Raw genomic sequence first — 115,343 nt, 5'->3', positions numbered from 1 at the left:
ACTTAGCTTAAGAAATAATTTAAAGACTCCATTGAATTATAAAGCAGATATAAAATATTATTTTAAGGATGAATTTGAGAACACTTCAATATCTGGAGCATTTCCAAAAACCTCTACGAATGAAATTTGGCAACATAAGATCGACTTTATTACATTATACAATTTTGAACAACTAAAGAATTAGACAAAACTATTGTATAAAAATCATTATTAAACCTTACTATTTATCTGTTCTTCTTTTTTTTTGAATTATAATGATTGATCAAAATTCTAATCTTATCAAATATGAAATTTTAGAGATCACTTTAAATTCTATTTGTAAACTTGGATACCGGGTCAATCAGGATCTTCTGAACAAATAAAAGACCGTCTCACTTTTGGGACAGTCTTTCTTGTTACATCGAATCATTCTTCTCTTTCTTAAAATTATAATGATTAATCAAAATCCTGATCTCATTAAATTCAAAATCACTAGGCAAAGCATTCTTCCATTCCGTAAGGGTTTCATGAGGATTTTCGTAGAATTCTTTTTCAAAAGCTTTGATCTTATCGGAAGTGATCACTCTTGAAATATCCAGTAAGCCCTGCTCTGCAAATTTTGCTAAATGACCGATCACGGTTTCTTTTACCAGGCCTCTTTCCATAGCAATTTCACCGATGGTTTTTCCCTGCTCAAATAATTGGAAGGTCAGAACCTGGGAAGGAACTTTTGCGATTTTTAAATTGATTTCCTTATCATTTTTTTCATCTAAAAGCTTCGTTTCCAGCAAATGGATCTCTTTCAGACTGTTCAGGTATTCTTCCGTGTCTTCCAGCCAGTTTCTGAACTCTTCATTATACTGTTTCAAGCCTTTTGTGCCTTTAATTTCAGCATAGAATTCTTTCAGAGGATTGAAGACTTTATCCCTGATTTCCGTGAAGAAAAAATTAACAGCGCCTTTCGTTTTACTTTCAATATCGGACCATTCTTCTTTGTTTTCAATAAAATTATTAACCTTCTGGGAAATAACCCTTTCCAGTTTTTCGAAGATCTTTCCGAGGTTGACAATTTCGTGTTTCAGCTGAACATACAGCTGGTTTGTCTTTACATGATCAATACTTCTCGTGGTAATGGAAAGCTTATTCCATTCCTCCACTTCCTGAAGAAACCACAGACAGTTCACAGTACGGAGTACTTTTTTGATGCTGTAATCATATTTCTCACGGTTCAGGATAGCTTCAACACTATCATTGGCAAAAGTATCACCCTGGAACTGCAGAATTCTGTTGTCCTTGAAGATCACTTCAGGAGTAATTTTAGATTTTAAAACAATTCCTTCCAGCGTACGGCATCTCGACAGGGCTACATACACCTGCCCTGCTGTAAAGCTTTTCCCTGCATCAATGATCACATTATCAAACGTTAATCCCTGGCTTTTATGGATGGTAACCGCCCACGCCAGCTTTATCGGAAACTGTTCAAAGCTTCCCAAAACTTCTTCTTTGATATTTTTTTCGGTATCGAGGAAATATTTTTTCTGTTCCCAGACTTCTCTTTTAACCGTAATTTCCCTTTCGCTTCCATCAAGAACAACCTTGATCTCATTATCGTCTAACGCAGAAATTTCACCCAGCTTTCCGTTGAAATATTTTTTCTCACCGGTAATATCATTCCTGATAAACATGACCTGTGCCCCGACTTTTAATTCTAAAAACTGCTCGTTCGGGTACTGGTTTTCCTTAAAATCCCCAAAGAGCTTGGCTTCATAGGTTTTAACGGTCAGATCAATTTCTTCCAGTTTTTCCTGGTTAATCTCATCCGCCATCCTGTTGTGCGAACACAGATAAACGTAAGATTCAGTTCCTGCTTTAAAATCCGGATCATATCTTTCATTAAGAACATCAAAATTGATATTGGCTACATCGCCGTTACGGATCGCATTCAGAATGTCCAGGAATTTTTCATCCGATTGCCTGTAAACCTTGGTTAATTCAATGGTCAGAAGCGGAATATCTTTTACAGCATGACTGTCGAAAAAGAAAGGCGACTGATAACAGATTTTCAAAATATGCTCATCCCTTACCACCGGTGGAAGCTGATAAAGATCCCCAATGAACAGCATCTGAACGCCACCGAACCGCTGGTTATTTCTTCTGATAAATCTCAGCGAAAAATCCATCATATCGAGAACATCGGCTCTCAGCATGGAAACCTCATCAATGATAAGAACCTCCACTTCTCTTAAAAGTTTAAGCTTATCTTTTCTGTATTTGAAATGCGGCATCAGGTCGGCAATATTATTTGCCAGGCTCCCGTCGATACGGTCCGTGGTCGGTAAAAAGGTCCTCAAAGGCAATCCAAACATGGAATGAATGGTAACTCCTCCTGCATTAATCGCGGCAATTCCGGTAGGAGCCACTACGATATATTTTTTCCTCGTTTTCTTTACAAAATCGTTGAGGAAGGTCGTTTTCCCGGTTCCTGCTTTTCCCGTAAGAAAAACACTTCTGTTCGTATGCTCTATTAAGTCAAAAAAATGATTGTTCATTGCGCTTCAAAATTACGGAAATGAATTTGATTTTTTTACCTTGGCACAACTTTTGAAAATTCTTTAACAGAAAAGAAATTTATAATGAAAAAAAAATTCATATATACTCCACTCATAGTATTATGCACTACATTTGCTCTGGTTTCATGCAATACATCCAAAAATACCACTGCCAATCTGCCTAAAGATATTTCGGAAAGACCTGCGGATGAAGACAGCCAAAAATATGAACAGGCCCAGATGGATAAATTAAAAGCATCCATTGAATCTGAATTGTCCAAAGAAAAATGCGCCGATGCTTCGGAATGGACATTTGCCCCTATGGGAGCAAAACCCTGTGGCGGACCTGAGCAATATATCGCTTATCCTAAAAAAATAGAGAGTACCCTTCTGCCAAGAATTGAAGAGTATACACAGAAGGTAAAAGCCTTCAATGAAAAATACAATATGACATCTGACTGTATGATGGTGATGCCGCCAACTTCTGTCAAGTGTATCAATGGAAAAGCCCAGCTCATAACAGCAGAGCAATAAGAAACAAACCAACATCAAAGGTTATATATACGTTGAAAATCAACAAAAACTCATTCAGGAATTTATACTGGGATGGTAAAAAAGCTCTATCGGTAGGATGGAGCTTTTATCGTATTTTAAAATCAATGGTGAATTTTGCTTCGCAAGTGAATGGTGAACGGGTAAATAATAGATTCAAGAAACAAGAGCCAGGAAACAAACACTTTAGACTTCCTCTAACACTCTCAAACCCTAAAACACTCATACCCTAAAACTCGAAACTAGCTTCCCACCTCCAGGTTTTCCTTATACCACGAAGAGTATTTTACATAATTATCAGCAATTCTATTCACTTCTCCCTCAAGTAATTGGGCAGAAATATCTTTAATTTTTCTTGCCGGAACTCCACCCCACACTTCTCCTGTTTTAATATGGGTACCCTGCGTCACTACGGAACCTGCTCCTACAATAGAATTTTCTTCTACCAGACAGTCATCCATAACGATAGCTCCCATACCGATGAGTACATTATCTTTGATCGTACAGCCGTGAACGATCGCATTATGACCGATGGAAACATTATTTCCAATATTTAAAGGGTGCTTCTGATATGTGCAGTGCAGCATAGCATTGTCCTGAACATTTACTTTATCACCCATCCTGATGTAATGCACATCTCCCCTGATCACTGCATTATACCAGATACTGCAGTCCTTTCCCATAGTAACGTCACCGATAATGGTTGCCGTTTCTGCCAAAAATGTACCCTCTCCTATCTGAGGTGTTTTCCCTAAAAGTTCTTTTACAATTGCCATAGCTTTAATTTGATAATTTGAAAATGAGTCAATTTGAAAAATAATAATTTCTGAAACGGCCATTTCTATTCTCTAATTTTTAATTTCAAATAACCGTGATAGCGAAAATCTAATTTCTAATCTCTGACTTCTAATTTCTAATTGCGTATTTTTGTATCTCAAATTTAACGAAAAAATGCATACGATACTTATAGAACCAACTGAAAACCCGAAAGTGATGAAATTTGTTGCGGATTATAACCTGATCCCGGGCTCTTTAGAGTTGGACAGAAGTTCAGATATTTCAGAAATCCCTCTGGCTCAGGAACTTTTCAATTATCCTTTTGTGGAAAGAATTTTCATTACAGCTAATTTTGTAGCCGTAGCGAAGCAGGACACCATAGAATGGGAACATGTAGCCGACAGCCTGAAAAATGTCATTGAGGATGAATTACTGGCTAATCCAAGAGTTTACCTTCAGAAAAGAAAGGAAATGTATCAGATCTATGCAGAAATGACACCTAATCCCAATGCCATGAAGTTTGTTTCCAGTAAACTGCTTATGGAAGGTTTTGTGGAAGTAAAATCGAGAGAGAAATCAGAGGGAGTTCCTTTGGCACAGGCTATCTTTAATGAATTTGATTTTGCAAAGGAAATTTTTATTTCTGACAATTTTGTGGCCGTAACAAGAGATGACTCTGTGGAATGGCATCAGGTGATGATGGCTGTACGCGGTTTTATTGCTGAATATCTTCAGAGTGGAGGGGAAATTTCAAATCTTGAACCTCAGAAACATGAAAACCCTGTTGAAAAGATCATCAACAGAGATTATACAGACGACGAGCAGAAAATTTCAGATATTTTAAATGAATATGTTGCTCCTGCAGTGGAAAATGACGGCGGAAAAATTTCCCTGATGGAATATGACCAGGAAAGCAAAACAGCCAAAATGTTATTACAGGGAGCCTGTTCAGGATGCCCGAGCTCTACCGCGACTTTAAAAAACGGAATTGAGAGTATTCTGAAACAGTTCGTTCCGGACTTAGTGGAAAGAGTGGAAGCTGTAAACGGATAACCGAACATAAAATGGTACCCACAAAAAAGATCTTGGTCATTATTGGAAGTGCCACAAAAAATTCCGGTAACCGGAAATTAATAGAACAGGTTCTGGAAAAGCATCCGGGGATGGAGTTTCGTATATATGATGATCTTTCTGTCCTTCCGCATTTCGATACTTCACGAACTGACAGGGATACACCAGACGAAGTATTGAAAATCAGGGAAGAGATTGAAAATTCGGCAGGTGTCTTATTTTCTACTCCGGAATATATTTTCAGTATCCCAAGCAGGCTGAAAAACTTGTTGGAGTGGTGTGTTTCTACCACTGTTTTTTCTGAAAAGCCGGCTGCTGTAATTAACGGCATCTGCCAGTGGAGAGAAAGGTCATGAAGAATTAATCATGATTCTGAAAACACTCGGAGCCCGGACAGAAGACCGGCATCAGCTTTTAATAAAGGGGATAAAGGGAAAATTTAACAGTGACGGCCGGGCTGAAAATAATACCTTTGCAGAAGTATCAACATTGATAACAGATTTCGAAAACACTGTTTCATAATTAAAATTAAAAATATTGGATAAAAAAGGAATTTTACTGGTAAATCTTGGTTCCCCAAGATCTACGGCCGTAAATGATGTAAAGGAATATCTTGACGAGTTTTTAATGGATGAAAAGGTCATCGACTACCGCTGGATCTTCCGTGCACTGCTGGTTCAGGGAATTATTCTGAAAACAAGACCCGCAAAATCTGCAGAAGCCTACAAAACAGTATGGACGGATGAAGGTTCTCCTTTAATTGTCATTACTGAAAAGATCAAAAAGAAACTACAGAAAGTAGTTGACGTTCCGGTGGAAATCGGGATGAGATATGCTCAACCGAGCATTGAAACAGGCATTCAAAAATTAGTTGACCAGGGAGTTTCCGAGATCGTGCTGTTCCCATTGTACCCGCAATATGCGATGAGTACTACGGAAACGGTGATTGAAAAAGCGGAAGAAGTACGTAAAAAGAAATTCCCGAAAGTAAAGATCAATTATATACAACCCTTCTACAACAGGGAAATCTACATCAACTGCCTTGCAGAAAGTATTAAGGAAAAGCTTCCTGAAAATTTCGATGTCCTGCAGTTCTCTTATCACGGGGTACCGGAAAGGCATATTTACAAAACAGATCCTACAAAGACCTGTAATCTTAACGACTGCTGTTCAAGGGAGACGAATCCAAGCCACCAGTTCTGCTACCGCCATCAGTGCTATAAAACGACAGAGGCTGTGATCGCCAGGATAGGACTTCCCAAAGAAAAAACAATTGTTTCTTTCCAGTCGAGATTAGGAAAAGACAAATGGATAGAGCCTTACACCGATGAAACTTTAGAAACGATCCCTAAAAAAGGAGTAAAAAACCTGGCCATTGTCTGCCCGGCTTTCGTTTCCGACTGCCTGGAAACTCTGGAGGAAATCTCTGTGGAAGGTAAGGAACAGTTTCAGCATGCAGGTGGAGAAAACTTCCATTATATTCCGTGCCTGAACGACGAAGACCGCTGGATAGATGTAGTAAAGATCCTCTGCGAAGAAAAACTGAACGATTTTTATCTGGTTTAAAATATAAGGAGCTGTTTTACAGTTCCTTTTTTTATTGATTTCGATTTTAAACACAAATGATACAAATAATCTACACAAATAGCCACAAACATCTGTGGATGAAAAAAATATTTATTAACCACAAAATTTTTAAACCCTAAAGTTTATTAAATTGAATACTTCATGGAGTATACCAGAGTGAAAATATAATGAATATTGAAATGACGGGCACATTCCCCTCCCGCGGAGGGGTGGCGAAAATTCAAAGAATTTTTGACGGGGTGGTTAATTATAAAACACAAATCCACCACCATCCACACAATAAAAAAGAGGCATCCACGAATGCCTCCTGATATCTAAAATTCAATGTAAAAACTATTTACCAATAGGTGTTCTGAATTCCCCATACCCCATCAGTCCGTCATAATTACGCCCGAAAGGCGCATAATATAAAAATGCCTGGTACAGGTTTTCAGTCTGCCAGAAATTACCGTTTATCTCTCCAAAATTCAGAGATCCGTTGCTTTCTTTTGTGGCGAGAATGTAGTTATAGAAACCCTGTTTCAGAAATATTTTAGCTACATATTTTTTATTGGCTGCATCGTACTGCATCTGATTTTCTTTGCCCGGCTTAAAATTATTAAAACCTCCCAATACGTAAATTTCTTTATCTACAGGCTCAGAATCCAGAGAGAAATACACCCATGAATAGTCAGCTTCCCTTTCTGCATTCCTTTCCAGTCCCAGATCATTTCTTCTGTAGAACCATGCTCCGTTTACATCAGGCTGGTATTGATAATTCAAAGGAAAAGCCCATACCGGATGCAGATAGGTGTTGTTTACACCATCCTTCAATTCTGTAGCCTGTACCATATCTGCGGCCATATTCATATTCTTGTTATCAAAATAATAGAATTCGTTATTGCCCGGAAATGTTAAGTTCATCTGTTGAAAAAGCAGCTGATTTCCTAGTGTTGCACTTGGTTTTAAATTATTAACCGCCAAATCAGGGTTGTTGTTCTGCATGACATTTAAAGTCATTGAATTGACATTGGAAGAAAGATCTCCTGCTTTTGAAGTTGCCTTTACTTCTACCCTTTGATTGACAACGGGATTTTTGGCATCTGCAATTCTCGAGATATTCAAAGCAACCGTTGCGGCATCTTCCACCAGATAAAACCGTCTTTTGAAAAGCGGCCTGTCCGCCGAATCTTTATAAACAATCAGTTCAAAATTTCCTGAAATCTTCGGCTGTATTTTATCATTCGGGAACGTAAGCTTGTAATGGGTATAAGCCTGGATAGTATTAAAAGAATATTGGAACTGATCTAAAAGCCCGTTTAAACTTCCGTTGGCAATCTCTGTAAAAAACAAATTGTCATCGTTCCAGTTTCTGTCGTAATGCTTGATCGTGTATCTGTAGATCTCGCTGGCATTGCTAAGGTCATCAAAGCTTAAGACCAGCTGTTGTCCGAACTTTATGACAGGCGTTTCATCGTTCGTCTGCGGGTTAAATAGCTGTATACTTTGGATGTTTTGTCCAAAAACCAGTCCTCCCAAAGAAAGTAAAAGTATGCGCAAAGTTTTCATTATGACGAAGATAACGAAAAATCGGGATTTTCTTAATAATATCGTATTTTTGAAATAAAAAAATCAGTTATGCTCCAGATCCAAAGCTTCGTATTCAATTTTGCCAGCGAAAATACCTACATCCTTTACAACGAAAATAAAAATGCCTGGCTGATCGATCCGGGAAATATGAATGAGCAGGAAACTAAAGCTATAGAAAGCTTTATTGCTGAAAACGGACTGAAGATCCGGAAAATTCTTCTTACCCATGCTCATATTGACCACGTTCTGGGTTTGCAGTGGGCTTTTGATACCTTTAAAGTTCCTGTTCATATGCATAAAGAAGACCAGGAAGTCCTGGACATGCTTCAGGCCAGCGGAATGAGATTCGGATTTTCTGTTGATCCTGTAAAAGCAGATATCATTTATATCAATGAAGGTAAAACCCTTGAACTGGACGGAGAAAAATTCAAGATTTACCACGTTCCGGGACATTCTCCGGGAAGCGTTGTTTACCATAATGAAAATCAGAAATTCATGATCTCCGGGGATGTTCTTTTTGAAGGCAGCATCGGAAGAACCGATCTTTACAAAGGAAATCATGAGTTACTGATCGAAGGAATCACCAACAAATTATTTATTCTGGATGATGAAACTCAGGTTTTTTCAGGCCATGGCAATCCTACGACGATAGGCTTTGAGAAGCAGTATAATCCGTTTTTTAAGTAGATTCGAGGTGCGGGTTTCGTGATGCGAAGTTGGAGCGTATTAGGGTTTGAGAGTTGAAGAGATTTAAATGATCTGAAATCTGTTATCTAAATCTAAAGTCTCATTCACCATTCACTTGCGAAGCAAAATTCACCATTGACCTATTCAGATCAATAAGTATAAAAAGTTTGAGAGTATAAATTCTCTTCCAAAGCAAAAACCGCCGGAAAAGATCTCTGGCGGTTTTTTATGAAGAAAATATAAGTATTAAAAATCTAATGTGATGGATGCTCTTACGGCTGCTCCCATAATCGGTCTTGCCATAATAGTTCCGTCTCCGGTTGGAGAGCCTGCTCTTGGATCCCCTTCTGTAATACCGATTGTATTAAAGATATTGGTTCCGTCAACAGCAAAACGGATTTTCCCCAACTGATAAGAAGTTCCGGCTCCAAATTCACTGAATGACGGTAAAGTCTGAACATTCATCTGGTCCTGGAAACGTTTTCCATAGTAGTTATAGCTCACATAGGTTCTCCACTGCTTTGTAATATTGACAGCCGGTGAAATATTGAAGTACACCTTCGGCATTCTTCTTACAACATTTCCTTCCAGAAGACTTCCTTCTTCCAATCCGCTGTATTTTGGATTTTGAATGGTTCCGTTGAAAGTAAGCTCCAGCATATTGTTAAACAACCTTGCGTATCCTTCCAGCTCAACTCCATAGTTTTTGGTATTGGCAAAAGTATTTTCTGAAGTTCCATTAGAAAACACATCTGTAAATGACAGGTTTTTAAGCGTTGAATAAAACGGAATTACTGCAATATCAAATGTACGTGAGTAGTACTTGTACCCCACTTCCACCTGATTGGTCAATACCGGCTTTAAAGGCTGGTCCGGATTAGGAGTTGTGAAATAATTGTAATAAGCCTCCTCATTCGGCGATCTGAATCCGTGAGAAAAACGTGCATAAACAGCATTTTCCTTATTAATCTTATAGTTGGCAGCTAAAGTATAGGAAAGCTTATCAATATCATAGCTCCAGTAGTTGTATTTGTTTCCTAAAACACTCATGTTATCATCAGCAGTGGTTGTATTGAAACTGTGTGTACCATCAGTAGTTAACCCTGAATTATTCAAGTTTGCAGTTGTTGTATTGACCGAATATCCTTTGTAGAAATCACGGCTGTAACGAAGTCCCGCATTAATACTCAAATCATCTGTAATATTGTAATCCAAATTAGCATACAGATCATTCAGGCTTCCCTGAACCTGGGAGTCTCTCAACAGGAAAGACATATCGGTAACTCCGTTATAAGTTTTAGAATAGCCTGTGGAATTTGGGCTAAGAGAAGTATCAACCAGGTTAAGAAGTTCCGGCTTATCTGATGCTGTTGCCAGAATATTGCTCCAGTTCCAGTACTGATGAGATTTCCAGTTGGATTTATAGAAACCTGCCGTTACATTTCCTTTGTCGAATTTGTAATTCAACTGTAAATCATTCACAAAATTATTCATCTGCTTATCAATAGCCCAGAAGCCTAGTTCCTGAACAAAAGCCGGGTTTACGGCAGCCCCGTTGCTTACCAGGGAATATTGATAATTGTTTCCTGTAATTCCATTATCACTGGCAAATTTACCCGCAGTGGCAGGACCTCCTGCAGGGAAGATCCCTGTATAATTCATATTGATATTGGTATACCTTGTTTTGTTTAAAACAGAGAAGTTACTTCCAAGGTCATATTTGAATTCAGCACCTAAAACATCAACTTTCGGATGAATTCCGTCTTCAAGATTTCTGCTGAAAAAACCACCGCCGGCCTGAGGAATATTCAGCTGGCTGATCGTTCTGTAACTGTAAGTCCCGTAATTGGCATCGAAACCTGCAAATTCTTTCAGATCATTCCCGTTTTGAGTTAGAGGAATCGGAAGGAAAAAAGTATTTCTGTCGTCTAATTTTTTATAGTATACCTTAGCATAGCCTTTATCAAACACATACTTAAGGTTCATTCTGATCTGTCCGCCGTTGTTGGCTCTGAAACCAGTTTTTCTGATTCCGTTATCCGTTCTGTAGAACCCTCCAACGTTGAAGAAAAGCTTATCCTGAACCAGAGCGCCTCCCACGTTAATATCTGTACGCATCAGGCCATAAGTACTGGTTTCCAGTTTAGCAGTTCCTTTAAAATCGTTACTCCCTTCCTTAGTAATAAAGTTGATAAGACCTCCGGGAGAATTGGTTGCATAGATGGATCCTGAACCTCCTCTTAATGCTTCCAGCCTGCTTACGGAATTATCTACACGGAAAAAATTATCAGCATTGGCAAACTGAAGCGCTCCGTCTTCAAAAACCGGAAGTCCGTCTTCCTGAACCTGTACGAATTCATAAGCTCCCGCAGAAGGAATACCTCTTGCAAAAAGGTTATTTCCCACTTCACCACCTGAAGTTTCCACGGCAAATCCCGGAACCCTCTGCAGTAATGCAGCAGCACTGATAGGATTCTGCTTCTGGATTTCTTTTGCTGTAAAGGTAGAAATAGCCGTACTGGATTCTATTTTCTTTTTCGGTCCGGAGTTTCCGGTAATAACGATCTGGTCTATAGAAGACGTTTTGACTGAGTCCTGAGGAGTTTCCTGGGCATACGCATTGTTAAAGTAAAGCGTAGCAGTGGCAGCCATTAAAAATATCGATCTTTTTTTCATAGCATATGATTTTTATATAGTTAGTTTTGTTTTAATTTGAGATAGACGCCGTTTGTCCATCCGAATCCGTCCTGGTTCGGATATTCTCCTCCTCCGGCAATGGTTTCAGTGTCTAGTGCGTTATATTTTTCCATTAATTTTCCGGTGTTGCTGTAGACTCTTTCCACATTCCCGCACCAGTTGTTTTTTATTTCTTCAGCCAGTTCATCAAAGCCATAATTTTTCATTGCTTTGAAACCTAACCACTGATACGGAGCCCATGCATTCGGAAGATCCCATTGCTGTCCGGTTTTTTTTGTGGTGGTCACAAGACCTCCCCGATACAGGAATTTCTCTTCTATATTTTGAGCAACAGATTCTGCCTGCGTTTGATCTGCAAGTCCTAAAAATAATGGGTAAAGAGCAGCAATATGTTCAGACGGTGTGTTTTTGTGTTTTTTTAAGTGATAATCTTTATAACATCCGGTATTTTTATCCCAAAAATAGGTGTTGATCATCTGTCTGCGTTTCGCTGCTCTTTCAGTAAAATAAATTTCTTTTTCTCCCAGGTTCAGAAGCGCTGAAGATTTCGCAAGCGTTTTTTCCAAATGCCATAAAAGGCTGTTCAGATCCACTTCCGCAATGTTCAGTGTTTCTATCGTCTGTATATGTTCTCCGTCTGCAAACCATCTGCTGGAAAAATCCCAGCCGGATTCGCAGGCACTTCTTATATTCCGGTAAAATTCTTCGCCTGCATTTTCGCTGTCTTCAATGTCAATCAGGTAACTTTCCGGGCGTGGTGTATTTTCGGTATCGTAATAACGGTTCAGAATATCTCCGTTCTTTGTTTTCGCCACTCTTTTTACAGCGGAATCATTGTCCAGCCATTCTTCCCCGCTCATCCAGAAAGCATATTCTTTCTCTAAAGTGTCGTGATATTGGGTGTAAATTTTTTCGTCATTGTTGGTTTCAAAAACAAGATCCAGCATCAGCGAAAAATAAGGAGGCTGTGAACGGCTCAGGAAATGGGTTCTGCTCGCATTGGGAACAAAACCTACATTCTGAATCAAATAAGAGCAGTTTTCCACAATGTTTTCCATCATTTCTGTTCTTCCGGAAACCTGCAGCCCAAGCATAATAAAATAGCTGTCCCAGTAGAAAAACTCATTAAAACGACCTCCCGGTACAATGTATGGTTTTGGAAGCTTCAACAGTGTTCCTTTTTCTTCGTAAGATGTACGGGTCAGTTCATCCCAAAGTTTTTCGATATGCTCCTCTATCGGCAGCTGATCCTCCCTTTGGATTGATATTTTCGCTCCAAGAAAATCAAAGTTGGCCCTTACAAAATCTTTCAGATCAAATCCTTCACTTCCTTTTTTCTTTTCATACGATGCATTGATCTCCGAAACAGGAAACATTGGAACGGCATCGGTCATCATCTTTTGGTCCTCGAAGACCTCTGCTCTCTGTACATCATCAAAAAGAACCTGGATTTCGTTTATGTATAGCTGTTTATTCATTATTATTTCTTAGGATTTATTTTTAATTTATTCATAAAAATGGCCGAAATGATCAGCAGGGAAAGCGGGATCAGCGAAAGATAAAATGCCTGCTGTCCACTGAATTCCTGGAAGACAAAACCTGTGATCATAGAGCCGATAGTACCTCCAATCGCGGAAAAAACCACAATCAGCCCGGACATAGCACTGTGCAGATATTTTGGAATGGATGCCAGGATCACAGAATTGATACTTGGATAAATCGGTGCCAGCAAACCTCCCATCAACGGAAATAAGTACACCACAAGAGGAGCATTCAACCAGCCTGTCCCTTCATCAATCTGGATATTATGAGTCAATGGCAGAACCAGAATGATACTTACCGCAAAACCGATCACACAGAAAGAAACTACATAGATCCAGCTGAATTTCTTGGAAAAAAAGCCAGATAAAAATCTTCCCAATGCAAAAGCTCCGGCTAAAACTGCTCCCGCCTGGATACTCATAGAAGTGGGAAGTTTCAGTATTTCTTTATAAAAAGTAGGGGTCCAGGTCTGGAAGCTCTGTTCTACCAGTACAAATAAGAAGGCACACAGAAGAAAAAACAATACTTTCTTATAGCTGAACAGGCTTATACTGTTTTTCAGATCTCCCAGCAAATCGGTTTTTTCACTTCCGGCTTCGCTTTCATTTAATTTTGAAAAGAATAAAAATAAAAATGACAGTGCAGAAAGCGTTCCCAATACCCAATATACGTTCAGCCATTGGGTAGATTGCGGATTATGATCATCAATGAATAAGCTGAAAAGTACATTTCCGGCCAATACCCCGATCATGAAAAAGCCTTCCAGAAAGCCCATAAAACTTGAGTGTTCTTTATCCGTATCCGTCACAAGGCCAATAGAGGTGAAAACTGATATTTTTATTAAGGCAAATGAGATTCCTACAATAGCAAAGAGAAGTTTGAAAAACCAGAAACCATTTGAAAACGGCATCACAAAACACATGCAACTCACCAGAAAAAGGGCAATAAGCATGGAATTTTTGATCCCAATTTTCGGCAGAAATGATGCCAGAATAAATGAGCATATGGCGATCGGCAAATCTTTAAAACCTTCCAGAACACTTGCAGAAGATTTTGAGATTGCGAAGTTCTGCTGCACCTGCAGAATAACAGTTCCCACGGAATTCAAAAGAATCGCGAAAACAAAATAATTCAAAAACAATACAGCTTTAATATTGAAATTTTTCATGGAGATCATTTCTTGTCGGCTAAGATAGAAGCATTTCGGTTAACATTAATTTAACACAATAAACCAATATTTGAACTATATTAATATAATTAGTATTTTTATTGAATAAATAAGATTAACTGAATGAAAGTTACTTTTGAAAGAGTTATCCCCAATGAAAAAAGCTCATTTCGGACGATCCACAACAATTCTCCCATCTCAGAATTCAAATGGGAATATCATTACCATCCCGAAATTGAGCTGGTGTGTGTGATTTCCGGTAGCGGAACCAGGCACGTTGGCTACCACAAAAGCAATTATACAAACGGTGACCTGATATTGATAGGTTCCAATATCCCCCACTCCGGTTTCGGATTGAATTCCACAGATCCTCATGAAGAAATTGTGCTTCAGTTCAGCGAGGAAATTCTTCAGTTTCCACAGCAGGAAGTGGAAGCCAGGTCGATTAAAAATCTTCTGGAACTTTCAAAATACGGAATTCATTTTCACCATAAGATTAAAAAAGTAATGCTTCCCAAACTGAAACTGATGCTGGAATCGGAGGGCTACAAAAGGTATCTGATCCTGCTCGAAATTTTATTTGAACTTTCAAAATGTAAGGATTATGATCTTTTGAACAAGGAAATTATGCCGTACACCATTATCTCAAAAAATAAAACACGGCTGGAAAATATCTTCACCTACGTAGAACACAACTATGACAAGGAAATCAACATTGAAGATGTGGCGAAACTCGCCAACCTTACGCTGCCTGCTTTCTGTAATTTTTTCAAAAAAGCCACCCAGATTACCTTTACGGAATTTGTGAACCGGTACCGCATCAACAAAGCCTGCCTGCTGATGGTTCAGGATAAAAGTATTTCGGAATGCTGCTACAGCTGCGGATTTAATAATGTGACTTATTTTAACAGGATGTTTAAAAAATATACGGAGAAAACTCCTTCTGAGTTTATTAAGAACTATTCTCATAATAAAGTGAGTGTTTAAATATAGTGGCGGTTACAATTCTATAATACTTTGCGCTTAGCAAGATTGGTCTAAAAAATCTGTGTATCTATTTAAAATGTTGTGAGTATATTATTTCCCGCAGATTGTACAGATATTTACGCATAAAAAAAGCTGCTCTTAAAAAAGAACAGCTATATATAGGTAACAGGCAAAAATTGTAAACCTTAGCCTTAAATTATTATTTCCACTTAATATTACATCCCATGCTCGGTTTCTGGATCTCTTCCTGAGCCTCGCCCAGCAAAAGGTTTTCGAAAGCAATGATCAGATCTTCTCCGGTAACATCTTTATTGTTTCCGGGTCTTGAATCATCCATCTGCCCTCTGTAGATAAGGTCCAGTTTGTCATCAAAGAAATAGAAGTCCGGTGTGCATGCAGCATCGTAAGCTTTGGCTACAGCCTGGCTTTCATCGTACAGATAAGGGAAATCAAAATTTCTTTCGATCTGGAACTCTATCATTTTTTCCGGAGCATCGGCCGGATATTTTTCTACATCATTGGCATTGATCGCAATGAATTCAATCCCTTTTTCATTATAGTCTTCATACAGCTCGTTGATCTTGTCGATCACGTGCAGAACAAACGGACAGTGGTTGCACATAAAGATCACCAGTGTTCCTTTCTCACCTTTCAGGTCGTCCAGAGATTGGATCTCGTTAGTCTTGGAAGGGTTCGGAAGCTCGAAAAACGGAGCTTTGGTTCCTAAAGCCAGCATATTGGAGGGAGTATTCATATCCTTTATTTTCTTTAATGACAAAGATAAAGTTTCTTTTAATATAAGCCAATCTGCGAATTTATAAACTTGCGTTAAATGTTAATTATCAAATATTATTTGGAAGATATGGCTAAAAGTTTGTAGTTTTGCTAACACTGTTAGTAAAATAAAAAATAATGGGCCTACATGAACGCCGTCAAAGAGAGAAAGAATCCATCCGTGCAAATATTTTGCAGGCTGCTTTCGGTTTGGCTAAAACAGAGGGCTGGGCTTCACTTTCCATGCGGAAGATTGCAGATGCCATTGAATACAGTGCTCCCGTAGTGTATGATTATTTTGAAAACAAAGAAGCGATCTTGTATGAAATTTCTATAAACGGCTTTCACTGTCTTCATATAGAATTATTAAAAGCTCAGAGCAAATTTGAAACTCCTGAAGAGCAGCTTATTGCAATAGTAGATGCTTACTGGAATTTTGCTTTTAAAAATAAAGAATACTATCAGCTGATGTTCGGTTTGGGAATGCAGTGCAGCGGTAAGGGCCAGATGAAGGAAGAATTTTCGTCATTCCAGGACCTGATCTATGAATGCACCTATAACATCATTAAGAAAAACGGATCTAATCCTGACAATGCCTGCCATATGTCGCACGCCTTATTTTCGGCGGTGCATGGACTGATCTCAATTATGATGATGCGAAATACGGATATTCCTTCTACGATGAATAAGACAACCCTGGACGAAACGGTTTCGGCTTTTGTTAAGTCTTTGTAAATTTTTTTTGAACTAAAAATTAACACCGTTAGGAAAAATAACATCAGATACAAAACCTCAGTTAAAAACTAAAAAAATAACAATGAAATCAATAATTCAAAATTCAGGAAAATTTTTACTATTTACTTAACACTGTTAGTTAAATTAACACGTGTTTAATACACCTCATTATATCCCAATCAACATTAAAAACAGACAGCAATTATGAAAATGACAATCTGACTCCATCATTAAAAATTCTGATTTTTTTTTAATCAATCATTAACACTGTTAGGAAAAATAACGGAATTTATTTAAAAGAACACTATTACTTAAATCTAACACTTCATTAAAAAAATTAAACCAACAATGAAAATACCTGGAAAAATAAGGTTTATCGTACTTATATCAAGTATTATCCTTTTGCAGAACTGTACCCAAGCAGCAGAAGGTTCCAATGCAGCGCCGCCTGCTCCGGAGCTTCCGGTTTATACCGTGATCACCTCTCCAGCTACAACATATCAGGAATTTCCTACCGCACTGGAGGGTAAAAACAACGTAGAGATCAGGTCTCAGGTAGACGGATACCTGGACAGAATCTATGTAGAGGAAGGTTCTTACGTAAGAGCCGGACAGCCTTTATTTAAAATAGATTCAAGAGCCTATGGCGAGCAAATGAATATGGCCCAGGCTAATTTACAAGTGGCCAATGCCAATATCCAAAAGGCTAAAGTGGAAGTTGACAGACTTCAGCCACTGGTAGAAGCAAAAGTTGTTTCCGATGTACAGATGAAAACGGCAAAAGCAAATTACGCCGCCGCCGTAGCCGCCGCATCACAGGCAAAAGCATCTGTAGGAGGCGCCAGAATCAATGTAGGATTTACCACCATTACAGCACCTGTAAGCGGATATATCGGAAGAATCCCTTACAAAAAAGGAAGCCTGATCTCAAGAACAGATCCTAGTCCGTTGACCCTATTATCGGACATCAGCGAAATCTACGCCTACTTCTCTTTAAGTGAGCTGGATTTCATTGCATTTCAGAATAAATACCCCGGCGCAACTTTAGATGAAAAGCTGAAGAATATGCCAATGGTAGACCTTGTGATTGCAGATAACAGTACCTATCCCGAAAAAGGAAAAATGAGTATTGTAGACGGTCAGTTTGACAAAACCACCGGAGCCATCACCGTTCGGGCAATTTTTCCCAACGAAAAAGGCTCTTTAAGAACAGGTAACACAGGAAGAGTGCGTATGCCTCAGATGCTTTCCAATGCAGTGGTTATTCCACAAGAATCTACGTTTGAAATCCAGGATAAAACCTATGTATACATTTTAGGCAAAGACAACAAAGTAACGAGCAAACCTGTTAAGATCTCAGGAAAAACAGACAGCTATTACTTTATTTCTGAAGGACTTTCTCCCGGAGAGAAAATCGTATACACAGGAATCGGAAACCTAAAGGACGGAGCTTCTATCAAGCCGAAAGTAATTTCATCCGACAGCTTATTAAGAGCCAAACCTTTATAATCCATTCCGAATACAGAAGACTTAAAAAAATAAACTTCTTATGTTAAAACAATTTATAGAAAGACCGGTACTATCAACGGTCATCTCCATCATACTGCTATTGCTGGGAGCTCTTTCGGTTTTCAACCTGCCGATCACCCTGTTTCCGGATATTGCACCTCCAAGTGTTCAGGTAACCGCATTTTATCCGGGAGCCAACGCTGAAGTTGTAGCCCGCTCCGTTGCTGTTCCTATTGAAGAAGCAGTAAATGGAGTTGAGAACATGACTTACATGACCTCCAACTCAAGTAACGACGGTACTATGACCCTGAGTGTGTTTTTCAAACAAGGCTCAGATGCAGATAATGCAGCCGTCAACGTTCAGAACCGTGTATCTAAAGCAATGAGCCAGCTTCCCCAGGAGGTAGTTCAGGCCGGAATATCTACGCAGAAAGTACAGAACAGTATGATCATGTTCATGGGATTATCCAGTGATGATCCTAAGCAATATGACGAGCTGTTTCTTCAAAACTACCTGAAGATCAATATCATTCCGCAGATACAGCGTATCCCGGGTGTTGCCCAGGCTCAGGTTTTCGGAACCAGGGATTACTCCATGAGAATCTGGTTAAAGCCAGACAGATTAGCAGCCAATAACCTTTCTCCACAGGAAGTAATGGCGGCTATCAAAGACCACAACCTTGAAGCTGCTCCAGGACGTCTCGGCCAGGGAAGCAAGGAAACCTACGAATATATTTTAAAATATAAAGGTAAATTAAACAAAAACGAAGACTACGAAAACATTGCTATTAAAGCCAATAATGACGGTTCATTTTTAAGATTAAAAGATGTGGCAAGAGTAGAATTCGGTTCCTATACGTATACAGCCACCAACAGAGTAGATGGTAAGCCTGTAGCCGGTTTCGCGATCTTACAAACAGCAGGTTCCAACGCGAATGAAATTCTTACTGAAATTGAAAAGCAGGTAGACCAGTTTTCGACTACTCTTCCAAAAGGGGTAAAGCCGATCATTATGTACAATTCCAAAGACTTCCTTGACGCCTCGATTCATCAGGTGGTTGAGACTTTGGTGATTGCATTTATCCTGGTATTTATTGTGGTGTATATTTTCCTTCAGGATTTCAGATCTACATTAATTCCTGCGATTGCGGTTCCTGTTGCGATTATCGGTACATTCTTCTTCCTGCAGTTATTTGGATTCAGTATCAACATGTTGACCTTGTTTGCATTGGTACTCGCCATCGGTATTGTGGTGGATGATGCCATTGTGGTAGTTGAAGCCGTCCATTCCAAAATGGAACAGACAGGCATGCCTGTAGAACAGGCTACTACAAATTCCATGAGTGAAATTTCCGGGGCCATTATTTCCATTACGCTGGTGATGTGTGCCGTATTTATTCCGGTTGGTTTCATGCAGGGTCCTGCGGGAGTTTTCTACAGACAGTTTGCCTTTACCCTGGTAATTGCGATCATGATTTCAGCAGTAAATGCATTAACATTGAGTCCTGCTTTATGTGCTTTATTCCTTAATGATCCTCAGGGAGAACATGGCGAACACAGCCAGAAAAAAGGTTTTGGAGCGAAATTCTTCAACGCATTCAATGTGGCCTTCAATAATATGACCAGAAAATACATTTACAGCCTGAAGTTTTTAATTAAAAACAAATGGGTGGCAGTAGGTGGACTGGCTGTTATCATTGCTGCAAGTGTTTTCTTAATCAATAAAGCGCCTACAGGATTTATCCCAACCGAAGACCAGGGATTCGTTTTGTATGCTGTGAATACACCTCCGGGAAGTTCACTGGAAAGAACCAACAGAGCGACGGAACAGATTGATAAAATTGTAAATGCTGAAAAAGCCATGAATCACCTTTGGGTAGCCGATGGAATGAACTTTATCAGTAATGCCAACGCTTCTCCTTATTCCGCAGGTTTTATTAAGCTTAAAGATTATAAGGACCGTGGCGAAATGAAAGATCCTGACCAAATTGCAGCAGCATTGACAGGAAAAGTGGCACAGGTGAAAGATGCCAACGCATTCTTCTTCAATTTCCCTACAGTACAGGGATTTGGTAACGTTTCCGGGTTTGAATTTATGCTTCAGGATAAAACGAACGGTTCTTTTGAGCAGCTGGGAACAACCACCCAGGCCTTTATCGGAGAACTGATGAAACGTCCGGAAATTGCGTTTGCCTTTACCACTTATGCCGCCGGAAACCCGCAGTACACGATTGATGTGGATTCGGATAAAGCGAATCAGCTGGGTGTTTCTATAACAGAATTGATGCAGACCATGCAGATCTATTACGGAAGTAGTTTTGTTTCGGATTTCAACAGGTTCGGGAAATACTACAGAGTAATGGCCCAGGCAGATATTCCTTACCGTACGGATGCCAATTCCCTGGAAGGAATTTATGTTAAAAACAATTTAGGTGAAATGGTTCCTGTAAAGACTCTGGTTACTTTAAAAAGAACTTTCGGACCTGAAACTGTGACAAGAAATAACCTTTTCAACGCGGTAACGATTAACGGAACTCCAAAACCAGGTTACAGTACCGGAGATGCCATTAAAGCTGTTGAAGAAGTGGCTCAGAAATCACTTCCGAGAGGTTTCGGATATGAATGGACGGGAATTACCCGTGAGGAGATCAAAACAGGTGGGCAGACCGCATTTGTATTCATGTTAAGTATACTATTTGTATATTTCCTATTGGCTGCTCAGTATGAAAGCTATATTCTTCCGTTCGCTGTTATTCTGACAGTTCCTACAGGTATTTTCGGAGTATTTGCTTTCACCGGGTTAGCGGGAATTGACAATAATATTTACGTTCAGGTAGGTTTGATCATGCTCGTCGGGCTGTTAGCGAAAAACGCGATCCTGATTGTAGAATTTGCCGTTCAGAGAAGAAAAGCAGGAAAAACACTGATTGAATCTGCGCTTCAGGCTTCAAGATTACGTTTAAGACCTATTCTGATGACCTCATTTGCCTTCATCATCGGTATGCTGCCATTGGTATGGACGCAGGGAGCCGCTGCAAAAGGTAACCATTCTATCGGTATCAGTACCGTAGGAGGAATGTTTACCGGAGTGGTATTCGGGATTTTTATCATTCCTGTAATGTATGTGATCTTCCAGTACCTGCATGAAAAAATGCCGAGCAGAAAAAAGAGAAGACTTCTGAAAAAACAGCAGGAAGAACTTCTGGTAACTGCTCACTAATATATATGATATACAAAACTTTGAGATTAATAGAGAAGCGACTATTCAAACTTATATTATAAAAAGCAAAGCAATTTCTCCTACTAAAGATCTTTTTGCATTTTAATATTTCTCAAAGTTTTGTTTTCAATTAAAAGTCTATTTAAAACTATGAAAAGAATTAAGAATTTTATTCTAACACTTATACTGGCTTTAGGCGCGGTTTCGTGTGTGTCCAAACTGGCATACACAGAACCTGACCTTCAGCTTCCGGAGAAATTCCAGTACACGGCTACTGCTGATACAGCAAGCATCGCCAACTTGGAATGGAAACAGTTTTTCAGCGATCCCATTTTACAGGAATTGATTGAAAAAGGAATAAAAAATAACTATGATCTCCAGATTGCTTTGAAGCAGGTAGCCTCTTCACAGGAAAAACTGAAACAGGCAAAATATCTTCAGTATCCTGATGTAGGTTTTGCGGTTTCGGCTCAAATTTCAAAACCTTCAGAAAACAGTATGAACGGGAAAAGCTTAAATTCATTTTTAGGCCAGAGCCATGTTGAAGATTATAATGCGGCATTCAACCTTTCATGGGAAGCTGATATCTGGGGGAAGATCAAAAACCAGCAGGAAGTTTCAAGAATGCAGTATCTTCAGACTTATGAAGCTACAAAGGCAATTCAGACACAGGTTGTGGCAGCGATTGCCCAGGGATATTATAATTTACTGATGCTTGACAAGCAATTAAATATTGCAAAATCAAATTTAGAATTAAGCAGTAATACTTTGTCAATTACTGAAAAGATGTGGCAAAGCGGTGATACAACTTCTTTGGGAGTTCAGCAGGCAACTGCTCAGAAACAGTCAACAGAGCTTCTGATCACTCAGCTGGAGCAGAATATTGCCATCCAGGAAAATGCTTTGAGCATTCTTGTAGGCGAAAATCCAACTAAAATCAGCAGAACGATTGAAATGTCGGACACTTCTCTTCCGCAGGATATTTCAGCGGGGCTTCCGGCAGCTATGGTAAGCCGCCGTCCGGATGTCCGTCAGCAGGAACTGGTTTTATTGGAATCCAATTCAATGGTGGGAATTGCTCAGGCTAATATGTATCCTGCCTTGAAAATTACGGCGAGCGGAGGTGTCAATTCATTTAAAATTGATAACTGGTTCCAGATTCCGGCATCTCTTTTTGGATCTGTATTGGGAGGAATTACCCAACCTATCTTCCAGAAAAGACAATTGAAAACGGACCTGAATGTGGCTAAAATTCAAAGAGAGAAAAACGTTTTAGCTTTCCGTCAGTCTGTTTTAAATGCGGTGGGTGAAGTTTCCGATGCTTTGGTATCTAACGAAAGTTTAAAAGTTCAGGAACAGAAAGCAACAGAACAGGTATCAACGTTGAAAAACGGAATAAAAAGTGCCGAAATGCTTTACAAAGGTGGTATGGCCAATTACTTAGAAGTAATTACAGCTCAGGGAAATTCTTTACAGGCTGAACTGAATCTTGCGTCCGTAAAAAGACAGAGACTAAGCAGTATAGTAGATTTGTACCGGGCTTTAGGAGGCGGTTGGAAGTAGTAAATTTAATTATATTGTTTTTAGTGCGGTCTCTAGGGATCGCATTTTTTTGTTTTATCTTGTTGGGAAACGCAAAGGCGCAAAGATTTATAATAGCAGACTTCTTTAAGGCGGAAGAAAATCAAAGATTTTCAGCAAAGTTTAACGCTACACAATTTTATCGAAGATAAAATACTTGCGCCTTAATTAATATTTAATTTTAAAAAATTGTGTCTTTGCGACAACCAATTATTAAATTTATTTCAAAGTCTCTTTGTTGATATACTCAATCAAACCATCAAAATCTTCCTGAGAATATCCTAGTTGTAGATAATGAATATCATCCGCTTTCCTGTACCATGTCAGTTGGCGTTTTGCATATCTCCGGCTGTTTTTCTTAATTTCAGAAACAGCAAAATCCAGGTCCCATTCTCCATCGAAATACTTGAACAGTTCGGAATATCCAACTGTATTCAGAGCCGTCAAATGTTTGAATTTTTCTAAACTTTTTGCTTCTTCCAACAGTCCCTTTTCCATCATGATATCTACCCTTCTGTTGATTCTGTCATACAGATTTTCTCTGGGCGCTTCAATTCCTATCCGGATCACATTGAAATCCCTGGAATCCTGTGAAACAGCAATCAATTCAGAATATTTTCTGTTGGTCTGCCATATCACATCAATAGCCCGTAAAAGTCTTCTGTGATTGTGAAAATCCACGACTCCAAAATACTCGGGATCAAGTTCTTTAAGGATTTGCTGAAGCTTTTCGAGTCCTTCCGTATCAAGGATTTCCTGTAATTTTTTCTGATTGTTTTCATCAGCTTCAGGCAGATCATTCAGACCTTCAATAACTGTTTTTTCATACATCATACTTCCACCCACTAAAATAACGGTGTCATGATTTTCAAAAAGTTCATTGAGTTTTTTTAAAGCATCTTCCTCATACTGTCCGATAGAATAATATTCCTGAACCGAAAGATTTCCTATAAAATGATGAGGTGCTTCCGCCAATTCTTCTTGTGAGGGCGAAGCAGTTCCGATCCTCATTTCCTTAAAAAACTGGCGCGAATCACAGGAAACAATTTCTGTACTGAAATGTTTAGCCAAATCAATGGCCAGTCTCGTTTTTCCAATTCCGGTGGGTCCTACAACAGAAATCAATTTTTTCATATGTAGTTTATCTATTTGTTTTTTTAAGGTCATATGGAATCTTAGATCTTCATCATTAATTGTGGTTTCCCAATCACTGCGATTTCACAGTGCTAATTTAAATGTTTATCTTTGTACAACAATAAAAAACTATGATTTTATCCATGACGGGATTCGGCAGAGCCGAAGGTGTTTTTGAAGGCAAAAAGATTTCGATAGATATTAAGTCACTGAACAGCAAAAGCTTTGATTTAAATATCAAAGTTCCTTTACGTTATAAAGAAAAGGAGTTCGAGATCAGAAAAATCCTTAACGACAGAATTATCCGCGGAAAGGTGGACTGCTACATCAATCTGGAAAACCTTGAAGAGTCTAATGACGTGAAAATTAACAGGAGTCTGATTGATTCTTATATGAATGAACTCCGCAATATCGCTTCTGACGGTCCTGATTTTGAATACCTGAAAATGGCGGTAAGACTTCCGGATGCTATTACGTCAAGACCTGACGAACTTACGGAGGGTGAATGGGAGGCTTTGGCAAAGATTGTTCATGCATCCGTGGACCGTTTTATGGAATTCAGAAAAACGGAAGGAGGTATTTTACATGAAGAACTGGAAAGAAATATCCAGAATATTGATAAATATCTTTCCGCAGTAATTCCTTTCGAGGAAGAAAGAATCATTGCTGTAAAAGAACGTTATCAAAAATCTCTAAAAGAATTCGAGAATGTAGACGAAACACGTTTCTACCAGGAAATGGCTTATTTTACGGAAAAACTTGATATTGCAGAAGAAAAAGTAAGACTTGCCCAGCATTTGAAATACTACAAAGAAGTAATGGATAATGAAGATTTCAACGGGAAGAAACTTGGTTTTATTTCCCAGGAGATCGGAAGAGAGATCAATACTTTAGGTTCAAAAGCCAATCATGCAGAGATCCAGAAGCTGGTAGTCATGATGAAAGATGATCTGGAAAAAATAAAAGAACAGACGTTAAACGTATTATAGACCATAGACCTATAGAAAAGAAATCAGAGAATTTAATTTCTTATCTCTAATCTAAAAATCTCTAATCTTAATGAATAAAGTTATCATATTTTCAGCACCGTCAGGGAGCGGAAAAACTACATTAGTAAAGCATTCTCTGGAAATATTTCCTGAACTGGCATTTTCTATCTCATGTACCACAAGACAGCCGAGAGGAAGTGAAACCCATGCTGTGGATTATCATTTTTTGAGTCCTGATGAATTCAGACAGAAAATAGCGGAAGACGCTTTTGTAGAATATGAAGAAGTGTATACTGACAAATATTACGGTACTTTAAAATCTGAAGTGGAAAAGATCTGGAACAACGGAAAAGTGGTGATTTTTGATGTGGATGTAAAAGGAGGAGTTTCTTTAAAAAAATATTTTGGAGAAAAAGCTTTGTCAATTTTCATCGAACCCCCTTCCATTGAAGAATTGGAACGAAGATTGATTTCAAGAAACACGGATGATGCAGAAACCATCAAAACACGCGTAGAAAAGGCAGAAGAAGAAATGTCTTACGCGAAAGAATTTGATAAAACCGTCATTAATTCCGATTTAGATACTGCAAAAGAAGAAATAGAAAGTTTAATAAAAAATTTTATAGAAAGAAACTAGATGCTAGAAATTACAAGTTAGTTGTGCTAATATACCTATTTAAGTCACACCAAAACTCTAACCTCTAATTTCTAATCTCTAACTTCTATAATCAAAAAATTGAGGTTGATATGAGTACCGAAACATTAGAAAAAGCCAAATCTGCGATTCCTGTAAGAGGATTTTTGGATATAAAAGATATAGCCATTCCTCAGGGAGAAGAACTGGTTAAAGCGATTCTTCAATTGAAAGAGGAAAAAAATGCGGTGATTTTGGCGCATTATTACCAGCCCGGAGACATTCAGGATATTGCTGATTTTCTGGGAGATTCCCTTCAGCTGGCAAGGCAGGCAAAAGATACCAATGCTGACATGATTGTATTCTGCGGAGTCCATTTCATGGCAGAAGCGGCGAAAATTCTGAACCCGACTAAAAAAGTAGTTCTTCCGGATACCATGGCAGGATGCTCTCTGGCAGACGGATGTTCAGGTGAAGGCCTGAGAAAAATGCGTGAGCAGCACCCGAATGCCCTGATCGCCACATACATTAACTGTAACGCTGAAACAAAAGCAGAAAGTGATATCATCGTAACCAGCTCAAATGCTGAAACCGTGATTGAAGCCCTGCCGAAGGACAGACCTATCATCTTTGCACCGGATAAAAATTTAGGAAGATATTTATCTAAAAAAACAGGTCGTGATATGATTCTCTGGGACGGAAGCTGTATAGTACATGAAGCGTTTTCTATGGAGAGAATTGCCCGGCAGCTTGCAGATAATCCTGATGCGAAATTAATTGCACATCCGGAAAGTGAGGAATCCGTTTTAAAACTGGCCCACTTCATCGGCTCTACTTCTGCCCTGCTGAATTTTGTGGAGAAAGATGACTGTCAGAAATTCATTATCGCCACCGAGGAAGGAATTCTTCACGAAATGAAAAAACGTGCACCACACAAACAACTGATCCCGGCTCTGGTTTTTGACGAAAGCTGTAACTGTTCAGAATGTTTCTATATGAAACGCAATACCATGGAAAAATTATACCTGTGTATGAAATATGAACTTCCGGAAATCCTTATCGACGAAGAACTTCGTTTAAGAGCTTTGAAACCGATCGAGGCAATGCTGGATCTATCGAAGTCAATCAAATAATGAAAAAAACATTTTACTATCGTTCCTATTTGCCAACAGTTTGTACTTTTCTCAGAATCATAAAGAAATATTCATCAGACATGGAAAAAAATTATAACGCATACAGTAATGTTTTGGGTGATTATTATATAATAGCCGTTTCAAATGATAATGGAAAACTTTGGAAGTTTATAGACACTTCAGGAAAAAGTATTGAATCAGTAAGAAAATACTTTCCAAACTTAAGTTCTAAACTTTATATTCCAAATAAGAAAACTACTCCAATTAATTAGTTTTTATATTTTTAAGGTTCAAACCAAAATTTTTACATATGAAAAATTTAAAAAAATTAGACAAAGAATGTCTAAAAAGTATCAATGGCGGAACATCAAGGGAATGTGACACTTATTGTAAACCCGATGAGGTATGCATTCCCGGAGTATGTGGTAGCCCTCCAAAATGTTTAGCTACTTCTTAAAAGTTGATTAATTAATCAACTTTAGTAAATTAAAAAAGCACTGTTTATAACAGTGCTTTACTTTTTAAATGGGTCCGAAGTAGAAATAATCTACTTTTTACCCTTAATTTGTAGCATTCAGGCAAAGCATTAAAATCTTCACATGATCCAGCCTCATTTATAAAAAATTACAGCATTGGTGCATAGCAGGTTCCACCAGGTTTTCTCCAGCAGCCCCAGGCACCACCGCCACGGAAACACACATAAGCAGCACCGCCGCAGGTTTCGATCTGAAAATCGGTGAATCCACCGCTGATCTTACTTTTTTCTTCTCTTGAAAGTTTTTTTAAATTTTTCATATTAATTTTATTTTGTTGAATAAATATAATACTTAAACACCACATGTGAAAAAATATCATATGTGATGTTTAAAGGTTTAATTTACCCCAGGACCTACACAGCTCACCATCACAAGATACTGGCCTTTACAGCAGTCCGACAAAGCGGCATACTGCTGACAGTTACGTGTTGCTCCGGATCCCGGAGGACCGAAAGTAGTTCCTGTAGGATAAGGACATCCGCCGGGACATGCTGCACCGTTGATGTTTTTCAGCTGTTGTTTTGATAATTTTCTCATAATACTTTGTTTATTGTTAATACCTATTGATGTAAATGTGTTTTCTTAGATTACCATCCACCGCCTTCTCCGGGAATTACAAAATCATCGCAGTTCGCGGCAGAAGAGATACATGTTTTTCCTTTTTCACACCATTTACGGTTTTTTCCGCAGTAGATATAAACAGGCCCGTCAATTCCGGCTGCTCCTTTTACATTTTTCAGTTCTTCTCTTGTAAGTTTTTTAATTTTTTTCATGATATTCTGAGTTTAAATTACAGTTTCAACTAAATTTTTCACGCCTTGTTGATATGGTAAACAAATATGAACTGTATTAATTTTAAAACAAAACCGGAACTAGCAGGTGTAGCTGATTAGTAAGCAAGTGATCTATTTTGGATGATAACCGTACGAAAAGTTATTTCAAACGAGAAAGTCATATCTCTTAATTATAAATCAAATACTAAAAGAACAGGTACACCTGTCACAGTTAAAGATCTCAAGTGAAAAAAACTTAATGAAAAGGAAAAAAAACAATAAAATAAATACAGATTTTGAAGAATTAAAACGATTTTTGCGGAATAAAAAATGAGAAGCAATGAGCAAGATCTTTCTTGAAGATGTAAAAATATATGCGTATCACGGTGTACTTCCGGAAGAAAATATCATCGGGACCTATTATATATTAAATGCAGAACTGCACACAGATCTTTGGAAAGCGGCGGAAACAGATGATCTTAATGACACCATAAGCTACGCTGACATCAACGGGATTATTCACCGGGAAATGGCCATTAAATCCAAATTACTGGAACATGTGGCAGGAAGAATGATCATGAAGATCCACGAAAGCTTCCCACAGATCTCCTACATCAAGCTAAGGATTACAAAAACTTCCCCACCGATGCAGGGCGAAATGAGAGGAGCAAGCATTGAGCTTGAAAGAAGTTTCAAACCCGGCGATTTTTAAAATTTTCTAATTACACCTAAAAAAACATACAGAATTGAAATCCATCAAATTATTCTTTTTATTAAGTTTTGCCCTGGTTTTTGGCCAGACTTCCATTGATAATCAATCCCCTGTTTACAATTTCCCAAAAATAAGGTCCAGCATTACAATGCCTGTAACAATTCCGCTTTCCGAGATCAGCAATATGATCAATGCTTCGGTAAAAGAGCTTGTATTTCAGGATGATTCTTATACGGATAACAACAATGACCAGTTCAAGGTAAAGGTATGGAAAACCCGTCCTATCCGTCTCGTAGGAGGAACAAGCCAAAATCTACTGATCGAGGTTCCTTTAAAAATATGGGCAGAGAAAGGAATTGGTACACTGGGAGTATATTCGTACCAGAACACGACTTTTGAAACGGTTATGTCTTTCAATACGACAATCAGCTTTAAGAATAACTGGACGATCTCTACCAATACTCAGCCCAACGGTTTCAGATGGGTAACGAAACCTGTTCTGGATTATGGCAAAATACAGATCCCTATCACCTCGCTCGTAGAAAAAAGCCTGAAAGAACAGCAGGGAAAATTTGCCAAAACCATTGATCAGCAGATGGCTGCCCAGCTGAACTTCCAGCAGTATGCAGTAATGGCATGGAATGTTTTCTCTCAACCGTTTAATATCTCGGAGGAATATAATACATGGCTGAAAATAAGCCCGATCGGCGTAAATATCACACCATTGAAATTCTATGGAAATGAAATCACTACGAATATCGGGATGGATATTTATTCGGAAACGTTTACAGGAAGCAGACCTGCAGCCTCGCAGACAATAAAATCCGCCGGAAATTTCAATACCGTTCCGGCTTTGGCAGATCAGTTTCTTCTGCAGACCACCGCCAATGTTCCTTTTTCCGAAGCGACCAATATTGCGAGAAATATGTTCATGAATAAAGAATACGATGTCAGAGGCTCTAAAGTAAAGATCAAAGACATCCGGGTTTACGGTGCCGAAGGAAGGGTGATCATTGAAGCTGAAACAGAAGGTTATGTGAATGGCAAAGCCCTTATTTCCGGGATTCCTGTATACGACGAAACGAAAAAGAAAATTGTCCTGTCTAATACAAAATTCAACCTGAGAACGGCCAATATTCTGCAAAAAACCGCTACCTTACTTTTTAAAGGAAAAATCGTGAAAATGATTGAAGAGGAATACGGAATTCCGACACAGGAACTGGAGCTGGCCTCAAAGAAGAGTATAGAAGAGGCTTTTAATAAGGAATATTATAAAGGTTTAAAAATGAACGGAAGGGTTTTCAATCTGAAACCGGGAAGTGTCCTTCTAAACCCATCCGGCATCACAGCCGTTATTGAAACGAAAGCTACTTTAAAACTAATGCTAAACGGAATTTAAATTAATAAAGAACTAAAATTAACCATGAGAAAATATTTACAGATCGTAGACAGACACCGGGCTTCCAAAGGAACGAGGTTTGCTAATTATTTAATTGACCTTGTTGCTTTTTATATCCTATTTTTTGTCGTTCTTATGATATTGATGGCTATCAGTCCGGCTTTTAGAGTATGGCTTGCCAATTCCAGTGATATTGCACAAAGATTGTTTGGGATTATTTCCTACATCTTATTTTCTTTCTTCATTGAAGCTGTAACCGGCGGAAGAAGCCTTGGAAAACTGATTACAGGAACCAGAGTTATCATGATTGACGGGCAAAAACCTTCTGTCGGAAATTATTTTTTAAGAAACATGATAAGAGGAATTATACTTGTTGACCAACTGTCATTTTTGGGTGAAAACGGCCTTCATGATAACTGGAGCAGCACACGCGTTGTGAACATCAAAAATTATGACGCTGAAAGACAGTTGAAAAGCGATATCAACAGCATTGGAGCGAAAGAAATGATTTAAAAATTTTTGTTCGTTAAAATTTTTTGCTATATTTGCACACCTCAAAAATGGTAAAAATGGTACTTTGGCCGAGTGGCTAGGCAGTGGTCTGCAACACCATCTACAGCGGTTCGAATCCGCTAGGTACCTCTTAAAAACCTCTAATTATCTTTAGAGGTTTTTTTATTTTTAATATTTTGTCATTACTTTTTTCAAAAAAACATCCTGCGAATAAAGATCAGGCTCAAAACTTGGGGGACTATGCAAAAAGATTAGCTAATCTGAATAGCACAAAGGCTTTATCTCTTACCCCTCTACTTTATAATCTGAAGTTTTGATTTTAGCATTGAAAGATTCAGCCGAAGCATTTGCACTTCGCGCCTTGAAATAATTCAGGATATCTCTATCAATTTCATCTACATTAGAATTCACGTTTTGGGTAAAAGATAGTAATGAAATGATTAATGATACAATGAGAAGAGAGATTTTCATGGTTTAATTTTATATATAAAACAGCTGAAAACTAAATCTATTAAATCCCCTTGCGATAATCTAAAATGATGCAAAAAAAATCCCCGAATTGCTTCGGGGATAAAAACTAATAACCATGAAAACTCAAATTAAACATGAGTTGCTTCATGTATTGAAAAATCGTGCCAAACTTTTCATCATTTAAAATACTTTTTAAATACTTTTTTAACGCATTTATCACCATATTTAGATAATTCCAATTTGAATAAATCCTCAAATTGCCTGCTGATAGGGTGTTTAAAGCATGACCGTAAAATAAGAGGATTTCATTTGATGTATTTTCAATTTATTTTTCATGACTAATATCATATTTTTCCATTTATCACCGTCTGTCGTTAAGACATATCAAGCTTATATTATAGGAATGAAGAATAGCTTATCATAAAACCTCATCAGTTTAGAAAATAAAAAAAGCCCCCATGATGGAGGCTCAAAAAACACAAATGATGAAAAAAATTTATTATAATTTTAAATAAAACTATTATTTAATTCTACATTTCAAAGATAACATGTTTAAAGTTTCCATTTTTATGAGCTCAATCATAAATTCGGTTTTAATATACTTTATTCTATTATGACCAGGAATTTCTCAAAAATGGAAGCTTTTAATCAAGTCAAAATAAAAAAATCCTCATCTGAGGATTTATAAACTGGTTATTATTTAACAATAAATTATTCTGTCCAGGTTACAGGAATATACACCGTAATATATCCGTCAGCATCTACCTGGGCATCAGATACAGTTCCTGTTACCGACCCGTAACCCGTCCAGCCTCCCTGTCCCTGCATGGCAGAGAATGTATAGGTTCCTGCCGGAATTCCTTCATAATAACCCGGAAGAGCCTGGAAGCCGCCACCGTAATAGGTGTCATAAACCTCACCGGTAACTGTATTCTCAGCCACAAAGCTTCCTACGTCATAATTTCCTGAAAGTGTTTTGGTCCCTTCCAAAGATATAAGGCCGTACCTTACCTTATAGGTTTTCGTTTTTGAAACCTCTTTAGAAGCTGTAGTAGAAGCCTGAGGCTGAACATCTGTCGTAATATCATCATTTGAAGAGCACGAAACAGCCGCAACGGATAAGGCTACAAAAGCCATCGTTTTAAAAATTGATATTTTCATATTAAATTAATTTGGTATTCCAAAAATAACCAATTCTATATGAACTGAATAAAAATTTTTATTCAATTAAAAATGACTTCCGGAACTTTTACAGGCAGAAATAGCTCACCGGTATTTCAGTTTTATTATAAAATTTATCACTTTAACACTTCTTAACTAAAATTTGGCTTCATAATTGAAAATACATAGACAGTTGCAGCCTTTTGGCTAAGACTACTATTAAAATTTGAATTATGAGAAAGATAGTACTGGCAGGTTTTTTATCAGTGTTTTTACTGACAGCCTGTAAAAAAGACGAAAGGACAGCCGAAAAATCTCTTGAAGAGCAGAAACTTGAATTTCAGGCAAGACAGCTTGATATAGAAAAGCAAAAGCTGGCCATCGAGAAAGAAAAACTAGTGTATGAAGCACAGAAAAAGGCAGACAGCATCTCTGAAAGTAAAAAATCTCAGGCAGCTGCAGCCAGTAATTCAAAGCCTCAGATCATAAGAGAAACAAGAACAGTATATAGAGACAGAGGCTCAAACTCTAACTCAGGAGGCGGAACGTATGCAAACAACAACGGAAACAGCTCTTCTCAGGGAACAACCGCTCAAAAGAAAGGATGGAGTAAAGCTGCCAAAGGAACCGCTATCGGTGCCGTAGGTGGTGCTGCATTAGGAGCCATTGTTGCTAAGAAAAACAGAGGTCTCGGAGCAGTGATCGGAGGTGTTGTAGGGGGTGCAACCGGTTATACAATCGGTAGGGCCGGGGATAGAAAAGACGGAAGAGTTCAGCCACGTAATTAATATTTTCACGATAACATTTAAAGATTGCTTATTTTTAAGCAATCTTTTTTTATGATTTTACTTTTACTTTCTTCAGTTCTTATTCTCTCAGTGCTCGCAGGCTGGGGGCAAATCATGGAAAGATTTTGCGGCTCCCTGTTTGATGGAATTTCAGGAAGTATTTTAACCGGAATATTAGGAATCAGCCTTTTATGGACTGTTCTGGCTTTTTTCATTCCTATTAATATATATGTGGAAATTCCGTTTATAATGGCCGGAGTTTTTTTCTTCTTTAAAAAGAGATCATACCGGAAAATCAACCAGTTTTCAAAGAAAGATGCGGTTTTAATTGGCAGTATCTCAATGGTTATTTTCTACGCCAGTTCCTTTCATCCCTATATACTGGATCATTTCGGATATTATGTTCCTACGATCAAATGGCTCACAGAATATGGTATGGTGAAAGGCATTGCCAATCTGGATCTTACGCTGGGGCAGATGTCCGTATGGCATATTTTCCAGGCAGGCTTTTCAGGTTTTTCTGATCCCTTCCTAAGAATTAATGCTGTCCTGCTGGTTCTATATACAGTTTATATTTTTGAAAAGAAAAGCTGGATCCAGCTATGTTTTATTCCCGTGTTGCTGCTTTTTTCCCAGTCTCCAAGTCCCGATCTTCCAGTTATCACGTTATCGCTCATTATTTTAAATGAGATCATTAAAGGAAATAAAAACATTGGCCTTCTCTTCGCTTACTCCGTTTTTGTTTTTTCCATAAAACCTACAATGATATGGCTTCCGTTACTGGTATTTCTCTGTTCCGTATTTATTTTTAAGCCCAATTATAAAAACTGGATTTTAGGAACCGGAATTCTTATTTTATTCTTTATTAAAAATATATACACCTTCGGATATCCGCTGTTCCCTGTTGCAGCAGCTGACCTGGGATTCAGCTGGAAACCCAACCCGGAAATATTGAAAATTTCGTCACAATATGCTATTCAGAAAACATATGATATGCAGTATACGCATGAGGAAATTCAGAAATTCTCCTTTTATGACAGTATCAGGAACTGGTTTATACTGGACGGAATTAAATCGAAGATCAATATTATTTTCATTATAAGCCTGGCTGTGTTCTCTGTTTTTGCTTTCATTAAAAAGAAAAAGATGATCACACTGATCTGTATCTCCATATTAATAAAAAGTATGCTGGTATTGGCTTTTTCGGCACAGTACCGCTTTTTTATTGATGTGTTTTTTGTGATATTTTTCGTCCTCTTTGCTCACTGTAATAAAAGAAACTCAATTATTTTTTTCTCCGTATCAAGCGTATTGGTAATAGGCATTTTAAGCTTTCCCAATTTCATCCGTCAGTACGTTCCGAGTTTCAGACCGGGCAATTTCATGGTGGGGTTTAAAAAAGAACAGCTATACAGGCCTTCAACCTATCATTATAAAAGATTTGAAACTTTCCGGACAGGAAACTTACAGTTCAATGTGTCTAAAAATTATCCTTTTAATTTCGACAATCCTATTCCGGCAATTTCAGCCGGCTATATTTCTGATGATGTGAAAGCAGGAATTTTCCCTCAATACACTGATGAAAAAAATATCAGAAAAGGCTTCATCTGGAAAAAACTCACACCTCAAGAAAAAAAGCAAGCACAGGACATTATCAATACCATCAAAAACACTGATCAATAGAACCAATCCAGAAACTTTATTATCTGAAGAAAAATAGGTAATTTTGTATCATGTTCAATATATTAGGTAATCTTCTTAGTCTTACAACATTTGGAGAAAGTCACGGTGTGGCTTACGGCGGAATCATCAATAATTTCCCGGCAGGTTTAACAGTAGATTTCGATAAAATTCAATATGAATTGGATCGCAGGAAACCCGGCCAGTCCGCTATTGTCACCCAGAGAAAAGAAAGTGACACGGTAAAGTTCCTTTCAGGGATTTTTGAAGGAAAAACAACAGGTACCCCGATTGGCTTTATCATAGAAAATGAAAATCAGAAGTCTAAAGACTACGACCATATTGCAGATTCGTACCGCCCGAGTCATGCAGATTTCACTTACGACCAGAAATTCGGAATAAGAGACTACCGCGGAGGCGGAAAATCTTCAGCAAGAGAAACCATTAACTGGGTTGTTGCAGGAGCATTGGCCAAACAGCTTTTATCAGGCATCGAAATTAATGCTTATGTTTCTTCCGTAGGCGATATTTTCTGTGAAAAACCATATCAGGACTTAGACTTTTCCAAGACGGAAAGCAATGATGTACGATGTCCGGATGCCGAAACTGCCGAAAAAATGATTGAAAGAATCAAAGAGATCAAAAAGGAAGGCAATACCATCGGCGGAACCGTTACCTGCGTGATCAAAAACGTTCCCGTAGGAATCGGAGAACCTGTATTTTCCAAGCTTCAGGCTGAGCTGGGTAAAGCAATGCTGAATATTAACGCCTGCAAGGGATTTGAATACGGAAGCGGTTTCTGTGGTGCCAAAATGACAGGAAAAGAGCATAATGATGCGTTCAATCCAGATTTCACTACAAAATCTAATCTTTCAGGAGGGATCCAGGGAGGAATTTCCAACGGAATGGATATTTATTTCCGTGCAGCCTTCAAGCCTGTAGCCACTATCTTGAGACCACAGGACAGTGTAGACAGATATGGAAATCCTGTTATTGTAGAAGGAAAGGGACGCCATGATCCATGTGTAGTACCCAGAGCTGTTCCTGTTGTGGAAAGCCTGGCTGCATTTGTGCTGGCTGACCTCTTTTTGATCAATAAAACAAGAAACATCAACAATTTTTAACATAAATATTTTTAGTAATGAAAAATTACTGGGATCAGGGAATTTCTTTTGAAGAATACATCCGCATCGGAAAAGAAAGATTAGAAAATCCTTCCAACCAACAGGAAACCGACTATAAACAATATTACGAACTTGGGCTTCAGAGAATGGACAGAACACTGAAAAAGTATGTTCCGGATGAAGAACAGTTAAAAGAATTAGCCGCTAAGAATTTTGACGGAAAGATACTGATCATTTCGGAAGCCTGGTGCGGCGATGCCAGTGCAACGGTTCCGGCACTTATTACCTTTTTCAAAGGCCACAACGATGTGAGGCTTTTTCTCAGGGACAGTGATAAAAGCCTGATTAACCAATACCTGACCAACGGTACGGAATCTATCCCTAAAGTAATTATTCTTGATAAGGATTTCAACGTTAAGAACTCATGGGGACCCCGCCCGAAATACGGACACGAGCTGTTAATGAAGCACAAAGCAGATCCCGAGGCCTATCCAAAAGATAATTTCTATAATGACCTTCAGCTGTATTATGCAAAAAACAGAGGCAAAGATGCAGTTCAGGAGATTCTGGAACTATTATAATCAGACATTGAATTCCATACGGCAAAAAAATAACAGTAAAATCAACGCATGAAAAAGAATATCATTTATCTCGTCCTCATCATCATTATCGGTGTTGTAGCTTTTGTTCCCGGAATAAAAGAATACCTCAGAGACCAGTTCTTCCCCATTGCTACGATTGAAAATGCCGTACATGTAAACGAAGAAGATTATGATATTGAGCTTAAAGGAATCAATGTACCAAGCACCAATCTGAAAGCTTTCAGGAACAAGCCTGTTTTTCTTAATTTCTGGGGAACATGGTGCCCGCCATGCAGAAAAGAATGGCCAACCATCCAGAAGTTATATGATTCCAGAAAAGGAAATGTAGATTTTATACTTATTGCCATGAATGATAAGGAAGATGATGTAAAAAAGTTTTTAAAGGAAAATAATTACACCGTTCCCGTATATATTGCACAAAGTCCTATTTCTGAAAAAATTCTTCCCAAAGTATTCCCTACCACTTTTCTTATTGATCAGCACGGAAGAATCATCATAAAAGAGGATGCCTATAGGGATTGGAACACAGAAACTGTACATCAGTTCATTGACAATATCATCAAGTAATTTTTTTAACTAAATTTTATAATTTATTGGTATAGAATTTGTGAAATCTATTACGTTGAAAAATTTATTAAAACTAAACACAGAATGAAATATTCAAAATTAAATCTTGCCAAAGAAGCCATCGCCCACAAAGGCTTTGTAAAAAAAATCCCCGATATCTTCAGAATGGTTAAATTATGGAGAAAAGGAGAATATCCGATAAGATCCATCGATATTATTCTTCCGCTTCTGGGAATTTTATATGTTATCTCCCCTATTGACTTACTTCCGGAATTTGCAGTGCCTGTATTGGGCGTCATGGATGACCTTGCAGTATTATCGCTAACGATTCCAAAGCTTATCAAAGAAGTGGATAAATTCTTAATGTGGGAAGCTGAACAAAGGCTGAAAGGCACTAAAGTGATCGATGCAGAAATTGTAAAATAAAATAATTACAGAAATATATTTAAGCCATCCTGAAATGTTCAGGATGGTTTTTTATTGACAATTGACTGATAAATTTTTAAGCCTTGTTTCAAATCATTAAATTTGCAGCATCTAATAAAAAAGAATGGAAAGTAAAAAAGAATTTTTCTTAGAGTGCTATAAGCTGGGCATCATCAAATTCGGAAGGTTTACCTTAAAAAGCGGTATCGAAAGTCCGTTCTATGTAGACCTGAGACCTTTGGCTTCAGACCCTAAAATCTTAAAGAATCTGGCTAATTATTTATTGGAAATGCTTCCACTGGATAATTTTGATTTAATCTGCGGAGTACCTTATGCAGCCCTTCCGATGGCCACTGCCATGTCTCTGGAAAGCTATATTCCATTAATTATTAAAAGAAAAGAGGCTAAAAACTACGGAACGAAAAAGCTGATTGAAGGAATTTACCAGAAAGGGCAGAACTGTCTTTTGGTAGAAGATGTCATCACTTCGGGAAAATCTCTTATCGAAACTATTGCCGAGGTAGAGCAGGAAGACCTTAAAGTAGCGGACATCGTTGTGGTTCTTGACAGAGAGCAGGGCGGAAAACAGCTGCTGGAAAGCAAAGGCTACAGAGTTCATACCCTTTTCAATATTTCAGAGGTTTGCACTATTCTCCAGGAAAACGGAGAACTGTCTGATGAAGAAGTAAAAAGAATCCAGGATTTCCTTCACGGAAACCATATTCAGTTTGAAGAAAAGACGAGAAGTTCTTACGAACAGAAATTAGAGCATGCACAACATTCGGTTTCCAAAAAATTACTGGAAACAGCTTTGTCGAAAAAATCAAACCTGATTGCATCTGCAGACGTTACTACGACTCAGGAACTGCTTTCCCTTGCTGAAAAAGTAGGCCCTCACATTATTGCATTAAAAACTCACATTGATATTATTTCGGATTTTGAATACGAAAAAACAATCGTCCCTTTAAAGGCTTTGGCTGAAAAACACCGGTTTTTACTAATGGAGGACCGAAAATTTGCAGATATCGGTAATACACAGGAACTGCAGTTTACCAGCGGTGTATTTAAAATTACAGACTGGGCAGATTTTGTAACGTCACAGGTAATCGGAGGTTTTGAATCTTTAGACTGCTTCAAAAATGTAGGTGTTGTCGCTATTGTAGGAATGTCCTCCAAAGGCGCTCTTACTACGGCCAGCTACCGCGAAGAGGCTCTGAAAGTAGCATTATCACATCCAAACGTGATCGGAGGGGTATCACAGAACCCGATTCCTGAAGAGCTGCTGCTTTTCACTCCGGGCGTTAATCTTGCAGATTCAGGAGACGGAAAAGGACAGCAGTACAATACACCTGAGCATGTTTTCAAAATGCTTCATTCAGATTTCATTATTGTAGGAAGGGGAATTTATAAATCCGACGACCCTGAAAAGGCTGCCGTTACTTATAAAAATGAAGGCTGGAATGCATATGTTAATTCTTTGCAAAAAAATACCACCCAGGGCTAAAACGCTGTTGAATATTTTCAAAATAAGTTTATATTTGGGCTTTATCACAGGATATTGAAAAAGATCACCACTTGCCTTGTTTTGTTTTGGGGAATTGTACAGGTTTCCGGGCAAAAAGACAGTATATATATTGAAGCAAAACTATCTGCCGACAGAAAAACGCTGGAGGTGAATCAGGAAATTGTGTATTACAATCATTCCGACAAAGACCTGCAGTCGGTAAAGCTTCTCAATTGGGTTTCCGCATATAATAAAAAGGGAACATCACTGGTCTACAGAAAACTGGAAGACAGGAACAGTGACCTGCATTTTGCGAAAACCGATCAGCTGGGCAAGCTTACGGATCTGCAAATCAAAAATTCAGCACAGCAGGCTGTTGCCGTGAATTCCACTGCAGATGAGAATCTTTTTCTTCCTTTGACAGAGGCTTTGAAACCCGGTGAAAGCATTAAATTACAGCTTCAGTACAGAATGCTGCTTCCCGACAAGAAATTTACGGGTTACGGTACGTCTGAATCTATAACTGCATTAAAATATTTCTTTATTGTTCCGGATCATTTTGATCCGGACAATATTTCAAAAAGAAACTATCACGACATCGAGGAATCGGTAAGCTTTAATACTTTCTGGACCGTTAATTTTGATCTTCCTCCGAACAGTTTTATCGAAAGTAATCTCCCGCAGGTTCAGATGAATGCCTTTAAAGGCTATCTTGATTCCGATCCTGAATTTCTGATCTCACAGAACGGTCTTCCTTCTATAAAAGTGAATGTGGACGGAACAGATACTGAAATTAAATTCGGGTATAATCTGAAACCGGAAGAAAAGCAGAATCTTGAATTTTACCTGCCTCTTCATTTGAAATTCATTAAAGAAAAAATTGGATTTCTTCCGAAAAACCTTTTTATTTCGGATAAATTCAGAGCCTCGGAGGACTTTTTCGGGAATAATGATATCACTTTCTGGAAATTTAAATTCCAGCTGTTCACCGCTTCTGAAAAAACAGATCTTGATTATTTCGGAATCATTGCAAAAAAAATACTTGAAGAAAGCATCATTGCGGATAAACAGAAAAATCACTGGTTTAAGAACGGTTTAAAATCTTATCTGGAAATCCAGTATCTTCAAAAGTTCTACAAAGACACCAAGCTATTGGGTACCCTGCCGGAAACCCGTATTTTCGGGGTAAAGCCATTAAAGCTGTTCCACGCATCCCAGGTAAAATTGATTGACCGCTACGGGCTGGCTTACCAGTACATCATGTCCCAGAACCTGGACCAGAAGATCAGCGAAAACTTCACTGTTCTGAGCAACTTTAATGACATGGCTATCAGCAGTTTTGAAACGGGAAGCCTGTTTAATTATACCGCAGAAAAAATGGGCTATGATCGTTTCAACGATACAGTGAAAGATTATATTTCCAAAAATACAGACAAGAAGATCGATCCGGAAGAATTTCTGAAAGAACTTGCAGAAAAAGACAGAACTTCAGGGTATCTGCCTGACTTTTTAAAGCAAAAAAACAGGGTTAACTTCAGACTGAAAAATATTAAGAAGCAGGATGATTCCCTGAATATCAGAATCGCCAAAAATACAGATTCTCCCATTCCCGTACGACTCGAAACACAGACAAGCGAAGGTACAGCAAAATCTTATTGGGTGGAAACAGAAGAAAACGAAAGGATAACCAATTTCGCTCTTCCCGCTTCAGAAGACATCCACAAAGTCACTCTTAACTCAGATTATATTTTCCCTGAATCTAAATACCGGGACAATTTTTTATATGCTAAAGGCCTGTTTTCGAATGCAAAAAAGATAAAATTCAAACTTCTTAAGGATATACCCAATCCTGAATACAACGAAATATACGTCAGCCCAAGGGTACGTTTTAATAATACTTATGATAAATTCCTTCTGGGAGTGAATTTAAAAAACCAGTCTTTCTTCGACCAGAAATTCCTGTACTCATTTACTCCCACCTATAGTACCGGAACCGGAAAACTGACTGGATCAGGGGCTATCTCCTACTCTTTTCTTCCCGCCGAAAGTATTTTCAGAAGCATTACTTTGGGAGTATCGGGTTCTTATTTCCATTATGATTACGGGCTGGCTTACAGAAAAGGTTCCCTATTTTCCAATTTCAATTTCAGGAAAAATCCCCGAAGTACGGTAAGCAGAAGTTTAGGATTTTCTTACAATTATCTGGAGAGAGACCTCAGCCCGCAGATGATTGCCAGTAAAGATTATGACAAGTATAATCTCTGGAGTGCAGGGTACGGATACAGCGACAGTCAGATGATCCACGAAAAAAGCCTGAGCCTAAGCACTCAGGGAATGGAAGACTTCAACAAGATAACTGCTGAAGGATTTTACAGGTGGGAATTTGCTCCGAAACAAAAGTTAAGCGTCAGGTTGTTTGCCGGTTATTTTATAAGAAATGAAACCAGGAATAATACGTTCAACTACGGAATTTCAAGAGTATCAAACTATTCTTTCTCTTATAATCTGTTGGGTGAAAGTGCCAACAGCGGCTTTTTATCGCAACAGTTTATTTTAGCTGATGGAGGTTTTAAATCTTTTATCCCGGGATCTGTTAATCAGTGGATCACTTCTTTTAATGTAGATTCAAGCGTATGGAAGATCTTTCATGTGTATGCGGATGCAGGAATTTATAAGAATAAAAACCGTCCTGCGGAATTCATCTGGGACAGCGGTATTAAAGTAAGGCTTATCCCTGATTTCCTTGAAATTTATTTCCCGATACAGTCGTCCTTAGGCTTCGAGCCTTCTTTTAAGGATTATACAAAACGTATAAGATATACTCTGGTACTCAATCTTGGGGCAGTTATCAATGCTGCCAGAAGAGGATGGTATTAAAATAAAAAGCAACTGTAAAAAACAGCTGCTTCTTTAACATGTTATATTGAAAACTAACTTTAATATCTTTTTAAAAGAATTTCATAATCCAAAGGACTAATTGATATCTTGCTATATCTGATATATCAAATACGATACCACAAAAATTAAAACATTCAAAAAAATACACCCAATTCAATGTTTTAATTAAATATTTTAAATAAAACTCTATTATTGAAAGTAATTATACAAAAAAGCTCCGGCCATTTCTGCGAAATGGCCGGAGCGTATGTTATAAAACTAAAATTAGTCTTTTAGGATCTTCTGAGATACCGGCTCATTATTTACAGTTCCGGTAACGATGTAGTTCCCTTTTGCCAGTTCAGCAACGCTTACACTACCATTTTCTTTTACAGAAGCAGACTTAACTACCTGTCCGAACATATTGTAAACTTTTACATCCTTCACATCAGCTCCGAAAGTAATTTCGTCACTTTTCACGAAAGTGTTTTTTACAAAGCTTCCTGCTTTTGCGTTTTTGATATCAGAAACTGCCAGTGACCCTGTAGTTACTTTGATATCATCAATAAAGAATCTATTATTACCAGCAGCAGCAGCTTCAAATTTAAGAACTACATTTCCTGTAGCACCTGTAATATCCACGGTGTAAGTTGAAAAAGCACCTTTTACCAAAGTTACATTAGCCTGGCTTAAAGTAGCTCCGGTAGCAGAAACATTTAAAGTTGTAGTTTCATTTGCTCCATTCCAGGCACCTGCTCTAAAAGTTAAAGTTGCATTTCCGGTTAGTGTAATAGCAGGTGTAGTGACAGATCCTTTCAATGATGAAGTTCCTACCTTTAGACATCCATCTCCTTTGTAGACTTTCAAAAGCGTCCATGCCCCACCAGTAGTATAGGAAGAAGAACCATCAGTAAAAGTTCCATTCGCAACACCTCCACTCCAGCCACCATCATTTCCTCCAGTTCCTGATACATCACTAAATGTAGCATTAAAAACTGTTTGTGCAAAAATACCTGATGCTACCATAACTGTAGCAAAAAATGAATAAAGTTTTTTCATAATTTAAAAAGTTTGATTATTATAATTTACGGTTCAAAATTAGATCATTTTTTTCATTTGGGACAATAATAGCATTAATTTTTTGTTAATAATGATTAACCTATTTCCATTAACATTTTTTAGTTATTTTTACGAACTATTTTGAAACACTTGCGGAATTTTTTTCTTCTGATCGGTTTGTTTTTCATGGGCATATTTTCGGCTCATGCACAGATATTTTCGTGGAAAAATCCCAACATTCCGGAAGACAGTATTAAAAAAGACAGTATCCTGGCTGCACGGTTTGAACAGGATATTTTTGCAAAAGACACACTGGATTTCGTAAAAACCAACAACAAAATAATTGTAGACGAAGCGGTACTGGCCAGAAATGACAAGAAAAGATTTTTAGGAGAACTGAACTCTAAAGGTTCCATCATCCGTGGAATTACTTTCGGTAACAACCAGGGACAATCTGTACAGAGTTCTATGGATCTTCAGATTTCCGGGAGACTTTCCAAGGATGTGACTATTCTGGCAAGTATTTCAGATCACAATCTTCCTATCCAGGCTGACGGTTATACGCAAACCCTGGAAGAGTTTGACAAGATCTATATGCAGCTTAATATTAAGGATAAATCAATCCTCAGAGCGGGACATCTTGATCTTGTAGAATCTAAAAATTATTTTGCAAAATTCCAGAGACGAAGCATGGGACTTGAGTTTCAGACTGAATTCGGAAAGGATAACAAGACTTTTGTAGATATTTCCATGGGTGTTGCCCGAAGTGAATTCCACAGAGTGCGTTTTCAGGGTGTGGAAGGTAACCAGGGACCTTACCGTTTAACCGGGAAGAACGGTGAACAGTTCATAACGCTTATTTCAGGCTCTGAGCAGGTATTTATTGACGGTATCCTGATGAAGCGCGGCGAAAACCAGGATTATGTTATTAATTATAATACCGGGGAGGTAACCTTTACCAGTTTCCGGCCGATTTTCCAGCAGAACTTTATCACGATTTCCTATAACTATACGAACAGGAATTATTCCCGGTATTTATTTACCGGGAAATTAGAGCATCAAAGGGAAAAGTTTAAAGCAGGGCTGAGCTGGTTCATGGAAAATGACAACAAAAATGCTCCTCTTTCTTTAAATCTCTCTAAAGAAGATGAACAGATCCTTGCCAATGCAGGGAATGATCCTAACTTAATGTATGCTCCCTCAGGTGTGGTTACTCCTTATGATGTTAATAAAATCCTTTACCGCCTGAATCCGGCCGGAAATTTCTATGAGTTTTCCACGGACCAGAATGAAAAACTTTATCAGGTTTCTTTTACTTACTTCGGCATCAATCAGGGAGATTATAAAATTACCCAGACTACCAATAACGGGCGTGTTTTTGAGTATGTCGGGAATAATATGGGAGATTATAAAGCGGTAAGAAAACTTCCTTCCCCCCAGAAATCGCAGGTTTATTCTGTAAATTCCGAATATCTTTTAAAAGAAGGGAAAGTTGGAGCCGACTTCTCACTGAGCAATTATGACCTGAATTTATTTTCATCAAAAGATGCGGCTCAGAATATAGGATATGCATGGCGTATTTTCGGAAATAAAAGTTTTACAAAAAGCAACTGGAAAGGAACGCCAAGCTTTGAATATCAATATATTGACAAACAGTTCCATATTTTAGACCGTATCAACGATGTGGAGTTCTCAAGAGACTTTAACCTGGTACAGGAATTCAGCCAGAGAACTCAGAACAGGTTTATATTCAGCTTTTTAAATAAATGGAATAATAAATCTACCCTGAATTACCGCATCAATTATCTGGATGAGCAGGACAGCTACAAAGGGATGAAAAATGATCTTGATTTCAGCTGGATCACAGGAAAGTTCTTTACAAAAGGAAACTTTTCATACCTTAATACAAATGCGACCCTCCAGGATACCAAGTTTATACGCGGTGGAGCTTCTACGGAATTTACAGGTAAAAAAGGAAGCTGGGCTCTTGGGGGAAGCATGGAACATAATGAGAAGAAGTATAATGATACCCAACTCATGGATGTCACCAGTTTCAGCTGGAAAGAGATTTTCGTTCAGAAAAAGGTAGGCGACAGTACACGTACAAAGCTTCTTGCGAAAGTGTACATGAGAGATAATGATTCTGTAAGGAACAACAGGCTGGAAAGCATGAATAATATCCTTGGAATCATGGCCGAAAGCCAGCTTATTAAAACCGAAAGAACCACTTTAAATGCTTTAGTGCATTATAGGAAATTCTTTTACCAGAATGATGAGGCGGATATGACCAGAAATAACGATTTCGTAGTCGGAAACATTCTGTATAATCAGCAGCTATTCAGAAACGGAATGCGTCTGCAGGCATTTTATGAACTCGGAAACGGGCAGGAAGCACAGAGGGAATTCCAATATCTTAAGGTGACAGACGGACAAGGGGTTTATAAATGGACGGATTATAATGGAGACGGTATCCAGCAGCTCGATGAATTCGAAATTGCAGAATATTCTGACCTGGCACAGTACATCAGGATTTACACTAATTCCGTACGGTATATTCCTTCCAATAAAAATAAAATTCAGCTGGCATTATTTGTTAATCCGTCGATTGTATTCAATTCGGAAAATGCATTTTTAAAACGATGGAATTTTAATGTTTCATTAAATTCTCAAAACTCTTTCTACAAAAAAGACAAGGTCCTGGTACTGAATCCTTTTGAAAAAAACAGCGACCAGATCTTGAAAAATCAGAATATTTTGGCTTCTGTACAGTTTAATCCGACTGAAAAATCCGGCTGGAACGGAAATTACAGGTTCATTACGAATGATAACCTCATCAATGCCAATTTCAGTAATGAGGAAAGGGAGCAGACTTCCCATTTTATCAATATCGGGTACTGGTTTAATAAGGAATTCAGGGTCGATTGGGAGAATTCAGTCCATGATCTTAGAAATTCCTCCCAGCTATTTGCCACAAGGGATTACCGTTTGAATAATATTGAAACAAAACCGAAGGCAACCTATAAATTTACGGATGCCATTCAGGCTGAACTTTCTTCTGCTTACCGCCAGAAAAAAAGAATAGATGGCGAAGAATTGCTGAAAGCTTTTGATATCACAGGGACCATTCAGTGGGAGCGCAGAAAAACTTCGATCAGAGGGAACTTCTCTTTCATTAACAACAATTTTACGGGGAACAATTTCAGCATTGTAGGAAACCAGATGCTGGACGGGCTCAAGCCAGGGAAAAACCAGGTATGGAGTGTTTTCATTCAACAGGCGATCAATTCTTTCCTCCAGCTCAACTTAAACTACGAGGGAAGAAATTCCGGAGAAAGAACCATTCATATCGGAAGTATGCAGGTAAAAGCGAGTTTTTAATTGAATGAGCGAGTTTGAGGGTATGAGAATCTGTGGGTGAGGATTAGTTACTGGTTGCAGGTTTTTGTCATCATTTATCAAATTTACCAAGTGTCTCGTCTCCTTATCTTTTGTCTGGAATTTAAACCTTACCATTCACCTCTCACTTGCGAAGCAAAATTCACAATTGACAACCTTACTGACATTTGAAAAAAAGAGCTCAATAGTCTGACGTCTGATATCTAAATCTTTTTTATTGCTTTTATTCACCATTCACTTGCGAAGCAAAATTCGTCATTCACCTCACTCCTTTTCAAATAGATATCCAGCATTTACAGTGATAGATATTATCATATTCTCAAATGTTTATAATTTCGTAAATTTGCCGCATGGTAAAAATAGGCAATATAGAACTGCCGGAATTTCCGCTTTTGCTGGCTCCGATGGAAGATGTAAGTGACCCTCCTTTCAGACGCCTGTGCAAGATGCACGGGGCAGATATGATGTATTCAGAATTCATTTCTTCTGAAGGCTTGATTCGTGATGCGATGAAGAGCCGCAAGAAGCTGGATATTTTCGATTATGAAAGACCGGTGGGTATTCAGATCTTCGGCGGAGATGAAGAGGCAATGGCGATGTCTGCAAGGATTGTAGAAACAGTAAACCCGGATCTGGTTGACATTAATTTCGGATGCCCTGTAAAAAAAGTAGTCTGCAAAGGAGCAGGAGCAGGAGTTCTTAAGGATATTGACCTTATGGTACGCCTTACCAAAGCCGTTGTAAGCTCTACTCACCTCCCGGTAACCGTAAAAACGCGTCTGGGATGGGACAGCACCAGCATCAACATAGATGAAGTGGCGGAGCGTTTGCAGGAAACCGGTATTAAAGCTTTAACGATACATGCCAGAACCCGCGCACAGATGTACAAGGGTGAAGCGGATTGGGAACATATTTCCAGAATAAAACAAAATCCTAATATTGAGATTCCTATTTTCGGAAACGGTGATATTGATTCTCCGGAAAAAGCTCTTGAATACAAGCAGAAATATGCTTGCGACGGGATCATGATCGGCCGTGCAGCCATTGGATATCCGTGGATTTTTAACGAGATTAAACATTTCTTCAAAACCGGAGAACATCTTCCTGAACCTGTTATTGCAGACCGTCTACTAGCTGTCCGCCAGCATGCGGAATGGAGTGCGGAATGGAAAGGCGAAAAACTGGGGCTTATTGAAATGAGACAGCATTACAGCAATTATTTCCGTGGTGTTCCTCATTTTAAAGAGTTCAGAAAAAAATTCCTTGAGGTCTTTACTCTGGAAGAAATGGATGTGTTGATTAAAGAGACGCAGCAGTTCTACGAAGAATATCAGGCACAGGTATAAAATTTAAAAAACCATCAGATCTGATGGTTTTTTTATGTCTTAATATCCTCCTGATGAAGGTTCATTCTTTATTAAACTTAAGGCTGAGGAAGTTCCGATTCTTTTCACTCCCATGCCGATCATTTTTTCAGCATCTTCGGGGGTTCTGACTCCTCCTGCTGCTTTTACGGGAAGTTTCCCTGCATTATCCAGCATGATTTTTATACCTTCAAATGTAGCACCATTCGGTTTACCGTCTTCTGTCTGGTAAAAACCTGTGGAAGATTTTACAAAGATGTTCGGAAGATCGCTTTCAGAGAAATTTTCTGCTGACCAGTTGGAGATATTCTTAGTAATATCCGCAATCTGTGCATCTGTAAGTGCTGCAATTTCAATGATCCATTTAGCTATCTTATGATGTTCAAGAGCAAGCTTTGTACATTTTACAAACTCCTCTTTTACCAGCTCAAGGTCTCCTTTGAGATAGGCAGTGTAATTAATCACAAAATCCAGCTCATCCGCTCCGTCTTCAATGGCTTTTGAGGCTTCGGCCAGTTTTTCGTCAATAGAATAAGTTCCTTCGTGGAAACCTATCACGGTTCCTACCGCCACATTTGAATTTCTTTCCTGAATATACTTTTTGATATCCGCTACATAATCCGGGCGGATCATTACGGCAAAAATACCATTGTCTATGGCCTCCTGCGCAAGTTTTTTATCGATCTGTAATGTTTCTTCGTCTGAAATACCGGACTGTGCGGGTGTTTTCAGATAGGTTGAATCCAAATATCGGGCAATGTTCATAATCTTTATACTTTCAGTTGTCTGTAAATACCTTGTTCCAAAGATATGAAAGTTTCTGTTCTTGTCACCCCCTTTAGCTTCTGAAGTTTGCTCAGAATCTGCATCAGATGGTCGTTGTCTTTACAGAGCACTTTTAAGAAGATGGTATAGTTTCCTGTGGTATAATGGGCTTCTACAACCTCATTCACATCCTTAAGAGATTTTACCACGTCCGGATAATGACTGGGCTGGTCCAAAAACATTCCGATATACGAAATTACTTTGTATCCTATTTTTTTAGGGTTAAGAAATGATATAGAGTTTTCGATAACTCCGGCGTGCTCGAGTTTTTTGATCCTCTGATGTACTGCTGTTGTAGAGATCCCAACATTTTTTGAAATGTGGGCAAGGGAGGTTTTAGCATTGTCCATCAGCATGTAAATGATTTCTTTGTCGATCGAGTCTAAATGATAACTTGTGTTACTTGAATTTTTCATTTTCTACTTAATTATTTATGTTTTTGTTTCATCAAATTTTACAAAAACCGGAAAGTGATCGCTATATCCACCCAGATACCGTGTACCGGCATAGGTTCGGAAGGGGCGTCCTTCAAAATTTCTTACCTGGCTGCTTATTTTTTCAGAGTTAAAAATATGAGCACTCTGAAATTTCAAAATATCGTTATCAAAAAGGGATTTCGACAGGATAATCTGATCATACAGCAGTCCGGATTTATAATGAAAAGTAGAATAATTTCTTGTATAAAACAGTTCTTGAAAAGGATTTACCAATACCTTCTCATGATTGTTGTCGTAGAGAATTTGTACTAAATTTTCATCATCAGGGTTTTCGTTAAAATCACCACACAATATTACATGTTCTTTTTCGCTACCTACAATTTTCAGGATCCGGTTGCGGACCTCATTAAGTATAAAGTCTCTTTTGGGTTTATTAATATCTTTTTCTCGCTTGGAGGGAAGGTGGGCGATAAAAACATTAATAACGGTTTCTTTATATTTAATTTTAGAAAACAGTACGTCTCTGGTTGTGTCGTAATTTTCTGTGTTTTTTCTATTTATAATTTCAAAGAAGAAAGTAATAGTTTCTGAGTCTATTATCTCTATCTTGTCTTTATGATACAGCATGGCTACATCAACCTTTCTTTCATCCATAGAATTGTAATGCACAATTCCGTATTCGGAATTAAAAGGTTCCATTTCTACCAGATCTTCCAAAACCTTCCTTCCGGAAACTTCAGAAAGTCCAATTAAAAACGGAAGGGTTCCATTTTCCTCCTTCATTAACTGAAAAACATGTGAAATTTTAAAAAGCTTATTTCTATATCTTTTTTCATCCCAATTTTTTAAGCCTGATTTTGTAGGATCCAACCTGTGAACAGGAATAGGGTCAGGCAAAAATAAATTTTCGACATTATAAAAAGAGAACATCTCCATCTGCAAAATTGCTATCTTAAAATTATCAATTTCTTTTTCGTTGTAAATTTATTATTTTTTTTCAAACTTCATTACTTTATTTATACTATTTTAATACTAATATTATGCAATGAATAGATAATATTTAATACAAAATATTAATAAAAAATACCTTTGCATATCAAATTATTAATTATTTAAAGTTATTAACAAATAAAATGAAATTAAAATAATATACTCAAACCAAATTATCAGGAATAAAATTATCATCAATATATATTATGATTAATAAATTTAACCCATCCTGATTTTATACAAATTCTTATTCTCTTTTATCTGCAGGATGTAAAAAACGTAGAAAAAAAACAGTTTTTTAACAGTTTTTAGTTATTATTTTTAAAGCAGATCAGGGCGTTTTTCCAGGGTAATCCTTACGGCTTCATCGTGGCGCCATTCCTCGATCCGGGCGAAATTTCCGCTTAACAATATCTTCGGCACCTCTAATCCTTTATAAACCTCGGGTCTTGTGTAAATAGGCGGTGAAAGGAGGTCATCCTGAAAACTGTCAGTAAGAGCACTTTGCTCATCATTCAGAACTCCGGGAATTAATCTTATAATAGAATCTGCAAGAACACATGCTGCCAGCTCTCCCCCGGTAAGCACATAATCGCCTATTGAAATTTCTTTGGTAATATGAAGGTCGCGAACTCTCTGATCAATACCTTTATAATGACCGCAAAGAAAGATGAGGTTATTTTTTATGGAAAGGGAGTTTGCTATTTTCTGGTTTAAGGTGACACCGTCGGGTGTAAGATAAATGACTTCGTCATATTCTCTCTGGGATTTAAGTTCGGAGATGCATTTATCCAGCGGCTCTATCATCATCACCATTCCTGCTCCGCCTCCATACGGCTCATCGTCGATCTGCCTGTGCTTGTTGATGGCCCAGTCTCTCAGGTGATGGAAATGAACTTCCACCAAACCTTTATCCATTGCTCTTCTTAAAATAGAAGTCTGAAACGGACTTTCCATTAATTCGGGAAGTACGCTTATTATATCAATTCTCATTGTAATGTTCCGTTTTTCTTATTAGGTGAAATAATTAATCTTAAAGAAGAATCTTTGTTGAAATAGCTCCACATCCAGTTGAAAAAGACGGCAAGCTTATTTCTTACGCTCAGGATGAGCATCAGGTGAAGGAACATCCAGAAATACCAGGCAAGGAATCCCTGGAACTTCATAAACGGAAGATCTACTACGGCCCTGTGCTTTCCGATGGTTGCTAGTGAGCCCTGGTCTTTGTATTCATACTCTACCCACTCAGCTGCGTTCTTCTTCAGAAAATTTCTACCTAAATTTTTTGCCTGATTGATGGCAACGTTGGCCACCTGCGGGTGCCCCTGCGGATACTTTGGTGTTTCCATATAGGCAATATCCCCTACTGCATAAATATTATTATATCCTTTTATTTTATTAAACCGGTCTACTATATATCTGTTTTTAATCAATTTTTCCGCTGGAAATCCGCCAACTACATTTCCGGTAACACCTGCTGCCCAGATAACGTTATTGGACGGGATATCTTTTCCGCTCTTCATGTATACTTTATTACCGTCATAGTCTGTAACGACTTCACCGCTTAGAAAGGTAACTCCAAGATCTTTAAGGTATTTTTCAGACTGTTCCTGTGCCTCGCTGCTCATTACGGCAAGCGGTTTTTCTGTAGAACTCACCAGGATGATCTTAAGCTGGTTAAAATTCATATATGGATAATCTCTTGGAAGGATTTCTTTTTTCATTTCAGCAAAAGCACCTGCCAGCTCTACTCCGGTAGGTCCGCTTCCGACAATAACGATATTCCAGTTACCGTCATCGCTTCTGCTTTTTTCAAGAATGAGCTTTTCAAAGGTCATCAGGACATGATTTCTGATGCTTATGGCCTCCTGGGTATTCTTCATCCCAAATGCCCTTGATTCCATGTCTTTGTTTCCAAAGAAATTGGTTTTGCATCCTGTAGCGATCACCAGCTTGTCGTAAGTAAACTCGGCTTCATCCGTGATCACTTTATTGTTGATAGGATCAATCTCTTTCACCTCGGTAAGACGGAACTGGGTATTTCTGGATTGTTGAAAAATCTTACGGAAAGGGAAGGAAATATTGGACGGCTCTATCCTCCCGCATGCCACCTGATAAAAGAGCGGCTGAAACATATGGTGGTTCACCCGGTCCAGAACAATTACTTTTTTGTTCCTGTTATTCAATGTTTTTGCAAGCTGCAGCCCCGCAAATCCTCCTCCTATAATGATGATCTTTTCGCGTGTTTCCATAATAGACAAATTTACTGATTTTATTTAGCATTTAGTAGTGAAATAAGTTAGTTTTGCAAAACTTTATGACACCAAAAAAGTATACCAAAAAAACGGCCAGAAAAGTACATGATACCCGTCGCAAGAATTATTTTTTCCGACGAAAAGTGATATTGGCTGTTTTAATTTTGGCTTTAATAGGAACAGGATTTTATCTGAAACAGTCCATCAGTTATTATTACGCTCTGTACTTTAACAAATTCAGTCATAAAAAACTGCACAACAGCGAGGTGGAAGCATCAAGGATCCAGAAAATACTTACGGCTAACCTGGATAAAACTTACGGTTTTGACGTTTCTCATTATCAAAATAAAGAAGACATCAAATGGGACAGCCTGAGCATTGGAAATAAAACCATTCCTCTGGAATTTGTAGTGATGCGCGCCACGATGGGAAACCGAAATGCGGACAAACATTTCGATGAATTCTGGTTAAAAGCCCAAAAGCATAATCTGATCCGGGGAGCCTATCATTTTTACAGAGCTGATGAGGATCCCGTGATCCAGGCCAATAATTTTTTAGCCAATGTAAAACTGGAAAGCGGTGACCTTCCCCCTATTTTAGATATTGAAAAAATTCCCAAAAGAAAAACGAATAAAAAGCTGGTAGAGGACCTGAAAGTATGGTGCAAGATCGTGGAGGAAACGTATGGAGAAAAACCGATCATCTATACCTATTATCATTACTATAAAGATTTCCTGAAAGGAGAGTTTGAGGATTATCCGCTCTGGCTGGCAAATTATAATGATGTGCCCTCTCCCACTCCCAATGACCATTGGGATTTCTGGCAGTTTACAGAAAATGGCATCGTTCACGGCATCAACACGAAAGTGGATCTTGACATCTACAACGGAAGCTCGTGGTCTTTGAAAAGACTGACGCTAGACTAATCGGGCAGGAAGAGGGATGATGAAAGTCCTTAAAGCCCGAAAGAAGTGTTTATTCCGGGCTTATTCAATTAAAAATCAATATGATAAGCTACTCTTATAAGACTAACAGAATCAATCTCCCATCTTTCTTCTTCCAGTCCAAAACTCCATTATTTTCCCAGAAACTTTACAATATCTTCATTCAGTTCATCTGCTTTTTCAAAAGGAATCATGTGGGTTGCATTTTTGTAGATTTTAAGCTCGGCATGAGGTATTTGTCTTGCCATCATTTCAGTATGATCCTGTTTGATCACATCTTTATCACCAGCAATCACCAGGACCGGAATTTCTATTTTTGAAAGTTCTTTTTTGCTGATATGCGGTTCTTTAAGCATGATTGTTACTAATCGGCGTTCATTGAATTTTTCGGGTTTATTTTCCGCATTCATCACCAGAAGCTGGTTTTTCATATGGGATACAAGCCTTTCATCAACACCTTCAGGAAAAGCATTTGCTCCGATGGTAATTAATTTATTAAGATTTTCCGGATATTTTAAAGCAAATTCAAGCCCTGTAATACCTCCATCGCTCCATCCTGCAATATTTATTTTTTTCAGCCCCAGATTATCTGCAAGAGCTTTTATGTCATCTGCAAATTGAGTGTAGGTAAAATCTGTCCTGGAAGTATCAGTGCTTCTACCCTGTCCCCTGGTATCTATGGCAATAACTTTGAATTTTTTCGAAAGAACCGGAACCTGCTGGTAAAAATCCTGTATGCTTCCTGAATTTCCATGAAGAAGAAAAAGAGGTTCGCCTTCTCCATACACTTCGTAGTAAAGCTTTGTATTTTTTAATTGGAGATAGCTGCCTGAAGAATCATTTTTCCCGTATACGGAGTTCCCGGCTTCTATGTTATATTGGGAAACATCGGGAATCAGTTCTTCAAGATCATCCCCGGAAGCTGCCGCTTCATCTTTGCTGTTTTTTGCACTTTTATCCACTTTTACATCAATATTAATGGCTGGGGCTGCCAGTGTCATTTTCTGCCAGTCTCCATAAAATTTTCTTATAAACCCTGTCCGGAAGAGTGCTGCACTGATGCTGATCCTTCCATCAAATTCTTTTAAAAACTGAATTCCGATAAAGAATTTCCCCTGAACCCAGATATTATGCTCATTAACGTCCAGCGTATAGGTTCCGTCTTTGATCATATCCTGTGTAAGTTCCACTGTAATATCTTCATCCAGGATATTTTTATCCGGAAAACCGTCTTTTTCAGTGTAAATACTATACCTCATCAGTACCGGCTTATCCGAAGTATAACTGGCAATATTCAGGTTGATATTTTTGATCTTGGATCTTTTGCTGGCATTAAATTCCAGTGCCGTTTCACCAAGAAAATCCTCTTTTTTAAATTTAGGATTAACGGAATACAGCACATTTTTTGTTTTGGTGTTAACGCCCCAGTTCTTATCAACCAGCTTTTTTACTTTAATGCTGACTTCCTTTATATCTTTAACTTTTTCTTTTAAAAATATCTGCTGCCGATCCTGTTTCCTGAAATTCTGTACAGTTTCCGTATACAGCTCATAGCCGGGAACCTCTATTTTGAGTTTCCGTGAAGGATCAAATGTGGAAAGATCAATAGAAAAATTCCCTTTCTCATCAGAAACGGTTCCTGCATTTTCTTTTTCTACCCCGATCTTTACGTAAGGAACCGGCTGGTTTTCATTTTTGGAAATTACGGTTCCGGAAATCACCTGTGCACTGAATGAAGAGACCGCTAAAAGAAGAAACAAAGCATTGAGCTTTTTCATAGTTTAAAGTTTGGTGCAAAATTCATTATTTCCCCCGTTGAATACTCACAAGGTCTTATTAAATTTCAAAGCCTTTTAGTTAAATTTATTAAAAAAAATCATCTGTTTGTGAGCATAATTCTAAAAAACATATAAACTTTGTTTTTTTACAGAATATCCTTCATTACTTCCCATCGTATACTCTTTTGTCATTTTTATTTTCTGCCAGCTGTTGCAGATGATTAAAATAAATTTTCTTTCTGCAAAATGATCTGATATTTTTGAATACCGGAAGAGCATTCCATAAAACTTTCTAGTTACATTTTCGTACTTTTGCGGCTCAATACAAAATCAATATCAAACCATTACATTCCAATGAATTACGTTTCTGTCGAAAATCTTACTAAATCTTATGGCATCAAAGTTTTGTTCGAAAACATCTCTTTTCATGTAAATGAAGGGGACAAAATAGCTATTGTTGCCAAAAACGGAAGCGGAAAATCTACCCTTCTCAAAATATTAATGGGGAAAGAAATTGCAGACAGCGGCACTGTGAACATTAATAAAGATATCCAGGTGGTTTTATTTGACCAGGAGATCGATTTTGATTCTGACCTGACCATTGACGAGTTTATGATGACACTTGATTCTGCACCTATCCAGGCTCTGAAAAATTATCATAAATCACTGCTTTCTACAGATTATGATTTCATTGAAAAAGCTTTGGCTGAAATGGAAATTCATAAAGCATGGGATCTGGAAAATGATATGAAACAAATCCTTTCCCAGTTGAAAATCACGGATCTGGAAGCCAAAATGGGAACTCTTTCGGGAGGACAGATCAAACGTGTTGCTCTGGCAAAATTATTAACCGAAACAAGAGCTGAACACCGCCACACGCTTCTGATCATGGATGAGCCTACCAACCACCTTGATGTGGAAATGGTAGAATGGCTTGAAAGCTACCTGAGTAAAGCAAAAATAACTTTAATCCTGGTAACTCACGACAGGTATTTCCTGGATGCGGTTTGTGGAATTATCTGGGAAATGGAGGATAAAAATATGTATTTCCACAATGGTTCTTATGCGACTTATCTTGAAAACAAAATGATTCGTGAGGATAATATGAATTCTACCATCGACAAAGCCAATAATCTTTACAGGAAAGAACTGGAGTGGATGAGAAGACAGCCCAAAGCGAGAACTACAAAATCAAAATCCAGACAAGACGACTTTTACGAAACTGAAAAAATAGCTAAAACGGATACGAGAAAAGAATCTCTGGAGCTTGATTTCGAAATGAAAAGGCTCGGAAACAAAATTCTGGAGCTCAGGGATATTTCTAAAAGCTATGGTGATAAATTATTATTGAAAGATTTCAGTTATCAGTTTCAAAGAGGTGAAAAAGTAGGAATTGTAGGGAAAAACGGAGCGGGAAAATCTACTTTGCTCAATATCATCCAGGGACTTGAACCAAAAGATTCCGGAGAAATTGAAACCGGAGAAACGATCAAATTCGGATATTTCTCACAAAAAGGGCTGAAGTATAAAGAAGATGAAAGAGTTATTGATTTTATCAAAGAAATTTCCGAGAATTTTCCTTTAGCCAACGGAAGAACCATCTCAGCATCACAATTTCTGAGATTATTCTTATTTGATGATCAGACACAATATTCACCTATTTCAAAACTTTCGGGAGGTGAAAAAAGAAGACTGCATCTGATGTATATACTGTATCAGAATCCTAACTTCCTGATATTTGATGAGCCTACCAATGATTTGGATCTTCCAACTTTAACGGTCCTGGAAAATTTTCTGCTGAACTTCCAGGGAAGCCTGATTATTGTTTCTCATGACAGGTACTTTATGGACCGAATTGTCGACCATATTCTTGCGTTTGAGGGCGACGGAAAGATCAGAGATTTCATCGGAAATTTCTCGGAATACAGAGAAGCCAAAAGCCGTGAGGATGCACAGGGAAAAAATGTGGCATCCAAACCGGAACCTGTAAAAGAAATTGTTGCAGCACCGGAGGTTCCACAACCTGCCGCTTCTCCAAAAAGAAAAATGTCCTTTAAGGAACAAAGAGAGCTGGAAACTATAGAAAAAGAAATGCCTGAGTTGGAACAAAAGCGAGCTAAGATCATGGATCAGCTTAATAACGAAACGGATTATGAGAAGGTGTCCCAACTTTCTGCCGAACTGGAAGCCGTTTCTGAGAAGCTTGAAGAGTATGAGATGAGATGGCTGGAGCTTCAGGAAATATAATGAGCGGGAGTGTTTGAATGTCGGAGCGTTTGAAGGCGGAAGTGTTATAGGGTAAAAGTATATGATACTTCCCAACACTCAAACTCTCCCACCCTCAAACTCTCCAACACTTCTACCCTATAAGTATACTACTTTCCCTTCTTTTGAACTTACCAGAGAAGCATCGATGATCTTCATATTCTGAACGACCTCTCTTCCCTGGGACGGAAGAGCATATCCGAAGACAATGTATTCATAGATCTGCTGGTAGTAATCCATATAGTTTCCGGGTTCGCTGGACGTTAAAATTCTTTCAGTTTCTGAATTGTCATTGAAGAAGTTCAGAATTCCGTCTGCTTCTTTCAGAGGTTCAGTCCATTCTTTACCATAAAGCGGTATAGCTCCGGCAACCAATTCATTTTCCTGATTATCGGTTCTTTCCTGCAGAAAGCTTCCTTTTTCTCCGTGAATGGCATATGCGTAATGGGCTTCTTTCGTAAATACGGATGATTTCAGCCTCACTCTCAGATTGTCTTTATAATATAAAAGAATTTCAAAATAATCATTGGCATATTCCTCTCCTTTCATGGAAAATACATCAGCAAAAAGCTTTTCCGGATATCCAAAATACTGTACGGCCTGATCTGCAAGATGGGCTCCAAGATCGTGAAGTGATCCTGAACCTGTCTGCTGCGGGTCTTCTTTGTGCTGTTTTCCGCTGGGTGCAGTCCGGAACCTGTCGAAACGGATTTCCGCTTCTTTAATATCTCCCAGTTTTCCTTCATTTAATATTTTATGAACCTGTAAAAAATCCCGGTCGAACCTTCTGTTTTGGTACACACTCAGAAACAATCCTTTCTGTTCTGCAAGCTCTACCAGTTCTTCTGCTTCTGAAACAGTGACAGTAAACGGTTTTTCAACGATTATGTTTTTTCCTGCTTCAAGTGCCATCTTTGCATATTCATAATGGGACTGCACGGGGGTGTTGATGATTACCAGTTCTATATCCGCATTCTGCAGCATTTCTTCAACGGAACGGTAAATTACTGCTTCGGGATATTTTTCCTTAGATTCTTCCCTGCTTCTTTCTACTATAGCAGCCAAAAAAAATCCGGGATGTTCTTTCAAAAACGGAGCATGGAATACTTTTCCGCTCATTCCAAAGGCACACAGCCCTGCTTTTATCAATTGCATATTATTATTTTCAACAAATATATTCATAAAATGCTTTATCAAGAACTCATGCTGTTTACATAGATAATTATTTATTTGTTAATTAAATGATAAATATCACCCTAATTATTTTTAATAATTCTAAATAAACTCCAACAATTACTTACTTTTGCGACTTATTTAAAACCACTCTAAATAATAAACTAAAAAATGAAAAAACAACTAGTTACATTAGGATTATTGTTCACAGCAATATCCATTACTGCACAGTTGAAGAATACTGAAGCTGATACGATCAGAATTCAGACCATTGAGGATGTGAATCTTCACAAAACAGGAAATCCAAACAAGGCAAAACCGTTATCGACAAAGTCAAATCTTTCAGTAATGGAAACGCCGCAACCTATTGCAATTGTTACTCACGAGATCATTGAGCAGCAACAGGCAAAACAATTGAGCGATGTAATTAAAAATGTAAATGGTATTTATCTTACTTCTGCAAGAGGTGGTTCACAGGATAGTTTTGGAGGGCGTGGTTTTACCTTCGGAAACGATAATATCTTTAAAAACGGTGCAAGAGTTAATAGTGGTGTTTTCCCGGAAGTCAGCGGATTGGAAAGAGTTGAAGTTTTAAAAGGATCGAATGCAATGCTTTACGGTAATGTAGGTCCTGGTGGAATTGTAAATCTTATTACAAAAAAACCGAAATTTGAATTTGGCGGTGCCGTTGGGTTTAGTGCAGGAAGCTGGAATTCATACAAACCAACAGTAGATATTTATGGTCCTTTAAGTAAAAATATTGCCTTCAGAGTAAACGGAGCGTATGAATATGCAGAAAGTTTCAGAGATGTAGTAGAATCAAAAAAGAATTATTTTAATCCTTCTTTTCTTTTCAATCTTAGTGAGAATACACAACTTATCGTAGAAGGAGATTATTTATATCACACTTTCACACCGGATTTCGGAATCGGAAGTGTTACAGATAATGCAACCGGAATTTCAAGACTTGCGACAGAAATCGGCAGAAATCAATTCTTGGGAACAAACTGGCAATATCAAACCAATCAACAAGCAACAACGGATGTTATTTTAAATCATAAAATTAATAATAACTGGTCATTAAATGCTGTGGCATCTTATCAGAGCTATACTAAAGATTATTTTTCTACAGAAAGAGTTCAGTGGGGTTACAGTTCTGCTGCGGGTGGTAATTTAAATCCTACATGGACCAGACCTGTTGGTAAAAGTTATAATGAACAGAATTACACTTCTTTACAAGTCAATTTAAATGGTGAATTTAAAACAGGTAGTTTTAATCACAAAGTTTTAATCGGTGCAGATGGAGATTATGGACAAGCAGATGCTATTTCTTATAAACCTACTCCTGCAAGCTTAGGTGTTTTACAATTAAACGATCCTTCAACATGGATAAATGATGCACAAATGCCTAATGCTGATAAAACATATAGAAGAAGAATACCTACAAGAAGATTGGGAGTGTATGTTCAGGATCTTGTCGAATTAACGAAATCAATAAAACTATTGGCAGGACTTCGTTATTCGTATTTAACAAATGGGCAGTCTTCGGATAATATATTTATGCAAGGTTTTACGCCACCCGCTGTAAGTGCAAAAACAGAAGATAACGCACTATCTCCAAAAGTTGGTTTAATCTATAATCCAAATGAAAATTTATCAGTTTTTGCAACATATACAAACTCTTTTGTACCAAATGCAGGTTTCGACTTTAGTGATCACTCCGCCCTAAAACCTTCTACTGTAGATCAATATGAAGTAGGAGTAAAAAAGAATTTATGGAATAATGCTGTTGCCGTTAATTTAACAGCTTATCAAATCAACAATAATAATACTTACACAACTCCATTAGGTACAAGTGATTCAACATTAAAAAGTTATGCGGGTGCTGTAAGAAGTCGCGGTGTGGAACTAGATATTACAGGAAATCCATTAACTAATTTATCTTTAATTGGTGGAGTTTCTTATAATAACGCTGTTTACACAAAAACTCCGGATAAAGGTTTTGTAGAAGATCAAAGATTGGTAAGAACACCAGCTGTAACAGCAAATGCATCTGCTTTCTACAGATTTACAACTTTTGCGAAAGGATTAAAAATCGGTGCAACCGCTTTCTATACAGGAGACAGAAAAGCAGGCTGGAATGATGTAAAAGGCCAAACACAATCTACAAGAATGATTGATGTTGATGGATATACAACGGTAGATTTCAGTGTCGGATACGAATGGAAAAAATTCATGATTCAGGGAAAAGTAGGAAACTTGTTTGATGTAGTCAACTACAATGTTCACGAAAATTATTCGGTAAATCCTATTACACCAAGAAACTATTATTTTACCTTAACGTACAGACTTTAGAATTAAATATGATAATAATTTCATCATTCAAAGTGGAAATTGCATTTTTGCAGTTTCCGCTTTTTAAATTATAAAAACAATACGATATGGATAAGATCAAGGACACAAGGAGTTTTATGAGAATCACACACCGTTATCTCGGGTATTTTCTGGCAGGTATAATGGCTGTGTATTCATTGAGTGGTATTTTGCTCGTTTACAGGGATACAGATTTCCTCAAAAAAGAAAAAAAATACGATAAAACGGTCGCTGTCAATCTTTCGGAAAAACAACTCGGAAAAGAACTGAAAATCAAGGGTCTTGAGGTGGAAAAAACAGAAGGTACAGTGCTCTATTTTAAGCAGGGAACTTATGATACGACTACCGGAAAGGCAAAATATTCCAAAAAAGAGCTGCCTTTTGTACTGGATAAGATGGTAAAACTTCACAAATCCCAGTCAAAAGACACCTTATCACCACTGAATGTCTTTTTTGGAGTCTCTTTATTTTTCTTTGTGATTTCAAGCTTCTGGATGTTTAACCCTAAAACGAAAGCCTTCAAGAGAGGTATTAAATTTACTATTGCAGGCCTTATCATTTCAGTAATTCTTTTGTGTATTTAAATTACAGTATCATCAAAATAAAGGTCAAATAATTCACATTTCCACTCCCCATAAATTAACATTTATTCTGAATTTTTATCTTAAATTAAGAAGTCTGGCACATTTATTGTCTTTTATTAGTTCACAAATAATAGCATTTAAATTATAAAAATAATAAATTATGAAAAAACTAATTTTTGCAGGTATATTGGCAGCAACAGGTTTAACGGCAACAGCTAATGCGCAGATTCAGGAGGGCAATTGGATGGTAGGTAGTACTTTGGCAACAAGTAATTTTGGACTGAACTCCGGAGCAGGTTATGATTTCTCAATTGAGCCAAGAGCAGCATACTTTATTAAAGATAATGTAGCCGTTGGAGGTTATGTGAAATTAGGCTTTTTAAAATCCGGAAAAGGAGAAGCTACTCAATTTAACTATGGTGTGGGAGCTTTAGGCCGTTATTTCTTATCACCAGGAGAAAAAGGAGTGGACAATTTACTTAACCACGGACGTTGGTTCTTTGAAGGAAATGTAGGTATCGGCGGAACTTCCGTAGAAAACGGAATTTCTACAACAGGTCTTGACTTTGGTGTAGGTCCCGGATATTCTTACTTCATTACACCTAACATCGGTGTTGAAGGTTTGTTAAAATATAACGGAGTAACAGGTTTTGGAAATGAAGGTTTAACTTCCAAACTTAGTTTCAACGTAGGATTCAGTATTTATTTACCAACTTCAAAAGCTAAAGAAGTAGCTAATGATATAAAGTAATCACATTTCACTTACATCATAAAATGAAATCGCCCCGGAAATATTCCGGGGCGATTTTCGTACAAATTAAAACTAAACTATAAAAAATCAAATAAAATCATGTATTGGGCTGAGGCGTATATCTCAGATACGGCTTAACTTCTGTAACTCCTTTCGGAAATATCTTCCTGGCTTCTTCTGTAGAAATGGCCGGCGGCACAATAACATCATCGCCGTTTTCCCAGTTGACAGGAGTTGCAATTTTATGTGAATCAACGAGCTGTAAAGAATCCAGCACTCTCAGGATCTCATTAAAGTTTCTTCCTGTAGAAGCGGGATAAGTGATAATCAGTCTTACTTTCTTAGCCGGATCAATGATCAGTAAAGAACGTACAGTGGCTGTAACCGAAGCATTCGGGTGGATAAAATCATACAGCTCCGAAATTTTCCGGTCTTTGTCTGCAATAATAGGAAACTGTACATCTGTATTCTGAGTTTCGTTAATATCTTTAATCCAGCTCTGATGGTCTTCTACCCCATCTACACTTAAGGCAATTACTTTAGTTCCTCTTTTATCAAATTCTGATTTCAGTTTTGATGTATATCCCAGCTCTGTAGTGCAAACCGGCGTATAATCTGCAGGATGCGAGAACAGAATTCCCCAGGAATCCCCTAAAAATTCATAAAAATTAATATCACCTAAAGACGTTTCTGCTTTAAAGTCCGGTGCCGTATCTCCTAGTTTGATTGACATAATATTTTACTTTATAGTCCACAAATTTAGTAGACTTTTTGACACTGGCAAAATTTTTGTTGAAAATTTATATCTTTAACTAAATTTTTTTTCATGCAGAACAATGGGTACAGCTACGTAGATGTTATTTACAGGGTTTTGGAAAGCTGGTATATGAGGTTTGCCGAGCTCACTCCAAAGCTGATCGTCGGAATTTTAGTATTTTCTTTTTTTCTTGTGACCAGTAAATACTTAAGTTTAGGCGCCGTAAAATTATTTCACAAATTTTTTCCGAAAAGTCAAAGAGAAAGTTCTCTGGTTACTTTAATAAGTATATTCAGGTTCCTGATCATGCTGATGGGGACTTTTATTGCCCTTGAAATTATGGGCCTCAGCGGTTTCCTGTGGAAGTTTATCGGAAGTCTTGGGGTAGCGGGGGTGATTGCCGGGGTAGCTTTGAAGGATCTGGTATCCAGTATTTTTTCGGGAATGCTGATCGGCATCGACAAAGCATTTAAAATAGGAGATTACATTACGATCGGAGCACATTCCGGTACGGTACATGAAATCGGCTTTTTGACGACTAAAATCATTACTGATGACGGAAAGAAGGCCTATATCCCCAACCAGATCATTTTCAATGCACCATTTTACAATATTACGGCTTCGCCGCAGCGCAAGATCATTTTAAATTTTGAAATTCCTGCGGATGAAGATATCACCAAAGCACAGAAAGGTATGCTGGATGTCATTAAAAGTCTTGAAGGCGTAGACAGGCTGGATACGTCAGAAGTGATCTTAACTGATCTGAAACAGGGCAATTTTAACCTTCAGGCTAAGTTCTGGATGAAAGTAGGGGCCAATATGGTTCAACTGAAAAGTGAAGCTTATCTGAAGATCAAGGAACGTCTGGATACAGACCATATTCAGCTGGTCACTCCAACAAGTATAAGTATTACGAATGGAGAACCTCTTCGTGATGAAAATCAGGATCATTAATATAAGACCGCTTTCTTAAGCGGTTTTTTTGTATCTTATTTTTTATGGTTTAATTTAGAACTGTCTTTCTTATCCACTTTTGCAACGGAATCATTTTGGATCAATGCCTCTCCCATCACATAATTATTGTTGGATTGATTGCTGTCTTCTTCAATGGTCACCAACCCAGTTGTTGCCGTACAGGTATCCTTTGGTTTAGAACATCCGGCTAAAAATAAAATCAACGAAAACACAGCCAACGTAATTTTATTATTCTGAAAATAAGAAGGAATAAATGCAAAAAATTGAGTTTTTAATCGTTCAGATTGTTCAACTCCTTTGTTTAATTGATGTTTGTAAAATCTTCCGCAGACTTCTTCATCTTTTTTTTCATCAATAATCCGCGCGATTTCCTGAGGTTGTTTTTGTGTAAAATCAATCACACATTTGTTACAGACAGAACAAAATCTCCCTTTTTCCTGAGGAGACATCGTTTCCCAGTTTTCAGAGCAAGGGTTGGGGATACACAGGTTTTTCATCAGACCATTTTAAGTTTTTGAACATGAAAAAACCGTTCCAAAAATTGAAACGGTTTTCTGTATTATTTAAAAGTTCAGGCTTATGCTAAAACTTCTTTTACTTTGTTTGCAGCTTCTTCCAAAGTAATTGCTGAATGTACAGGAAGACCTGAATCATCAATTAATTTTTTAGCTTCTACAGCATTGGTTCCCTGTAATCTTACGATCAATGGAACAGGAAGGCTTCCCATAGCTCTGTAAGCGTCTACGACACCCTGAGCAACTCTGTCACATCTTACGATACCTCCGAAGATGTTGATCAGGATAGCTTTTACGTTAGGATCTCTTAAGATAATCCCGAAAGCAGTCTGAACTCTCTGAGCATCGGCAGTACCTCCAACGTCCAAGAAGTTAGCAGGGCTACCACCGGATAATTTGATGATATCCATAGTTGCCATTGCAAGACCTGCACCGTTTACCATACAAGCAACGTTACCGTCAAGTTTTACGAAGTTAAGGCCAGCTTCACCCGCTTCAACATCCATTGGATCTTCTTCTCTTGTATCTCTTAAAGCCTCAAGATCTTTGTGACGGAATAATGCGTTACCATCTAAAGTTACTTTAGCATCAACAGCGATAATTTTGTTATCTGAAGTTTTCAGCACAGGGTTGATCTCGAAAAGAGAGGCATCAATTCCAGTGTAAGCATTGTAAAGAGAGGCAATGAATTTTGTGAATTCTTTGAAAGCATTTCCTTCAAGACCTAAGTTGAAAGCGATTTTTCTAGCCTGGAATCCCTGAAGACCTAAAGCAGGATCAATGATTTCCTTGTGGATCAAATGAGGAGTTACTTCTGCAACGTGCTCAATGTCCATACCGCCTTCAGTAGAATATACGATTGTATTTTTACCTTCAGCTCTGTCTAAAAGAATAGAAACATAAAATTCTTTAGTTTCAGATTCTCCCGGATAATAAACATCTTCTGCAACCAAAACAGAGTGTACTTTTTTACCTTCAGCAGAAGTTTGTGGAGTTACCAACTGCATTCCGATGATGTTCTGAGCGTTTTCTTTAAGCTTATCCATGTTTGGAGAGAACTTTACACCACCACCTTTACCACGTCCGCCTGCGTGGATCTGTGCTTTTACAACCCAAGCCTGAGCTCCGGTTTCAGCAGTCAGTTTTTCTGCAGCTGCTACAGCTTCATCTACATTATTTGCTACGAAACCGCGTTGGATAGCTACTCCATACTTTGATAAAATCTCTTTTGATTGATACTCGTGAAGATTCATATTATTTTTATTATTTTATTTTAAATTTTAAAGGTTGACAAATTTACTAAAAAGACATGGAAGTTCAAGTTTATTGACTTAAAAATTAAAGCGCAGGAACTTGATTTTTAACATGTGTTCCGGATTTGCCTTATTCTTCGGACAATTTTTCAGACTGCGACCCGATGAAAGGAATTTTAGGAGCCAGGAAATAACCTGTTAAGCTGGCAAAAAGTATCGGGACGAAATAAGTAAACCCGGTTAAGGTCCCCAAAATAATCGTTGTACTCATAGGTGTTCTCGTTACACAGGCATTAATCGCTGCCATACAGCTTACAATGGCCAAAGTAGTATCCACTGATGGAAACAGCTGATGGATAATCAGTCCTAAGGTGGTTCCCACAAAAAACAAAGGAATGATGAAACCGCCTCTCCATCCTGAAGTCACGGTAACAGCAATAGCTATGATTTTAAAAATAAGGATCACAATCAAAAAGTTCAGGGCAAAATTTCCGTTGATCAGCTCGTTGATCTCATGATGCCCGAAGTATCTTGTGATCGGGAAATTATAGGCAATAACCCCTAAAATAATTCCTCCGACCAATGTTTTTATATAAATCGGAAATGACCTGTATTCAAAGACTTTTTTGAAAAATTTCACAACAAAAATGAAGATCCATCCGAACATGGTAGCCACCACTCCAAATAAAAAGGCGTAGATAAAATCATATACTCCTGAATAATGGTATGCCTTCAGATTCCATGTTGCCCCTATCCCCAAGTGAATGATCAGAGCGAACATGACATAGCTGAAACAGCTCGCCACCAAAGCAGGAATAATGGCTTTATAATATTCCACCGCATGCCTGTGATGCAGAATTTCAAGGGAAAAGAGACTTCCTCCAAGCGGAGCCCCAAACAAGGCAGTAAAACCTGAAGCCATTCCTGCAATGCTCAAAGAACGGAGTTCCTCGCCTTTCAGTCTGAAAATTTTCCCCAGCCAGGTTCCTGTGGAACCGGTAACCTGAACCAGAGGTGCTTCAGGACCAAGACTTCCTCCCGACGCCACACAAAACAGGGAAGAAAGGATCATGGATGGATTATTTTTCGGATCCAGTTTTCCTTTATTAAACCTGATATTATTGACAATCAGATGAATTTCTCCCGGATCTCCGATAAAGTGGATAACAAGTCCTGCCAGCAGACCGCAGACCGCCATGGTAGGAATAACCATCCAGCCCTGAAATTCAGCTAAAAATTCCGTAAAATGTTCTAATACGATCCAGTAACCTCCCGCAATAGCTCCTCCTACAAGACCTGTAAAAGCCCACATGAAAAAAGTCCTGCTGAATACAAACGGATTGAATCTTATAGGCTGGTCCAGAAGATTGAATGTTTTTATTAACCTTCTTCTTCTATTGATTTTCATTTTAATTGATTTTAAATATGGCCATCATTGTGTATATTGAACTTTATATTAAAAAAACACGAATTTCACTAATCTTTTTCACAAATTCCACGAATGTTACCATCCTGCGAGAGTGATTTTAGTGAATCTGTTTGTGTTCAAAAAATATAAGGCTTCTGATACACCCGAAGCCTTATTATATTGTATTTTTAAATTTTATTCTTAGCAAAATAGAAAATCAGCATTCCCCAGCTCAGGATCATAAAAAGTCCTCCAAGCGGAGTAATTGGGCCTAAGAATTTCAGATTAGCCCCCAGATAATCCTGTAAACTAAGAAAATAAATACTGAAAGAGAATAAGAGGGTTCCTGCAATCATTAAAATAGAAATCCATTTCTGTGATGAGGTATCAAATTTTAGAATGTACCCTATGATCAGTAAGAAAAATGCTGCATACATCTGATATCTTACGCCTGTTTCAAAACTTTCAAGCCTTTCCACAGAGAGTATTTTTTTTAAAGCGTGCGCTCCGAAAGCTCCCAAAATCACTGACAGCATCCCGTAAGCGGCACCGAAAATTAAAGTAATTGTTTTCATATTATAATTCTTCTAATTCCAGATTTAAATATTTTTTTGTTTTGTAATCCTGCCAGGTTCCGGTGATCTTGCTGCCTTTTTTATTCGCCTCAATAAAAGCCCTCGGAATCCATTTTCCCAATTCTTCATTATAGTGATCATTCTCCGTGATGGAAATATGATCTCCGTCAATCCTCCCATCCCATTCTATCAATTTTTTATTTTTATCATACCAATACATGGCGGAAAAAGCATTTCCCTCATTATCCGTGTAAAGATGTTTGATCAGAACTGTAATAGGATATTTATCAATTTTTCCTTTCAACAGCTTATACTGGAAACTTGTTGTATCAGTTTTTTCAGAGCCGGACAGAAGATTTTTCGCGTAAGGACTCCAGTATTTTTCGAGGTCTTTGTAAGGAATTTCAATGCTGTGACTTCCCAGATCATCCAATGCTCTCATCGCATGATTGGAACATCTTCCGGCAACAAAAGTCAATTTGTCCTTTCCAAAATAGAACTCAATGTATTCCAGGGTATTTTCTAAAAAACAGCCTTCATACATTGCAATCTGCTCCTGAACTTCTTCTGTAGGATTTTTATCTGCTTTCAATTCTTTAACAAAATCATCAACTCTTTTCCTGATTTTCTGATTGATTAAGTTTTCAATCGTTTTAAAAGCATTGGGCCGAAATAAATCGGGACCATTAATAAAATTTCCTGTTCTGAGATCAAAATTAATCCATTTGGAAAAACCTTCCGGATAAGCTCCCGAAGCTTCGCCATCTATACCAATACTAAGAATATTTTTAGGGGTTTCTAATTTTTTCCAACTGTAAAAATAGAGATAATTGGTATAGGAGTTGGTCGCAGTGGCAGCCTTTTTAAAAGGATCAGGCCCTGAGTTCGGGATATATTCCAGCTCATTGACCTGCAGAAAGGTATTCATCTTATTTTCAGCCAAAGGATTTCCAGGATAGGAAACCACCGGAAAAACAGCATCTTCAGATTTCGGCTGTAGATCGCTGATCTTTACGTTTTTCTGCTGAGAAAAATATACGCCCGAAATCAACAGGAAGAATACTATTTTCTTTTTCATTATTTTGAATGAATGTAGATTAAAATGAGTTTTGCCACCAAAGTTGATATTCCCAATATAATAAAGATATTGGAAAGCTTTTTGGAATTTCTAAAGCCCGGTGACGTTGTTTTCTTTAAAAAGATCCCGAAGATGATAAATATTATCGGCAAAATAATCTGCAGCATTACTGGGCTCTTAATCTGTTAAACTCACTAATAACCTCATGATGACTTACCGTTTTATCTTTAAAATAGTTCACAAAATGCTGCTTTTCTTCTTCCGTAGCTCCCATTTGGTTCAAAATATTCAGCAGGTGCATTTTCATATGGCCTTTCTGGATACCTGTGGTCACCAGAGAACGAAGGGCTCCAAAATTCTGGGCAAGCCCGGAAACAGCCAGAATGCTCATCAGCTCCTGTGCAGATGGTTTTCCGAGCAGTGCCAGTGAGAATTTAACCAATGGGTGAAGATTGGTAAGGCCTCCTACCACTCCTACAGAAATCGGAAGATCGATCCAGAATCTGAAAAGTCCGTCGTCCGTTGTACAGTGTGTGAGTGATCTGTATTGTCCGTCTCTCGCTGCATAGGCATGAGCACAGGCTTCCGTTGCCCTGAAATCATTTCCTGTGGCGATCACTACAGCATCTACCCCATTCATTATTCCTTTGTTGTGGGTTGTAGCACGGAAAGGTTCAATTTCAGCAATGGTAACAGCCTGTTTGAATTTTCTTGCAAATTCTTCATTGGAAATTCCACTGTCATCCTTTAAATCTTCAATCTTACAGGAAACCTCAGCTCTTACGATACAGTCAGGTGTGAAATTGGAAAGAATATTCATCACGATCTGAAGCGAGTTTTTTTCCTCCTGCGTGAAATCTTCACTCGTCGCGATCTCCTGCTTCAGTGTTTTCCCGAACTGCTCAAGACATGAATTGATAAAATTCGCACCCATGGAATCTACCGTATCAAAGCTCGCTTTAAGCTGGTAATAATTGGGCATTTCTGAAGTTTTATCCACTAATTTGATATCTAGGATTCCACCCCCGCGTTTTCTCATATTGGCGGTGATATCTTCTGTAGCTTCAAACAGCTTTTTCTTTAAATTAAAATTAAAGAAATGTAAAAGCTTGTGAGACTCCGTATTGAATATAAAATGGGTATGCCCCAGTTTTTCATTGTTGATAATGGTGGTCTTAAAGCCTCCTTTATCAATCCAGAACTTGGCAGCTTTGGAAGCCGCAGCCACAACCGAGCTTTCTTCAACGGCCATGGGAAGAGCAAATAATTTTCCGTCAATCAGGAAATTCGGAGCAATTCCGTAAGGCATATAAAAATTGGAGATTGTATTTTCAGAAAACTCTTCGTGAAGTTTCTGAAGATCGGCATTTCCGTTCCAATATTGCTTTAATATATTTTGATATTCTTCGTTTCCTTCAAGATACTCGCCGACAAGCCAATCGATTTTTCCCTGCTTTGTAAGTTTAGAGAAACCTTCTACCGGTTTATGATTCATAGCATAAATTTAATATGCGTAAAGATAGTAATTTTGTAAGTCTCCGTTGTTGATAACTTCTGTTGAAAAAGATTGATATTTATCAATTTTGGAACTACTTTTGAATAATGTTTGGATACAAACTATAACATTCCCCTGAAAAATGAATTTTGAACGCCTGAAAGAAAAACTCGAAATCCTTGCCGATGCAGCGAAATATGATGTTTCCTGCTCATCCAGCGGAGGAACGAGAAAGAATAAGAAAGGGGCTTTGGGAGACAGCTCCGTAAGCGGGATCTGCCATACCTATACGGAAGACGGGCGGTGTGTGTCCCTGCTCAAAATTCTTCTGACGAATCACTGCATTTACGACTGCGCCTATTGTGTATCCAGAAGTTCCAATGATATTAAAAGAGCCGCTTTCACCGTGGAAGAGGTAACAGATCTGACCATTAATTTTTACCGCAGAAATTATATTGAAGGTCTGTTTTTAAGCTCCGGCATTTTCAAAAATGCAGATACTACGATGGAACGGCTTGTAAGGGTGGCAAAAAAATTACGTCTGGAGGAAAATTTCAACGGGTATATTCATTTGAAATCTATTCCGGGAGCAAGTGATGATCTGATGCAGGAAGCAGCTTTATATGCAGACAGACTATCCATCAACCTTGAAATTCCTACAGAAAGCGGACTGAAATTATTGGCTCCTGAAAAAAACCGTCAGGATATGCTCAATCCCATGAAATATATCCAGAACGGGATTGCGCAGTATAAAGATGAAAAGAAAATTTTCAGGAAAGTTCCGAAGTTTGCTCCTGCCGGACAATCTACACAGATGATCGTTGGCGCAACGAATGAAAGTGATTTGCAGATTATAAAAGTGGCTGACCATTTTTATAAAAATTTTAACTTGAAAAGAGTCTACTATTCGGGATATGTTCCAGTTTTGGAGGATAAAAGATTGCCTTCTCTCACAACGGAAGTTCCGATGCTCCGGGAAAACCGTTTGTATCAGTCGGATTGGCTGATGAGGTTTTATGGTTTTAAAGCTGAAGAAATTCTGGATCCTAATATGCCTTTTTTAGATCTTGAGGTTGACCCTAAGCTCAGCTGGGCTTTGAGACATCTGCATCAGTTCCCTGTCAACCTGCAGACTGCAGATTATCAGATGATATTAAGAATCCCGGGAATTGGAGTGAAAACGGCACAGAAGATCGTTCAGGCGCGCCGTTTTCAGGTTTTGAATATGGATCATTTGAAAAAATTGGGAGCCGCTGTCAACCGTGCAAAATATTTTATAGATTTTAATGCCGGAAATGCTTATCTGAGATATTTAACAGATAAAAATTTGAAAAAACTGCTGGTAGGTGGAAGTTCTTCTAAATTTCACAATCAGTTTTCACAGCAGCTGACGTTGTTTTAAATTGATTAAAAAATTTATGTATGAGACAAAAATACATTCCTTGAACATCATTCATTTTCAAATTAATCCATTTTCAAATCTTCAAATTAATATTATAGCATGACCACTCTACTTTACGACGGAAGTTTCGACGGACTTTTTACAGCGGTATTTGAAGTTTTCGAGTACCGTTATAAAGATGTTGAAATTGTGAGTAAAGAGAGGTTCCTTCAGGAAAATATATTTGCTGAAATTCATGAGGTGATCACTCAAAATGATAAAGCTGAACGGGTTTTAAACAAGTTGGAACAGAATATCGGAAAACCTGGAATTCATGAATTATTAAAAGTCTACTTATCGGAAGATCCTGAACTGGAACGCCTTATTTTATCGGCCGTGAAACAGTCCATAAAACATCCGGAAGAAAATATCCTGCAAAATTATGCGGACAGTGACATTTTAAAGATTTCAAAAATCTGCAAATCTGTAAGCCGGGAACGGCACAGGATGACCGCTTTTGTCCGGTTTGAAAAAATGCGGGACGGTGTTTTCTTTGCAAAAATAGATCCTGATTTTGATGTTCTCCCGCTGATACGGAAACATTTTAAAGACCGCTACCAGGATCAAAAGTGGATGATCTATGATCTGAGAAGGAATTACGGAATTCTATACGATTTGGAAAACTGTGATTTCTTTTATCCGGAAGAAAAACTGGATATGCATCAGTACCAGCAGAAGTTTCATGATGATGAAAATAATTACCAAACCCTTTGGCAACGGTATTTTACAAAGACAAATATTACGGAAAGGAAGAATCTAAAACTGCATGTTCAGCATGTTCCGAAGAGATACTGGAAGTACCTGACGGAAAAATGGTGATATCCTGATAATATTCCTGAGCATATTTATTTCAGGAGTATGGCAAAAATGAGAAGGTGAAAAATTATTTTATTAAGCCAACAATTCACCCGGCGCAATCTAGTTATCTGTTTTATGATCTTTTCGATAAAAATATTTCATCATTGCACAGTCCTGATGTATATTCTTCGGAAACAAAAACAGTGGAGTATTTTTTAAACCGGCAAATTTTAGATGCTTTTAATTATTTATATTCAAAACTCTTATCAACTTACTGCCATTATCTGAACTTGTTTTTGTAAATTTGTGTTCGAAATTTTTTACTTGATGAAAGAGAGTGCTGTAAAAAAAATTGCAGTTCTTACTTCTGGAGGTGACTCTCCGGGTATGAATGCGGCATTAAGAGCGGTAGTAAGAACCGCCAACTATTATAATATCGAATGCTACGGAGTGAGGGAAGGCTATAACGGTCTTATCCATGATGATTTCCTGAAAATGGGTCCCCGCTCGGTAAAAAATATAATCAACCAGGGCGGAACGATTCTGAAATCCGCCAGATCCCTGGAGTTCAAGACCAAGGAAGGCCGTCAGAAGGCCTATGACAACTGTGTGAAACACGGTGTGGATGCATTGGTGTGCATCGGAGGGGACGGAACTTTCACCGGAGCAAAGATCTTCAATGAAGAGTTTGGCATCAGAGTAATCGGTGTACCGGGAACTATTGACAATGATATTTTCGGGACGGATAACACAATAGGCTACGATACGGCTTTAAATACCGCTATGGAAGCTATTGACAAGATCCGTGATACGGCAACGTCCCACAACAGGGTTTTCTTTGTAGAGGTAATGGGGCGTGATGCAGGTTTTATAGCTTTAAACAGCGGACTGGCAACAGGTGCTCTGGATATTCTTATTCCGGAGAAAAAAGACAGCATGGAAGATCTTTTCGCCAATTTCAGAAAAGCTGAAAAGACAGGAAAAGCATCAAGCATCGTTGTGGTAGCTGAAGGTGAAAAGCTTGGAAACATTTACGAGCTTTCTAAACAGACCAAAGAAGAATTCCCCGATTATGACATCCGTGTAACGATCTTGGGACATATCCAGAGAGGAGGTTCTCCAAGCTGTGCAGACCGGGTTCTGGCAAGCAGGCTGGGATACGGTGCCGTAGTGGGATTAATGGATGGAAAAACAAATGTAATGGCCGGAATGCGTTCCAACGATATGGTGTATACGCCGATCGAAGAAGCCATTAAAAAACATAATGAAATCAATAAAGATCTTTTACTGATTTCCGAAATTTTAGCAATCTAATTATTTTTTATAATCTAAAACAAACTATTATGTCAACAATCAAAGTAGGTATCAACGGTTTTGGTAGAATTGGACGTCTTGTTTTCAGAGCAATGACTGAAAGAGATAACATTGAAGTAGTAGGAATCAATGACCTAATCAACGCAGAATACATGGCTTACATGTTAAAATATGATTCTGTACACGGTATCTTCCCGGGAGAAGTTTCTGTAGAAGGAAATGACCTTGTGGTAAACGGAAAAAGAATCAGAGTAACTGCTGAGAAAGATCCTAACAATCTAAAATGGAATGAAGTAGGTGCCGACTATATCGTAGAATCTACAGGTCTTTTCTTATCTAAAGACTCTGCTCAGGCTCACATCAATGCCGGAGCTAAAAAAGTAATCCTTTCTGCTCCATCTAAAGACGACACTCCGATGTTCGTAATGGGTGTGAACCACAAAGAACTTACTGACGATATCAAAATCTTATCCAACGCTTCTTGTACTACCAACTGTTTAGCTCCTTTGGCTAAAGTAATCCACGATAACTTCGGGATCGTTGAAGGTCTTATGACTACGGTACACGCTACAACGGCAACTCAGAAAACTGTTGACGGTCCTTCAATGAAAGACTGGAGAGGAGGAAGAGCTGCTCTAAACAACATTATCCCTTCTTCTACAGGTGCTGCTAAAGCGGTAGGAAAAGTAATCCCTTCATTAAACGGAAAACTGACAGGTATGTCTTTCAGAGTACCAACTGTTGACGTTTCTGTAGTAGATTTAACAGTGAGAATTGAAAAGGCTGCTTCTTATGAAGAAATCTGTTCAGTAATCAAAGCTGCTTCTGAAGGTGAATTGAAAGGAATTTTAGGATACACTGAAGATGCAGTGGTTTCTCAGGATTTCGTAGGAGATAAGAGAACTTCTATCTTCGACAAGGATGCCGGTATCATGCTGTCTCCAAACTTTGTAAAACTTGTTTCATGGTATGACAACGAAATGGGTTATTCTAACAAGTTGGTAGATATGCTTATCCATTCTGCTTCTTTATAATGTAATAAGCAAATAAATAATATAAAACCTTCCGATTTGGAAGGTTTTTTTTAATTTAGTCATTAAAACGATACTATGCTTAATGAACTTATTGAAAGATATTCTCAATATTCTGATACAGAATTAATGGAAGTCTATTTAAATAAAAGCGGATATACAAATGATGCTAGGAAAGCGTTGGATATTGTTATAGAAAAAAAAGGAGGGATAAAATCTTTGACAGACCGATATGATAGAATTGCAGAAAAAGAGATGGAAAAGGCAAGAATAAACAATGATGCCACCCAACTGTATCAAAAAGGAATGACAAAAAATGACATCAATCAAAGGCTGACTTCAGAAATATTATCACCAGATGAAATACAACAAATTATAGAAACCACCTCTGCTGAAATAGAAGTAATAAAAAAGGATTTAGAAATTAAACCCAGTACAATTGCTGGAAGTATCTTGGGCGGAATAATCGGTGGGACTCTTGGTGGAATATTGTGGGGATTACAAATAATATATTCTGGTCACATCTTTTATATCTTTACTATAGGTTTAGGAATAATTTCTTATGGTGTAATAAAGTTTTTTACAAAACAAAGTAAAAGCAATATAGTTGTATTTATAATTACAATATTATCTGTAATTTACGCTTTAATCTTAGGATTTTACATCTATAGATTATTTGGTTATCATGGACCTGACAAATATTCATAAGTTTTAGATATGAGTTGAAAGCCTTTCAGAAGTTTCCAGATTTACAGGCCTTATATTAATATTGAATTATTTTGCAGCAGCATCATTTTTCTTAAATTTATTAATGAACGTCGTAAGATTGGTCGCATATCCCACCATTACCTGTGGTGCAATATTTTTTGTGTAAAAATCATAATATCCACCCAATCTAAAATACAATCCTCCATTTCCATCATTAGGACTAAGTTTCGTATAAAAATTAGTTGTAAGAAAAAGAGTATTATAAAATGTTCCATTATCCTTTAGAATTTCTTTTCTAAAATTCCTGCCCTCAATAATATCTAAATCTTTATTTGCTCCACTATATTTCAAACCTAATAGTCCAAAATTTACATCTGCGCCAAAATTGATCTGCGGTCTTATTTCTATTTTTAATCTTGGACCATGTGAAATAGAATACAGTTGATAATTGGTAGTAATCGTATCTTTTATCGTCCTGAATTTAGTTCTGTACATCTGAATACCATAGTCCAAAATCCAGTTCGTAGAAGTTCCTTTCCACTCAAATGAACCAACCCCAATATTTAACCCCGCTTCTACATTATTTTTTCTTAGCAACTCAAAAGATGATATATTTTTCAAATTATCTTTTACATTAAATTCTATAAAACCACTTCCCTCTTCCTGACCATTATAAATTGATGCATTCAAATAAGCCTCCATATACTCAGGCGAATTAAATCTACCAAAATTCACATAATTTAATGGAATCCTTGCCCTCCCTTCTGCTTGTAGTATACTATTTCCTCCTTCATTATTAAATCCTAAAAAATCAGAAAAAATAATGGCTGTAAAGTAATCATACAATCCCCTTTTTTCTACTTTAAGTTCTTCATCAACTTTTATTTCGTACTCTTTATTTTTTAACGAATAACTATAATTATTTTCAAAAGGTTTATAATCTAAAAGGTCGTTGCACTCTATATAATAATAGTGATCTGTACCTCTTGTTGTATATATTTTAGCACTATAATTATTTCGGTCGACAATCGTAGACCTGAAAGGTATAGAATACTTACTATTGAATAATGTTGCTTCTTCCTTTATAATAGTTCCACTACTATCCAATATATTTCCTACAACAGAAATACTGTTTATTTTATTGTTAAAAAGTCTTACACTTGCATATTTTGGGGCAAAATATAAATATTGGACAATACTATCTTCTGACTTTAATTTAATTAATTCTTTATTCATTTTTAATCTTCCCCCATATTCAATATCCTGCAAATCATACAGTTCAGTCAAAACCTCTTTTTTATTAAAATCTTTCATCAAATTATAATAGATATTCTTCCATTGCAATTCTACCTCTGGTTTCAAAACAAATGTAGCTCCTGCCATTTTTGACTTTTTCATAGTGCTTCGCATGGCTGAGATAAAAGTTTCCTGATCAAAATTATTTACTATTTCAATGCTTTCTTCACATTCTGTACTGGTTTTACAAATCTGAATTTTAAATGATGTAATTTTTTCCTGTGTTTTTGTAGTTTTTATTTTAGCCTCATACGGAGTTGATTCGCTAATGAAGTTTCCAAATAACTCATATGAATTTTGAGAAAAAGCATATGTTCCAATCAATAGTAATATTACAGATACAATTTTTGTTTTCATGGCTATAAGTTTTCCACAAAGTTTAAAATTCCATGAATACAAGTAAATTACCCGTTCGGGTGATTTTAAAATAGTAAAAAGCGAGATGGATAAAATAATATATTGTAAAAGAAAAAGCCTCTCCAGCAACGAGAGGCTAATAGTTTATCACTTTTAAACAACTAAAAGAAAAGAGTAAACTGTTTTATAACATTCATTTATTAACTTCATTAAACCATATGTAAATAGAACCTCAATGGCATGAGGATGGATGTTTTTCTTAATTAAAAACAAATTATAGAAAAAATTAAAACATTAAACAAAACGGAACATAATAAATTAAGTTCTCATGGTTATTAGTCAGTACAAAGTTTAACATTTTATCAGAGTAAAAAAATCCCCCTTTTGTGGTATATTTTAATTATTTTAGCTAAAACTAATCTATTCATGGAGAGTTCAGAAAAAAAACATCCTCTCATTGAAGTGTGGAATACTTACCCGGCCGTCAGGAAAGACAGAAAGATCCGGGATAAACCGCCCATAGAACGTATCATTGGTGACATGTTTGCCGTAGGTGAGTTTTATTATTATGCCCTGAACCTTACCAACAGTACACTCTCTCACCATCATGAAAATATCCTCAAGCTTCATGGCCTTTCTTGCTATCCTGAAAACTTAAAAGAAGTCATCGATCTTACCCATCCTGATGATATCGAATTTGTGATGAAAGCCGAACAGATCCTTATTAACAAAATAACAGAAATAGGCCTGGAGCACCAACTTTATATTAAGGGCAGCTATTGTTTCAGAATGAAAACAGCAGACGGAAATTATGAGATGTTCCATCATCAGTCTGTTATCACTATGGAAGATGAAACCGGTGTTCCCGTGCAGGCTATAAACATCCATACCAACATTCACCATATCACGAAAGAAAATCCTTATACCGTTCTGGTTTCCGGGATAGGTCCCAGAAATGATTTTCACCAGGTGAAGCTGGACTGTTTTGCAAAACCCAGGAATTTTCCTGAACATTTAACGAAAAGAGAAATGGAAATTCTAGGCCTCATCACCAAAGGATATTCCGGACCGGAAATAGCCCAGACTTTAATCCTCTCCGAACACACAGTTCGTACCCACAGAAAAAATATTTTACGGAAAACAGATTCCAGAAACTGTAAGGAACTTGTGAAAAAAGCCTTTGAAAGAGGGCTCATCTGATCTTTTCCGCATTTCTATATAAAGACTGATAAATCTCACTAGAGAATTTCGGTGCAAAACTTGTATTTTTATACAAGATGGACAGACTGACTATAAAACCCCGCTTTAAAGATTCACCCCATTTCAAAGATTTCTGGGAAAAAGGAAACGGAAAACAGCTTATTGAATTTTCCGGAGCCGAAGTGAGCTTTAAAGATTTCGACAAGTTTTCACACTATTTTTATCATGTGGATACATTGGGTGATGAAGTTGTCCGGGATGTTTATCTCGTTAAAAAATTCCATGAAGCATCAAGAGAAATCGAAGGTTACATCCGAAACGGTATTCCTGAAGCAGAGGATGTTCCTGAAAGCGTAAAAAATCTTTTCACACAAACCCAGCAGATTCCGGAATGGCTTGATTACAGCCTGCTGAAAAGCGGTGCAGAGCTCTGCATGCGAAGCAACCTGGACTCGCTGATCTCCTTAAGGGATTACTGTCTGATGGGAGGTTATGACTATGCTTACCTCAATAAACCTCTTACCGCCACAGAAGCACTGAAAAAAGGAGCTGTAAAGCGTCTTTCAGAAACATTGGATTTTTGGGTAAATGTTACACGTTATGATGCACTGGAGCTGCATGCCAAAGGGTACGAGTTTGCTGTAAAAACCCGCCTGATCCATTCTTACGCAAGGCTTTCCATAAAGAAGCATTACAGGCAATGGGACGCTGAAAATTGGGGAGAACCGATTAATTCATGGGATATGATGGCCACTTATATTGGCTTCAGCCTTGTTTTTCTTCACAGTCTCCAAAAATTGGGCAATACTTTTTCCGTTGAAGAAGAAAAAGGTATTTTCCACCTCTGGAAATATGTGGGCTATTTACTAGGAATTCCCGAAGAGCTTCTTCCGGACAATAAAAAACAGGCGACAGAATATTTTTACCTTTGGACTTCCGTACAGCCGCCATCAGATAAAGATTCCATCCTGCTGGCCCATTCTTTACTGAATGAATCGCTGGAAAACCCTATTTTAAAATTCAGATTTCAGAGAAAAAATCTCAGATACCTTCATATCTGCTGTACATGGTTCCTGCTGGATGATGAAGTTTGTAAAAGGCTGCAAATCCCTGATGTGCCCAACCGCAAACTGTTTCCAAAAACAAAGATCCTCATCAATACAATTTATGATAAGCTGGTAAGCAGGGATGCCAGAATAAAAAAGGGAAACAAAAGCCAGATGAAAGTGCTGGAAGACTATCTTAAAATCACAAAAAACTCAAATTTCCACTAAAAAAATACAGCACGCACTTACAGTAAACTGCAAAAAATATATTTTTATGCTTTGAGTCATAAAATCCTGCATCCTGTTCGTAATGAATGATATCAGCCATAAAAATTTATCATTTTTTTAACTCTAAAACAGTTTTTCAGCACAAATAATATTAGCTTTTGATCTGAAAATTCCGTATTTTTGAGCAATTATTTTAACAACAGATGAGCAATATAGAAGATAAGAAAAAAGCACTTGCATTAGTGCTTGACAAGCTAGATAAAACATACGGAAAAGGAACTGTAATGACGTTGGGAGACAGCTCCGTAGACAATACAATAGAGGTAATTTCTTCCGGATCTTTGGGACTGGACATCGCATTAGGCGTAGGCGGTTATCCAAGAGGAAGAATTATTGAAATATACGGTCCTGAATCTTCAGGTAAAACAACTTTAACGCTTCACGCCATTGCAGAAGCTCAAAAAGCAGGCGGAATTGCAGCATTTATTGATGCAGAGCACGCTTTTGACAGAGGTTATGCAGGAAAGTTAGGTATTGATCTTGAAAACTTAATCATTTCTCAGCCGGACAACGGGGAACAAGCCCTGGAAATTGCTGATAACCTGATCCGTTCAGGGGCCATTGACATTGTTGTCATTGACTCCGTTGCGGCATTAACTCCAAAAGCGGAAATCGAAGGAGAAATGGGAGATTCCAAAATGGGTCTTCATGCAAGATTGATGTCTCAGGCTTTGAGAAAATTGACAGCTACAATTTCAAGAACAAAATGTACGGTAATTTTCATCAACCAGTTGAGAGAAAAAATCGGTGTGATGTTCGGAAACCCTGAAACCACTACAGGTGGTAACGCACTGAAGTTCTACGCTTCTGTAAGAGTGGATATCAGAAAAGCAAGCGCGCCTATTAAGAATGGAGATGAAGCCGTGGGAAGCCGTGTAAAAGTGAAAATTGTAAAAAACAAAGTAGCTCCGCCTTTCAAACAAGCTGAATTCGATATTATGTACGGTGAAGGAGTTTCCAAAACAGGAGAAATCCTTGATCAGGCCGTAGAGCAGGGAATTGTAAAGAAAAGCGGCTCATGGTTCAGCTATGAAGAAACTAAGCTGGGACAAGGTCGTGACGCTGTAAAAGATGTGTTAAAAGACAATCCTGAACTTGCTGAGGAACTAGAAAACAAGATCAAAGAAGAATTGAAAAATAAAGTGAAATAATTTTTTTTCAATATATAAATTAAGACAGCTTTTTTGCTGTCTTTTTTTATGTAATTTTAAATAAAAGCCAAATGAAGCTGAATATTCTGTTCAACCTATTATTTACTTCAGTATTTATACTATTCTCTTCCTGTAAAGAGAACAAACCGATCAATCCTGATTTTGTAATCTATTGCGTTGATGTGAAAAACGATAAGATTGAACTTTTTTGGAAAAATGATAGGAATCAACCTTTCAGAAGCATTCAGAATCTGAAAAAACACATTAATGCCAGAAACCGGGATTTAAAATTCGCGATGAATGGAGGCATGTTCATTAAAAACAATATCCCAAAAGGATTATATATAGAAAATTTTAAAACTTTAAATCCAATTGATACTTTGAATGGTGAAGGAAATTTCTATTTAAAACCAAACGGGATCTTCTACATTACAAAATCTGATGAATCGGCTGTTATATCTACTGAAAATTTTAAAGCAGGTTCAGATATAAAGTTTGCCACACAATCCGGTCCTATGCTTATTATCGACGGAAAAACAAATCCTCTTTTTCAAAAGAATTCTGTTAATTTAAATATAAGAAACGGTGTAGGAATATTGCAGAATGGCAATCCTGTTTTTGTGATGTCTAAGAAAAAAATAAACTTTTACAACTTTGCTTTATTATTTAAAAGTTTGGGGTGTAAAAATGCATTATACCTTGATGGTTTTGTCTCAAGAACCTATTTCCCGAAAGAAAACTGGATTCAGGAAGATGGAGATTTCGGAATAATAATAGGAGTTACAGCAAGAAGATAACAAATTCCATTATTTCAACAGTGTAAAAAATGACATTCTGTCACATTCTCTTTCATGGTATTTTTTTTGAGCAGAATTAAGTAATTAAAAATCTAAATATTATGACTAAAGGAAATATTAATGTATCTGTGGAAAACATTTTCCCACTTATTAAAAAGTTTCTTTACAGTGACCACGAAATATTCCTGAGAGAACTGATCTCCAATGCAACTGATGCTACTTTAAAATTAAAACACCTGACAGGTATCGGGGAAGCAAAGGTTGATTACGGAAACCCGAAGATTGAGGTAAAAGTAGATAAGGAGCAGAAAACCCTACGCATTATCGATCAGGGAATTGGGATGACAGGTGAAGAGGTTGAAAAATACATCAACCAGGTTGCTTTTTCAGGAGCCGAAGAATTCCTGGAAAAATATAAGGATTCTGCAAAAGATGCAGGAATCATCGGACATTTCGGACTCGGTTTCTATTCTGCATTTATGGTGGCAGAAAAAGTGGAAATTCTTACAAAATCTTATAAGGACGGTGCTGCAGTTCGTTGGATCTGCGACGGAAGCCCGGAATTCACACTTGAAGAAACAACTGATAAGACTGACAGAGGAACGGAAATCATTCTTCATATCGCAGAAGATTCTACGGAATTTTTAGAAGAAGCCAAGATCCGTGAATTGTTGTCAAAATATAATAAATTCATGCCTGTTCCTATTAAATTCGGGACCAGAACACATACTCTTCCCCTTCCGGAAGATGCTCCCGAAGATGCCGTTGCTGAAACTGAGGAAGTAGACAATATTATCAACAACCCGACACCCGCATGGACGATTGCACCAAGCGAACTGACGAATGAGGACTACATGAAGTTTTACCACGAACTGTATCCGATGCAGTTTGACGAACCTCTATTCAATATTCACCTGAATGTTGATTATCCTTTCAACCTTACGGGAATTTTATTTTTCCCTAAACTGAGCAACAATTTAAATATTGATAAGGATAAAATCCAGCTGTACCAGAACCAGGTATTCGTAACGGATGAAGTGAAAGGTATTGTTCCGGATTTCCTAATGCTTTTAAGAGGGGTAATTGATTCTCCGGATATACCGCTGAATGTTTCCCGTTCTTACCTTCAGGCAGACGGTGCAGTGAAGAAAATCTCTTCTTATATCACTAAAAAAGTGGCTGATAAAATGTCTTCCCTGATCAACGAAAACCGTGAGGATTATGAGAAAAAATGGAACGACATTAAGATCGTAATCGAATACGGAATTATTACAGAGGAGAAATTCGCAGAAAAGGCAGATAAATTTACATTGTACCCTACCACAGACGGAAAATATTTCTTGTGGAATGAATTAATTGAAAAAATCCAGCCTTTACACACAGATAAAGACGGAAACACGGTAATTCTGTATGCTACCAATGCAGATGAGCAGCACAGCTATATCCAGACTGCTAATGATAAGGGATATGAAGTTCTGTTATTGGATTCACCTGTAATTTCCCACGTTATTCAGAAGCTGGAAACGTCCAAAGAGAAGATCTCATTTGCAAGGGTGGACGCGGATCATATCAATAACCTGATCAAAAAAGACGAACCGGTTATTTCTAAATTAAATGATACTGAAAAAGAATCTTTAAAGAAAAACGTAGAAGAGGCTGTAAAAGACGCCAAATTCACGGTACAGCTCGAAGATCTTGACAGCAGTGACGCTCCATTTACGATTACCCAACCGGAATTCATGAGAAGAATGAAGGAAATGCAGGCAACCGGCGGAGGCGGAATGTTCGGAATGGGAGGTTTTCCGGAGATGTATAATCTGGTAGTCAATTCAAACAGTGAGTTTTCCAGCCAGATCTTAAAGACAGAAAATCCTGAAGAAAAGGAAACCCTGATCAGATACGCTTTGGATCTTGCCAAGCTTTCCCAAAACCTTCTGAAAGGAAAAGATCTTACAGATTTTATCCAGAGAAGCTATAAGCAACTGGAGAAATAATAATAATAATACGAAAAAGGGCTGTTCTCAATATGAAAACAGCCCTTTTTATGTTCTAGAAAATCAGTTATCAACTGGCCCTGGTCAAACATTTTAACTCTTGTCGGAAATCATTTTCCTAACCTTAACCTGAATTTAGGATAAGGCTTAAAAATAAGTGCAGGGATAAACAAAGAAAGATCCTGTAATACGTTCAATTGATTTTTAAGCCAGACAAAGCCGTTTCACTTTATAATGAAATACACGGGAAATATTGTGTATTCCTTTGCTGAATGAAGTTCTTATTGGCCTTATTAGATATTTTCTTTCAGGTATAAAAAAATGTTGCATGTTTTTATGTTTTTTATTGTACACATTGTCCTTTTTCTCCATTTTTGTATAAAATGCCGGATATGCAAAAAGAAAAATTACGTACCATCAGAAAACAAAAGGGTTATACGCAACAACAGATAGCTGATATTATAGCAACCGATGTGTCCAACTACAGCAGGAAAGAAAGTGGAGATGTAAGGATTGTAAAAGATGAATGGGATAAAATTGCCCGTTTTCTGAATGTTACTGTGGAAGATATTTATGAAGATGAGGAAGCGAAGGTGGTTATTAATAATGATCATCCTATATTTAATGGAAGTGCTTCAGGAGGAAATATCAATCAACAGTTTAATAACATTCCAGGAGCTATTATTGAAAACCTTCAGGGTTATATCGCCCTTTTGAAGGAAGAAAATGAAAGATTAAAAGAAGAATTAAGAACTCCGAAAGGGAGAAAATAAAGTTTACAGTTTCAGGACCAGCCTGTTATTTTCCCAGAACCTGTTTAAATTCTGAAAATAATTATTAATATTTGTCACGCAGATTAAGGAGATTTTAAAAATTTAAACAGCCTCTTATATACATTTTAAATGCCATGAATACTGATGTATAATGGTATTTTTTATTATGTAATTTGTTGAATATGTGTTTTTTTTCAGGCAAATACAGTCTGTTAATAAGAGAATACTGATCGGATTCTGATCCCCGTTTACTGGTTGAGAGATGATTTTAAGGTTCCAGCGGCTACGCCGCTGGAACCTTTTTCATTATAATCTGTTGTAAAACAGGTAATTTCTTAAGATCAAATTTCATCAAGCGGATTCCAGAACAGTTTCTTGAAATTTTTTATTCTCAGATTCTCAACGGTAATCCCTTCTGCTTCTAATCTTTTTTGAAATTCAGGAACAGACAATATTCCTGAACTGGATATGACGCGGTGCGCCGGCACATCTTCCGGGCATCCTCCCATAGCTTTTCCTACATGACGGGAATGGTTGGGGTAACCAACCGCTTTAGCTATGGCACCATAGGTAGAAACCCTTCCTTTTGGAATAAGCCTCGTCACTTCATACACCTGCTGTTTAAAAATTTCGTCCATAGAAACCTGCTATCTGTTAATAAGTATGATCTGAAAAATACGTTCTGCATCATTTTTGAATTCTTTATTTCTCAATGATGTTTCAATTAAATATAAAGGTATGAAAAAATCATTTTTCAGACTGTTGAATTCAGTTAATAAAAAAATGCTTCCAAAGCTAAGTGATAAGGATCCTAACAGCCTCACCAAAATTGAAAAGGGAATTCTGGCCTACCGCTATTTTGTGCTGGTCAATTCCCTTGACTGATGCATCTAAGTGGTCTGTATGATGACAAAGGTAGCTTTGATTTTGACACGAATGCACGAATTTTGTGATAGTGGATTCGTGAATGATTTGTTGGTAAAAATATGAGGTACGAGCGTAATCGAGCAATACAGTGTGTCTAATCAAGTGTGCCCAGGAAGCCAGATCAAGTTTAAAATGGTAGTGAGAAGCTATGCTTTGTACAAGTGTACAAAGTATTCGAACGAATAAGGGTGTGGTTTAATGACTTTATTTTTAAGGTTAATTAAGATTCAAAATATTTAGCTTTAAACTTGTTTGAAATTTAAATGACAAAGTGGAAAAACAAAAACGCTCCAAAATAAATTGAAGCGTCTGTATTTTATAATAAGTTTGTCCCTAAGAATTCTCTAAGATGTAAGAGAACATCAATGGTGCACAGATGGTAGCATCACTTTCAACGATAAATTTCGGTGTTGTGATATCCAGTTTACCCCAAGTAATTTTCTCATTTGGAACTGCTCCTGAATACGAACCGTAAGATGTTGTAGAATCCGAAATCTGGCAGAAATAAGACCAGAAAGGCACATCATGCATTTCCATATCCTGGTAAAGCATAGGCACTACACAGATAGGGAAATCTCCGGCAATACCTCCTCCGATCTGGAAGAATCCAACTCCTTTTCCAGCTGAATTTTTAGTATACCAGTCCGCAAGATACATCATATATTCAATCCCCGATTTCATAGTTGTTGCCGTAAGCTCACCTTTAATACAGTAAGAAGCGAAGATATTACCCATGGTAGAATCTTCCCATCCCGGAACCACGATCGGAAGGTTTTTCTCAGCTGCAGCGATCATCCATGAGTTTTCTCTTGGAATTTCATAGTACTGCTCAAGAACTCCTGAAAGGATCATTTTATACATGAATTCGTGCGGGAAATAACGCTCGCCTTTCGCTTCTGCATCTTTCCAGATCTCTACGATATGCTTCTGAAGTCTTCTGAAAGCCTCTTCTTCAGGAATACAGGTGTCTGTAACTCTGTTTAACCCTCTTTCCAGCAGATCCCACTCATCCTGTGCCGTCAGATCTCTGTAATGAGGAACTCTTTCGTAGTGAGAGTGTGCTACAAGATTCATCAGGTCTTCTTCAAGGTTAGCTCCTGTACAAGATATAAAATCAACTTTTCCCTGACGGATCATTTCTGCAAGGATCTTTCCCAATTCAGCAGTAGACATCGCACCTGCCAAAGTGATCATCATTTTTCCGCCATCTTTAAGATGCGCAACATACCCCTTAGATGCATCTACCAATGCAGCCGCATTGAAGTGCAGGTAATATTTCTCTATAAATTCAGAAATCGGTTTGCTCATTTTTTTTAATTTTTGCAAAGATAAAACTTAAAAACGGAATGCAACATGCGTACTTAAAGAAACTCTTGCCTGAATATCCTTTTTTAACAAATGATAAAAATAGCTCTGGCCGTAAGGTTTCTTCATGAAAAAGTACAGCCCTGAAGCTGTACTTTCATCTAACAAATATAGATACACAGGAATTACCCGTGCCAGGATTCTACTTTTAAGATTTCTATCTTTCTGTCTCCATCTTTAAAAGGCCAGTCGATGATATCTCCCACCTTATATCCAACAGTCGCCAGAGCAATATCCGACAATATGGAATGTTTGTTTTTCGCCGGTTTAGCTTTGGCAGACGCGACGAAAATATATTCGTGCTCAAAATTCCGGGTATGATCCCTGATGGTCACTTTTCTGTCAACAGTCACTACATCAGCAGGAAGCTCTCTTCTTAAAACCTGTTTGGCCTTTCTCAGTTCTCCAGCAAGCCTTTTCTCTTCCGGAATGCTTACTTTTTTCCTTCTGAGTGTATCTTTGATAGCATCATAAATTCCGGTAGTTACAATAATATGATTGGACATTTTTAATTTTTTAGATAATGGATGCAGCTATTCCCTGTGATCCAATGCAGGATTATAGACCTATTCAGTTTCATCCTGTGGAAAAACTGCAAAAATAATACGTAAAATTTATCGGAAAGCTTTCCCTGTCGTGGATCCTGACAGGGCTTAATTAATAAAGTCCTTAGAACTTTTAAGAAAAGAATCTGTATGTAAGTACAGCAACGACAGCAAAAGGCCCGAAAAATGGCAATCTGATGATAAAGAAATAATTGCTGACATACTTTAAATATTAATGATACCCCTAAGATACTCAAAAATTTTGATCTGTGAAAAGAAACAGTCCTTTTCCCTAAAGCTTAAATTTTCTGTTCTCCTTTTTTTCAGAAATTTTCTTTTTGGTATCCAGACGCTTCTGTTTCTGTCCTTTTGACGGTTTTGTCGCAACTCTTTTCTTGGGAACAATTAAAGCTTTATTAACGAGTTCAATAATTTTTTCAATCGCTTTATTCTTGTTCATCAGCTGTGTTCTGCTTTCCGACACAGTCAGAAAAAGATATCCATCTGCATTGATCCTGTTTTTCAGTTTAGTCAGGATCAGTTCCTTCTGATGCTCATTAAAAAATTCAGACCCGGCAACAAGCCATAAAACGGTAACCGAAGTTTCCACTTTATTAACGTTCTGCCCTCCTGCTCCACTGCTCCGGGAGGTTTTAAAGCTGAGTTCTTTTGAAAAGTCTTTCATAAGATAGAGACGAATAGATTAAAGAGTAAAGATAAAAAATTATAAGCCTGTAGTTATTATTTTATGCAGTTCTATCCGGTTTACTTTACCGTTAGGCGTTCTTGGAATATTTTCTATAAAAATAATTTCTTTTGGTTTGTGGAAGTTCTTTTCAAAAGGTATTTCTGAAATATTTTTAATCAAATCTTCAGATTCTGATCCTTCTATTACCAATATAAGCTTCTGTCCCAAGCTTTCATCTTTTATACCTAAAAATACAGCTTCATTGGGAATTTCTTTTTTCACTAAGGTTTCCAGTGTTTCGGGGGAAATTTTTGCTCCTCCGGAATTAATGACATTGTCTGTACGTCCCAGAAATTTAAACTGTCTTTCATTTTTAATTTCAACTAAATCATTAGTCTGCAGGACATCAGCATTAATATTGGGGGCAAAGATTTTCAGACAGCCTTTTCCGTCTACGCTGATGGAAACATTTTCAAAAGCCGTAAAATAATCTTCAGATTCCGGCATTATCTGTTTCAGGGCAATATGGGAAAGGGTTTCAGACATTCCGTAAGTTTCAAAAATACGGCTGCTTCCTGATCTGTAATTTTGGGCTATCTTTTTCTTCAATGACTCGGAAACAGCAGCTCCACCTATGATCAGATTTTTAATTAAATGCAGTTTATCCATCGAATTTTCAACCTGAAGCGGAGTCATTGCACAAAAATCTATTTCTTCCTGCAGATTTTCAAGAGGGTTTAAAGAGGGTTCAGCAACAATCAGCTTTAGCTTTCTCACAATGGAACGGACGATCATCATTTTCCCCGAAATATATTCAACCGGCAGACATAGCAATGCTTTATTTCCTTCCTGTAGTTCAAGAAAATCACAGGTCATCACAGCAGAATTGACCATTTTATTTTTTTCGATTTCAAAAATTTTGGGGATCCCTGTGGAACCTGATGTCTGTACTTTTACGGTATTGTCATCAGAAAACCATTCTTCTAAAAAAAAATTGATTTTATATTCAAAATCCGTTTGAAAGGATAAATTATTAATATTGAGATTATTGAAGTCTATCAGCATGATTGAGGTAAATAAAAAGTAGTGTAAATTTAAAAAAAACTTTAAAAAATTCTTGTATCTAAACAAAAAAGCTGTAAATTTGCCTCACTAAAATAAAACAGACCCATGGTGTAACGGTAGCACTCTGGTTTTTGGTACCATCAGTTGGGGTTCGAATCCCTGTGGGTCTACAAACCATCCTTTTTAAGGGTGGTTTTTGTTTTTATAATATCATGCCTATTCTATTTTTTAAGCTTATTGAAATTTAATTTAAAAAATACAGCAACAACTTATATTTTTTCCAAACTGTTATTTGTGTGTAAAGAAAAAAATTGTAAATTTGCACCACTAAAATAAAACAGACCCATGGTGTAACGGTAGCACTCTGGTTTTTGGTACCATCAGTTGGGGTTCGAATCCCTGTGGGTCTACAAACCATCCTTTTTTAAGGGTGGTTTTTGTTTTTAAAACATTAAGGTATAATGTGTTTTGAGAAGTTTAACTTCCTCACCTATGTAAAGTACCTTACAGCTGTAATAAGATACAAAAAAGGACAGATCAGAATCCGTCCTTGTATATTATAATTATTTGGTTTTATTTTTATACAGTTTAAACATTAGAAACAGAAAAATCAGCCATACCGGAATTAAAATCACCTGAATTTCCATCCCCGTAATACTCATCAATACCAAAATAGCCAGTAAGAAAAGGATACAGATGTAATTCGATACCGGATAGAATATGGAAGGGAATTTTGATTTAATTCCTGAACTCATGATGCTTTTCTTAAATTTCAAATGGGTATAGCATATCATCAGCCAGTTGATAATTAAAGTGGAAACCACTAAAGCCATTAAATATTCAAATGCCTTTTCTGGAACCAGTTTATTGATAATGATACAGATTCCGGCAAAACAGGAAGATATGATGATGGCGTTGGTAGGAACATGACTTTTGTTCAGCTTCGTTAAAAATTTCGGGGCATTCCCCTGCTGTGCCAATCCGAAAAGCATACGGCTGTTGCTGTAAACACTGCTGTTATAAACAGACAAAGCAGCCGTTAAGACAATCAGGTTCAAAACATTTGCGATAAGCGAATTAAACTGTATTACTTTTCCGAACAGGTTAAATTCAAATCCGTTTAAATTCTGGAAAACCATCACAAACGGGCTTGTTCCTTCTGTAATCTCTCTCCACGGACTCAACGCGAATAAAATCACTAATGCCCCCACGTAAAAGATCAGAATCCTGTAGATCACCTGGTTCGTAGCCTGTGGAATAGTTTTCTCCGGGTTCTTAGCTTCTGCAGCAGTAATTCCTATCAGCTCCAGTCCGCCAAATGAAAACATGATCATCGCCATAGCTGCAAAAAGCCCGGAATATCCTGTTTCGGTTTTATTAAATAATCCTTTTGGGAAGAATCCGCCGTCATTCCATAAATTCTGAATACTGGCTTTATCCCCTCCGGAACCGCTTACCAACAGATAAATCCCGAAAATAATCATAGCAACTATAGCCACCACTTTGATGATGGAAAACCAGAATTCAGTTTCGCCATATACCTTTACAGAAGCAAGATTTAATGCATTAATGATGATAAAAAAGAATAAACTGGACACCCAGAGCGGGATTTCGGGCCACCAGAAATGAACATAATGCCCGATAGCCGTAAGCTCAGCCATACTAACAAGGATATAGAGTATCCAGTAATTCCACCCGGAAGCAAATCCGGGAAAATTTCCCCAGTATTTATACGCAAAATGACTGAAGCTTCCAGAAACAGGTTCCTGAACAACCATTTCGCCAAGCTGGCGCATAATAAAGAATGCAATAATCCCTGCTAAAGCATATCCCAGAATAACGGACGGGCCCGCTAAAACTGCTGCCGGACCAATTCCCAGAAACAATCCTGTTCCTATAGCTCCTCCGAGGGCAATTAATTGAATATGTCTGTTGGTTAATCCTCTGACAAGAGCCCCATCACTGGACTCTGTTTTCTGTTCGCTGCTCATAAAATCAATTATGCCCTAAATATATAAAACTTTAGAGAAATTCACCTTCTGTGAAGCCTGAAGAAGATTCAATAAATTCAGTTTTTAAAGAATTAAAGAGTAAAAAATGTATTTATTATAGATATTCCTCCGGAATTGAAATATTATTCTTTTTCATATACTCTAAAAGTGACTGATATCTGTCATCGTTTCCGTCTATACTGCATTTGTGCGAGATACTGCAGATATCGGAAGGCTTAATTTCCAGAATACCGGAGATCTTCGTCAGTATTTCCAGATTGATCTTCACTTTAGAATTTTCAATGTCAGAATAGGCCTTTTGGGAAATGCCCATTTCAAAAGCCATATACTCCTGCGTAAAGTCTTTGCTTCTACGGATTTTCCTGATATTTTGACCACATACTTTCATCGTTCTTGTTTTAGTAGTTTTCGGTATAGTTTAGAAGGATACCTACTAGACTTACACAAAGTTAATAAATACCTTTGGCAAAACATTAACACGTTACATGATATTTATTTTTTCATATCAATCAGGATCAAAAAATATCTGATTTCAGACGATAAATATCACTTCGGTACAATACAATTGGAATTATGGAGACGCAAAAATTCAATTATGACAATAATATTGTCAGAGCATTCTTGTATGCTACTATCGTATTCGGGCTGGTTGGCTTTCTGCTGGGACTTACAGCCGCGCTGATGCTTTTTTACCCCGAATTACCAGAGTTTTTATTCGGGACAGATGATACCACCATCCAGAGTTTGAGAAGCGGAAATATCCAGGGGCTTATCAATACGCAGGGTGCTATGGGATTCGGAAGGATCAGAATGCTTCATACCAGTGCCGTTATTTTTGCTTTTGTGTGTAATTCCTTCTTCTGCGGTGCCTATTACAGCATGCAGAGACTTTTAAAAACAAGAATGTACAGCGATACGCTTTCATGGATCCATTTCTGGAGCTGGCAGCTGATGATCGTTGCCGTAGTGATCACGTTCTTAATGGGGATCAATACTTCCAAAGAATATGCAGAACACGAATGGCCGATCGACATTCTGATCACTTTCTCATGGGTCGTTTTTGGAATCAATATGTTCGGAACCATTGCGAAAAGAAGGGTAAGACACCTGTATGTAGCCATCTGGTTCTATATTGCAACCTGGATCGCAGTGGCAATGCTCCATATCTTTAATAATCTTGAAATTCCCCTGTCATTTACAAGCTGGAAATCCTATTCCGTATATGCCGGTGTAAAAGATGCTCTTGTACAATGGTGGTACGGTCACAATGCCGTAGCATTCGTACTGACAACTCCGGTACTGGGTCTGATGTATTATTTCATGCCGAAAGCGGCACAGCGTCCTGTATTCTCCTATAAATTATCCATTATTCACTTTTGGTCGCTGATATTCGTATACCTATGGGCCGGTCCTCACCACCTTCAGTATACGGCGCTTCCGGCATGGGCTCAGGCCGTAGGGACGGGATTCTCTATCATGCTTATTGCACCCTCATGGGGAGGAATGCTGAACGGCCTTCTTACTTTAAGAGGAGCCTGGGATAAAGTGAGAGAAAATCCTATCCTTAAATTCTTCGTCGTAGCCATTACCTGTTATGGTATGGCCACTTTTGAAGGACCTTTATTAGCTACAAAATCTTTAAATAAAATCGGGCACTACACCGACTGGGTGATTGGGCACGTACATTTGGGCGCACTTGGATGGAATGGTTTCATGGCCTTCGGAGTAGTCTATTACCTGATTCCGATCATGTGGAGAACACCGCTATGGTCTAAAAAATTAGCCAACTGGCACTTCTGGCTGGGAACATTGGGAATTATATTTTATGCTGTTCCGATGTATATTTCAGGATTCACACAGGGATTGATGTGGAAACAGTTCAACCCGGACGGCACTTTAATGTATAAAAACTGGCTGGATACGGTAACAGCGATCATTCCTTACTTTAAAATGAGATTCTTAGGAGGTGTCCTTTATCTTTCAGGAGCTATTTTAATGGTGATTAATGTGATCAAAACCGTAAGATCAGGTTCGTTCCAGAAAGATGCTCCCGCAGAAGCCCCTGCATTGGCAGACATCGGCACTGCAAGAAAAGAAGGCGAAGGCGTGCACCTTTGGCTGGAAAGAACTCCAAAGCTGCTTTCTATCCTGGCTTTTATCACTGTAGCTATCGGTGGATTAATAGAAATTGTCCCTACACTATCTCTTAAACAGAGCGTTCCGACCATTACGGCTGTAAAACCATATTCGCCGCTTGAACTGGAAGGAAGAGATCTGTATATCCGTGAAGGATGTAACTCCTGCCACTCCCAGATGATCAGACCTTTCCGTGATGAAATTGTAAGATTTGAAGGTAAAAACGGACAGTATTCAAAAGCCGGAGAATTTATCTACGACAGGCCATTTTTATGGGGATCCAAAAGAACCGGACCGGATCTTCACAGAGAAGGCGGCAGAAACCCGGATTCATGGCACTTCAAACATATGTATAACCCAAGAATTACCTCAGCAGGTTCCATCATGCCTCGTTTTCCATGGCTGATCACGAACAAGCTGGACCGCACACAGATGGTTGACAAAATGAGATTAATGAAGAATTCTTTCGATGTGCCTTATTCAAAAGCTGAAATAGATTCTGCAGGAAAATGGGCAGATACCCAATCCAAAGCTATTGTACAGAGAATTTATTCTGAAGCCACGGATTTAAAAGATCAGATGGAAAAAGAAAAAACAGCGAAAGGTGCATCTTATGTACCGCTTGAGCAGAGAGAAATCATAGCCATGATCGCTTATCTGCAAAGGTTGGGAACCGATATAAAAACGACACAGATCCAGACCGCAAGCGCTGAATAACCTTTAAAATTGAATGCAATGAAAAAGAGAACCCCGATTTCAATATATATCGCAACAACGATAGGCTTAACGATTATGGCGTTTGAAATGTTCGCCGGAGATTCAGGTTATTTTTCCTCTCCGTTTTTCTGGGCGCTGATGCTGATCGCTGTAATTCTCCTTCTGATCATGAATTCGATCGGAGACCTGGTGGAAAATGAGAACTTCAGCAGACTGTCAGACGAGGAAAAGAAAGAATATTTAGCAGAGAAAAGTATTCCCTACTATCAGAAACTTTGGAATTCGGCATTTAAAAAGCAGTCTGCTACGGAAGAAAAAGATATTCTTATCGATCACGGCTTCGATGGAATCACAGAACTCGATAATTCCCTTCCAAAATGGTGGATAGGCCTTTTCTGGTTCGGATGCATATTCTGTGTCGTGTATATGACGGCCTTTGCCTTTACAGAATACGCCCATCCTGAGGCAGAATTAAACAAAGAAACCACCACAATGCTGGCTTCCATAGTAGAATATGAAAAAACAGCACCCCAGATTGATCTGGAAACGGCAAAATACAGCGCAGACAATATCGGAGAAGGCCAGGAGCTTTTCAAAACCAACTGTGTAACCTGTCACGGTGACGGCGGAAAAGGAGGTATCGGCCCCAATCTTACGGACACGCACTGGATCAATATCAAAGAAAAAAGTCTGTTTAAAAATGTTTTCTGGATGCTCGAAAACGGCTCTCCCAACAATCCTACTATGAGACCTTTTATCAAAGAGGGAACCATTACCGGAAGAGATGCTGAAAAAATTGCAGCCTATATCTATCATATCAACCAGGAAACTTCCCCCATCACTCCGGCTCAGGGCGGTGCTGCCCCGCAGGGTGAAGAAGTGAAATGGGAAAATGCAAACAATTAACAGAAATTTATTATCTCCATATATCTTTGCCCCCTTTCAATTACTCTAACATTTGAATTTCATTTTCGCTAAACCTTTTCAACACCAAAAATGATTAAAAAGGGGGCTTTTTAAAGAAAAAATCCACACCTTGGCTGTCTTCATCAACTGATTCACTTGACAACTACTAAACTAAATTCCATAACAAGGCGGCCAAGGCAGGATTTTTGCATTTGCAATAGGATACCACAACAAAGAACTAATAAAATAGTATTCTTATCTTTGTTACAAACCTGATCGCATTTGAAACTGAAAATCAACAAAAGAAAACTCCTGAGGCGTATTGCAATAACCTTTATTTCAATATTGGTTTTCCTTACCCTGCTGATACTGAGTCTGAGGCTTCCTGCCGTTCAAAACTTCATCAAAGACAAGCTGGTTGTTTATCTTGAAAAAAAGATCAAGACCAAAGTAAGCCTGGAAAAGGTCTACATAGGTTTCCCAAACAGCCTTATCATGGAAAACCTTTACCTTAAAGGACAGGATGTAGATACGCTTTTGGCTGTGAAAAAGCTGGATGTAGGTTTAAATATGCTGAAGCTGATCAGCTCTACTGCTGACATTACTTCTGTAGATCTTGAAGGAGCCCGTGCAAATGTGGTACGGAAGCCCGACGGAACATTCAATTTTGATTATATCATCAATGCTTTTGCGACAAGTGACAAGGAGGAAAGCCCTTCCAAACCTTTCATTATTTCTCTTGATAAAATCAATTTAAAAGATATCGGGGTAACGTTCAACGATCAGCAGTCCAGGAACGATATTAAATTATATTTCAAATCATTTGATACCAGGGTTAAAACTTTTGACCTCAATAAAAATACTTATGCCGTTAATGACATCAATCTTGACGGGCTTAAATTAAAATTAAAGCAGGACCTTATCAAGGAGGTTTCTAAAAAAGTAGAGAAAAAGGTAGATTCTCTGAATGATAAAAAGCCGATGAATATTGGTCTTAGAGGCATCAAGCTCACCAATTTCGATATTGATTACGGGGATGATAATACCAAAACATTTGCTAAAGTTCTGTTCAAGGAATTGAGTACAAAGGTCAATAAGCTTGATCTGGAAAATAATGCCTACAATATTTCCAATGTTTTTCTTTCCGGGGCAGATATTAATGCCAATCTTTATCTTCCTGCACAAAATGCCAATCCGAAGGACCAAAAAGAACCTGAGGTTTCTAAAGTTTCGGACAAGGATAAAGCCATGAAACTGATTCTCGGAAAGCTTGTCCTGAATGATGTAAAAGCGGTTTACAACAACGCAGCCATTGCCCCTGCCAAACAGGGAATGGATTTCAACCACATGAATTTTTCCAAAATGAACGTAGAGCTAAGAAGCTTCAAAATGGAGAATAATACTTTTGCAGGAACAGTGAATTCCGCAGAAGTTCAGGAAGCAAGAGGTCTGAATATCCAGAAATTCAATACGGATTTTGTATATGCCGAAAAACAGGCTTATTTAAAAGATCTTTATCTGCAGACTCCGAAAACGCTGATCCGTGATGAGGTCATTTTAAATTATGATTCTTTTGATCAGTTAACTTCAAATCCCGGTACCGTAAAAATTTCTGCCAATATCAAAGATTCCAGAATAGGTTTCGCAGATATCCTGAATATTGTTCCCACTTTAAGAAATACAGCTCCGTTCAACAAATATCCAAACGCTATTCTGAATGTCAATGCCAATGTTCAGGGAATCGTTAATGATTTACTGATCAAAGATCTTAAAATTTCAGGTCTGGACCAGCTGAGAGTGGCTGCATCAGGAAGAATCAAAAATGCGATGAAACCTGCAAATCTTTATTATGACCTAAGGATCGGGGAGTTTTCTGCAGAAGCAAAAACAGTGTATAACCTGGTTCCGAAAAATACAATTCCTTCCAATATTTCCCTGCCTTCCCATTTCAGCATCAAAGGAAATGCAAAGGGAACGACCAAAGTGGTAAAAGCAGATCTGAACCTCTACTCCACCCTTGGAAATGCGGCTATTGTTGCAGATGTGGACATGAGCAGGAAAAACCGTGAGCTGTATGATGTAAAAGCCAATCTCCAGGCCATCCAGGTCGGAAAGATCATTAAAAATAAGGATATTGGCCCGATTACGGCACAGATTTCAGCAAAAGGAGAAAGTTTTGATTTCAAAAATGCCAGAGCTGACCTTAAAGGACATGTGGCATCGGCCGTCTACAAAGGATACCGATACCAGAATATGAATTTAACAGGTAAAATAAACCGTGGTATCTACAATATCGCTTTAAACTCAAAAGACCCGAATGCGAATCTTAATTTAATTGCTTCCGGGGTTTATGATGAAAAAAATCCTACGGTAAAGATCAACGGTGAAGTAATCAAGCTTGATGTGAATAAGCTTGGATTCTATGAAAAGCCGATGATCATTGCAGGAAAGATCGACGGTGATTTTTCAAGCCTCAATCCTGATGCCCTTAACGGCTACCTCAACCTGAAAGATTTTGCATTCTCAGACACGAAAGAAGTGTATCCGGTTCAGGAAGTCAATCTGAGAGCTTCTTCTACCCAGGATTCAACGCAGATCATTTTCAATTCCCAGATAGCAGATGTTTCTTTGAAAGGAAAATATAAGCTGACGCAGATCTTCGGGGCCTTAACGCAGACTATCAATCAGTATTATCAGTTCCAGAAACCGGCTAAGGGTCAGAAAATTGATCCCGGACAGTTTTTTACATTCAATGCAAAGATAAAAAATGATGATCTGATCCGGAAATTTGTTCCTGAGCTGAAAACTTTTGAAACAATCAATTTAACCGGAAATTATGATGCGGACTCTCAAAAAATTGAGATTCACGGACAGATCCCGCAGTTGTTATACGGTGAGAATTCACTGGAAAATATTGCTTTAAGGGTAACCAATGAAAATCAGGCATTACAATATAGCCTGAATGCCGGTTCTTTAAAAAGCTCCAGCTTTACCCTGAAAAAAATTGCATTAAGCGGAGATGTTGCAGATAATACCATCAATTATACTATTACCACGAAAGACGATAAAGATGCCACCCAGTTCCTGATTGCAGGAAATGCAAAGTCTTTGAATGATATCACGGAAATCTCCCTGAATCCGAACGGCTTGAAATTGAATTATGCAGACTGGAACGTGGCAGAGAACAATAAAATCCAGATCAGCAGCCAGGGAATTGTAGCCGATAATTTTATCCTGTCCAATGCGGGAAGTGAAATTTCTCTTCAGTCTGAAACAGACCGCCCAACTAGCCCTTTGAATGTTTCCCTGAAAGATTTTAAAATTGAAACGATTACTGAGCTGATCAAAAAAGATACGGTTCTGGCAAAAGGAACCATTAACGGAACAGCCCAGCTTAAGAATGTTACAAAAAACATGACCTTTACTTCTGATCTGAATATTTCCGACCTGATTGTGTATGGAAGCCCGGTTGGAAACCTGGCGGTAAAAGTGAATAATACTTCACCGAATATTTTAAATGCCGACGTTGCCCTTTCCGGTAATAATAATGATGTGAAAATTCTTGGAGATTACAATACCTCTTCCAGTACATTTGATCTGAATATGGCAATCAACAGGCTGCAGATGAAGAGTGTCCAGGGCTTTTCCATGAATGCGATAACAAATACAGAAGGCTTTCTTTCAGGAGATTTAAAGATCACCGGAAATACGGATAAACCGAATATTTTAGGTAAGGTAAAATTCAATGATGTGGGACTGGAAATTGCCAAAACAGGTAGTGATTTCAGAAAGCTAAATGATGATATTGATTTTACAAGCCGGGGAATCGAGCTTAATAAGTTTAAAATAAATGATAAGGATGGAAATTCTCTCGTGATCAACGGGCAGGTCCTTACCCAGACGTACCGGGATTTCGCATTCAATCTTGATGTCAATGCCAAAGACTTCAAAGTGGTTAACTCAGAAAAATCCAATGATGCGATGATGTACGGGATTCTTGCCATTGATGCAGGGCTTCATATCCGTGGAAACCTGGATCTTCCAAAAATTGACGGCAGACTGTCGGTTTCCGATGATACGGATTTCACTTTTGTTCTTCCGCAATCGAGCCCTTCCCTGCAGGAAAGAGACGGAATTGTAGAATTTATCGACCAGGACCAGGTAGTTTTAAATAAAACCATCAAAACGGATTCTCTGAATGCACAAAGCCGTTTCAAAGGAATGGATGTAAGTGTGAATATTGAAGTAAGCAAAGAGGCTAAACTGTCTATTGTTATTGATAAAGCGAACGGAGATTTTGTAAAACTTCAGGGTGAAGCGGAACTGACCGGGGGAATTGATCCGTCAGGAAAAACAACTCTTGTAGGAGTATATGAAGTGGAAAAAGGATCTTATGAGCTTTCTGTAAGTCTTCTGAAACGTAAATTTGACATCCAGAAAGGAAGCACGATCACATGGACCGGGGAACCTACTACAGCAACATTGGATATTACGGCTGTCTATAAAACGGAGGCTCCACCTATAGATCTCGTTGAGCAACAGGTAAGCGGTGAAGATGCGTCTGTAATGAATCAGTTTAAGCAGAGAATACCTTTCAATACTTTATTAAAGATGAAAGGAGAGCTTCTGAAACCGCAGATCACGTTTGATATTACTACGGATGAGAAAAATAATTCTGTCTCGTCGGCGGTAACGGATATGGTAGACCAAAAGCTCACCCAGCTAAGGACCCAGGAATCGGAAATGAATAAACAGGTCTTTGCACTTCTTCTCCTGAACCGTTTCATTGGAGAAAATCCTTTTGAATCCGGTGCGGGAATGTCGGCTGAAACAATGGCCAGACAGAGTGTGAGTAAAATTCTTTCCCAGCAGCTGAACAATCTGGCTTCGGGACTGATTAAAGGAGTTGATATTGATCTGGGCCTTGACTCTTCTGAAGATTATTCAAGCGGAACAAAAAATACAAGAACAGACCTGAATGTAGGATTAAGCAAAAAATTACTGAATGACCGTCTGAAAGTTTCCGTGGGAAGTAATTTTGCCCTGGAAGGGGAAGCACGCCAAAATGAAAGCACTACCAATATTGCCGGAAACGTCACCGTAGATTACAGCCTTTCAAAAGACGGGAGGTATATGCTTCGTGCCTACCGTAAGGATGAATACCAGGTAGCTCTTCAGGGACAGATCATAGAGACTGGATTAGGGTTTATCATTACCTTAGATTATGATAAATTCCGTGAAATTTTCCAGAAATCCAGGAAGGACAAACGTAAAAAAGAAAACAAAAATAACCAGGTAGTAGAATTTAAATAATGAAAATCAGATTTAGTATATATTGGAAATATGTATTCGCTTCGGGGTTTGCGGCGGCTACTCTCTCATGCAGCAATACGAAATTCCTGAAGGAAGGTCAGATGCTTTATGCAGGAGGGAAAGTGAAAATAGAGAATGATACTATTTCCAAGAAGGAGAAAAATGAGCTTCAGTCCGCACTGGAGGAAAATCTGGTTCCTAAACCTAATTCCACCATATTGGGACTGCGCCCGAGACTGTATTTTTATAATATTGCCAAAGAACCCAAAAAAGATAAGGGTTTTAATTACTGGCTAAAATATAAGGTAGGCGAAAAGCCTGTTCTGCTAGGAGATGTAGATCGTGAATTTAACAGAAAGATCATTGAAAATTATTCTGAAAACAAGGGCTATTTTAATGCAAAAGCCACTTATGACACGGTTTCCAAAAATAAAAAAGCAAAGGTAATTTATACTTTAAAGCCGGGTGCAAGATATTTTATAAGCAATGTTAAGTTTCAGCAGGATTCTTCCCTTGTCAACAGAGAAATTCAAAGTTTAACGAATAAAACTTTACTCAAATCCGGAAAGCCTTTCGATCTTGATGTGATTAAAGATGAAAGAGAGCGTATTGATACCGGTTTAAAAGAAAGAGGATTCTATTATTTCAACCCTGATAATATTATTGTTCAGGCTGACAGTACGGTAAGTAAAAATCACAAGGTTGAGCTTAATGTAAAGTTAAAAGAAAATACTCCGGATCTGGCAACGGAGCAGTTCAGCATTGACAAAGTCATTGTCTTCCCCAATTATAATATCCGGGATGTAAAAAGAGGCAAGTACAGTGTTCCGATGAATGCGGATTCTCTTTCTAAATATGCATATAATGACATTTACGTTATTGATCCTCAGCATAAATTTAAATCGAAAATTTTCGACAGAGCTCTGTATTTTAAGAAAGGAGATCTTTATAACCGTTCCAATCATAATCTTACGCTTAACCGCCTGATCAGTCTGGGAGTCTTTAAATTTGTAAAAAATGAATTCATTGTTTCGGATTCATTAAAGCATCAGTTTGATGCCTATTATTTACTGACACCGAGGCAAATTCAGTCGCTCAGGCTGGAGGCTTTGGGACGAACGAATTCCGCCAATTATGCGGGTAGTGAATTAAACTTAAACTGGACCCACAGGAATTTCTTCAGAGGAGCCGAGCAGTTTAAAGCAGCTGTTTACGGAGCCTTTGATTTCCAGATGGGAGGGCAGGAAAATGCAAAAAATCTATTCCGTGCAGGAACGAATGTACAGCTTTCAATACCAAGAATTGTTGCGCCTTTCCGTTTCAATTCTTCAAGTGCTTTTGTTCCGAGAACGAATATTACTTTAGGCTATGAATTTCAAAACCGTACCCAGCTTTACACCCTTAATAATTTTACAGCCTCATTCGGTTATGTCTGGAAAGAGAATGCCAGAAAGGAACATGATTTAAAAGTCATTGACATTACTTTGGTTTCTCCTGCCAAAGTAACCGATGAATTCCGTAAGCAAGCCACTACTCCTGCTGCACGAAGAGTGGTTGAAAAGCAGCTTATTTTCGGGCCGACTTATTCCTACACGTATACCAATACAATGCTTCCCAAAACGAATACGGTTTATTATAAGGGAACATTAGATCTTGCAGGAAATATTACCGGTTTGGTAACGGGAGCCAATGCCAAAAAAGATAAACAGAAAAACATCTTCGGAGTTCCGTTCAGCCAATATGCAAAAATGGAACATGATTTCAGGTTCTACCATAAATTTACAGAGAAGAGTTCTTTGGCTACCAGATTTATCGGAGGGATAGCCTATCCATACGGGAATTCGGAATTTATCCCTTTCTCCAAGCAGTTCTTCTCGGGAGGAAGTAACAGTATCCGTGCTTTCCGTGCAAGAACTTTAGGTCCGGGAAGTTTTGATCCCCGAACGATTGAAAAAGGCTTCCTGTTGGATCAGGCGGGAGATATCAAATTAGAATTAAATGCTGAATACCGTGCTAATATCTATAAATTCCTGAATGTTGCTGCTTTTGTTGACGCAGGAAATGTTTGGTTGATCAATGCTGATGAGTACAGACCCGGAGGCAAATTTTCAAAAGAATTTTTAAGTGAAATTGCAGTGGGAGCCGGAGTTGGCCTGAGACTTGATTTTTCTATCCTGATTTTAAGGCTTGACCTTGCGATGCCTTTGAGGGTTCCTTATTATGAAAAAGGAGACCGGTGGGCATTTGACCGGATTAATTTCGGGGATTCAAGCTGGAGAAAAGATAATTTAGTTTTAAATATAGCCATCGGATATCCTTTCTAATATGATCAATACTATCAAATTTTTCTGGGAGGTGCTTAAAGACACCTTTACTGAATGGAATGATTCTTCTGCATCAAAAGATTCGGCAAGTCTGGCCTATTATGCCATCTTTTCTATCCCCGGATTATTGATTATTATTATCTGGATTGCAGGAAATTTTTTCGGTGAGGAAGCGATCCGCGGCGAGATCAGCAACCAGATCGGCGGATTAATGGGAAAGGATGTTGCTAAAAGTATTGAAGGAATGATTGCAGGAGCTCTCATTGACAAGCAGAATATTTTCATGAAAACTGTAGGGATAGGATCTCTTATTTTTGGTTCTACCACATTGTTTTTCCAGCTTCAGCATACTTTAAATACGCTTTGGGATGTAGAAGCAGCGCCTAAAAAAGCCTTTGTGAAATTTCTTTTAGACAGAGCCAATTCATTAGGAATGATTCTTATTCTAGGTTTTTTACTGATGATCACTATGATCTTATCTTCGATGATCAGCCTGTTCAACAACTGGATCACCAGTTATTTTGGTTTTGAAACCTATATGCTCGTAGAGTTTGTGAATTTCGCGATCGGTTTTGGATTGGTGATGCTCTTATTTGCACTCATGTTTAAAGTACTTCCCGATGTGAAAATCAGCTGGAAACCTGTATGGAAAGGCGCTTTACTGACCACCATTTTATTTACGCTGGGTAAATTTTTACTGAGCCTTTATTTTGGTAATTTCAAACCGACATCTACCTTCGGAGCGGCCGGAACCGTCATTTTAATTATGATGTGGATTAATTATTCCTGTATGCTTATCTTTTTCGGAGCAAAGTTTACAAAGGTATATAATTACAAAAAAGGCTATAAGGTTGTTCTTTCCAAGCACGCAAAATGGACTGCCCTGAAGCTGTACAGAGACAGTAAAAAGGAAGATGAACTGAGAGAAAGTGGAGAGGTTCGGGATGCGTGATTCCCATTTCCATGATAAAAATTAACAGGTGTTTTATCTAATACATTTCACATAAAAAAACAGCCTCCCGAAAAAATTCCAGGAGGCTTTATTTTTACATTCTGTTTACTGTATTTATTCCCAGCAGTTCTAAAGATTTTTTAATCGTTTTAGCGGTAAGGTCTGAAAGATTTAAACGGAACTGTTTTAAATTTTCATCTTCCAGTTTCAGAATGATATTACTCTGATAGAATGAATTATAAGATTTAGCCAAATCATAAACATAATTGGCGACCAATGCAGGGCTTAATGCTTCCGCAGCTCTTTCTACGACTGTTCTGTAGTTCGCCAGCAGCATAATCAATTCTTTTTCAAACTGGTTTAAAGCAACATCTGAAATTTCTTTATACTCATAACCGGCTTTTGCCAGCAAAGACTGAGTACGGGCATAGGTATACTGAATGAATGGACCTGTATTTCCATTAAATTCAATACTTTCAGCCGGATTAAAGAGCATTTTCTTCTTAGGATCCACTTTCAGCATGAAATACTTCAAGGCTCCCATGCCAATAATTTCGTAAGATGCTTCTTTCGCTTCTTCCGAAAGGCCTTCAAGTTTTCCTTGTTCTATGGCTTTTAATTTTGCTGTTTCATGCATTTCTGCCATCAGATCATCTGCATCCACTACAGTTCCTTCACGGGATTTCATTTTCCCTTCCGGAAGCTCAACCATTCCGTAAGAAAGGTGGAACAACTGATCTGCCCAGGAATAACCAAGTTTTTTCAGAATATTAAAGAGAACCTGGAAATGATAATCCTGCTCATTTCCAACGGTATAAATCAATTTTTGAATATTGCTTCCTTTAAAACGCTCTACAGCCGTTCCCAAATCCTGAGTCATATAAACCGAAGTTCCGTCTGAACGAAGCAGAAGCTTCTGGTCCAGACCTTCATCGGTAAGGTCGCACCATACGGAGCCATCTTCTTTCTGGTAAAGAATACCTTTGTCCAGACCTTCCTGGATCAGATCTTTTCCTAAAATATAGGTATTGCTTTCATACTGAACCTGGTCAAAATCCACTCCAAGTCTCTGGTATGTCTCATTGAATCCTTTATAAACCCATGAATTCATTTCGTTCCAAAGATTTCTTACCGCTTCATCTCCTTTCTCCCAGTCCAACAGCATTTTTTGAGCTTCTTTGATCAGTGGAGCTTCTTTTTTAGCCTGCTCTTCTTCTATTTCCTGCGCTACAAGCTCTGCAATTTCTTTTTTATAGTTTTTATCGAATTCCACATAATAGTTTCCGACAAACTTATCTCCTTTTGTATTGGTTGTTTCAGGAGTTTCTCCGTGCCCGAATTTCTCCCAGGCCAGCATAGATTTGCAGATATGGATTCCTCTGTCGTTGATGATCTGTGCTTTGATCACATCATATCCTGCTTCTTTTAAGATCTGAGCCACAGAAAACCCTAATAAGTTATTTCTGACGTGTCCTAAGTGAAGCGGCTTGTTGGTATTCGGAGAAGAATATTCCACCATTACGGTAGAATTTTTCTTTTCAATAGTGTCAAAATCACGGCTTACAGTTCTGAAGTTATCCACAAACAACTGGTTCTGTACTTTAACATTCAGGAAGCCTCTTACTACATTAAAACTTTCAAACAGATCAGACTGTTCAGTCAAAGCTTCTCCCAATTCAACACCAATACTTTCCGGATTTTTCTTGAGCTGTTTCACCAATGGAAAGGTAACAATCGTAAAATCGCCTTCAAATTCCGTTTTATTCTCCTGAACTTCCAGATTGATGTCTTTTAACTGATATACATTTAAAATAACCTCTGCAAGTTTCTTTTCTATAGTATCTTTAATATTCATGTGTATATATTACTTTTTTAAGGGCATGCGAAATAGCCTTTTCTTCTCAAAATTTTAAAGTACAAATTTAGTGAAATAAAAAAGACTTCATAAATGAAGTCTTTAAAGTTATTAAGGATTAAGACAATTCTCGTCCCACCTTCTGCATTCTCTCAATACTGGATTCCAGCTTAAGCAACATAAAGGGGCTTGGCCACCTTGAATTTTTGTAAGTTCTTTTTTAGAAAGTGCTTTTAAATTTTTCATATTTTTTTGTTATTGTGTATCAAAATATAAGATAGAAATACAAACCACCCGAAGATGGTTTGTAATATGATTTACAGAGTATCCCAAAATATTTTAGACCCTTGTACATCTCCATTGACTGATCCCCATTGTTTAGTTGATGCATTTGCACGATTTGCACCATTTACACTTCCTTCGTTAATTGGATAATAAATTCTCGTAGGAACAACTCTGGATCCAGGTTTCTCAAATACTTTGAAATCTAACCTCCTTGAAAATTCCCATGCTTCAAATCCTCTATTGTAAGTGGCGATCCATGCTTCCATTCCTATTTTTTGCTTCCATGTTCCTGGTAATGTTGCAAAATTATTTGCAGCAACATAAGCATCACGATCAGCAGCTGCCACTCCCCAAAAATCCATTGAAGCTTTTATACCGTTTGAAAAGTAAACAGCTGCAGTGCCTCCAACATTAAAGTTTCTTGCAGCCGCTTCAGCCAGCATAAAATTAACTTCCGAAGCATCAAAAAGATATGCATAATTATCAGCTTTCAAAATAGAAGGATTTACATGAGAAAAGTTAGCATATACATTTTGTTTCCCATACAATCCTCCTACATATTGTCCGGAAGGAGCTGTTGTGAAATAACTTGCACGTCTAGGATCTGCAGCAGGATTCATTACATCCACTAATGTATTAGCCGGCACAAAATCAAATCTTCCACTTGATACCATCTCTATAAAAATAGGACTGGTAAACTGACCTGATGATGTAAATTTAAGTCCTAAATTTTGAGAATTGTTAAGAACAACACCACTGCTCGCTGCGCTTTCTACGGTAGTCTTTGCCAATGTATTATCTACATCAGCTAAGTTTAATCCCATTCTCAGTTTAGTACTGTTTAAAAACATTTTAACTTTATTCATATCTCCACCAAAAATAGCATCAACAGACCCAAAACCTGACGTTGTATTGCCATTTAATAGAGCAAGTGCAGCATCACTCCTTTTTATCAAATCTGCATAGATTGTTTTAGCATCATCATAAACCGGCGTTGGATATTTATCAACCTGTACGGCTTGAGAATAAGGAATATCTCCATATGTATCTACCAAAACACTGTAAATATAAATTTCCAACGCTTCAATAGTTGCTATTTTACCTGCTTTAACAGATGCATCGGTAATAGAATTGGACGCACTTCTAACCTGTTCTAGTTTTGTTAACTGAGCATATAGAATATTCCAGTTATTATCTGGAACTCTTCGTTTTGGAAGATTATAAACAGATTCGTCAGTATATTGTGTTTCAGTCCATTGTTGTGTGAAAAATCTAAAAATATTAAGATTCACACTTGGAGTTGTCATTTGTGTAACCAATCCTACTTCTGCCGAAGCAAATAAGAAATCAGGATTTACATTCTCCGGATTTTTTTCATCGCTATTGAGTGATGTAATTTCTCTTCCACATGAAGTTAAAGCCACACTGGCAATAAAAAGACTAAATATTATTTTTTTCATTTTGACTTCTTTTAAAAATTAACTGTAAAATTAGCTCCAAAAGTTCTGGTAGTAGGCATTGCCCCTATAGAATATCCTCTGGATAAGTTGGCTCCCTGTACCCCTAAGGCTGATCCTCCAGTATACCCTGCTTCAGGGTCTGCATAAGGTAAGTTTTTATGAATAATCCATAAGTTTCTACCAAATATTCCAAACTTCATCCCTGTAATAAAGGTATTGGCGTATAAACTTTTTGGAATATCAAAATATATGGCAGCTTCTCTTAATTTTATAAATGATGCATCATATACAAATTGTTTCGCAGGATAATTTCCTGAAGCCAATAGAGAACCAGTCTCTGATGGACTATTATCCGCAGACAATGGAACATTATTTTGAACATATTGTCCATTTTGCATTACCACACCCGGCAATACTACACCTGGTTCTCTGATCGCCAATGTTTCCGGATAAAGACCAGTATCTGTTCCATACAGCATATCTGCTGAAAATACACTTCCGCCCTGCTGCCCATCAATCAGGAATGTAAAGGTAAAGGCCTTGTAGGAAATACTATTTCTAACACTCCATGTATATTGAGGCATGATATTCCCAATAACATTAGTCTTAGATGCCGTCATTTCATAATTTCCAGTTTCCGGATTAATTACTTTCTGGCCATCGGGAGAATAAACAAAGTCTGTACCCCAAATCTGTCCATAAGCTTCACCAACAGGCGCATTGAATGTTACATCATTAACTCCTCTTCCTAACTGAAGATTTTTAATCCCTTCATTAAGACTTAACACCTTATTTTTATTAATCGCCCAATTCCAGTTCATATCCCATTTAAAATTTGAACTCTTAATCGGCACTAGGTTAAGTTGAACTTCTATCCCTTTGTTTTCCAGTTCTCCTGCATTATACCATTTGGATGTATAACCTGACGCTCCCGATATAGGAACCAACAATATCTGATCTTTAGAATTTGTTTTATATAAACTTACATCGAATCCTACTCTATTATTTAAAAATCGAGCCTCCATACCAACTTCTACTTCTGTTGATCTTTCCGGTTTTAAACCTGGATTATTTTTATAACTGTTAGGATCTACAATTGGAGTGTTACCATAAAGTCCTCTAATATTGTAAGTATCTATCAATCTATAGTTATCGGTAGTCTTACCAACCTGTGCCCAGTTTCCTCTTACTTTCAAGAAGGAAAGCCAATCTTGTTTAACAAGGTTGGACAATACTACAGAACCGGAAACCGATGGGTAAAAATAAACGTTATTACCACTTGGCAGGTTTGAAGATTTATCTACACTCCCTGTTGCTTCTAAGAAGTATGTATCCTGATATCCCAATGAAAACTGACCATAGGCTCTTGGTAATGTAAAGGTTGCGCTATATTCCTGCGTAGGTACGACCTGTCCTGCAGAATTTCTTATCGCATACAGCCCCGGAACAATTAAACCAGCTCCTGTTCCGTCTGGTTGGGTAGAGGCATCTGTAGTCTCTAAAGTATTTCTTCTCACTGAAGTTCCTAATACTGCTCCTATATTGATTTCATTATCAAATTTCTTATTATAATTCGCAAATAAGTCAAAGTTGATTTCATTGGAATATAAGTTGCTCAAATAATATCCTGATGATGCGTTAGGCTGTGGATTTAATGCAGTCGGGATTCCAGAAACAATACCAAACGCCTCTGCATGGCTGCCAACAGCTTTTCTAACTTCCGTTTTCTGGTTAGAGAAATCTGATGATACCCTCCCCGTTACGCTAACAGAATTTGAGAACTTATAATTCAACATTCCATATCCAAAAAAACGAGTTCTCCTATCACTTTGGTAATTTTGATACCTGTCAAAGTAAGGGTTGTTCCAAAAAGCAGGTGATAAGAAACTGGATGGTGAACTGTAACCATTAGGATTCCACGAAATATTTTGTCCTCCCGAGTTGAAGTAAGCATCTCTTAGCTGATACATATCCACATTCGTTTGCCACCATTGTCTGAAACCTCCGATAATATTATCATTATACCCAGTAGCATTTCTACCTACTGTATTCTGCATAGTTAATGAAGAATAAACCGTAGCAGTAAGCTTATCAGTCACTTTATAATCAAATTTTGCAGAAATGGTATTTTTCTTCTGATCAGAATTAGGAAGTACACCAGTAGTTAAGAAATTATTATAATTAATTAAAACACTTGAATTTTCATTTCCTTTTTCTATAGTAACAGAATTAGAAGTAGTTTGTGCGGATTGAAAAAAATCAACTGGTGTATGTTTTCCAGCTACCCAAGGAGTTGCCTGGTGATATCCAGGTAAATTGGGGTATAAAGAATACCATTGATAAACCATTAGGTTTGGATCAAAAGCAGTTCCTACCGAAGCATCATTATTGGTTCCTACTACCTGATCATCAATTCCATCTCCATTAATATCTCTATCCAGGAAACTAGATCCCCCATATCCTGCTCCATATTTGTTTTGATATTTGGCAAATGTAGATTTATCAATTTCTCCATGTTGATATTCGCTGGTAAGAGTTACCCCCCATTCATTATTTTTCTTAGATCTTCCTTTTTTTGTTGTAATAACTACAACTCCAGAAGAAGCCCTTTCTCCATATAGAGCAGAAGCTGCTGCTCCCTTCAATACGTTGATACTTTCTATATCATTTGGGTTTAAATCTGATATGGAATTTCCACCATCAAAAATTGTATAGCTTGAAGAAATAGTACTGTTATTATTACTGATTGGAACGCCATCAACAACAAAAAGTGCCTGGTTATTTCCACCTATGGACTTCATCCCCCTTATAACGACACTGGAAGCTCCCCCAAAGTTTGAACTTGTAACTACCTGAACACCTGCTGCTTTACCAGCCATCTGACTAGATAAATTTCCGGTATTTGCGCCTTCTCTAAGGACATCTCCTTTGATTTCCTGGGACGCATACCCAAGTGCTTTCTTCTCTCTTTTAATTCCGAGTGCAGTTACTACTACCCCCTCAATTTCTTTTGTTTTGATAGTATCGTTCTTCTCTTGTGCCTGAGCAACAGCTATAGAGGAACTCAATACCAAAACAAGTAGACTTGTTGTTAGTTTCTTCATATCAAATTATAATTTTTGTAACTGTACAAATTTGTAAAACTTTCTTAAAAGCACAAAACAAAATGTCAAAAAATTATCAAATATTTATTATTTTTCAATATAACAAACAAAAAAATTATTAAATTATGTTAAAAGTAAAACAATTAACAAAGACACACCATATAACCCATATTTTTTTTCCTGAAAATACAAAGACTTTTAATTGATAGTTTCTATAAAGAAAATCAACAAAATATCATAATAAGAAACTGATTATCAAACCCGTAAGTCACATTAAAATGAGTAATTTGTAATCATCTGTAAATTAATGCGATGCCATGCATAAAATATATTTCTTCTTAAATAGAGCAGCGAGTGTTAATTTGCCCTAATGACAATACTAAGAAACTCCACTCCCTAAAAGCAAAACAATAGAAATATATCTTAAGAAAAACAAACAGATGTTAGGTACAAAATCGCTGTTTTTCAAATGGAAATAATACCTTTTAATAATTATAAAACGTTTTAAAAATATAATTTTCATTAATTTTACAGTCATTTATCTTCTGATACAAATAATTACATGGATTTACTACAAAAATGGACAGATCATTACATCGAAGCCGGATGTGATGAAGTGGGAAGAGGATGCCTAAGTGGACCTGTGGTGGCAGCAGCTGTTATTCTGGATGACAGTTTTAAACAAAATCTGGTTAATGATTCCAAGAAGTTAACATTCAAAACGAGGATGGAACTGGATAGCTATATAAAAGACAATGTAAAAAATTATGCTATTGCAGAATTGCCCCCTGCATTTATTGATGAACACAATATCCTTAATGCGAGTATCCATGCTATGCATCGTGCTTTAGACCAATTAACCATCACCCCTGAATTGATTTTAGTAGACGGTAATAAATTCCATCCATATAACTATATTCCTCATCAGTGTATCATAAAAGGGGATTCAAAAGTGCTGTCTATTGCGGCAGCCTCTATTCTGGCTAAAAACTATAGGGACAGATTAATGATTGAGCTTCACGAAGAGCATCCTGAATACAAGTGGAACACCAATTTCGGCTATGCCACAAAAGCCCATCAGCAGGCTTTAATAAAATATGGACCGACAAAATATCACAGACTTTCGTTCAGGCTGAAATATGATTAATAAGAATATTTATTACATTATAATTGAATATAAATAAAAAGAGAAGCAGTAATTTGCTTCTCTTTTCTGTTGATACTTACCGCTGTGAGCTTACTCCATTATTTCTCTTAATTTTTTCAGGACTTCTTTAAGTATTTTCTCAAAATCTGATAAATTCAAATAAAAATGGTTGTAATAGATATTTTATTTATATTTGAATTACAAACATTTCACAATTCTTTTGAATTATCAAGAGATAAAAAAACAATTTTTAATATTAAAATATGAAAAACGCTACAAAAATTGCAAATGCTAAATTAATTAGCAAAAGTCAGCTAAAACAGATTATGGGTGGACAAATCTGTCCCTGTGGTACACCATGCCCACACATGAATCAACCCGTCCCAAAACCTTGTGATTAAAAATACAAAAGAGAAGCAAAATTTGCTTCTCTTTTGTTATCATAAAATGTTATCTTATTTCTTTTTTTTCTGCTGCTCTTGTATCTGCTGCTGATTTTGAGCTTTCTCCATCATCTCTCTCATTTTCTTCTGGAACTTGCCTTCTGATTTCGGTTTTTCTTTATTCGCCTGAATCTGCGCATGGATTTTCTTTTCATCCAATATCACGTATTTAATAACGAGGATAATTAAAATGTTGATCGCATTGGATACGAAATAGTACCAGGAAAGACCAGATGCTGATGTGTTAAGGAAGAATAGGAACGTAATTGGGAAGATGTACATCAACACTTTCATGTTTGGCATTCCCTCCTGCTGAGGCTGCTGCATATTTCCTGAAGTCATTACGGTATAAATCAAAATTACAATCGTACACGCTAATGCAAATACACTTAAATGATCTCCTAAGAAAGGAATTTTAAATGGTAATTTAATCAAATCGTCATAAGCCGTTAAATCTTTTGCAAACCAGAATCCCTGGCCTCTCAAATCAATATAGTTCGGGAAGAAACGGAACAAGGCATAGAAGATCGGGATCTGTACCAGCGCCGGAAGACATCCTGCCATCTGGTTCACTCCTGCCTTTCGGTAGATTTCCATCGTAGCCTGCTGCTTCTTCATTGGATCTGCATCCTTCAGCTTCGCATTTACCTCGTCAATTTCAGGACGGATCACTTTCATCATCGCGCTTAACTTATGCTGCTTATACATAATCGGCGATAAGATTAATTTTACAATGATTGTCATTAAGAAAATCACCCAGCCTGCTGATAATCCCCACCCGGCAATAACACTATACAGCCACATAAAGAAGTAACGGTTCATCCAACCGATAAAAGACCATCCTAATGGTAAAATTTCGTCAAAATTTTTGTCATATGATTTTAACAACGGTAAATCAAGTGGCATAAAATACCATGTGAAGTCCTGGTTCAATTCGCTGCCTGTCATCTGTACGAATCCCTCAAAATTAAGTTTCTTCAGATATTCGCCCTCTTCAATAGCTTCCTGATTTCCTTTACTCTGTGTGAACCCGTTTTTAGCCTCGATCACAGATGAGAAGAACTGCTGTTTTACACCAATCCAGTTAAGAGTTTCTTTTTCTTCACTCATCTCTGTTCTTCCATCATAATCATAATCCTTATAATTATTGAATGCATATGAGAATTCTGAGTGAGACTGTTCCTGTGCTCTACCCTTTTCAAGGTTTCTTACACTGTAATCCCAGATAAAATCTGCTTTATTATCAGAAGTAACAGCAGCAAGTCCTTTTGTTCTTACCTTAAAGTCTAATGTATATTTTGGAAGTAATGTATAAATGAACTGAATAACAGCATTGTTATAAGTGGCAGTCATCGTTACAGCATTCCCATTAACAGCGGGCGTAAAAACTAAGTCTTTAGTATTGATAACCTTTCCGGTTTTGTCTTTAAACTGAAAGCCGTAGTTGGAGTTCTTTTTATCGATGAGATAAAGCGGAAGATCTGCCTTATCCGTTTTATGGTCGTATGCTTTGTATTCTGAAAGCTGTACTTTAGAAACCTGCCCTCCTAAGCTTGAGAATTCTACATTCAGTTCTTTGTTGCTCAAACTGGCAGTCTGAATAGCACCAGAAGTCACATTTGGATTGATATTGCTTGCCTGAGTCTGTTTTACAGCATTTTTTACCTGCTCAGTTTTCTGTTCCTGAGCTTTTACCTGCTCTTCTTTCGACTGCTTGTTCTGGAAATAGAACATGAATCCGAAAAGAACCAAACATAAAACCGCAAAACTGATCATTTGACTTTTATCGATTCCTTTGTTTTGTTGCATTTTATTTTTATATTAAAATTTTAAATTGAGTCAAGCATCACATTGTGCTTCTTTTTGAGCTGACAAAAATACTGTTTTTTTATCAAAACTCTATGCATTACCATGTTACTATATAATAAACTCAAGCTGAGAATAATCAGCCTGAGTTTATGAGAAGACGTTTATGGTAGACAATTACCTTATTTCTTTTCGCAAGCCCTTATAAAAGCTCTGAAAAGAGGATGCGGCGTTGCTACTGTACTTTTATATTCCGGGTGGTACTGAACTCCCACATAGAATGGGTGGTCAGGAAGCTCAAGAGCCTCTACAAGACCTGTTTCAGGGTTTGTACCTGTTGCCAGGAAACCGTTCTTTTCAAATTCCTGAAGATAGTCACTGTTGAATTCATAACGGTGACGGTGTCTTTCAGAAATATTTTTAGCTCCGTAAATATCATATAGCTTAGAAGCATTCTTCAGTGAACATTTCCAGGCTCCAAGACGCATTGTACCTCCTTTATCCACGATATTTTTCTGCTCTTCCATGATAGAGATTACAGGATCCGGTGTAGAAGTATCAAATTCCATTGAGTTGGCTTTTGAATGACCAAGAACGTTTCTTGCAAATTCAATAGTCATGATCTGCATTCCTAAACAAATCCCCAGCATCGGAACTTTATTTTCTCGTGCATACTGGGCAGTAAGTACTTTTCCTTCTATTCCTCTATCGCCAAAACCCGGAGCGATAAGAATTCCGTCCACACCATTTAAAGTCTCTTTAATATTGTCAGCTGTGATATCTCCACTGTATACCCATCTTACTTTCACTTCAGTTTCAAGACTTGCCCCTGCATGTTTGAAAGCTTCAGCAATAGAAATATAAGAGTCCTGCAGAGAAATATATTTTCCTACTAAGGCAATTTCTATAGATTTCTTAGGGTTTTTGAATTTTTTAAGGAAAGTTTTCCAGTCTTTAAGATCAGCTTCTTTATCATTTTTCAGATCTAATTCTTTTAAAACGACATCATCAAAATTTTGTTTCTGAAGATAGATCGGAACCTCGTAGATCGTTTCAAGATCTTTACATTCAATTACATTATCCAAAGAAACATTACAGAACTGAGCCAATTTTGCTCTCTGATCTTTTGGAATCGTATGTTCTGTTCTGCAGACCAAGACATCTGCCATGATCCCGCTTTCCATTAATTGACGAACGGAATGCTGTGAAGGTTTTGTTTTCAATTCACCGCTTGAAGCCAGGTAAGGCAGTAATGTAAGGTGAATCACCATAGAATTTTTCTCACCAAGCTCCCATTTCAACTGGCGAACTGTTTCAATGTATGGAAGAGATTCAATATCCCCTACAGTTCCTCCGATCTCGGTAATGATGATATCGTAGTTCTGCTTGGAAAGCATTTTGATTCTGCGTTTGATCTCGTTGGTGATATGGGGAATTACCTGAACTGTTTTTCCCAAGAAATCTCCTTTTCTTTCTTTTTCAATAACTGTTTGGTAGATTTTCCCTGTAGTAACGTTGTTGTTTTGGGAAGTAGGAGCATCCAAATAACGCTCGTAGTGACCTAAATCCAGATCCGTTTCTGCACCATCTTCGGTTACATAGCATTCTCCGTGTTCATATGGATTCAGTGTTCCCGGGTCGATGTTGATATAAGGATCCAGTTTTTGGATCGTTACGTTAAAACCGCGTGATTTTAACAAAAGTCCCAGAGAAGCAGACACGATTCCTTTTCCCAAAGATGAAGTTACACCTCCTGTCACAAAGATGTACTTTGTATTCTTTTTACTCATTAGATTAGGTTTGTGCAAAGTTATGGGAAAAAGAGATACAAAGCAATTTTTT

At 37.7% G+C, this 115,343-nt stretch carries 94 protein-coding genes and 3 tRNA genes (1 of these 97 running past the window's edge); 56 read left to right on the top strand and 41 right to left on the bottom strand.

Annotated elements, in window-relative coordinates; translation table 11 throughout:
* Nucleotides 1–184, top strand: partial view of a hypothetical protein gene (locus tag IX38_RS05085; RefSeq protein WP_034702410.1) — the 3' end only. 326 nt of this gene lie to the left of the window's left edge; only the last 184 of its 510 coding nucleotides appear in the window; the start codon falls outside the window, past its left edge; it ends in the stop codon at nucleotides 182–184.
* A gap of 211 nt (nucleotides 185–395) precedes the next feature.
* On the opposite strand, the gene IX38_RS05080 is transcribed toward IX38_RS05085, so the two are convergent.
* Complete coding sequence (locus IX38_RS05080; RefSeq protein ID WP_034702408.1) at nucleotides 396–2,528, bottom strand: helix-turn-helix domain-containing protein; 2,133 nt, start codon at nucleotides 2,526–2,528, stop codon at nucleotides 396–398.
* 84 nt (nucleotides 2,529–2,612) lie between these two features.
* On the opposite strand from IX38_RS05080, the gene IX38_RS05075 reads away from it, so the two are divergent.
* Nucleotides 2,613–3,062, top strand: coding sequence for a hypothetical protein (locus IX38_RS05075; protein WP_034702406.1), 450 nt, complete (start codon nucleotides 2,613–2,615; stop codon nucleotides 3,060–3,062).
* Between the two features lie 260 nt (nucleotides 3,063–3,322).
* On the opposite strand, the gene IX38_RS05070 is transcribed toward IX38_RS05075, so the two are convergent.
* Nucleotides 3,323–3,856, bottom strand: coding sequence for a gamma carbonic anhydrase family protein (locus IX38_RS05070; protein WP_034702553.1), 534 nt, complete (start codon nucleotides 3,854–3,856; stop codon nucleotides 3,323–3,325).
* 175 nt (nucleotides 3,857–4,031) lie between these two features.
* On the opposite strand from IX38_RS05070, the gene IX38_RS05065 reads away from it, so the two are divergent.
* The 3 genes from IX38_RS05065 (at nucleotide 4,032) to hemH (ending at nucleotide 6,494) form a co-directional block, all read left to right on the top strand.
* A complete protein-coding gene (locus IX38_RS05065) occupies nucleotides 4,032–4,910 on the top strand; it encodes a NifU family protein (RefSeq protein WP_034702403.1) in 879 nt (292 codons plus the stop codon).
* Between the two features lie 11 nt (nucleotides 4,911–4,921).
* Nucleotides 4,922–5,284: an NADPH-dependent FMN reductase gene (locus IX38_RS05060; protein ID WP_051884482.1), complete on the top strand. Its 363-nt coding sequence runs from the start codon at nucleotides 4,922–4,924 to the stop codon at nucleotides 5,282–5,284.
* 181 nt (nucleotides 5,285–5,465) lie between these two features.
* Nucleotides 5,466–6,494, top strand: coding sequence for a ferrochelatase (gene hemH / locus IX38_RS05055; protein WP_034702402.1), 1,029 nt, complete (start codon nucleotides 5,466–5,468; stop codon nucleotides 6,492–6,494).
* 354 nt (nucleotides 6,495–6,848) lie between these two features.
* On the opposite strand, the gene IX38_RS05050 is transcribed toward hemH, so the two are convergent.
* Nucleotides 6,849–8,063: a type IX secretion system plug protein gene (locus IX38_RS05050; protein WP_034702400.1), complete on the bottom strand. Its 1,215-nt coding sequence runs from the start codon at nucleotides 8,061–8,063 to the stop codon at nucleotides 6,849–6,851.
* A 69-nt stretch (nucleotides 8,064–8,132) separates the two neighbouring features.
* On the opposite strand from IX38_RS05050, the gene IX38_RS05045 reads away from it, so the two are divergent.
* Complete coding sequence (locus tag IX38_RS05045; protein WP_034702398.1) at nucleotides 8,133–8,771, top strand: MBL fold metallo-hydrolase; 639 nt, start codon at nucleotides 8,133–8,135, stop codon at nucleotides 8,769–8,771.
* A gap of 246 nt (nucleotides 8,772–9,017) precedes the next feature.
* Here IX38_RS05045 and IX38_RS05040 read toward each other — a convergent pair whose 3' ends face one another.
* From IX38_RS05040 to IX38_RS05030, 3 genes are read right to left on the bottom strand one after another with little or no spacing between them, the layout of a single operon-like run.
* On the bottom strand, nucleotides 9,018–11,447 hold the full coding sequence (locus IX38_RS05040) for a TonB-dependent receptor (RefSeq protein ID WP_034702397.1): 2,430 nt from the start codon (nucleotides 11,445–11,447) through the stop codon (nucleotides 9,018–9,020).
* A 20-nt stretch (nucleotides 11,448–11,467) separates the two neighbouring features.
* Nucleotides 11,468–12,946 carry a trehalase family glycosidase gene (locus tag IX38_RS05035; protein ID WP_034702394.1) on the bottom strand — a complete coding sequence of 493 codons (1,479 nt, stop codon included), beginning with the start codon at nucleotides 12,944–12,946 and terminating at the stop codon, nucleotides 11,468–11,470.
* Nucleotides 12,947–12,948: 2 nt separating this feature from the next.
* On the bottom strand, nucleotides 12,949–14,178 hold the full coding sequence (locus IX38_RS05030) for an MFS transporter (protein ID WP_034702392.1): 1,230 nt from the start codon (nucleotides 14,176–14,178) through the stop codon (nucleotides 12,949–12,951).
* Nucleotides 14,179–14,301: 123 nt separating this feature from the next.
* Here IX38_RS05030 and IX38_RS05025 point away from each other — a divergent pair, with 123 nt between their 5' ends.
* Nucleotides 14,302–15,165, top strand: a complete 864-nt coding sequence (locus IX38_RS05025) for an AraC family transcriptional regulator (protein WP_034702390.1) — start codon at nucleotides 14,302–14,304, stop codon at nucleotides 15,163–15,165.
* A gap of 199 nt (nucleotides 15,166–15,364) precedes the next feature.
* Here IX38_RS05025 and IX38_RS05020 read toward each other — a convergent pair whose 3' ends face one another.
* Nucleotides 15,365–15,919, bottom strand: coding sequence for a thioredoxin family protein (locus IX38_RS05020; RefSeq protein ID WP_034702388.1), 555 nt, complete (start codon nucleotides 15,917–15,919; stop codon nucleotides 15,365–15,367).
* Between the two features lie 158 nt (nucleotides 15,920–16,077).
* On the opposite strand from IX38_RS05020, the gene IX38_RS05015 reads away from it, so the two are divergent.
* The 4 genes from IX38_RS05015 to IX38_RS05000 all read left to right on the top strand — a co-directional run bounded on the left by IX38_RS05015 (nucleotide 16,078) and on the right by IX38_RS05000 (nucleotide 22,966).
* Nucleotides 16,078–16,674: a TetR/AcrR family transcriptional regulator gene (locus IX38_RS05015; protein WP_034702386.1), complete on the top strand. Its 597-nt coding sequence runs from the start codon at nucleotides 16,078–16,080 to the stop codon at nucleotides 16,672–16,674.
* A gap of 348 nt (nucleotides 16,675–17,022) precedes the next feature.
* Nucleotides 17,023–18,183 (top strand): efflux RND transporter periplasmic adaptor subunit, encoded by a 1,161-nt coding sequence (locus tag IX38_RS05010; protein WP_034702384.1) that lies wholly within the window; start codon nucleotides 17,023–17,025, stop codon nucleotides 18,181–18,183.
* A gap of 40 nt (nucleotides 18,184–18,223) precedes the next feature.
* Nucleotides 18,224–21,403, top strand: a complete 3,180-nt coding sequence (locus IX38_RS05005; protein ID WP_034702381.1) for an efflux RND transporter permease subunit — start codon at nucleotides 18,224–18,226, stop codon at nucleotides 21,401–21,403.
* Between the two features lie 150 nt (nucleotides 21,404–21,553).
* Nucleotides 21,554–22,966: an efflux transporter outer membrane subunit gene (locus tag IX38_RS05000; protein ID WP_034702379.1), complete on the top strand. Its 1,413-nt coding sequence runs from the start codon at nucleotides 21,554–21,556 to the stop codon at nucleotides 22,964–22,966.
* A gap of 237 nt (nucleotides 22,967–23,203) precedes the next feature.
* On the opposite strand, the gene miaA is transcribed toward IX38_RS05000, so the two are convergent.
* Complete coding sequence (gene miaA, locus IX38_RS04995; RefSeq protein ID WP_034702365.1) at nucleotides 23,204–24,118, bottom strand: tRNA (adenosine(37)-N6)-dimethylallyltransferase MiaA; 915 nt, start codon at nucleotides 24,116–24,118, stop codon at nucleotides 23,204–23,206.
* 131 nt (nucleotides 24,119–24,249) lie between these two features.
* On the opposite strand from miaA, the gene IX38_RS04990 reads away from it, so the two are divergent.
* From IX38_RS04990 to IX38_RS22875, 5 genes are all read left to right on the top strand, one after another.
* Complete coding sequence (locus IX38_RS04990; RefSeq protein WP_034702363.1) at nucleotides 24,250–25,107, top strand: YicC family protein; 858 nt, start codon at nucleotides 24,250–24,252, stop codon at nucleotides 25,105–25,107.
* A gap of 70 nt (nucleotides 25,108–25,177) precedes the next feature.
* A complete protein-coding gene (gmk, locus tag IX38_RS04985; RefSeq protein ID WP_034702360.1) occupies nucleotides 25,178–25,744 on the top strand; it encodes a guanylate kinase in 567 nt (188 codons plus the stop codon).
* A gap of 110 nt (nucleotides 25,745–25,854) precedes the next feature.
* Nucleotides 25,855–26,874, top strand: coding sequence for a quinolinate synthase NadA (nadA, locus tag IX38_RS04980; RefSeq protein WP_034702358.1), 1,020 nt, complete (start codon nucleotides 25,855–25,857; stop codon nucleotides 26,872–26,874).
* Nucleotides 26,874–27,146, top strand: coding sequence for a hypothetical protein (locus IX38_RS04975; RefSeq protein ID WP_131368642.1), 273 nt, complete (start codon nucleotides 26,874–26,876; stop codon nucleotides 27,144–27,146). The genes nadA and IX38_RS04975 overlap by 1 nt, the downstream gene beginning before the upstream one ends.
* A 38-nt stretch (nucleotides 27,147–27,184) precedes the next feature.
* Nucleotides 27,185–27,331: a bacteriocin-like protein gene (locus IX38_RS22875; protein WP_165570703.1), complete on the top strand. Its 147-nt coding sequence runs from the start codon at nucleotides 27,185–27,187 to the stop codon at nucleotides 27,329–27,331.
* 167 nt (nucleotides 27,332–27,498) lie between these two features.
* On the opposite strand, the gene IX38_RS22870 is transcribed toward IX38_RS22875, so the two are convergent.
* The 3 genes from IX38_RS22870 to IX38_RS04965 form a co-directional block, all read right to left on the bottom strand.
* Nucleotides 27,499–27,669, bottom strand: a complete 171-nt coding sequence (locus IX38_RS22870; RefSeq protein ID WP_165570702.1) for a bacteriocin-like protein — start codon at nucleotides 27,667–27,669, stop codon at nucleotides 27,499–27,501.
* 77 nt (nucleotides 27,670–27,746) lie between these two features.
* On the bottom strand, nucleotides 27,747–27,947 hold the full coding sequence (locus tag IX38_RS04970) for a hypothetical protein (RefSeq protein WP_034702353.1): 201 nt from the start codon (nucleotides 27,945–27,947) through the stop codon (nucleotides 27,747–27,749).
* A gap of 50 nt (nucleotides 27,948–27,997) precedes the next feature.
* Entirely contained in the window at nucleotides 27,998–28,183 is a 186-nt protein-coding gene (locus IX38_RS04965) for a bacteriocin-like protein (protein ID WP_034702351.1), read from the bottom strand.
* A 340-nt stretch (nucleotides 28,184–28,523) separates the two neighbouring features.
* Between IX38_RS04965 and folB the strand changes: the two genes are divergently transcribed.
* The 4 genes from folB to IX38_RS04945 all read left to right on the top strand — a co-directional run bounded on the left by folB (nucleotide 28,524) and on the right by IX38_RS04945 (nucleotide 30,936).
* Nucleotides 28,524–28,895 carry a dihydroneopterin aldolase gene (gene folB, locus IX38_RS04960; protein WP_034702348.1) on the top strand — a complete coding sequence of 124 codons (372 nt, stop codon included), beginning with the start codon at nucleotides 28,524–28,526 and terminating at the stop codon, nucleotides 28,893–28,895.
* A gap of 34 nt (nucleotides 28,896–28,929) precedes the next feature.
* Nucleotides 28,930–30,294, top strand: coding sequence for a DUF4403 family protein (locus IX38_RS04955; RefSeq protein ID WP_034702347.1), 1,365 nt, complete (start codon nucleotides 28,930–28,932; stop codon nucleotides 30,292–30,294).
* Nucleotides 30,295–30,318: 24 nt separating this feature from the next.
* Nucleotides 30,319–30,807 carry an RDD family protein gene (locus IX38_RS04950; protein ID WP_034702345.1) on the top strand — a complete coding sequence of 163 codons (489 nt, stop codon included), beginning with the start codon at nucleotides 30,319–30,321 and terminating at the stop codon, nucleotides 30,805–30,807.
* Nucleotides 30,808–30,865: 58 nt separating this feature from the next.
* Nucleotides 30,866–30,936 (top strand) — tRNA-Cys (locus IX38_RS04945).
* Nucleotides 30,937–31,092: 156 nt separating this feature from the next.
* On the opposite strand, the gene IX38_RS04940 is transcribed toward IX38_RS04945, so the two are convergent.
* Together IX38_RS04940 and IX38_RS04935 are read right to left on the bottom strand one after the other, a co-directional pair.
* Nucleotides 31,093–31,278, bottom strand: coding sequence for a transposase (locus IX38_RS04940; RefSeq protein WP_034702343.1), 186 nt, complete (start codon nucleotides 31,276–31,278; stop codon nucleotides 31,093–31,095).
* 711 nt (nucleotides 31,279–31,989) lie between these two features.
* Nucleotides 31,990–32,439 carry a hypothetical protein gene (locus IX38_RS04935; RefSeq protein WP_034702342.1) on the bottom strand — a complete coding sequence of 150 codons (450 nt, stop codon included), beginning with the start codon at nucleotides 32,437–32,439 and terminating at the stop codon, nucleotides 31,990–31,992.
* Between the two features lie 233 nt (nucleotides 32,440–32,672).
* Here IX38_RS04935 and IX38_RS04930 point away from each other — a divergent pair, with 233 nt between their 5' ends.
* From IX38_RS04930 to IX38_RS04895, 8 genes are all read left to right on the top strand, one after another.
* Nucleotides 32,673–33,227 carry a glycine zipper domain-containing protein gene (locus IX38_RS04930; protein ID WP_034702339.1) on the top strand — a complete coding sequence of 185 codons (555 nt, stop codon included), beginning with the start codon at nucleotides 32,673–32,675 and terminating at the stop codon, nucleotides 33,225–33,227.
* Between the two features lie 51 nt (nucleotides 33,228–33,278).
* The gene (locus IX38_RS04925; protein WP_034702337.1) at nucleotides 33,279–34,910 is read left to right on the top strand and encodes an LIC_10190 family membrane protein; all 1,632 of its coding nucleotides are present in this window, start codon (nucleotides 33,279–33,281) and stop codon (nucleotides 34,908–34,910) included.
* 50 nt (nucleotides 34,911–34,960) lie between these two features.
* Nucleotides 34,961–36,031 carry a chorismate synthase gene (aroC, locus tag IX38_RS04920; RefSeq protein ID WP_034702335.1) on the top strand — a complete coding sequence of 357 codons (1,071 nt, stop codon included), beginning with the start codon at nucleotides 34,961–34,963 and terminating at the stop codon, nucleotides 36,029–36,031.
* Nucleotides 36,032–36,048: 17 nt separating this feature from the next.
* Nucleotides 36,049–36,612, top strand: coding sequence for a thioredoxin family protein (locus tag IX38_RS04915; RefSeq protein WP_034702333.1), 564 nt, complete (start codon nucleotides 36,049–36,051; stop codon nucleotides 36,610–36,612).
* Between the two features lie 48 nt (nucleotides 36,613–36,660).
* Complete coding sequence (locus IX38_RS04910) at nucleotides 36,661–37,200, top strand: TlpA family protein disulfide reductase (RefSeq protein ID WP_034702331.1); 540 nt, start codon at nucleotides 36,661–36,663, stop codon at nucleotides 37,198–37,200.
* Nucleotides 37,201–37,284: 84 nt separating this feature from the next.
* On the top strand, nucleotides 37,285–37,626 hold the full coding sequence (locus IX38_RS04905) for a YkvA family protein (protein ID WP_034702330.1): 342 nt from the start codon (nucleotides 37,285–37,287) through the stop codon (nucleotides 37,624–37,626).
* Between the two features lie 124 nt (nucleotides 37,627–37,750).
* Nucleotides 37,751–39,130 (top strand): orotidine-5'-phosphate decarboxylase, encoded by a 1,380-nt coding sequence (gene pyrF / locus IX38_RS04900; protein WP_034702329.1) that lies wholly within the window; start codon nucleotides 37,751–37,753, stop codon nucleotides 39,128–39,130.
* 54 nt (nucleotides 39,131–39,184) lie between these two features.
* A complete protein-coding gene (locus tag IX38_RS04895; protein ID WP_228377911.1) occupies nucleotides 39,185–42,007 on the top strand; it encodes an aminopeptidase in 2,823 nt (940 codons plus the stop codon).
* A gap of 285 nt (nucleotides 42,008–42,292) precedes the next feature.
* Here IX38_RS04895 and IX38_RS04890 read toward each other — a convergent pair whose 3' ends face one another.
* Nucleotides 42,293–43,066 carry a T9SS type A sorting domain-containing protein gene (locus IX38_RS04890; RefSeq protein WP_034702327.1) on the bottom strand — a complete coding sequence of 258 codons (774 nt, stop codon included), beginning with the start codon at nucleotides 43,064–43,066 and terminating at the stop codon, nucleotides 42,293–42,295.
* A gap of 186 nt (nucleotides 43,067–43,252) precedes the next feature.
* Between IX38_RS04890 and IX38_RS04885 the strand changes: the two genes are divergently transcribed.
* Both IX38_RS04885 and dusB read left to right on the top strand, forming a co-directional pair.
* Nucleotides 43,253–46,444 (top strand): hypothetical protein, encoded by a 3,192-nt coding sequence (locus IX38_RS04885; protein WP_034702550.1) that lies wholly within the window; start codon nucleotides 43,253–43,255, stop codon nucleotides 46,442–46,444.
* Nucleotides 46,445–46,812: 368 nt separating this feature from the next.
* Complete coding sequence (dusB, locus tag IX38_RS04880) at nucleotides 46,813–47,808, top strand: tRNA dihydrouridine synthase DusB (protein WP_034702326.1); 996 nt, start codon at nucleotides 46,813–46,815, stop codon at nucleotides 47,806–47,808.
* A 39-nt stretch (nucleotides 47,809–47,847) separates the two neighbouring features.
* On the opposite strand, the gene deoC is transcribed toward dusB, so the two are convergent.
* From deoC to IX38_RS04855, 5 genes are all read right to left on the bottom strand, one after another.
* Nucleotides 47,848–48,591 (bottom strand): deoxyribose-phosphate aldolase, encoded by a 744-nt coding sequence (gene deoC / locus IX38_RS04875; protein ID WP_394331176.1) that lies wholly within the window; start codon nucleotides 48,589–48,591, stop codon nucleotides 47,848–47,850.
* A 5-nt stretch (nucleotides 48,592–48,596) separates the two neighbouring features.
* A complete protein-coding gene (locus tag IX38_RS04870; RefSeq protein ID WP_034702324.1) occupies nucleotides 48,597–49,067 on the bottom strand; it encodes an Lrp/AsnC ligand binding domain-containing protein in 471 nt (156 codons plus the stop codon).
* Nucleotides 49,068–49,082: 15 nt separating this feature from the next.
* Nucleotides 49,083–50,018, bottom strand: a complete 936-nt coding sequence (locus tag IX38_RS04865) for an endonuclease/exonuclease/phosphatase family protein (RefSeq protein WP_228377914.1) — start codon at nucleotides 50,016–50,018, stop codon at nucleotides 49,083–49,085.
* A 381-nt stretch (nucleotides 50,019–50,399) separates the two neighbouring features.
* Nucleotides 50,400–51,071, bottom strand: coding sequence for a tRNA (guanosine(37)-N1)-methyltransferase TrmD (gene trmD, locus IX38_RS04860; protein ID WP_034702320.1), 672 nt, complete (start codon nucleotides 51,069–51,071; stop codon nucleotides 50,400–50,402).
* Nucleotides 51,068–52,330 carry an NAD(P)/FAD-dependent oxidoreductase gene (locus IX38_RS04855; RefSeq protein WP_034702318.1) on the bottom strand — a complete coding sequence of 421 codons (1,263 nt, stop codon included), beginning with the start codon at nucleotides 52,328–52,330 and terminating at the stop codon, nucleotides 51,068–51,070. The genes trmD and IX38_RS04855 overlap by 4 nt, the downstream gene beginning before the upstream one ends.
* A gap of 65 nt (nucleotides 52,331–52,395) precedes the next feature.
* On the opposite strand from IX38_RS04855, the gene IX38_RS04850 reads away from it, so the two are divergent.
* Nucleotides 52,396–53,259, top strand: coding sequence for a glycoside hydrolase family 25 protein (locus IX38_RS04850; protein WP_034702317.1), 864 nt, complete (start codon nucleotides 52,396–52,398; stop codon nucleotides 53,257–53,259).
* Between the two features lie 149 nt (nucleotides 53,260–53,408).
* On the opposite strand, the gene IX38_RS21880 is transcribed toward IX38_RS04850, so the two are convergent.
* The gene (locus IX38_RS21880; protein ID WP_051884481.1) at nucleotides 53,409–55,055 is read right to left on the bottom strand and encodes an alpha/beta fold hydrolase; all 1,647 of its coding nucleotides are present in this window, start codon (nucleotides 55,053–55,055) and stop codon (nucleotides 53,409–53,411) included.
* A 354-nt stretch (nucleotides 55,056–55,409) separates the two neighbouring features.
* Here IX38_RS21880 and IX38_RS04835 point away from each other — a divergent pair, with 354 nt between their 5' ends.
* Nucleotides 55,410–57,302, top strand: a complete 1,893-nt coding sequence (locus tag IX38_RS04835; protein WP_034702315.1) for an ABC-F family ATP-binding cassette domain-containing protein — start codon at nucleotides 55,410–55,412, stop codon at nucleotides 57,300–57,302.
* Between the two features lie 117 nt (nucleotides 57,303–57,419).
* Here the strand turns inward: IX38_RS04835 and IX38_RS04830 are convergent, their stop codons facing one another.
* Nucleotides 57,420–58,475 (bottom strand): Gfo/Idh/MocA family oxidoreductase, encoded by a 1,056-nt coding sequence (locus tag IX38_RS04830; RefSeq protein ID WP_034702313.1) that lies wholly within the window; start codon nucleotides 58,473–58,475, stop codon nucleotides 57,420–57,422.
* A 189-nt stretch (nucleotides 58,476–58,664) separates the two neighbouring features.
* Between IX38_RS04830 and IX38_RS04825 the strand changes: the two genes are divergently transcribed.
* From IX38_RS04825 to IX38_RS04815, 3 genes are all read left to right on the top strand, one after another.
* Entirely contained in the window at nucleotides 58,665–60,848 is a 2,184-nt protein-coding gene (locus IX38_RS04825) for a TonB-dependent siderophore receptor (protein WP_034702311.1), read from the top strand.
* A gap of 86 nt (nucleotides 60,849–60,934) precedes the next feature.
* Complete coding sequence (locus IX38_RS04820; RefSeq protein WP_034702309.1) at nucleotides 60,935–61,450, top strand: membrane protein; 516 nt, start codon at nucleotides 60,935–60,937, stop codon at nucleotides 61,448–61,450.
* A 160-nt stretch (nucleotides 61,451–61,610) separates the two neighbouring features.
* Nucleotides 61,611–62,201, top strand: coding sequence for a hypothetical protein (locus tag IX38_RS04815; protein ID WP_034702307.1), 591 nt, complete (start codon nucleotides 61,611–61,613; stop codon nucleotides 62,199–62,201).
* 97 nt (nucleotides 62,202–62,298) lie between these two features.
* Here IX38_RS04815 and IX38_RS04810 read toward each other — a convergent pair whose 3' ends face one another.
* Nucleotides 62,299–62,934, bottom strand: coding sequence for a peroxiredoxin (locus tag IX38_RS04810; protein ID WP_034702306.1), 636 nt, complete (start codon nucleotides 62,932–62,934; stop codon nucleotides 62,299–62,301).
* A gap of 93 nt (nucleotides 62,935–63,027) precedes the next feature.
* Between IX38_RS04810 and IX38_RS04805 the strand changes: the two genes are divergently transcribed.
* Complete coding sequence (locus IX38_RS04805) at nucleotides 63,028–63,912, top strand: mechanosensitive ion channel family protein (RefSeq protein WP_034702304.1); 885 nt, start codon at nucleotides 63,028–63,030, stop codon at nucleotides 63,910–63,912.
* Nucleotides 63,913–63,947: 35 nt separating this feature from the next.
* Here the strand turns inward: IX38_RS04805 and IX38_RS04800 are convergent, their stop codons facing one another.
* From IX38_RS04800 to IX38_RS04775, 6 genes are all read right to left on the bottom strand, one after another.
* Nucleotides 63,948–64,430, bottom strand: coding sequence for an HMG-box domain-containing protein (locus IX38_RS04800; protein ID WP_034702302.1), 483 nt, complete (start codon nucleotides 64,428–64,430; stop codon nucleotides 63,948–63,950).
* Between the two features lie 80 nt (nucleotides 64,431–64,510).
* Nucleotides 64,511–65,701 carry an ADP-forming succinate--CoA ligase subunit beta gene (gene sucC, locus IX38_RS04795; protein WP_034702300.1) on the bottom strand — a complete coding sequence of 397 codons (1,191 nt, stop codon included), beginning with the start codon at nucleotides 65,699–65,701 and terminating at the stop codon, nucleotides 64,511–64,513.
* Between the two features lie 130 nt (nucleotides 65,702–65,831).
* The gene (locus tag IX38_RS04790) at nucleotides 65,832–67,109 is read right to left on the bottom strand and encodes a chloride channel protein (protein ID WP_034702298.1); all 1,278 of its coding nucleotides are present in this window, start codon (nucleotides 67,107–67,109) and stop codon (nucleotides 65,832–65,834) included.
* A 188-nt stretch (nucleotides 67,110–67,297) separates the two neighbouring features.
* Nucleotides 67,298–67,684 (bottom strand): DUF423 domain-containing protein, encoded by a 387-nt coding sequence (locus IX38_RS04785; protein ID WP_034702297.1) that lies wholly within the window; start codon nucleotides 67,682–67,684, stop codon nucleotides 67,298–67,300.
* A 1-nt stretch (nucleotide 67,685) separates the two neighbouring features.
* The gene (locus tag IX38_RS04780; protein ID WP_034702295.1) at nucleotides 67,686–68,762 is read right to left on the bottom strand and encodes a hypothetical protein; all 1,077 of its coding nucleotides are present in this window, start codon (nucleotides 68,760–68,762) and stop codon (nucleotides 67,686–67,688) included.
* 166 nt (nucleotides 68,763–68,928) lie between these two features.
* Nucleotides 68,929–70,257 carry a hydroxymethylglutaryl-CoA reductase, degradative gene (locus tag IX38_RS04775; RefSeq protein WP_034702294.1) on the bottom strand — a complete coding sequence of 443 codons (1,329 nt, stop codon included), beginning with the start codon at nucleotides 70,255–70,257 and terminating at the stop codon, nucleotides 68,929–68,931.
* 142 nt (nucleotides 70,258–70,399) lie between these two features.
* On the opposite strand from IX38_RS04775, the gene IX38_RS04770 reads away from it, so the two are divergent.
* The 5 genes from IX38_RS04770 (at nucleotide 70,400) to IX38_RS04750 (ending at nucleotide 75,549) form a co-directional block, all read left to right on the top strand.
* On the top strand, nucleotides 70,400–71,659 hold the full coding sequence (locus IX38_RS04770; RefSeq protein ID WP_034702292.1) for a putative DNA modification/repair radical SAM protein: 1,260 nt from the start codon (nucleotides 70,400–70,402) through the stop codon (nucleotides 71,657–71,659).
* 99 nt (nucleotides 71,660–71,758) lie between these two features.
* Entirely contained in the window at nucleotides 71,759–72,517 is a 759-nt protein-coding gene (locus IX38_RS04765; protein ID WP_034702290.1) for a TIGR03915 family putative DNA repair protein, read from the top strand.
* Nucleotides 72,518–72,823: 306 nt separating this feature from the next.
* Entirely contained in the window at nucleotides 72,824–73,810 is a 987-nt protein-coding gene (gene pfkA / locus IX38_RS04760) for a 6-phosphofructokinase (RefSeq protein WP_034702288.1), read from the top strand.
* Between the two features lie 29 nt (nucleotides 73,811–73,839).
* Nucleotides 73,840–74,844 (top strand): type I glyceraldehyde-3-phosphate dehydrogenase, encoded by a 1,005-nt coding sequence (gene gap / locus IX38_RS04755; RefSeq protein WP_034702286.1) that lies wholly within the window; start codon nucleotides 73,840–73,842, stop codon nucleotides 74,842–74,844.
* Nucleotides 74,845–74,919: 75 nt separating this feature from the next.
* A complete protein-coding gene (locus IX38_RS04750) occupies nucleotides 74,920–75,549 on the top strand; it encodes a hypothetical protein (RefSeq protein WP_034702284.1) in 630 nt (209 codons plus the stop codon).
* Between the two features lie 66 nt (nucleotides 75,550–75,615).
* On the opposite strand, the gene IX38_RS04745 is transcribed toward IX38_RS04750, so the two are convergent.
* A complete protein-coding gene (locus IX38_RS04745) occupies nucleotides 75,616–77,202 on the bottom strand; it encodes a hypothetical protein (RefSeq protein ID WP_034702282.1) in 1,587 nt (528 codons plus the stop codon).
* A 426-nt stretch (nucleotides 77,203–77,628) separates the two neighbouring features.
* On the opposite strand from IX38_RS04745, the gene IX38_RS04740 reads away from it, so the two are divergent.
* The 6 genes from IX38_RS04740 to IX38_RS04715 all read left to right on the top strand — a co-directional run bounded on the left by IX38_RS04740 (nucleotide 77,629) and on the right by IX38_RS04715 (nucleotide 84,451).
* On the top strand, nucleotides 77,629–78,402 hold the full coding sequence (locus IX38_RS04740; protein WP_034702280.1) for a LuxR C-terminal-related transcriptional regulator: 774 nt from the start codon (nucleotides 77,629–77,631) through the stop codon (nucleotides 78,400–78,402).
* A gap of 77 nt (nucleotides 78,403–78,479) precedes the next feature.
* Nucleotides 78,480–79,676 (top strand): oxygenase MpaB family protein, encoded by a 1,197-nt coding sequence (locus IX38_RS04735; protein ID WP_034702279.1) that lies wholly within the window; start codon nucleotides 78,480–78,482, stop codon nucleotides 79,674–79,676.
* A 203-nt stretch (nucleotides 79,677–79,879) separates the two neighbouring features.
* The gene (gene recA / locus IX38_RS04730; RefSeq protein WP_034702278.1) at nucleotides 79,880–80,887 is read left to right on the top strand and encodes a recombinase RecA; all 1,008 of its coding nucleotides are present in this window, start codon (nucleotides 79,880–79,882) and stop codon (nucleotides 80,885–80,887) included.
* 71 nt (nucleotides 80,888–80,958) lie between these two features.
* Entirely contained in the window at nucleotides 80,959–81,684 is a 726-nt protein-coding gene (locus tag IX38_RS04725) for a phosphodiester glycosidase family protein (RefSeq protein ID WP_034702276.1), read from the top strand.
* A 101-nt stretch (nucleotides 81,685–81,785) separates the two neighbouring features.
* Nucleotides 81,786–83,678, top strand: a complete 1,893-nt coding sequence (gene htpG, locus IX38_RS04720) for a molecular chaperone HtpG (protein WP_034702273.1) — start codon at nucleotides 81,786–81,788, stop codon at nucleotides 83,676–83,678.
* Between the two features lie 392 nt (nucleotides 83,679–84,070).
* Entirely contained in the window at nucleotides 84,071–84,451 is a 381-nt protein-coding gene (locus IX38_RS04715) for a helix-turn-helix transcriptional regulator (RefSeq protein ID WP_034702543.1), read from the top strand.
* Between the two features lie 341 nt (nucleotides 84,452–84,792).
* Here IX38_RS04715 and IX38_RS04710 read toward each other — a convergent pair whose 3' ends face one another.
* On the bottom strand, nucleotides 84,793–85,089 hold the full coding sequence (locus IX38_RS04710) for an MGMT family protein (protein WP_034702271.1): 297 nt from the start codon (nucleotides 85,087–85,089) through the stop codon (nucleotides 84,793–84,795).
* Nucleotides 85,090–85,189: 100 nt separating this feature from the next.
* On the opposite strand from IX38_RS04710, the gene IX38_RS22865 reads away from it, so the two are divergent.
* Complete coding sequence (locus IX38_RS22865; protein ID WP_165570701.1) at nucleotides 85,190–85,336, top strand: hypothetical protein; 147 nt, start codon at nucleotides 85,190–85,192, stop codon at nucleotides 85,334–85,336.
* A 375-nt stretch (nucleotides 85,337–85,711) separates the two neighbouring features.
* On the opposite strand, the gene IX38_RS04700 is transcribed toward IX38_RS22865, so the two are convergent.
* From IX38_RS04700 to IX38_RS04685, 4 genes are all read right to left on the bottom strand, one after another.
* Nucleotides 85,712–86,686 carry a deoxyhypusine synthase family protein gene (locus tag IX38_RS04700; RefSeq protein ID WP_034702265.1) on the bottom strand — a complete coding sequence of 325 codons (975 nt, stop codon included), beginning with the start codon at nucleotides 86,684–86,686 and terminating at the stop codon, nucleotides 85,712–85,714.
* A gap of 182 nt (nucleotides 86,687–86,868) precedes the next feature.
* Nucleotides 86,869–87,249 carry a GreA/GreB family elongation factor gene (locus tag IX38_RS04695; protein ID WP_034702261.1) on the bottom strand — a complete coding sequence of 127 codons (381 nt, stop codon included), beginning with the start codon at nucleotides 87,247–87,249 and terminating at the stop codon, nucleotides 86,869–86,871.
* Between the two features lie 331 nt (nucleotides 87,250–87,580).
* Nucleotides 87,581–87,973: an alternative ribosome rescue aminoacyl-tRNA hydrolase ArfB gene (gene arfB / locus IX38_RS04690; RefSeq protein ID WP_034702258.1), complete on the bottom strand. Its 393-nt coding sequence runs from the start codon at nucleotides 87,971–87,973 to the stop codon at nucleotides 87,581–87,583.
* A 39-nt stretch (nucleotides 87,974–88,012) separates the two neighbouring features.
* Complete coding sequence (locus IX38_RS04685; RefSeq protein ID WP_034702255.1) at nucleotides 88,013–89,041, bottom strand: AMP-binding protein; 1,029 nt, start codon at nucleotides 89,039–89,041, stop codon at nucleotides 88,013–88,015.
* A gap of 99 nt (nucleotides 89,042–89,140) precedes the next feature.
* Between IX38_RS04685 and IX38_RS04680 the strand changes: the two genes are divergently transcribed.
* Together IX38_RS04680 and IX38_RS04675 are read left to right on the top strand one after the other, a co-directional pair.
* Nucleotides 89,141–89,211: transfer RNA gene (locus IX38_RS04680), tRNA-Gln, on the top strand.
* Nucleotides 89,212–89,380: 169 nt separating this feature from the next.
* Nucleotides 89,381–89,451: transfer RNA gene (locus tag IX38_RS04675), tRNA-Gln, on the top strand.
* A gap of 153 nt (nucleotides 89,452–89,604) precedes the next feature.
* Here IX38_RS04675 and IX38_RS04670 read toward each other — a convergent pair.
* Both IX38_RS04670 and IX38_RS04665 read right to left on the bottom strand, forming a co-directional pair.
* On the bottom strand, nucleotides 89,605–91,032 hold the full coding sequence (locus IX38_RS04670; RefSeq protein WP_034702252.1) for an amino acid permease: 1,428 nt from the start codon (nucleotides 91,030–91,032) through the stop codon (nucleotides 89,605–89,607).
* A 115-nt stretch (nucleotides 91,033–91,147) separates the two neighbouring features.
* Nucleotides 91,148–91,441 (bottom strand): helix-turn-helix domain-containing protein, encoded by a 294-nt coding sequence (locus IX38_RS04665; protein WP_034702251.1) that lies wholly within the window; start codon nucleotides 91,439–91,441, stop codon nucleotides 91,148–91,150.
* Between the two features lie 185 nt (nucleotides 91,442–91,626).
* Between IX38_RS04665 and ccoN the strand changes: the two genes are divergently transcribed.
* The 5 genes from ccoN (at nucleotide 91,627) to IX38_RS04640 (ending at nucleotide 103,401) form a co-directional block, all read left to right on the top strand.
* Entirely contained in the window at nucleotides 91,627–93,906 is a 2,280-nt protein-coding gene (gene ccoN, locus IX38_RS04660) for a cytochrome-c oxidase, cbb3-type subunit I (protein WP_034702249.1), read from the top strand.
* 18 nt (nucleotides 93,907–93,924) lie between these two features.
* Nucleotides 93,925–94,812: a cbb3-type cytochrome c oxidase N-terminal domain-containing protein gene (locus IX38_RS04655; protein ID WP_034702247.1), complete on the top strand. Its 888-nt coding sequence runs from the start codon at nucleotides 93,925–93,927 to the stop codon at nucleotides 94,810–94,812.
* A 282-nt stretch (nucleotides 94,813–95,094) separates the two neighbouring features.
* Nucleotides 95,095–100,125, top strand: coding sequence for a translocation/assembly module TamB domain-containing protein (locus IX38_RS04650; protein ID WP_084680202.1), 5,031 nt, complete (start codon nucleotides 95,095–95,097; stop codon nucleotides 100,123–100,125).
* Entirely contained in the window at nucleotides 100,125–102,449 is a 2,325-nt protein-coding gene (tamL, locus tag IX38_RS04645) for a translocation and assembly module lipoprotein TamL (RefSeq protein WP_034702244.1), read from the top strand. Before IX38_RS04650 ends, tamL begins: the two co-directional genes overlap by 1 nt.
* Before the next feature lies 1 nt (nucleotide 102,450).
* Nucleotides 102,451–103,401 carry a YihY/virulence factor BrkB family protein gene (locus tag IX38_RS04640; RefSeq protein WP_034702240.1) on the top strand — a complete coding sequence of 317 codons (951 nt, stop codon included), beginning with the start codon at nucleotides 102,451–102,453 and terminating at the stop codon, nucleotides 103,399–103,401.
* A gap of 94 nt (nucleotides 103,402–103,495) precedes the next feature.
* On the opposite strand, the gene argS is transcribed toward IX38_RS04640, so the two are convergent.
* The 3 genes from argS to IX38_RS04625 form a co-directional block, all read right to left on the bottom strand.
* On the bottom strand, nucleotides 103,496–105,256 hold the full coding sequence (argS, locus tag IX38_RS04635) for an arginine--tRNA ligase (RefSeq protein WP_034702237.1): 1,761 nt from the start codon (nucleotides 105,254–105,256) through the stop codon (nucleotides 103,496–103,498).
* Nucleotides 105,257–105,573: 317 nt separating this feature from the next.
* Nucleotides 105,574–107,001, bottom strand: coding sequence for a SusD/RagB family nutrient-binding outer membrane lipoprotein (locus IX38_RS04630; protein WP_034702235.1), 1,428 nt, complete (start codon nucleotides 106,999–107,001; stop codon nucleotides 105,574–105,576).
* Nucleotides 107,002–107,012: 11 nt separating this feature from the next.
* A complete protein-coding gene (locus tag IX38_RS04625; protein ID WP_034702232.1) occupies nucleotides 107,013–110,105 on the bottom strand; it encodes a SusC/RagA family TonB-linked outer membrane protein in 3,093 nt (1,030 codons plus the stop codon).
* A 562-nt stretch (nucleotides 110,106–110,667) separates the two neighbouring features.
* Here IX38_RS04625 and IX38_RS04620 point away from each other — a divergent pair.
* A complete protein-coding gene (locus tag IX38_RS04620) occupies nucleotides 110,668–111,252 on the top strand; it encodes a ribonuclease HII (RefSeq protein ID WP_034702229.1) in 585 nt (194 codons plus the stop codon).
* 455 nt (nucleotides 111,253–111,707) lie between these two features.
* Here the strand turns inward: IX38_RS04620 and yidC are convergent, their stop codons facing one another.
* Both yidC and IX38_RS04610 read right to left on the bottom strand, forming a co-directional pair.
* The gene (gene yidC, locus IX38_RS04615) at nucleotides 111,708–113,504 is read right to left on the bottom strand and encodes a membrane protein insertase YidC (protein ID WP_034702226.1); all 1,797 of its coding nucleotides are present in this window, start codon (nucleotides 113,502–113,504) and stop codon (nucleotides 111,708–111,710) included.
* A gap of 179 nt (nucleotides 113,505–113,683) precedes the next feature.
* The gene (locus tag IX38_RS04610) at nucleotides 113,684–115,291 is read right to left on the bottom strand and encodes a CTP synthase (protein WP_034702223.1); all 1,608 of its coding nucleotides are present in this window, start codon (nucleotides 115,289–115,291) and stop codon (nucleotides 113,684–113,686) included.
* Nucleotides 115,292–115,343: the final 52 nt, after the last annotated feature.

It is taken from the genome of Chryseobacterium luteum, assembly GCF_000737785.1.
GTDB lineage: Bacteria > Bacteroidota > Bacteroidia > Flavobacteriales > Weeksellaceae > Chryseobacterium > Chryseobacterium luteum.
This window is presented reverse-complemented; position numbering and strand designations above follow the sequence as displayed.

What these genes read in the sequence shown, in the direction of transcription:
- gap (WP_034702286.1), top strand. Translation starts at nt 73,840, where the DNA reads ATGTCAACAATCAAAGTAGGTATCAACGGTTTTGGTAGAATTGGACGT.
- IX38_RS04835 (WP_034702315.1), top strand. Translation starts at nt 55,410, where the DNA reads ATGAATTACGTTTCTGTCGAAAATCTTACTAAATCTTATGGCATCAAA.
- IX38_RS04975 (WP_131368642.1), top strand. Translation starts at nt 26,874, where the DNA reads ATGAAAAAAACATTTTACTATCGTTCCTATTTGCCAACAGTTTGTACT.
- IX38_RS04685 (WP_034702255.1), bottom strand. Translation starts at nt 89,041, where the DNA reads ATGCTGATAGACTTCAATAATCTCAATATTAATAATTTATCCTTTCAA.
- IX38_RS05045 (WP_034702398.1), top strand. Translation starts at nt 8,133, where the DNA reads ATGCTCCAGATCCAAAGCTTCGTATTCAATTTTGCCAGCGAAAATACC.
- aroC (WP_034702335.1), top strand. Translation starts at nt 34,961, where the DNA reads ATGTTCAATATATTAGGTAATCTTCTTAGTCTTACAACATTTGGAGAA.
- IX38_RS05005 (WP_034702381.1), top strand. Translation starts at nt 18,224, where the DNA reads ATGTTAAAACAATTTATAGAAAGACCGGTACTATCAACGGTCATCTCC.
- IX38_RS05065 (WP_034702403.1), top strand. Translation starts at nt 4,032, where the DNA reads ATGCATACGATACTTATAGAACCAACTGAAAACCCGAAAGTGATGAAA.
- sucC (WP_034702300.1), bottom strand. Translation starts at nt 65,701, where the DNA reads ATGAATCTTCACGAGTATCAATCAAAAGAGATTTTATCAAAGTATGGA.
- IX38_RS04715 (WP_034702543.1), top strand. Translation starts at nt 84,071, where the DNA reads ATGCAAAAAGAAAAATTACGTACCATCAGAAAACAAAAGGGTTATACG.
- IX38_RS05075 (WP_034702406.1), top strand. Translation starts at nt 2,613, where the DNA reads ATGAAAAAAAAATTCATATATACTCCACTCATAGTATTATGCACTACA.
- IX38_RS04630 (WP_034702235.1), bottom strand. Translation starts at nt 107,001, where the DNA reads ATGAAAAAAATAATATTTAGTCTTTTTATTGCCAGTGTGGCTTTAACT.
- ccoN (WP_034702249.1), top strand. Translation starts at nt 91,627, where the DNA reads ATGGAGACGCAAAAATTCAATTATGACAATAATATTGTCAGAGCATTC.
- IX38_RS05060 (WP_051884482.1), top strand. Translation starts at nt 4,922, where the DNA reads ATGGTACCCACAAAAAAGATCTTGGTCATTATTGGAAGTGCCACAAAA.
- IX38_RS05040 (WP_034702397.1), bottom strand. Translation starts at nt 11,447, where the DNA reads ATGAAAAAAAGATCGATATTTTTAATGGCTGCCACTGCTACGCTTTAC.
- htpG (WP_034702273.1), top strand. Translation starts at nt 81,786, where the DNA reads ATGACTAAAGGAAATATTAATGTATCTGTGGAAAACATTTTCCCACTT.
- pfkA (WP_034702288.1), top strand. Translation starts at nt 72,824, where the DNA reads ATGAAAGAGAGTGCTGTAAAAAAAATTGCAGTTCTTACTTCTGGAGGT.
- IX38_RS04610 (WP_034702223.1), bottom strand. Translation starts at nt 115,291, where the DNA reads ATGAGTAAAAAGAATACAAAGTACATCTTTGTGACAGGAGGTGTAACT.
- IX38_RS04735 (WP_034702279.1), top strand. Translation starts at nt 78,480, where the DNA reads ATGGACAGACTGACTATAAAACCCCGCTTTAAAGATTCACCCCATTTC.
- yidC (WP_034702226.1), bottom strand. Translation starts at nt 113,504, where the DNA reads ATGCAACAAAACAAAGGAATCGATAAAAGTCAAATGATCAGTTTTGCG.
- IX38_RS04820 (WP_034702309.1), top strand. Translation starts at nt 60,935, where the DNA reads ATGGATAAGATCAAGGACACAAGGAGTTTTATGAGAATCACACACCGT.
- IX38_RS04925 (WP_034702337.1), top strand. Translation starts at nt 33,279, where the DNA reads ATGATTTTACTTTTACTTTCTTCAGTTCTTATTCTCTCAGTGCTCGCA.
- IX38_RS22865 (WP_165570701.1), top strand. Translation starts at nt 85,190, where the DNA reads ATGAAAAAATCATTTTTCAGACTGTTGAATTCAGTTAATAAAAAAATG.
- IX38_RS04830 (WP_034702313.1), bottom strand. Translation starts at nt 58,475, where the DNA reads ATGCAATTGATAAAAGCAGGGCTGTGTGCCTTTGGAATGAGCGGAAAA.
- IX38_RS04745 (WP_034702282.1), bottom strand. Translation starts at nt 77,202, where the DNA reads ATGAAAACAAAAATTGTATCTGTAATATTACTATTGATTGGAACATAT.
- IX38_RS04810 (WP_034702306.1), bottom strand. Translation starts at nt 62,934, where the DNA reads ATGTCAATCAAACTAGGAGATACGGCACCGGACTTTAAAGCAGAAACG.
- deoC (WP_394331176.1), bottom strand. Translation starts at nt 48,591, where the DNA reads ATGAACATTGCCCGATATTTGGATTCAACCTATCTGAAAACACCCGCA.
- IX38_RS04950 (WP_034702345.1), top strand. Translation starts at nt 30,319, where the DNA reads ATGAGAAAATATTTACAGATCGTAGACAGACACCGGGCTTCCAAAGGA.
- IX38_RS04805 (WP_034702304.1), top strand. Translation starts at nt 63,028, where the DNA reads ATGCAGAACAATGGGTACAGCTACGTAGATGTTATTTACAGGGTTTTG.
- IX38_RS05010 (WP_034702384.1), top strand. Translation starts at nt 17,023, where the DNA reads ATGAAAATACCTGGAAAAATAAGGTTTATCGTACTTATATCAAGTATT.
- IX38_RS22870 (WP_165570702.1), bottom strand. Translation starts at nt 27,669, where the DNA reads ATGAAAAATTTAAAAAAACTTTCAAGAGAAGAAAAAAGTAAGATCAGC.
- dusB (WP_034702326.1), top strand. Translation starts at nt 46,813, where the DNA reads ATGGTAAAAATAGGCAATATAGAACTGCCGGAATTTCCGCTTTTGCTG.
- IX38_RS04930 (WP_034702339.1), top strand. Translation starts at nt 32,673, where the DNA reads ATGAGAAAGATAGTACTGGCAGGTTTTTTATCAGTGTTTTTACTGACA.
- IX38_RS04855 (WP_034702318.1), bottom strand. Translation starts at nt 52,330, where the DNA reads ATGGAAACACGCGAAAAGATCATCATTATAGGAGGAGGATTTGCGGGG.
- IX38_RS05000 (WP_034702379.1), top strand. Translation starts at nt 21,554, where the DNA reads ATGAAAAGAATTAAGAATTTTATTCTAACACTTATACTGGCTTTAGGC.
- IX38_RS04885 (WP_034702550.1), top strand. Translation starts at nt 43,253, where the DNA reads ATGGGCATATTTTCGGCTCATGCACAGATATTTTCGTGGAAAAATCCC.
- IX38_RS04850 (WP_034702317.1), top strand. Translation starts at nt 52,396, where the DNA reads ATGACACCAAAAAAGTATACCAAAAAAACGGCCAGAAAAGTACATGAT.
- IX38_RS04825 (WP_034702311.1), top strand. Translation starts at nt 58,665, where the DNA reads ATGAAAAAACAACTAGTTACATTAGGATTATTGTTCACAGCAATATCC.
- IX38_RS04780 (WP_034702295.1), bottom strand. Translation starts at nt 68,762, where the DNA reads ATGAAAAAGAAAATAGTATTCTTCCTGTTGATTTCGGGCGTATATTTT.
- IX38_RS05035 (WP_034702394.1), bottom strand. Translation starts at nt 12,946, where the DNA reads ATGAATAAACAGCTATACATAAACGAAATCCAGGTTCTTTTTGATGAT.
- IX38_RS04665 (WP_034702251.1), bottom strand. Translation starts at nt 91,441, where the DNA reads ATGAAAGTATGTGGTCAAAATATCAGGAAAATCCGTAGAAGCAAAGAC.
- IX38_RS04765 (WP_034702290.1), top strand. Translation starts at nt 71,759, where the DNA reads ATGACCACTCTACTTTACGACGGAAGTTTCGACGGACTTTTTACAGCG.
- IX38_RS04815 (WP_034702307.1), top strand. Translation starts at nt 61,611, where the DNA reads ATGAAAAAACTAATTTTTGCAGGTATATTGGCAGCAACAGGTTTAACG.
- IX38_RS04695 (WP_034702261.1), bottom strand. Translation starts at nt 87,249, where the DNA reads ATGTCCAATCATATTATTGTAACTACCGGAATTTATGATGCTATCAAA.
- IX38_RS04915 (WP_034702333.1), top strand. Translation starts at nt 36,049, where the DNA reads ATGAAAAATTACTGGGATCAGGGAATTTCTTTTGAAGAATACATCCGC.
- IX38_RS04910 (WP_034702331.1), top strand. Translation starts at nt 36,661, where the DNA reads ATGAAAAAGAATATCATTTATCTCGTCCTCATCATCATTATCGGTGTT.
- IX38_RS04770 (WP_034702292.1), top strand. Translation starts at nt 70,400, where the DNA reads ATGAATTTTGAACGCCTGAAAGAAAAACTCGAAATCCTTGCCGATGCA.
- IX38_RS04670 (WP_034702252.1), bottom strand. Translation starts at nt 91,032, where the DNA reads ATGAGCAGCGAACAGAAAACAGAGTCCAGTGATGGGGCTCTTGTCAGA.
- IX38_RS05020 (WP_034702388.1), bottom strand. Translation starts at nt 15,919, where the DNA reads ATGAATACTCCCTCCAATATGCTGGCTTTAGGAACCAAAGCTCCGTTT.
- nadA (WP_034702358.1), top strand. Translation starts at nt 25,855, where the DNA reads ATGAGTACCGAAACATTAGAAAAAGCCAAATCTGCGATTCCTGTAAGA.
- pyrF (WP_034702329.1), top strand. Translation starts at nt 37,751, where the DNA reads ATGGAAAGTAAAAAAGAATTTTTCTTAGAGTGCTATAAGCTGGGCATC.
- IX38_RS04890 (WP_034702327.1), bottom strand. Translation starts at nt 43,066, where the DNA reads ATGAAAAAACTTTATTCATTTTTTGCTACAGTTATGGTAGCATCAGGT.
- IX38_RS05080 (WP_034702408.1), bottom strand. Translation starts at nt 2,528, where the DNA reads ATGAACAATCATTTTTTTGACTTAATAGAGCATACGAACAGAAGTGTT.
- IX38_RS05070 (WP_034702553.1), bottom strand. Translation starts at nt 3,856, where the DNA reads ATGGCAATTGTAAAAGAACTTTTAGGGAAAACACCTCAGATAGGAGAG.
- folB (WP_034702348.1), top strand. Translation starts at nt 28,524, where the DNA reads ATGAGCAAGATCTTTCTTGAAGATGTAAAAATATATGCGTATCACGGT.
- IX38_RS04620 (WP_034702229.1), top strand. Translation starts at nt 110,668, where the DNA reads ATGGATTTACTACAAAAATGGACAGATCATTACATCGAAGCCGGATGT.
- IX38_RS22875 (WP_165570703.1), top strand. Translation starts at nt 27,185, where the DNA reads ATGAAAAATTTAAAAAAATTAGACAAAGAATGTCTAAAAAGTATCAAT.
- tamL (WP_034702244.1), top strand. Translation starts at nt 100,125, where the DNA reads ATGAAAATCAGATTTAGTATATATTGGAAATATGTATTCGCTTCGGGG.
- gmk (WP_034702360.1), top strand. Translation starts at nt 25,178, where the DNA reads ATGAATAAAGTTATCATATTTTCAGCACCGTCAGGGAGCGGAAAAACT.
- IX38_RS05025 (WP_034702390.1), top strand. Translation starts at nt 14,302, where the DNA reads ATGAAAGTTACTTTTGAAAGAGTTATCCCCAATGAAAAAAGCTCATTT.
- IX38_RS04870 (WP_034702324.1), bottom strand. Translation starts at nt 49,067, where the DNA reads ATGAAAAATTCAAGTAACACAAGTTATCATTTAGACTCGATCGACAAA.
- IX38_RS04800 (WP_034702302.1), bottom strand. Translation starts at nt 64,430, where the DNA reads ATGAAAAACCTGTGTATCCCCAACCCTTGCTCTGAAAACTGGGAAACG.
- arfB (WP_034702258.1), bottom strand. Translation starts at nt 87,973, where the DNA reads ATGAAAGACTTTTCAAAAGAACTCAGCTTTAAAACCTCCCGGAGCAGT.
- IX38_RS04790 (WP_034702298.1), bottom strand. Translation starts at nt 67,109, where the DNA reads ATGAAAATCAATAGAAGAAGAAGGTTAATAAAAACATTCAATCTTCTG.
- IX38_RS04700 (WP_034702265.1), bottom strand. Translation starts at nt 86,686, where the DNA reads ATGAGCAAACCGATTTCTGAATTTATAGAGAAATATTACCTGCACTTC.
- IX38_RS21880 (WP_051884481.1), bottom strand. Translation starts at nt 55,055, where the DNA reads ATGAAAAAGCTCAATGCTTTGTTTCTTCTTTTAGCGGTCTCTTCATTC.
- IX38_RS05030 (WP_034702392.1), bottom strand. Translation starts at nt 14,178, where the DNA reads ATGAAAAATTTCAATATTAAAGCTGTATTGTTTTTGAATTATTTTGTT.
- IX38_RS04970 (WP_034702353.1), bottom strand. Translation starts at nt 27,947, where the DNA reads ATGAGAAAATTATCAAAACAACAGCTGAAAAACATCAACGGTGCAGCA.
- IX38_RS04785 (WP_034702297.1), bottom strand. Translation starts at nt 67,684, where the DNA reads ATGAAAACAATTACTTTAATTTTCGGTGCCGCTTACGGGATGCTGTCA.
- IX38_RS04640 (WP_034702240.1), top strand. Translation starts at nt 102,451, where the DNA reads ATGATCAATACTATCAAATTTTTCTGGGAGGTGCTTAAAGACACCTTT.
- IX38_RS04750 (WP_034702284.1), top strand. Translation starts at nt 74,920, where the DNA reads ATGCTTAATGAACTTATTGAAAGATATTCTCAATATTCTGATACAGAA.
- IX38_RS05050 (WP_034702400.1), bottom strand. Translation starts at nt 8,063, where the DNA reads ATGAAAACTTTGCGCATACTTTTACTTTCTTTGGGAGGACTGGTTTTT.
- IX38_RS04935 (WP_034702342.1), bottom strand. Translation starts at nt 32,439, where the DNA reads ATGAAAATATCAATTTTTAAAACGATGGCTTTTGTAGCCTTATCCGTT.
- IX38_RS04865 (WP_228377914.1), bottom strand. Translation starts at nt 50,018, where the DNA reads ATGTTCTCTTTTTATAATGTCGAAAATTTATTTTTGCCTGACCCTATT.
- recA (WP_034702278.1), top strand. Translation starts at nt 79,880, where the DNA reads ATGAGCAATATAGAAGATAAGAAAAAAGCACTTGCATTAGTGCTTGAC.
- IX38_RS04625 (WP_034702232.1), bottom strand. Translation starts at nt 110,105, where the DNA reads ATGAAGAAACTAACAACAAGTCTACTTGTTTTGGTATTGAGTTCCTCT.
- IX38_RS04655 (WP_034702247.1), top strand. Translation starts at nt 93,925, where the DNA reads ATGAAAAAGAGAACCCCGATTTCAATATATATCGCAACAACGATAGGC.
- trmD (WP_034702320.1), bottom strand. Translation starts at nt 51,071, where the DNA reads ATGAGAATTGATATAATAAGCGTACTTCCCGAATTAATGGAAAGTCCG.
- IX38_RS04905 (WP_034702330.1), top strand. Translation starts at nt 37,285, where the DNA reads ATGAAATATTCAAAATTAAATCTTGCCAAAGAAGCCATCGCCCACAAA.
- IX38_RS04990 (WP_034702363.1), top strand. Translation starts at nt 24,250, where the DNA reads ATGATTTTATCCATGACGGGATTCGGCAGAGCCGAAGGTGTTTTTGAA.
- IX38_RS04740 (WP_034702280.1), top strand. Translation starts at nt 77,629, where the DNA reads ATGGAGAGTTCAGAAAAAAAACATCCTCTCATTGAAGTGTGGAATACT.
- IX38_RS04965 (WP_034702351.1), bottom strand. Translation starts at nt 28,183, where the DNA reads ATGAAAAAAATTAAAAAACTTACAAGAGAAGAACTGAAAAATGTAAAA.
- IX38_RS04775 (WP_034702294.1), bottom strand. Translation starts at nt 70,257, where the DNA reads ATGAATCATAAACCGGTAGAAGGTTTCTCTAAACTTACAAAGCAGGGA.
- miaA (WP_034702365.1), bottom strand. Translation starts at nt 24,118, where the DNA reads ATGAAAAAATTGATTTCTGTTGTAGGACCCACCGGAATTGGAAAAACG.
- IX38_RS05015 (WP_034702386.1), top strand. Translation starts at nt 16,078, where the DNA reads ATGGGCCTACATGAACGCCGTCAAAGAGAGAAAGAATCCATCCGTGCA.
- argS (WP_034702237.1), bottom strand. Translation starts at nt 105,256, where the DNA reads ATGAATATTAAAGATACTATAGAAAAGAAACTTGCAGAGGTTATTTTA.
- IX38_RS04725 (WP_034702276.1), top strand. Translation starts at nt 80,959, where the DNA reads ATGAAGCTGAATATTCTGTTCAACCTATTATTTACTTCAGTATTTATA.
- IX38_RS04710 (WP_034702271.1), bottom strand. Translation starts at nt 85,089, where the DNA reads ATGGACGAAATTTTTAAACAGCAGGTGTATGAAGTGACGAGGCTTATT.
- IX38_RS04940 (WP_034702343.1), bottom strand. Translation starts at nt 31,278, where the DNA reads ATGAAAATCTCTCTTCTCATTGTATCATTAATCATTTCATTACTATCT.